The 115343-nt window shown below is 34.6% G+C and carries 119 protein-coding genes and 2 tRNA genes (2 of these 121 only partly in view); 56 read left to right on the plus strand and 65 right to left on the minus strand.

Annotated elements, in window-relative coordinates; all coding sequences use genetic code 11:
- The 13 genes from J3U18_RS06780 to J3U18_RS06840 all read right to left on the minus strand — a co-directional run.
- On the minus strand, positions 1-1582 hold the 5' portion of the coding sequence (locus J3U18_RS06780; RefSeq protein WP_267353316.1) for a type IV secretory system conjugative DNA transfer family protein. The gene continues 329 nt to the left of window position 1, outside the view; the window shows 1582 of its 1911 coding nt (coding positions 1-1582); its start codon is at positions 1580-1582; its stop codon lies beyond the left edge, outside the window.
- Positions 1583-1584: 2 nt separating this feature from the next.
- Entirely contained in the window at positions 1585-2601 is a 1017-nt protein-coding gene (gene virB11 / locus J3U18_RS06785) for a P-type DNA transfer ATPase VirB11 (protein WP_267353317.1), read from the minus strand.
- A gap of 134 nt (positions 2602-2735) precedes the next feature.
- Positions 2736-3941, minus strand: a complete 1206-nt coding sequence (virB10, locus tag J3U18_RS06790; RefSeq protein WP_267353318.1) for a type IV secretion system protein VirB10 — start codon at positions 3939-3941, stop codon at positions 2736-2738.
- Positions 3931-4701 carry a TrbG/VirB9 family P-type conjugative transfer protein gene (locus J3U18_RS06795; protein ID WP_267353319.1) on the minus strand — a complete coding sequence of 257 codons (771 nt, stop codon included), beginning with the start codon at positions 4699-4701 and terminating at the stop codon, positions 3931-3933. The genes virB10 and J3U18_RS06795 overlap by 11 nt, the downstream gene beginning before the upstream one ends.
- Positions 4685-5431 carry a virB8 family protein gene (locus J3U18_RS06800; RefSeq protein ID WP_267353320.1) on the minus strand — a complete coding sequence of 249 codons (747 nt, stop codon included), beginning with the start codon at positions 5429-5431 and terminating at the stop codon, positions 4685-4687. Before J3U18_RS06800 ends, J3U18_RS06795 begins: the two co-directional genes overlap by 17 nt.
- Entirely contained in the window at positions 5428-5580 is a 153-nt protein-coding gene (locus J3U18_RS06805; RefSeq protein ID WP_176713965.1) for a hypothetical protein, read from the minus strand. The genes J3U18_RS06800 and J3U18_RS06805 overlap by 4 nt, the downstream gene beginning before the upstream one ends.
- A 9-nt stretch (positions 5581-5589) precedes the next feature.
- Positions 5590-6525 (minus strand): type IV secretion system protein, encoded by a 936-nt coding sequence (locus J3U18_RS06810; protein ID WP_267353321.1) that lies wholly within the window; start codon positions 6523-6525, stop codon positions 5590-5592.
- 2 nt (positions 6526-6527) lie between these two features.
- The gene (locus J3U18_RS06815) at positions 6528-7187 is read right to left on the minus strand and encodes a type IV secretion system protein (protein ID WP_267353322.1); all 660 of its coding nucleotides are present in this window, start codon (positions 7185-7187) and stop codon (positions 6528-6530) included.
- 4 nt (positions 7188-7191) lie between these two features.
- Entirely contained in the window at positions 7192-9588 is a 2397-nt protein-coding gene (locus tag J3U18_RS06820; RefSeq protein ID WP_416380018.1) for a conjugal transfer protein, read from the minus strand.
- Positions 9557-9922: a VirB3 family type IV secretion system protein gene (locus J3U18_RS06825; protein WP_065734900.1), complete on the minus strand. Its 366-nt coding sequence runs from the start codon at positions 9920-9922 to the stop codon at positions 9557-9559. Before J3U18_RS06825 ends, J3U18_RS06820 begins: the two co-directional genes overlap by 32 nt.
- A gap of 37 nt (positions 9923-9959) precedes the next feature.
- Positions 9960-10205 (minus strand): conjugal transfer protein, encoded by a 246-nt coding sequence (locus tag J3U18_RS06830; RefSeq protein ID WP_065734910.1) that lies wholly within the window; start codon positions 10203-10205, stop codon positions 9960-9962.
- 70 nt (positions 10206-10275) lie between these two features.
- A complete protein-coding gene (locus J3U18_RS06835) occupies positions 10276-10896 on the minus strand; it encodes a hypothetical protein (RefSeq protein ID WP_267353324.1) in 621 nt (206 codons plus the stop codon).
- A 5-nt stretch (positions 10897-10901) separates the two neighbouring features.
- On the minus strand, positions 10902-11090 hold the full coding sequence (locus J3U18_RS06840) for a TraY domain-containing protein (RefSeq protein WP_218060055.1): 189 nt from the start codon (positions 11088-11090) through the stop codon (positions 10902-10904).
- Between the two features lie 221 nt (positions 11091-11311).
- Between J3U18_RS06840 and J3U18_RS06845 the strand changes: the two genes are divergently transcribed.
- Positions 11312-11458 carry a hypothetical protein gene (locus tag J3U18_RS06845; protein ID WP_267353325.1) on the plus strand — a complete coding sequence of 49 codons (147 nt, stop codon included), beginning with the start codon at positions 11312-11314 and terminating at the stop codon, positions 11456-11458.
- A 125-nt stretch (positions 11459-11583) separates the two neighbouring features.
- On the opposite strand, the gene J3U18_RS06850 is transcribed toward J3U18_RS06845, so the two are convergent.
- The 13 genes from J3U18_RS06850 to J3U18_RS06910 are packed head-to-tail and all read right to left on the minus strand — an operon-like array spanning position 11584 to position 18945.
- Positions 11584-11946, minus strand: a complete 363-nt coding sequence (locus J3U18_RS06850) for a Mor transcription activator family protein (protein WP_267344303.1) — start codon at positions 11944-11946, stop codon at positions 11584-11586.
- A gap of 3 nt (positions 11947-11949) precedes the next feature.
- Complete coding sequence (locus J3U18_RS06855; RefSeq protein WP_267353326.1) at positions 11950-12456, minus strand: hypothetical protein; 507 nt, start codon at positions 12454-12456, stop codon at positions 11950-11952.
- A 10-nt stretch (positions 12457-12466) separates the two neighbouring features.
- Positions 12467-12868: a gp16 family protein gene (locus tag J3U18_RS06860; protein WP_267353327.1), complete on the minus strand. Its 402-nt coding sequence runs from the start codon at positions 12866-12868 to the stop codon at positions 12467-12469.
- A 4-nt stretch (positions 12869-12872) separates the two neighbouring features.
- Positions 12873-13106: a hypothetical protein gene (locus J3U18_RS06865; RefSeq protein WP_267353328.1), complete on the minus strand. Its 234-nt coding sequence runs from the start codon at positions 13104-13106 to the stop codon at positions 12873-12875.
- Positions 13097-13429 (minus strand): DUF5406 family protein, encoded by a 333-nt coding sequence (locus J3U18_RS06870; protein WP_267353329.1) that lies wholly within the window; start codon positions 13427-13429, stop codon positions 13097-13099. Before J3U18_RS06870 ends, J3U18_RS06865 begins: the two co-directional genes overlap by 10 nt.
- Positions 13422-13565 carry a hypothetical protein gene (locus J3U18_RS06875; protein ID WP_267353330.1) on the minus strand — a complete coding sequence of 48 codons (144 nt, stop codon included), beginning with the start codon at positions 13563-13565 and terminating at the stop codon, positions 13422-13424. The genes J3U18_RS06870 and J3U18_RS06875 overlap by 8 nt, the downstream gene beginning before the upstream one ends.
- Before the next feature lie 2 nt (positions 13566-13567).
- A complete protein-coding gene (locus J3U18_RS06880) occupies positions 13568-14089 on the minus strand; it encodes a host-nuclease inhibitor Gam family protein (protein WP_267353331.1) in 522 nt (173 codons plus the stop codon).
- Between the two features lie 19 nt (positions 14090-14108).
- Positions 14109-14381: a hypothetical protein gene (locus J3U18_RS06885; protein WP_267353332.1), complete on the minus strand. Its 273-nt coding sequence runs from the start codon at positions 14379-14381 to the stop codon at positions 14109-14111.
- Positions 14381-15610, minus strand: a complete 1230-nt coding sequence (locus J3U18_RS06890) for an ExeA family protein (RefSeq protein ID WP_267353333.1) — start codon at positions 15608-15610, stop codon at positions 14381-14383. Before J3U18_RS06890 ends, J3U18_RS06885 begins: the two co-directional genes overlap by 1 nt.
- Positions 15610-17394 (minus strand): hypothetical protein, encoded by a 1785-nt coding sequence (locus J3U18_RS06895; protein ID WP_267353334.1) that lies wholly within the window; start codon positions 17392-17394, stop codon positions 15610-15612. Before J3U18_RS06895 ends, J3U18_RS06890 begins: the two co-directional genes overlap by 1 nt.
- Positions 17395-17409: 15 nt before the next feature.
- Positions 17410-18390 carry a hypothetical protein gene (locus tag J3U18_RS06900; RefSeq protein ID WP_267353335.1) on the minus strand — a complete coding sequence of 327 codons (981 nt, stop codon included), beginning with the start codon at positions 18388-18390 and terminating at the stop codon, positions 17410-17412.
- Positions 18391-18402: 12 nt separating this feature from the next.
- On the minus strand, positions 18403-18708 hold the full coding sequence (locus J3U18_RS06905) for a helix-turn-helix domain-containing protein (protein WP_267353336.1): 306 nt from the start codon (positions 18706-18708) through the stop codon (positions 18403-18405).
- Positions 18709-18753: 45 nt separating this feature from the next.
- Entirely contained in the window at positions 18754-18945 is a 192-nt protein-coding gene (locus tag J3U18_RS06910) for a DNA-binding protein (RefSeq protein ID WP_267353337.1), read from the minus strand.
- A 93-nt stretch (positions 18946-19038) separates the two neighbouring features.
- On the opposite strand from J3U18_RS06910, the gene J3U18_RS06915 reads away from it, so the two are divergent.
- The 38 genes from J3U18_RS06915 to J3U18_RS07100 all read left to right on the plus strand — a co-directional run bounded on the left by J3U18_RS06915 (position 19039) and on the right by J3U18_RS07100 (position 47646).
- Complete coding sequence (locus J3U18_RS06915) at positions 19039-19464, plus strand: helix-turn-helix domain-containing protein (protein WP_267353338.1); 426 nt, start codon at positions 19039-19041, stop codon at positions 19462-19464.
- Entirely contained in the window at positions 19465-19923 is a 459-nt protein-coding gene (locus tag J3U18_RS06920) for a hypothetical protein (protein ID WP_267353339.1), read from the plus strand.
- Positions 19924-19933: 10 nt separating this feature from the next.
- Positions 19934-20308, plus strand: coding sequence for a hypothetical protein (locus J3U18_RS06925; RefSeq protein WP_267353340.1), 375 nt, complete (start codon positions 19934-19936; stop codon positions 20306-20308).
- A gap of 81 nt (positions 20309-20389) precedes the next feature.
- Complete coding sequence (locus tag J3U18_RS06930) at positions 20390-21244, plus strand: hypothetical protein (protein WP_267353341.1); 855 nt, start codon at positions 20390-20392, stop codon at positions 21242-21244.
- 12 nt (positions 21245-21256) lie between these two features.
- Entirely contained in the window at positions 21257-21502 is a 246-nt protein-coding gene (locus J3U18_RS06935; protein ID WP_267353342.1) for a hypothetical protein, read from the plus strand.
- Entirely contained in the window at positions 21492-21875 is a 384-nt protein-coding gene (locus J3U18_RS06940; protein ID WP_267353343.1) for a hypothetical protein, read from the plus strand. The genes J3U18_RS06935 and J3U18_RS06940 overlap by 11 nt, the downstream gene beginning before the upstream one ends.
- 88 nt (positions 21876-21963) lie before the next feature.
- Positions 21964-22380, plus strand: coding sequence for a putative holin (locus tag J3U18_RS06945; protein ID WP_267353344.1), 417 nt, complete (start codon positions 21964-21966; stop codon positions 22378-22380).
- 2 nt (positions 22381-22382) lie between these two features.
- On the plus strand, positions 22383-23003 hold the full coding sequence (locus tag J3U18_RS06950) for a transglycosylase SLT domain-containing protein (protein ID WP_267353345.1): 621 nt from the start codon (positions 22383-22385) through the stop codon (positions 23001-23003).
- Positions 22996-23463 (plus strand): hypothetical protein, encoded by a 468-nt coding sequence (locus J3U18_RS06955; RefSeq protein WP_267353346.1) that lies wholly within the window; start codon positions 22996-22998, stop codon positions 23461-23463. Before J3U18_RS06950 ends, J3U18_RS06955 begins: the two co-directional genes overlap by 8 nt.
- Positions 23464-23567: 104 nt before the next feature.
- Positions 23568-23768 (plus strand): TraR/DksA C4-type zinc finger protein, encoded by a 201-nt coding sequence (locus tag J3U18_RS06960; RefSeq protein ID WP_267353347.1) that lies wholly within the window; start codon positions 23568-23570, stop codon positions 23766-23768.
- Positions 23765-24067, plus strand: a complete 303-nt coding sequence (locus tag J3U18_RS06965; protein ID WP_267344272.1) for a DUF2730 family protein — start codon at positions 23765-23767, stop codon at positions 24065-24067. The genes J3U18_RS06960 and J3U18_RS06965 overlap by 4 nt, the downstream gene beginning before the upstream one ends.
- A 6-nt stretch (positions 24068-24073) precedes the next feature.
- Entirely contained in the window at positions 24074-24370 is a 297-nt protein-coding gene (locus J3U18_RS06970) for a hypothetical protein (protein ID WP_065564392.1), read from the plus strand.
- A gap of 2 nt (positions 24371-24372) precedes the next feature.
- The gene (locus tag J3U18_RS06975) at positions 24373-24918 is read left to right on the plus strand and encodes a phage protein Gp27 family protein (RefSeq protein ID WP_267353348.1); all 546 of its coding nucleotides are present in this window, start codon (positions 24373-24375) and stop codon (positions 24916-24918) included.
- Positions 24915-26306 carry a terminase large subunit domain-containing protein gene (locus J3U18_RS06980; protein ID WP_267353349.1) on the plus strand — a complete coding sequence of 464 codons (1392 nt, stop codon included), beginning with the start codon at positions 24915-24917 and terminating at the stop codon, positions 26304-26306. The genes J3U18_RS06975 and J3U18_RS06980 overlap by 4 nt, the downstream gene beginning before the upstream one ends.
- Positions 26306-27799, plus strand: coding sequence for a DUF935 domain-containing protein (locus tag J3U18_RS06985; protein ID WP_267353350.1), 1494 nt, complete (start codon positions 26306-26308; stop codon positions 27797-27799). Before J3U18_RS06980 ends, J3U18_RS06985 begins: the two co-directional genes overlap by 1 nt.
- A complete protein-coding gene (locus tag J3U18_RS06990; RefSeq protein ID WP_267353351.1) occupies positions 27792-29021 on the plus strand; it encodes a PBECR2 nuclease fold domain-containing protein in 1230 nt (409 codons plus the stop codon). The genes J3U18_RS06985 and J3U18_RS06990 overlap by 8 nt, the downstream gene beginning before the upstream one ends.
- 101 nt (positions 29022-29122) lie before the next feature.
- Positions 29123-29605, plus strand: coding sequence for a phage virion morphogenesis protein (locus J3U18_RS06995; protein ID WP_267353352.1), 483 nt, complete (start codon positions 29123-29125; stop codon positions 29603-29605).
- A 230-nt stretch (positions 29606-29835) separates the two neighbouring features.
- Positions 29836-30912 (plus strand): hypothetical protein, encoded by a 1077-nt coding sequence (locus J3U18_RS07000; RefSeq protein ID WP_267353353.1) that lies wholly within the window; start codon positions 29836-29838, stop codon positions 30910-30912.
- 65 nt (positions 30913-30977) lie between these two features.
- Positions 30978-31337: a hypothetical protein gene (locus J3U18_RS07005; protein WP_220215152.1), complete on the plus strand. Its 360-nt coding sequence runs from the start codon at positions 30978-30980 to the stop codon at positions 31335-31337.
- Between the two features lie 63 nt (positions 31338-31400).
- Positions 31401-32327 carry a hypothetical protein gene (locus tag J3U18_RS07010; protein ID WP_220215153.1) on the plus strand — a complete coding sequence of 309 codons (927 nt, stop codon included), beginning with the start codon at positions 31401-31403 and terminating at the stop codon, positions 32325-32327.
- A gap of 54 nt (positions 32328-32381) precedes the next feature.
- Positions 32382-32903: a gp436 family protein gene (locus J3U18_RS07015; RefSeq protein ID WP_267353354.1), complete on the plus strand. Its 522-nt coding sequence runs from the start codon at positions 32382-32384 to the stop codon at positions 32901-32903.
- Positions 32900-33349: a hypothetical protein gene (locus J3U18_RS07020; protein WP_267353355.1), complete on the plus strand. Its 450-nt coding sequence runs from the start codon at positions 32900-32902 to the stop codon at positions 33347-33349. Before J3U18_RS07015 ends, J3U18_RS07020 begins: the two co-directional genes overlap by 4 nt.
- 17 nt (positions 33350-33366) lie before the next feature.
- Positions 33367-34128: a hypothetical protein gene (locus J3U18_RS07025; protein ID WP_267353356.1), complete on the plus strand. Its 762-nt coding sequence runs from the start codon at positions 33367-33369 to the stop codon at positions 34126-34128.
- A gap of 70 nt (positions 34129-34198) precedes the next feature.
- Positions 34199-34615: a DUF6631 family protein gene (locus J3U18_RS07030; RefSeq protein ID WP_267353357.1), complete on the plus strand. Its 417-nt coding sequence runs from the start codon at positions 34199-34201 to the stop codon at positions 34613-34615.
- Between the two features lie 77 nt (positions 34616-34692).
- On the plus strand, positions 34693-34827 hold the full coding sequence (locus J3U18_RS07035; RefSeq protein ID WP_267353358.1) for a hypothetical protein: 135 nt from the start codon (positions 34693-34695) through the stop codon (positions 34825-34827).
- Between the two features lie 2 nt (positions 34828-34829).
- Positions 34830-37937: a phage tail length tape measure family protein gene (locus tag J3U18_RS07040; protein ID WP_267353359.1), complete on the plus strand. Its 3108-nt coding sequence runs from the start codon at positions 34830-34832 to the stop codon at positions 37935-37937.
- Entirely contained in the window at positions 37934-39121 is a 1188-nt protein-coding gene (locus J3U18_RS07045) for a hypothetical protein (RefSeq protein ID WP_267353360.1), read from the plus strand. The genes J3U18_RS07040 and J3U18_RS07045 overlap by 4 nt, the downstream gene beginning before the upstream one ends.
- Entirely contained in the window at positions 39102-39908 is an 807-nt protein-coding gene (locus tag J3U18_RS07050) for a phage BR0599 family protein (protein ID WP_267353361.1), read from the plus strand. The genes J3U18_RS07045 and J3U18_RS07050 overlap by 20 nt, the downstream gene beginning before the upstream one ends.
- Positions 39909-39917: 9 nt before the next feature.
- Entirely contained in the window at positions 39918-40151 is a 234-nt protein-coding gene (locus J3U18_RS07055) for a hypothetical protein (protein ID WP_267353362.1), read from the plus strand.
- A 16-nt stretch (positions 40152-40167) separates the two neighbouring features.
- Complete coding sequence (locus J3U18_RS07060) at positions 40168-40365, plus strand: hypothetical protein (RefSeq protein ID WP_267353363.1); 198 nt, start codon at positions 40168-40170, stop codon at positions 40363-40365.
- Positions 40355-42772: a phage tail protein gene (locus J3U18_RS07065; RefSeq protein WP_267353364.1), complete on the plus strand. Its 2418-nt coding sequence runs from the start codon at positions 40355-40357 to the stop codon at positions 42770-42772. The genes J3U18_RS07060 and J3U18_RS07065 overlap by 11 nt, the downstream gene beginning before the upstream one ends.
- 1 nt (position 42773) lies before the next feature.
- The gene (locus tag J3U18_RS07070; RefSeq protein ID WP_267353365.1) at positions 42774-43556 is read left to right on the plus strand and encodes a hypothetical protein; all 783 of its coding nucleotides are present in this window, start codon (positions 42774-42776) and stop codon (positions 43554-43556) included.
- On the plus strand, positions 43528-44310 hold the full coding sequence (locus J3U18_RS07075; RefSeq protein ID WP_267353366.1) for a hypothetical protein: 783 nt from the start codon (positions 43528-43530) through the stop codon (positions 44308-44310). The genes J3U18_RS07070 and J3U18_RS07075 overlap by 29 nt, the downstream gene beginning before the upstream one ends.
- A gap of 17 nt (positions 44311-44327) precedes the next feature.
- Complete coding sequence (locus J3U18_RS07080; protein WP_267353367.1) at positions 44328-45017, plus strand: hypothetical protein; 690 nt, start codon at positions 44328-44330, stop codon at positions 45015-45017.
- A gap of 1 nt (position 45018) precedes the next feature.
- A complete protein-coding gene (locus J3U18_RS07085) occupies positions 45019-45546 on the plus strand; it encodes a tail fiber assembly protein (protein WP_267353368.1) in 528 nt (175 codons plus the stop codon).
- A gap of 236 nt (positions 45547-45782) precedes the next feature.
- Positions 45783-46403 (plus strand): hypothetical protein, encoded by a 621-nt coding sequence (locus J3U18_RS07090; protein WP_267353369.1) that lies wholly within the window; start codon positions 45783-45785, stop codon positions 46401-46403.
- 30 nt (positions 46404-46433) lie between these two features.
- Positions 46434-46688, plus strand: a complete 255-nt coding sequence (locus J3U18_RS07095; RefSeq protein ID WP_065734177.1) for a helix-turn-helix domain-containing protein — start codon at positions 46434-46436, stop codon at positions 46686-46688.
- Positions 46689-47079: 391 nt separating this feature from the next.
- On the plus strand, positions 47080-47646 hold the full coding sequence (locus J3U18_RS07100) for a phospholipase D-like domain-containing protein (protein ID WP_267353372.1): 567 nt from the start codon (positions 47080-47082) through the stop codon (positions 47644-47646).
- 634 nt (positions 47647-48280) lie between these two features.
- On the opposite strand, the gene J3U18_RS07105 is transcribed toward J3U18_RS07100, so the two are convergent.
- Both J3U18_RS07105 and J3U18_RS07110 read right to left on the minus strand, forming a co-directional pair.
- On the minus strand, positions 48281-52555 hold the full coding sequence (locus J3U18_RS07105) for an acyl-CoA dehydratase activase-related protein (RefSeq protein WP_267353374.1): 4275 nt from the start codon (positions 52553-52555) through the stop codon (positions 48281-48283).
- Between the two features lie 164 nt (positions 52556-52719).
- A complete protein-coding gene (locus tag J3U18_RS07110; protein WP_065734181.1) occupies positions 52720-53436 on the minus strand; it encodes an epoxyqueuosine reductase QueH in 717 nt (238 codons plus the stop codon).
- A gap of 701 nt (positions 53437-54137) precedes the next feature.
- Here J3U18_RS07110 and J3U18_RS07115 point away from each other — a divergent pair.
- Positions 54138-55544: an EmmdR/YeeO family multidrug/toxin efflux MATE transporter gene (locus J3U18_RS07115; RefSeq protein ID WP_065563498.1), complete on the plus strand. Its 1407-nt coding sequence runs from the start codon at positions 54138-54140 to the stop codon at positions 55542-55544.
- A gap of 224 nt (positions 55545-55768) precedes the next feature.
- Positions 55769-56440 (plus strand): OmpW/AlkL family protein, encoded by a 672-nt coding sequence (locus J3U18_RS07120; protein ID WP_267353375.1) that lies wholly within the window; start codon positions 55769-55771, stop codon positions 56438-56440.
- Between the two features lie 43 nt (positions 56441-56483).
- Here J3U18_RS07120 and J3U18_RS07125 read toward each other — a convergent pair whose 3' ends face one another.
- From J3U18_RS07125 to J3U18_RS07155, 7 genes are all read right to left on the minus strand, one after another.
- Positions 56484-59342 (minus strand): valine--tRNA ligase, encoded by a 2859-nt coding sequence (locus J3U18_RS07125; protein WP_267353376.1) that lies wholly within the window; start codon positions 59340-59342, stop codon positions 56484-56486.
- A gap of 182 nt (positions 59343-59524) precedes the next feature.
- Positions 59525-60370, minus strand: coding sequence for a pantoate--beta-alanine ligase (gene panC / locus J3U18_RS07130; RefSeq protein WP_267353378.1), 846 nt, complete (start codon positions 60368-60370; stop codon positions 59525-59527).
- An 18-nt stretch (positions 60371-60388) separates the two neighbouring features.
- On the minus strand, positions 60389-61231 hold the full coding sequence (panB, locus tag J3U18_RS07135) for a 3-methyl-2-oxobutanoate hydroxymethyltransferase (RefSeq protein ID WP_267353380.1): 843 nt from the start codon (positions 61229-61231) through the stop codon (positions 60389-60391).
- On the minus strand, positions 61228-62070 hold the full coding sequence (locus tag J3U18_RS07140) for a Rossmann-like and DUF2520 domain-containing protein (RefSeq protein WP_267353382.1): 843 nt from the start codon (positions 62068-62070) through the stop codon (positions 61228-61230). The genes panB and J3U18_RS07140 overlap by 4 nt, the downstream gene beginning before the upstream one ends.
- 218 nt (positions 62071-62288) lie before the next feature.
- Positions 62289-62588, minus strand: coding sequence for a hypothetical protein (locus J3U18_RS07145; RefSeq protein ID WP_267353384.1), 300 nt, complete (start codon positions 62586-62588; stop codon positions 62289-62291).
- Positions 62589-62934: 346 nt separating this feature from the next.
- On the minus strand, positions 62935-63393 hold the full coding sequence (locus J3U18_RS07150; protein WP_267353386.1) for a DNA polymerase III subunit chi: 459 nt from the start codon (positions 63391-63393) through the stop codon (positions 62935-62937).
- Between the two features lie 8 nt (positions 63394-63401).
- Positions 63402-64880: a leucyl aminopeptidase gene (locus tag J3U18_RS07155; RefSeq protein WP_267353388.1), complete on the minus strand. Its 1479-nt coding sequence runs from the start codon at positions 64878-64880 to the stop codon at positions 63402-63404.
- A gap of 138 nt (positions 64881-65018) precedes the next feature.
- Here J3U18_RS07155 and lptF point away from each other — a divergent pair, with 138 nt between their 5' ends.
- A complete protein-coding gene (gene lptF / locus J3U18_RS07160; protein WP_267353390.1) occupies positions 65019-66122 on the plus strand; it encodes an LPS export ABC transporter permease LptF in 1104 nt (367 codons plus the stop codon).
- 10 nt (positions 66123-66132) lie between these two features.
- On the plus strand, positions 66133-67197 hold the full coding sequence (gene lptG, locus J3U18_RS07165) for an LPS export ABC transporter permease LptG (RefSeq protein WP_220226138.1): 1065 nt from the start codon (positions 66133-66135) through the stop codon (positions 67195-67197).
- 193 nt (positions 67198-67390) lie between these two features.
- Here lptG and msrB read toward each other — a convergent pair whose 3' ends face one another.
- From msrB to msrA, 3 genes are read right to left on the minus strand one after another with little or no spacing between them, the layout of a single operon-like run.
- Positions 67391-67828: a peptide-methionine (R)-S-oxide reductase MsrB gene (msrB, locus tag J3U18_RS07170; protein ID WP_065734192.1), complete on the minus strand. Its 438-nt coding sequence runs from the start codon at positions 67826-67828 to the stop codon at positions 67391-67393.
- 53 nt (positions 67829-67881) lie between these two features.
- Positions 67882-68406, minus strand: a complete 525-nt coding sequence (locus J3U18_RS07175) for a cytochrome b (RefSeq protein WP_267332022.1) — start codon at positions 68404-68406, stop codon at positions 67882-67884.
- 2 nt (positions 68407-68408) lie between these two features.
- Positions 68409-68957, minus strand: a complete 549-nt coding sequence (gene msrA / locus J3U18_RS07180; RefSeq protein ID WP_267353392.1) for a peptide-methionine (S)-S-oxide reductase MsrA — start codon at positions 68955-68957, stop codon at positions 68409-68411.
- A 152-nt stretch (positions 68958-69109) separates the two neighbouring features.
- Between msrA and J3U18_RS07185 the strand changes: the two genes are divergently transcribed.
- On the plus strand, positions 69110-69382 hold the full coding sequence (locus J3U18_RS07185; RefSeq protein WP_065562498.1) for a DksA/TraR family C4-type zinc finger protein: 273 nt from the start codon (positions 69110-69112) through the stop codon (positions 69380-69382).
- A 61-nt stretch (positions 69383-69443) separates the two neighbouring features.
- On the opposite strand, the gene J3U18_RS07190 is transcribed toward J3U18_RS07185, so the two are convergent.
- Positions 69444-70100: a DUF421 domain-containing protein gene (locus J3U18_RS07190; RefSeq protein WP_065562497.1), complete on the minus strand. Its 657-nt coding sequence runs from the start codon at positions 70098-70100 to the stop codon at positions 69444-69446.
- Positions 70101-70294: 194 nt separating this feature from the next.
- On the opposite strand from J3U18_RS07190, the gene J3U18_RS07195 reads away from it, so the two are divergent.
- A complete protein-coding gene (locus tag J3U18_RS07195) occupies positions 70295-70810 on the plus strand; it encodes an endonuclease V (protein WP_267336912.1) in 516 nt (171 codons plus the stop codon).
- A 182-nt stretch (positions 70811-70992) separates the two neighbouring features.
- On the opposite strand, the gene aroD is transcribed toward J3U18_RS07195, so the two are convergent.
- The 6 genes from aroD to erpA form a co-directional block, all read right to left on the minus strand.
- Positions 70993-71757: a type I 3-dehydroquinate dehydratase gene (gene aroD, locus J3U18_RS07200; RefSeq protein WP_267330280.1), complete on the minus strand. Its 765-nt coding sequence runs from the start codon at positions 71755-71757 to the stop codon at positions 70993-70995.
- A gap of 89 nt (positions 71758-71846) precedes the next feature.
- On the minus strand, positions 71847-72719 hold the full coding sequence (locus J3U18_RS07205) for a shikimate dehydrogenase (RefSeq protein WP_267353393.1): 873 nt from the start codon (positions 72717-72719) through the stop codon (positions 71847-71849).
- A gap of 500 nt (positions 72720-73219) precedes the next feature.
- Positions 73220-74416 carry an MFS transporter gene (locus J3U18_RS07210; protein WP_267332024.1) on the minus strand — a complete coding sequence of 399 codons (1197 nt, stop codon included), beginning with the start codon at positions 74414-74416 and terminating at the stop codon, positions 73220-73222.
- A 305-nt stretch (positions 74417-74721) separates the two neighbouring features.
- Positions 74722-74797: transfer RNA gene (locus J3U18_RS07215), tRNA-Gly, on the minus strand.
- A 21-nt stretch (positions 74798-74818) separates the two neighbouring features.
- Positions 74819-74906, minus strand: a tRNA-Leu gene (locus J3U18_RS07220).
- Between the two features lie 194 nt (positions 74907-75100).
- The gene (erpA, locus tag J3U18_RS07225; protein ID WP_065734199.1) at positions 75101-75439 is read right to left on the minus strand and encodes an iron-sulfur cluster insertion protein ErpA; all 339 of its coding nucleotides are present in this window, start codon (positions 75437-75439) and stop codon (positions 75101-75103) included.
- 158 nt (positions 75440-75597) lie between these two features.
- Between erpA and hemL the strand changes: the two genes are divergently transcribed.
- Positions 75598-76890: a glutamate-1-semialdehyde 2,1-aminomutase gene (gene hemL, locus J3U18_RS07230; protein WP_267353395.1), complete on the plus strand. Its 1293-nt coding sequence runs from the start codon at positions 75598-75600 to the stop codon at positions 76888-76890.
- A 69-nt stretch (positions 76891-76959) separates the two neighbouring features.
- The gene (gene bcp / locus J3U18_RS07235) at positions 76960-77433 is read left to right on the plus strand and encodes a thioredoxin-dependent thiol peroxidase (protein WP_267353397.1); all 474 of its coding nucleotides are present in this window, start codon (positions 76960-76962) and stop codon (positions 77431-77433) included.
- A 30-nt stretch (positions 77434-77463) separates the two neighbouring features.
- On the opposite strand, the gene J3U18_RS07240 is transcribed toward bcp, so the two are convergent.
- Together J3U18_RS07240 and J3U18_RS07245 are read right to left on the minus strand one after the other, a co-directional pair.
- Positions 77464-78549, minus strand: coding sequence for an AI-2E family transporter (locus tag J3U18_RS07240; protein WP_065562490.1), 1086 nt, complete (start codon positions 78547-78549; stop codon positions 77464-77466).
- Between the two features lie 39 nt (positions 78550-78588).
- The gene (locus tag J3U18_RS07245; protein WP_267353398.1) at positions 78589-80106 is read right to left on the minus strand and encodes a helicase HerA-like C-terminal domain-containing protein; all 1518 of its coding nucleotides are present in this window, start codon (positions 80104-80106) and stop codon (positions 78589-78591) included.
- Positions 80107-80208: 102 nt separating this feature from the next.
- On the opposite strand from J3U18_RS07245, the gene J3U18_RS07250 reads away from it, so the two are divergent.
- Positions 80209-80424, plus strand: coding sequence for a YdcH family protein (locus J3U18_RS07250; RefSeq protein WP_267353400.1), 216 nt, complete (start codon positions 80209-80211; stop codon positions 80422-80424).
- Between the two features lie 372 nt (positions 80425-80796).
- On the opposite strand, the gene mgtA is transcribed toward J3U18_RS07250, so the two are convergent.
- The gene (mgtA, locus tag J3U18_RS07255; protein WP_267353402.1) at positions 80797-83505 is read right to left on the minus strand and encodes a magnesium-translocating P-type ATPase; all 2709 of its coding nucleotides are present in this window, start codon (positions 83503-83505) and stop codon (positions 80797-80799) included.
- 685 nt (positions 83506-84190) lie between these two features.
- Between mgtA and J3U18_RS07260 the strand changes: the two genes are divergently transcribed.
- Positions 84191-84880, plus strand: a complete 690-nt coding sequence (locus J3U18_RS07260) for a hypothetical protein (protein ID WP_065734203.1) — start codon at positions 84191-84193, stop codon at positions 84878-84880.
- A gap of 74 nt (positions 84881-84954) precedes the next feature.
- Here J3U18_RS07260 and J3U18_RS07265 read toward each other — a convergent pair whose 3' ends face one another.
- The 8 genes from J3U18_RS07265 to hutW form a co-directional block, all read right to left on the minus strand.
- Positions 84955-86847, minus strand: a complete 1893-nt coding sequence (locus J3U18_RS07265) for a DNA topoisomerase III (protein WP_267332028.1) — start codon at positions 86845-86847, stop codon at positions 84955-84957.
- Between the two features lie 15 nt (positions 86848-86862).
- The gene (locus J3U18_RS07270; RefSeq protein WP_267353404.1) at positions 86863-87630 is read right to left on the minus strand and encodes a GNAT family N-acetyltransferase; all 768 of its coding nucleotides are present in this window, start codon (positions 87628-87630) and stop codon (positions 86863-86865) included.
- A 36-nt stretch (positions 87631-87666) separates the two neighbouring features.
- On the minus strand, positions 87667-88668 hold the full coding sequence (zntB, locus tag J3U18_RS07275; protein ID WP_267353405.1) for a zinc transporter ZntB: 1002 nt from the start codon (positions 88666-88668) through the stop codon (positions 87667-87669).
- A gap of 80 nt (positions 88669-88748) precedes the next feature.
- A complete protein-coding gene (locus J3U18_RS07280) occupies positions 88749-89522 on the minus strand; it encodes a heme ABC transporter ATP-binding protein (RefSeq protein WP_218058400.1) in 774 nt (257 codons plus the stop codon).
- 16 nt (positions 89523-89538) lie between these two features.
- Positions 89539-90525 carry a FecCD family ABC transporter permease gene (locus tag J3U18_RS07285; RefSeq protein ID WP_141673919.1) on the minus strand — a complete coding sequence of 329 codons (987 nt, stop codon included), beginning with the start codon at positions 90523-90525 and terminating at the stop codon, positions 89539-89541.
- 23 nt (positions 90526-90548) lie between these two features.
- On the minus strand, positions 90549-91187 hold the full coding sequence (locus tag J3U18_RS07290; RefSeq protein ID WP_267332030.1) for an NAD(P)H-binding protein: 639 nt from the start codon (positions 91185-91187) through the stop codon (positions 90549-90551).
- A 17-nt stretch (positions 91188-91204) separates the two neighbouring features.
- Positions 91205-91705 (minus strand): heme utilization cystosolic carrier protein HutX, encoded by a 501-nt coding sequence (gene hutX / locus J3U18_RS07295; RefSeq protein ID WP_065562481.1) that lies wholly within the window; start codon positions 91703-91705, stop codon positions 91205-91207.
- Between the two features lie 11 nt (positions 91706-91716).
- Positions 91717-93144: a heme anaerobic degradation radical SAM methyltransferase ChuW/HutW gene (gene hutW, locus J3U18_RS07300; protein WP_416380390.1), complete on the minus strand. Its 1428-nt coding sequence runs from the start codon at positions 93142-93144 to the stop codon at positions 91717-91719.
- A 751-nt stretch (positions 93145-93895) separates the two neighbouring features.
- Between hutW and J3U18_RS07305 the strand changes: the two genes are divergently transcribed.
- From J3U18_RS07305 to J3U18_RS07335, 7 genes are all read left to right on the plus strand, one after another.
- Positions 93896-94747 carry a heme/hemin ABC transporter substrate-binding protein gene (locus J3U18_RS07305; RefSeq protein WP_267353407.1) on the plus strand — a complete coding sequence of 284 codons (852 nt, stop codon included), beginning with the start codon at positions 93896-93898 and terminating at the stop codon, positions 94745-94747.
- A gap of 77 nt (positions 94748-94824) precedes the next feature.
- Complete coding sequence (locus J3U18_RS07310; protein WP_267353408.1) at positions 94825-97125, plus strand: TonB-dependent receptor domain-containing protein; 2301 nt, start codon at positions 94825-94827, stop codon at positions 97123-97125.
- A 215-nt stretch (positions 97126-97340) separates the two neighbouring features.
- Positions 97341-97982, plus strand: a complete 642-nt coding sequence (locus tag J3U18_RS07315) for a YjfI family protein (RefSeq protein ID WP_267338537.1) — start codon at positions 97341-97343, stop codon at positions 97980-97982.
- 31 nt (positions 97983-98013) lie between these two features.
- On the plus strand, positions 98014-98706 hold the full coding sequence (locus tag J3U18_RS07320; protein WP_267338536.1) for a PspA/IM30 family protein: 693 nt from the start codon (positions 98014-98016) through the stop codon (positions 98704-98706).
- A 96-nt stretch (positions 98707-98802) separates the two neighbouring features.
- The gene (locus tag J3U18_RS07325; RefSeq protein ID WP_267353410.1) at positions 98803-99450 is read left to right on the plus strand and encodes a hypothetical protein; all 648 of its coding nucleotides are present in this window, start codon (positions 98803-98805) and stop codon (positions 99448-99450) included.
- Positions 99451-99502: 52 nt separating this feature from the next.
- A complete protein-coding gene (locus J3U18_RS07330) occupies positions 99503-101581 on the plus strand; it encodes a hypothetical protein (RefSeq protein WP_218058451.1) in 2079 nt (692 codons plus the stop codon).
- Positions 101582-101687: 106 nt separating this feature from the next.
- The gene (locus J3U18_RS07335; RefSeq protein WP_267353412.1) at positions 101688-106673 is read left to right on the plus strand and encodes a DNA repair ATPase; all 4986 of its coding nucleotides are present in this window, start codon (positions 101688-101690) and stop codon (positions 106671-106673) included.
- A gap of 1080 nt (positions 106674-107753) precedes the next feature.
- On the opposite strand, the gene J3U18_RS07340 is transcribed toward J3U18_RS07335, so the two are convergent.
- The 9 genes in view from J3U18_RS07340 to J3U18_RS07380 are tightly spaced (at most 54 nt apart) and all read right to left on the minus strand, a layout consistent with a single transcriptional unit that may run on beyond the window.
- The gene (locus J3U18_RS07340) at positions 107754-108362 is read right to left on the minus strand and encodes a tail fiber assembly protein (protein WP_267353414.1); all 609 of its coding nucleotides are present in this window, start codon (positions 108360-108362) and stop codon (positions 107754-107756) included.
- 12 nt (positions 108363-108374) lie between these two features.
- Positions 108375-109406, minus strand: coding sequence for a phage tail protein (locus J3U18_RS07345; RefSeq protein ID WP_267353416.1), 1032 nt, complete (start codon positions 109404-109406; stop codon positions 108375-108377).
- Positions 109399-109989: a YmfQ family protein gene (locus J3U18_RS07350; RefSeq protein ID WP_267353417.1), complete on the minus strand. Its 591-nt coding sequence runs from the start codon at positions 109987-109989 to the stop codon at positions 109399-109401. The genes J3U18_RS07345 and J3U18_RS07350 overlap by 8 nt, the downstream gene beginning before the upstream one ends.
- Complete coding sequence (locus J3U18_RS07355) at positions 109980-111047, minus strand: baseplate J/gp47 family protein (RefSeq protein WP_267353418.1); 1068 nt, start codon at positions 111045-111047, stop codon at positions 109980-109982. Before J3U18_RS07355 ends, J3U18_RS07350 begins: the two co-directional genes overlap by 10 nt.
- On the minus strand, positions 111040-111453 hold the full coding sequence (locus tag J3U18_RS07360) for a phage GP46 family protein (protein ID WP_267353419.1): 414 nt from the start codon (positions 111451-111453) through the stop codon (positions 111040-111042). The genes J3U18_RS07355 and J3U18_RS07360 overlap by 8 nt, the downstream gene beginning before the upstream one ends.
- Positions 111454-111507: 54 nt before the next feature.
- Positions 111508-112071, minus strand: coding sequence for a phage baseplate assembly protein V (locus tag J3U18_RS07365; RefSeq protein ID WP_267353420.1), 564 nt, complete (start codon positions 112069-112071; stop codon positions 111508-111510).
- Positions 112072-112095: 24 nt separating this feature from the next.
- Positions 112096-113130, minus strand: a complete 1035-nt coding sequence (locus J3U18_RS07370) for a phage baseplate assembly protein (RefSeq protein ID WP_267353422.1) — start codon at positions 113128-113130, stop codon at positions 112096-112098.
- Positions 113127-114497, minus strand: a complete 1371-nt coding sequence (locus J3U18_RS07375) for a DNA circularization protein (protein ID WP_267353424.1) — start codon at positions 114495-114497, stop codon at positions 113127-113129. Before J3U18_RS07375 ends, J3U18_RS07370 begins: the two co-directional genes overlap by 4 nt.
- Positions 114497-115343, minus strand: the 3' end of a protein-coding gene (locus J3U18_RS07380; RefSeq protein ID WP_267353426.1) for a phage tail tape measure protein. The gene runs 1442 nt beyond the window's last position; 847 of the gene's 2289 nt are visible here — the last part of the coding sequence; its start codon lies beyond the right edge, outside the window — the gene reads right to left on this strand; its stop codon occupies positions 114497-114499. Before J3U18_RS07380 ends, J3U18_RS07375 begins: the two co-directional genes overlap by 1 nt.

Below are 115343 nucleotides of genomic sequence, written 5' to 3' on the forward strand. Positions count from 1 at the left end.
TTTTACCAATGGTTTCACTGATAATTTTTGCATCATCAGAAACTAATTTTGGCGGATAATTTATTTGTACTGCACAGTTATCTATTAATACTTTAGCTCCTTCCTTTCCATAAAGTTTATCGTTTTCTATTTGTCCCCTAGCCTGTATAATTATCATGTATCTGAGATTATATCCAGCTGTATAACCAATTGATTTTTCGATTATTTCAACCTTACCCATAGATGTAAATTCATCTAATACTAACAGACACTGATATTTCAAAGATGGGTCTTGTTCCGGTAATGTTTTAGTATTAACAGAAATTAATTGACTAAAAAAAAGATTTGTCAATTTTGCATAAGTCATTAATGAAGTCGGAGCAAGTCCGAGATAAATAGACATTCTCTTAGTTCGAACGTCACGCAAATCAAAATCGTCACCGGAAGTTGCAGCTTTACAAGCTGCATTAGTAAATATGGATAGTGGAGCGGTAAGAGTAGATAAAATACTACCCTGTGTTCTTTCTGGCGTAGCAATGAAACGCCGGAATTCAGCAATACAGCCATCTGAAAGTGGCCGACCTTTTAGATCTGCAATTTCGATTTCTTCGTCCATCCATGTTGCCAAACCTTGCGCTGGTGAAGTTAGACTTAATAATTGGGCCATAGTAACTGGCATGCCAGTGTATTCGAGATCGAGCATATACAACACTAAACCCTTGAATAGGTTACTTGCTAGTTCATTCCATACATCATTATCTCCCCCACTATTTGGATATAAAATCTTACTAATAATCATAATATCGCCATCCCTAAAATTAGGATTTCGATTTATATAAGTTAAAGGATTATATCGATGAGATCGCAGAAGCTCGCCTTTTTCATATCTATTGATAATGTCATTTTGTTCTTCTTCAGACATCGATTTGAATTTATCTGAGCTTTTGAATTTATTAAACTCTGCATCAGTGAATGAATAACCATCAGGACAAAATAAAAATACTTCTTGTCCCCTAGATTTTCTATATCCTCCCGTATAAATAAAATTCTCCAGCTTAATATCGAGAACTACAGCACTATCTCGATAATTTAGAAGATTTGGTATAACAATACCGACCCCTTTTCCCGATCGAGTCGGAGCGGCAATATAAATAAATTGTTGGCCAATAAATTGCAAAAACTTACCTTTATAACGTCCTTTATGCATCTTACCGATTAATACAGCAGGATGTTTACTTTCTATCAGTTCTTTATCGGAAGGAAAAAGTCCACTTTTAGATAAGTCCATATCATTTGCAAGTCTTGCACTTCCAAACAATTCTTCCTTTTTTCGTAAATTTAATAAAATAAATATGGTAAAAAAGAACGGCAATAAAAAAGTAATGACCATACCAATGAAACCACAAATAAATGCAACTTGATTACTGTCAAATTGGCGGTAATTAAAGTAATATTTCCAAAAACTAAAAATCCCTAGAGAAGCTAAATCTAACCCTTTCATTTTCATAAAGATGAGGCCAGCCACATACTGACTACCAATAGTAAATGCTAAAATAACCAGTAAAGAGAAACAGAATAAGCCTATTTTTTTTTGTCTAATCATGTTTAACCCATTGCTAAAATTTCATTTTTTTCCATAGGATCAAAAAATATTTCTTTTAAAAACGAACCTTTAAAAAAACAAACAATATCTATTGACGACCTAACGATCTTAAAAATGTGATCATAATCTAATGTTCTGCCGTCTTCTGATTGCTTGACCAGTCCAGTAATACGACTAAATGCACTATAGCAATCATTTGCATGTGTAGTGGTTACACTCCCCGAGTGACCTGTATTTAATGCTTCAATATAGTTCCATGCTTCATCTCCACGTAATTCAGCTAAAAATATATGATCTGGCTTCATACGCATGCATGATTCAATAACGTATCTAGGAGGACGAATTTTATTTTTATAGAAAAGATGTAAATGGTTGGGATGATTGGGTAAATCAAGCTCATGAACATCTTCAATAGTAAATATTCTTCTTGTTGGAGGGTAAAGATCAACTAATGCCTTCATTATTGTTGTTTTACCTGAACCTGTTCCCCCAACAAGCAAAATATTTAGGCGATTTTCAACAGCCATAGTGAAAAAATCTTTTATTTTTTCCTCCTTATAAAGCTTATATAAGATCGCCTGTTGATCAGTTAAATCATTACTTGCTCGACTTGCATATTTGAAGCCTCTTAATCTTCCCGTATTTTCATAGTCAGACAAGGTAAACCTTGATTTTGAGGGCTTTCTAAATGTCATTGATATACTACCATCCTCGACCATTGGTGGAATTACAATTTGTCCCCGCTCGCCATCCGGCAAAATAACTGACGAAACTGGATTATTAAAATCTAAAGGAATACCATCGTTACTCATAACAGATAAAACCGTTGCTAATTGCTCTAATGACGCATAATCTACTCTAGGCTCATCTATAAATTCCCAGCCATTCCCCCGATCAAACCAAATTCTATTAGGCTGATTAACAGCTACTTCGGTTATTCCTTCTAGATCTAATATTTCCTGAATACCAATTTTCTTAAGAAATTGATATGCCATCAACTTATTATGTGGAATATTCATTAGATTTATCCAACCATCTCATAATTAGTTGTAACACTAAGTGTTACGCTCGGGACTCCCTCCGTTAAATAATGTAAAATTGGATTTTTACTCAGCTTTTCAACTATGGTTATTTTATTGATCATTGCTATCTCCTATTTTCTTACTGTCCTATATATATCTCTAAAATCGACATCACGAGGCACTAAAATATAAAGCATCGTCCCTTGATTTATATATGCTGTAGGCGGTATATTAATAGTATTTTCAAGAGCAATTGATGCCATGTTATTCATGGAGTCGGTTGTCGAATCATAACTGATTCGGTTATCACTTTTCGATAAATTATTAGATACAGTTTTAAAAGCATCATCTACAAAAGACAACATAATAGCTCCACCAAAACGCTCCCAAAAGTGAGTGTCAACCCAAGCAGGTGCACCACTTGCACCAAGCGTATCTGTTCCCAGACTATCAATTTTAATACGGATTTTTCCGTCCTGTGCTGTAGTCCAGTTAACAAATACTCTAGCTTTTCCTTGTTTTATAACTTTTTTCTGTTCACCCATAAACGTGGTTCCTGCTCGCAATAATAAAACATCACCATTACTTGAATAAATATCTTTAGTTAGAATACATATAGGCACGCTTGGATAATCAGTCACAATTTTTGTTTTTAACACACATGGCAATAAAGTACCTCTAGATAACAAAAACTTCAGATCTTCAAGCTGGGATATACTCCCATTTTCGAATTCTTCACCCCTCAATGTATCATTCAAACTGGAATCACTACTTGAACTCTCTTTAGATTCATTACCTGATGAGATAACGACCAGTGTCTCACCCAACAACTTTCTATCAGCTGGGGTCTGTTGTTTATCATTAGAATTACCTGATCCGGTACTGCCATTGGGTGAATCTGAATTGCTATTCTTCTCAGCTAACAGCTCTGCTTCTTTTAAAAGTTTTTGACGCTGTGCTTCTTCTTCAGCTTTTCTTTTGAGTTCAGCCTCTTCTAGCTTTCTTTTTCTATCAGCCTCTTCCTGTTTTCTCTGTTCTTCTTGTCTGAGTATCTCAGCCATCGTCGAATTAATACTAGATTTATTGTTATAGTCCCCCCCAACATTAAGCGCTTCATCTTTTTTAGTTTCATATGATGAGTCTTCACTAGTACGAAATAAAATAGAACTTAATATAAGTAGTACTATAAAAAAGATTGATAGTAATACGACTAACATCATCACTTTTTTATTTTTTGAACGCCCTGTTACATTTATTTTTCCTCTATCTTTTACCTCTTTGCCTGTTAATGGGGGAATATAATCCTCATTATCATTAATTTGATCATTAGAAGTCATTAATTACAGCCCTCTTCTCTCCAGTTGTCGTACCATCGTCATTGTATGACTGTGGAATACTACTATTAGTTTTTATGGCCATTACTCTGTCTCCAAGCCTAAGCATAAAGTTATTACTAATTTCATGTATGACCATCACATCACGTTCTAGATGTGTATTAGTAATAGCCTCTTTTCCATCTTCCATTACTCTGTAAACAATCGGTAAATCTTTTGAAGATGAAAAGCGCATACAAGTAAAACGTCCATCATCCCATATAGCTAAAGGTGATAATTCTTTATCCCCTTTTTTATAGTAATTCCAATTCATAAAACTAGTTGAACATGGTGTAGTTCGTTCTTCGTTTACTTCATTTTCTGGATATGAAAATCTAACAAGCCAGCTTGCGTTATCTGCGCTAGACGCTGTTTTTAGACTCAAAATATACGTTCGCTTATTAGTAACGAGTGTTACATTAGTATCAGGTTGTTTAGCAATCGGTCTAATAAAAATATTATTAGCTCTAACAGAAACATTCCATGCAAGCGGATCTCCCAACCCCATTCCGGCATTATTTGTTGTTAAAACTTCTGATTTATCTAATTGAATAAGGGTTGAAACACCTTCTTTAACACTGATTTTTGTTACATCATCTCTATTATATTTAACAACTTGTACTCTTTTATCATAACGAGTACGTTGCGGATTAATCTCAGCAAATACAGAGACTGAAATACAAAAAATAAGAGGACAAATAAGATATTTATTTAACTTCGACATTTTCTACATCCACCCGATAACTAATAACCTCAAAACCTAACGGATTTTCAAGTCGTTCCGCTTCAGTTTTAATTTCTTTTTTATAATCAAAATCTATTGTTGCTATCCAAGTTGTTGGCTTATAACCAGCTGCTGGCGTACCATCTTTATTTTTAACCAATTTTACAAACCGAACTTGTGCTAAATTATTAATGAATGTAATCCCACGAACGGTTACAACAATTTTTTTATCCTTTCTCAAGACTTTTAAAGGAGATAACGCACTTTGAATATTAAACTCATATTCAGAAAATACATTGTTATTACTTAGTAACTTTGTTATATCAAACATATTTTGAATGGTATCCCAATCATATGACTCTCGATTAATGACGAATTCTTTTAAAAAGTATTTAGACAAAACCTCATCATATGTGACTTTATCGTCAGCTAAAGGTTTGGCAATATCAATATAACCACTTGTTGAATCTACTCGCATAACATATGGAACAGCAGTTTTTAAAGGGGTTAAGACTGTAAGTGCAATACTTTGCAAAACACAACAAATACCAAGCACTATCGTCAGTTTCCACCCCATTTTTAAGAATTTGGAATTACGTTCATTTTCATTCACAATAAAATTCTGGATGGATTTATAATATAAATCAGCTTCTTTTTTCTGTTCTGACGTCAATGCTTTTGACGCCATTTGTGTTTTTTCTATATTTTCATCGTAATATTCTTTTGTCACTTATTTACTCCTTGCTCAGTGTTTAATTGTCCTTGCTTTTGAATAGCAGGATTAACCATTTCCCACTTACCCTTTGGTTGTTTTGGCACAGGAGCAGAACAACTAATTACACTGACAAAAACAAAACTCGATAATAGAACTTTCAACATATTAACCACTTATCCCCCTTTACCTTTACCTTTCATTAGACCACTTATACTATTAGCCAATTTTTTACCGGCCTTAGCACCTAAGCCTCCCATACGGCCTAACATACTATTCATATTGCCATTTAAACTATTTATACCCACACCACCAGTTAAACTTGAAATCAATGTTCCCACTTGTCCGAGAATATAAATGCCTATAAACATCACAATAACGATTTGATATACTCCCTCAAATTTTAATGTTTCTGTGTCAAATGTCTCATTGATAAATGAAATAAATAATTTCAAAACAATACAATATCCAAGTGTTAATAAAATATAGTTAGCACATTGACTACACCATGATGTAAACATCCCTCTAGTGGCTGGAAATATTGATAGACAAATAAATATCGGACCAACAGACATCAAAATAGCAACCATTAGTTTTGCAACAAGCAAATATGCCGTTGCATATAACGCAAAAACGGCAGATGTTAACCAAAGTAAAAGCCAATAAAAAACGGCTTGCATAGCTAACCCCCAATTATCAGACCATCCAAATTTCATTTTTTCTTGCAGCTTTTCAAGAGATTTATTGATCGATGCCATAAATTCATCTAACATGGTTGTACTTACACTATTACTACCGAAAAGTGCGGAGCTTAGATTGTCACCCGCCTCCAAAACAAAGGGTATAACATATTTTTGATAATATCCGGCCGAATAACAAACAGCGCCAACCAGAACAATCATCACCATATTTTTCAATATGTCCGTTATAAACATGTCATTCTGAGCAGTAACAATTTGCCATGCAACATAAACACAATACGCCATGATTGCCGCAAGAATTAGTGGCAAGATAGCAGTGCTTATTGATGTGACATTAGACGCTATTTGGGAATTGACGAGATTAGACACATTATTATAAAGACTGGTTAAAACGCTGTCGCCCAAAGCCATTCTTATTTACCTCGATAAAACTTTTCAAACTCGACAGCCATTTTATTTTTTTTAAGTCTGTCCTGTTGTTCTAAAAGTATAGCCATCGTATCAATTCGAGTTTTATCAATTTGATTTTGTGCTATCTCAAAAGCCAAACGATTATTTAAATCTTCCTTTTCCTGCGGTGTTTTTGCTTCATTTAACAATTTTGCTAATTCAACGATGTTTTCAGCTCGCTTTGTACTGGCTTCATATGACTGTTGCATGAGATCATAAGAAACCAGCAAAGAATCAATGTTTTTTTGAAATGATTCTGATTCAGAAGTTACCCCAAATTTTTCACGCAATGATGACAAATTTTGAGAATCATTCATCTCAGTTTTCCAATCATCAATGTTTAAATAACTCGAAATAGTAGGATCAACAAACACATTACCAAGCCCCCAATTTCCCTCAAATCGACGAAGTTGCTCTTCTGATTCTTTTTTCAATTTTTCATTAATATTTTTTGCTTCTTCAATTTGTTCTTTTAAAGCGTTTAATTGCTCCAACGCTTGTTGAGCCTGCTGTAATGCATTTTGTACCGTTTGAGCTATTGCAGCTGCATCAACGGTTGGGATACCAGTTGAATAGGAATTAAAACTAATGACTAACCACATAAATAAAAACAATTTTTTCATATTATTACTCCTTTCGTAATATTTCTTCTATAAAAATAGGCATCCAAATTTTTGGATCATCTCCAACCTCTTTTCTAATTCTTTCACAAATTTCAATTCCTTTATGTGTACCGGATATGATTGGTAAATATTCGTCAAAACCTTCTAGATCCATTTTTGCAAAACATGATGAATTAGATTGCTTAATAAGAAATGTACGACTAGCAAGATCTAAACGTCGTAATCGATCAAACTCTTTAACGGTTAGGCCGACTTTCTCATATGAATTTTTATATTCAGCATCAGGATTTGGTAAGAATATTTTTGTCGGTGTTTGCTCAACAATAGCTTCAAAAATGTTACATTTAATAGCATCCGCAGGAGATTGTGAAACAAGTCCTATAAACTCATTTTTAATACGACCAGCTTTTAACGTGCTTTTAATTAATTCTTGTGTGGTCGGATAGTTCGCAGGTTTCCAAAACTCTTCAATTAACGTTAGCATCAACCTACCCGCATTATGTTGTTGCATTACCTGCTTATAATATAGCAAAACTGCTAATAGAGGCTCACATGCCGGATGGTCATTACCCGATGAGTCTTTCTCAAGTACGACAGTAGTATCAAAACCTACTTTTGTATAATGAATAGGATTAAATGTATTAGTCGGACTATCTACCGCCCAAGCCAATTTTCCACCTTCGCTTTCACAATATTTACTTAAACGTAAACGAAGACTTGAACCTTTATTAATTGACGAAAGTAGTAAACCGAATCGACGCATAAATAAAGGCATTTCTAAAACAGCATTAACAGAACGTCTAATTATTTCAGCGTCTTCATCTGTCACTCTAGCATCTACATCCCTAGCACAAGACTCAACCCAACGGTATAAGAATGATTTCAAGCTATCACTAGCAACTTCTTCAAGCTGGAATGGATTAAAACCAGTAAATTCACCTTCTTTTATAGAAAAATAAGCCCCACCAAAACCTCTGAAGGTCATTTCAAGAGAACGGTTATAATCAATACCGAACATCATAGGATGAAATCGCTGTAAAAAAGTTGCTATTGCACCTTCTAATGTTGTTTTGCCCGCACCTGTAGCACCAAGTAATAGAAAATGACCAGCAATAGCTTTTCCTGTAACATTTTTATGAGGATGACTATAATGGGTATTAAAAAAATACAATCCATCAGCAATAGTTTTAAGAGGCATGATAGCCGTTCCATCACCAATCGGATTACCTTTTTCTTTACCGAATGAATAATTATGCATCGAAAACAAACATGCTAAATTAGTTGTAGTTCTTCTAGAATCAAGGGGACGCAAATTTGAATCGGGTAAACAACTAAGAAAAGCTTGATAACCCTCAATAGTTGCTTTCATCAAACTGAAGCCCCCCCCGCTAGTCAAAAATTCACTGGATACTTTTGTCCCTCCGTCCAATGCTTCTTTAGCTGTTTCACCCAAAACAGTCAAAGAACTTTGATAACTACCGAACATTGCCTTGCCTTCAGCTAGAGTAGCTTTACCAATTAGAAGTTCATCTATAGCTTCGCTCATTTCTCCGGATGATTCTAATTGATTTATTTGTTGATCTATTTGTTTCTGGACTTTAGTTGTTGATGCAAAAATAAAAGATTGTGTGAGTACAAACTCATAAGGCAACGTTAAAAGAAAATCCCATTGGCCCATTACTGTTCTAAAAGAGAAACCTTTCAGAATATAATTTGTTGCATACTTTACTTTTGTTGTTGATTTATTTCTAATTTCCAATAAATCATACCCAAAATACCATTCACTTTCGGGTATTTGTTGTCGAATAGGTGTATCAGAAAGCGGAATATCAAGTGACTGATTATTTAGTAAATATGCTAAAAACTCCGCAATCTCTGATTTGAAACCATTTCTTCCTAAAACAGTAACACTAAATGTTTTTAAAACGGCTTTGGATTGCTCTATTATTGTGTTCAAAAACTCCATGCCTTCAATAATATCCGACGTTTTTAATACGAAACTGACATAATATTCTGTTTTAAAAAAATTATTGTTATCGAATAGATTGCAATATTTATTAACAAATTTCTGAGCAAAAAGATTATTTTCAAAATTGTATTTTGTATCTAACTTTACCTTTTTCTTAATTAGATGTGTCCACACTCCCAATGAACCACCATATTCTTTACCTAATACAGTAAGATAATCTTTGAAGTTTAAAAATGCTAACTCAATTTGATTATCTGAAACCGATTCAAATGGCATACCATCAATAACTAATGTACACAATAATTTATTACTACCAATTGATATAATATTATCGCTCAAGTGATAACCGTAGTCTGGGATATATTTGTCTATCGATGACGATTGTTGATTTGATTCTTTACTAATTTTCGAATTTGAATTTTTGCTTTTCATACTTACGCCTTATAAACATATCTCCACAATGAAAACTAATAACGTTGTTACGTTGTAGTACTTTCAGTAAAAAACCATTCAATCTCAACTTTGTAATTCTCATTGCATTTGGTTCAGTTTCACACATAGCCCTAACAATAAAAAAAATCATTCCAGATATAAAAGGAAATATTATTGCTTTAAGAAAACCGAACAAAACAAAACAAAGAAAAAAACCGAACATTCCAAACATACCTATCCCTAATAATAAAAGGAGCGGAACCCCCATCACTAAAGCAGGTCGATTAAAACCGTTATAAGTAATATACTCATCTACTTTTTTATCTGTTTCCATTACAATACCTTTGTAAAGGGTCATTAAAACCCTTTTTCTATTGGAAAAGTGTTAACATCCAGTTCCCGCCAACTAATGCACCTCCAGCTACACTACAATAAAGAAAAGCCATTCCAACTTCATTCCATTGTTTACGTTCCATAAATGCCATCGTAATATTGTAAATTAGATAAACTAATGCACCGATCCCAGCTATACTGAATAACCAAGTTTTAAATTCTGTTAACGCAGAAGTACCAGCTTGTAATCCTCCCGCTGCTGAAGCAACGTTAATGAATGACATTAATAAAGTAAAAATAACCAATTGAAATTTATTAAATTTTAATCTGTTCATAAAAAACCTTTTATAATTTTTAAAAATCCCCAAAAACATCCCAAACCTCTTTGTTTTTGAGGGGGGTTTCTACATCACTCACAACTGAGCGTTTTTTAGATTGTTGTTGTATATCTTTTTCTTTTTTTGCCTCGATAATTTTTTCTTGATTACCTCCTTTTGAATAATTTTCTAAACTTTTTTTTAATCTTTTTTGCATAGCTTGATGATTATCATCATTTTCTAAGTTGCCTACATCATTTGCTGATATAAAGCAATTAAGCTCCCCTCGTAGTCGTTCATCATCAGTGAAATGATCCTTTTCCATTTCTTCGACCGTGCATTCATTAAGAATTTTTTCGGTGATTTTTAGAGCATTACATACATTGAAACCATCCATCGGATCGACATCATATTTTTCAAACAATAAAGAATTTACTTGTAATGCTCCTATTTGGACTGGTTTCTTTTCTTCTAAAAAATATTTCAATTTCTTTTTTGCTTCTTGTTCATTTTTATAGTCAATACTTTCACCAATCGTCGTCACTAAAAATTGTGTATGATTTGATGTTATTTCAGAAAGCAAAAGTATTTCATCAACAGGAATATTAGGTGAACATTGCATTGCTAACGTTATTAACAATTCTTTTGTAATGCTCATTTTGATTATCCTTCATTCTGAATTTGGCTAAAGTTATCATTTGAGAAGGGATATTTTTTTAAGTGATCTTTTAACCTAATTGTTGCTTCGGTTCTTTTAGATCTTCTTGAATTTTTAGTAGCTTGAATTAATGCCTTATTAGTTTCTTCATCCAGAATTAATGTAATTGTTATTGTTCTCTCATACATAAGCATCCACATCCCCTTCTATACCAATAAATAATGAGTTAAATTTTAAACGTTTTAAAATTATCTTATAGACTAAAATCTAATTTATATTTGTATATAAATCAGTTGTTGATCAACAGTTAATTAACAATTGATCAACGTTTTATATTTGTTGATTTTTACTTTTTTTGGGTTTATATTTAGGTCTAAATTTAAATCAAAAAAACACACAATATGAAGGAGTAAAAATGATAATTGAACAAAACATAATAGGTATTTCGGATTTTAAAAAAAATCCGATGTCTTTTATGAAAGAAAATCAAATTTTATTAATTTTAAATCATAATAAAAAAGCATTTTATTGCTTATCACCTGAAATCGAACATGATAAATAATAACAGAATGATGAGATAAATGGGATATAACAAAATAAACAGGGAAATAATGAAATTGTTTTTTGAAAAAATGTTACTAAATATGAAATAAAAAACTGCCTAAAAAATTTTGCTCTAAAAATTGATTAAGCATCGTTAAAATTAAATAAGGTTGGTTGTTTTTCTTTTATCATTCGTTTATGAACTCGGTCAATTACTTTCCTGATACCACGTTCAGTCATATTATATTTTTGGCTTAGTTCTGCATAGTTGTTACCTTTAAATGCATCATAGATTTGTAGATCACGTTGGTTAAGTTTGAATATATAATCACGCGGAAACGTGAAGTTTTGACCTCCAAAAAGTTCTGAAATTGTATTTGCAATATTATCACCTAACTGTGCTGCAATATCTTCAGGTAAACCGTAATCCATCGCATCGTTAGCTACAGATAATGATACATGTGTTAGTAATTCATGACGTTTAATTGACATTGCAGACTTAGTCATAATTTACGCTCCTGTTTTCTTCTTATACCAATCTAGTGCGCCTGGTATATTTTTTTCTAATTTACTAAAGTCAACGCCAGCTCTATACATTTGTTCAAAATACTCTTCATTACTGCTACGTACCTGTTTATCCTCTTCTTTATGTTCAACGTATGCAAACAAATGCTTAGTAGAATCATAAACTGACTTTAGATAATTATGATTTTTAAATGGTTTATATTCACCCAGTGCACGCTTAGCGTGAATATTATTAACTGTTTCCCACAGTGCGTGAGCTAGATGCCTGCTTGGTTGATATAATTTTAGAACCTCATTAATTAAGTTTACTGCTCTAGAATTACTCAAATTTGATTTTTGAGTACGAAACAAACCAATATATGCAATCATCGGTTTAGCACAACCATAGCTTAAATTGCTTACCAACATAAGGAGTTCTCTACCAGAATCATCCTCGATTAATGCTTCTAAATTAATTTCGTTATGACAAATTGGGCAACGTTTTAATTTCATGCTTCTTCCTTTATATACGTGCTTGCCAACTTTTTAAGCTTTCAATTACTACCACTGCTTGTTTTTGAGTAAGCAAATCCATCACTTCAACACCAGTAATACGTTTTACATATGAATTGATAGCTCTTTCGGAGCGGTTTTTTACTTCACCTGCATCAGCTAGTTCCAGCCATAATGAGCGTATTTTTTTATGAACTGGTTCTGTAGCAGTTATCTTCCCCGTTTTTTTTGATGATTTAACTTTAAAACCTTTTAATTTCATGTTGTTTAGGATTTTTTCCAGTTCCCAAACGGTCATATCCTTGGTACTAGTTTTTTTAGTTACATTCAGTAATAGATGACGATATGTATCGTCATCAAGATTAAGTTGAGATTTTGCAATATGAATCAGCTTGATGTATTTAGATTTCATCTATTTAACCCCTATTAATGATGAACTTACAAATATGCTTTTCTAACAATCGAATAATGTGCTTTTTCAATATTCCAATTAGCGTTAATTTTCTATATTTGTCATAGAGTTCATCATAAAGCTTTCCATCAATATAGCCTTGTCCATTGACTTCATGCATATATGCACGGATATGACTAATTGATACTTGGTAATCAGGCATATAACGTTTTGGATTAGAAAACTTATTTATTTCCATATAGACTTGTCTCCTTCAAATGAAAGTATTTCTGCACTAATCAACATAGATTTTAACCAGTCATATTCATCTTCATCCCACATTTCTAGCTCATTGCCTTCAATATCTTTCATAATTAAAATAGCAGGTTCTTGATCTCCAAATAGTTGTTCGTACAAAACTTCAATAGCCCAATCTATGGCAGGGATCCCATAACGATTGATCTTTACATCAACAATAGTCTCGTATCTGTATTGCCAAATACCAAATACGAGTTTAATTTTTTGCTCTGCCGCACGCAGATTTGCTATATAATTTGGGTCAAAATTGATATTATTAGTCATTTGTTAATTCCTCTAGCTCGTCAATGATGCGATCTGCTTCAAATTCAGATAAACCGCGTAATTTGCAGTACTGAATAAAATTAGCTACGTTATTGAGTAAAAACAGATACACAATTAAACAATCTTGTGTTTGCATATTTACACAACCTCCTGTTCAAATGGCACTATCGCAAAATCTTCAATATCTTTTTTGATAGTGATGCCGGGAACATGAGCAACAACGTTCGGTTCATTCAAAATGGCGTCTTTGTTGATCTCTTCTTTTGTCCGAATAAAACGATTTAATCCTAAACTTTTGAGCGATTCAATAACTGTTTCTATTCCACGAATAACACATGACGGAGGGCGATTACGCCATTGAACTTCGCCAGTTGTTAGATTGGCAGATTTGACTTTGCCATTATTGGTTAATTCATCCCTGTTTGCTTCGCACCAAATTTGAATACCTTTTTGTATTTCTGTTGACTTCTTTTTTAATACTTCAATATTAGATGAATAACTAACTGTGATATCCGCAATTTTGTTATTCATTTCTGTTTCTAAACGAACTAATTCACGTAAAATATCACCCAAATATTTAATGGCTTCTGACGCTTGTTCTTTTGATTGCACAACATAGATTGATGCGCTAGCTTTAATACGTTTTTTAGTTTTTATCATTTCTATAGCTCCTCTTAGATTAGTGCAAGCGACTAATATCGCGTTCTTTCCATACAATACGACAACCAGCTAATTCAAATTGACCAAACCGATAATAACCTTCATGTCGATAATATGTTGCTTGCCCTGTGGCTATATATTTATTGCATTTTGGGTGGTGTTCAATTTCAACCGTAGGTCTTGAAAGTGAGTCATGATAAAAGCCAATAACTGTCAACTCTTCATTTGATAATGCATTGATTGCTTTATTAACAGCATTTATTCCATTATTGATTACGTGGTTATTTTTCATTAGATATCTCCCCGATCTTTGATACATTCAACAATCACTTCACCTGTAACTCTCGGGGCACCTATACGTGCCGCTAGATTTAATCCGTTTGATACCAAATTGTTAACAGCTAGTGGATAACATAATGAACGCACTTGTTTTTCACCTCGACGTGTTGTTGCAACACGTAACCGATTGATGATTTCGTTAAATGCTGATGAATCAAATAATGTTGTATAATCCATATCAATTCGAGCGAATTTATGCTTGATATATTCTTCAACTTTAAAATCAAGTGGTTTTAAATTCACTACTTCACAACGTTGCACAACTTCTCGAACCTCAGGGTTATACTCTGAGAGTTTGGTTTGTAGCTCAGTTTGCCCAATTAAGATAATTGACAGTAATTTTTTAAATCCTTCTTGCAGTTCATAAAATCGTTTTAAGTGCTTTAACGTTGGGATTGGTAGTCCATGCGCTTCTTCGATAATTAATAGGTGTTTACGACCTGATAGCGCACTATTTTTCAGTAATTCGTGCATTTGCCTTGCACGGGCTTCTGCACTACGTTTTGGTTTAGCTTGGGGATTGATAGCACTAATGATTGCGCTACTTATATCCATACTTTTTAGTGATTTACCTTTGACTTCATTATCTTCTAAACCTAGTACATACGGCTCGATAACAGTTATTGGTTCATGATTAATATTGATCCAATCAATTAAATCATGTCGCAATGTCGATTTACCGCTTCCCGATTCACCTATCACTGACAGCATTCCACCATGCTTGGCTGTTTGACGCATTGCTGCACGAACGTAACGGATATCATCAGATAGATAAACATCAGCGTCTTCGGTCATTTCGTCAGTGAACGGATCACGAGGAATGCGAAAATGTGCACGCGCATCTCGATTTATAGTTTGTTTTCGTAGTAACATATAGGCTGACTCCTTTGTTAAATGTTCATTTGAGTCAACTGACACAGCGTTGTCCGCCAAGATTTCGGCTGTGTCAGTTTCTTCTTCAAAAATATTTAGTAAATAATCATTGCTTAAACCCAGTTTTATTAAGGCTTTTTCAATCTTTTGCTCTAACTCCTCTCGTTTAATTGAACGCGGCCAAACATCACGATTAATAATTAAATTAATGACTGCCTGACTGATGCAATTACCCTTATATTCAATACATTTAGCTAGCTGGGCCTGCTTAATATTGAATTGCTTCATAACGCTTTTTAATTTCAACATTATTTAACACTCCTAAAACCTGTTGTACCGTCTGCGATGGCAGTAACGGGCGTTGTAAACGTACGAATTAGTGAATCCAACGACTCTTCAGACACACCATTTCGATAACGTGCAGATAGCCACTTATTCTCATCTATTGTTAATCTACGACCAATTGAACTCGTAATACGCATTAAAGCCGCTGTTAGTGTTAATGTTGTTGCTGCTGCTGGCTTTAAATGTTCCGGTGTCTCAATTTCACTCCCTTTTTGTATAAAATAAGCTGGATGATTTATATCATCTAGATAACTAAGTGTATTGAGCTTGCCATCGAACGGTGCAACTTGTTTTTGCTTCGCTTTTTTGATTTCATCTTCGGTCATGTCAGGGTATGCCACTTGATCCATCACTTTTGCTGCTTGTTCAATTTCGGTATCACCTTTAGATTTATATTCCTCGCCAATTACAGGCGCATCTAAACGTTGTCCAAACTTATCAAAATTGCGATCTGGCTCAACACGGTAAATCAGTGCTTCACCGTCATAACGGGGGACTTCAATTTGAATAGCACAATCACCGTAAACTAATGAACGCACACTGACTTTATCTTTAACAGTAATACCATCTAAGCTTTTTAAACTATAAATCAGTGAACTGTCAGCTTGAGGATGCTTGAAACTAATTGTTAAATCCGCTTTAACTTGGCGCTCTTGTTCTCGACTTGCCATTAATGCTTGGCAAATTTCTACTGACGGCAATATTCGTAATTGTTCTGCTGTAATATGCAGCCAAAGCGATTGACGTGATACAGGTTCACCCAGTCCAATACGACGTAAACGTGTATCTTGTCCAGGCAGTCTGTTGGCGTTATAGGCTTCAGCCCAGTTCATTGCTGCATGATTTAATTCATCAATACTGCTAACAGGTTGAAATTTTAAACGACTTTCGAACTGTGTTTCGATGATATTATTGGCATTTTCCACACCACCTTTGGCTCGCGCATTACCTGCCTCGTGCTCAAGGTATTTCACTTCCAAATGGTCCAATAAGTTTTTGATAGCTGATGAAGTATTTGATGAACCTTTATCCCAGTAAAGCAGCTGTGGTACACCATGAAATAAACGTCCATCTTGCTTACCCCACGCAAACATCAAAAATTGGAATAATGAATGTTGGTTTTCGCCAGCAGCTTCAACATACCACGGTATAATCATTCCTGATGCCTTGTCGTATAAAGTGTAACGCCAAACCTTATATTTAACTTTTGCATAATTTTCTAACTTGTTTTTATAAAAATCCCGGTCCCGCATAATATGTTGTTTATTTTTCATGTAATAAATCAAACATAGTGACGGATCGATTTCGTGGACGTGGTTTGGGTGTAATGCACGCAATGATTGCACAGGGTTAGCAACTTGTTGTGCTTTCGCATTTAACTTTCTTTGTCGCATTAAACGATTTAGCGTTGCATTACTCACATTAATCTCATGCCCGTTTTGCTCTAATATTCCCCGCGCTGTAGTTGTAAACATGGTTTGTTTGCCATTATCCCGCACTGATTCACGACTCATTGTTGCCAATGCTAACAATGAATCAGTTGAAACAGACATTTTGCCCTTGTCTTTTCTGGCTTTACGCTCACTTGACCACCCGCAAACTGTTTTTAATTGTCTGTAGATTGTTTGTCTTGAAACCCCCAAAAATACTTGTGCTTCATCCAATATTGGTCCACGTTGACCGTGACCAACATTATCCAATTTTATAGCAACATTATTTAGATATTCACGAATATTCGGCGTTATCATCTTTTTGACCTTATATTAATAATTCGTCTCAATTTCATTGGGATTTATTTCAATATCATCACTAAAATTATTCCAAAAATCGTTATATATACGTTTACTCTGTGATGATGTTAATTTTAATGACTGATACAATACTGTTAGCGTTATAACTAATGCCTCAGGTAGTTGATAATGGTGTTCTGGATCATAAGAATCATCATTTTCAATAATCTCTTTTTGTAGATTATCTACAATTTTTAAATATTGTCGTTGCTGTTCCAGTAATTCATCTATACGTGATTGTGTTTCTGCTATCTGTTTTTTAAACGGCTCTAAACGCTCATCAAGTGGCACGGTTTTCATTTCAAATTGAGCCAATTTGATTGCTAATTCTTCCTTTTCTTTAGCTACATCAGCATTACGTTTACTTAATGCTTTGTAGTCAGCTTGCAAATTACTATTTTCTTTTTTGAGTTGCTCTTTTTCTTTAGTATTTTTAGCAATAAACTCTTCTGCTAACTCAACTAAGGCTTCTTTATCACCTGCTTTAGCAACTTCAATTAATGCCGTTTTTTGGTCTTCGGGCAGTTTGCGATATTGTCGTAATTCACGGTAGCCAATGCCCATTTGAGACATACTTTCAAGAGCCTCTTCTCCGAATTCTTTTAAATTTTGAATATCTAAATCAGCCTTCTGTACAGATATACCTAATAAATTACAAAATTCTTCCCAAGTTCCTGTTAAAAAGTCATAACCGTTAGGACTTTTTTTACCTTTCAAATTACGATAGAGTTTGTTTTCTTTAACAAAATTTAATTTAGAAGTCCTAACTGTTAGGGAAAATTTAGCAAAAGCATCAGCCATTTGAGCCTGACCTAAAAGCTGGTTAACTAGGTCACGATCCTCGCTATATTCACTTTGAATCGTAGTCATAGTATTCATTGCGTCATTAATCCCTTGCTCATTGATTACAGGTAGTTGAACTGGTTCTTGTGCTTTGTTTGCTGTTCTTGCCATTTGGATTTGTCCTTATCTAGCACCTGCGGTGATGCGTTGATTGATTTCTGTTATTTGGTCTTGCATTTGAGTGATATGAACTGCGTGAGCTTGTGCTATCTGTAACATTTGAACACTATGAGCAAATAAACCATTATCTAACTTGATGACTAAACCTTCCTCAATCAGTGTTTGCAATGACCGAGTAACATTAACTGGTGATTCACCAATCATCTTGGCAATATCGCCATTTGATAATCCAGTTAACGTGTAACCTTTAAGTGCTTTCAGTACTTTAAGTGTTCGAGCGCCAGATGATGAAATTTGTGATCTGTTCATGTTTTTAGACCTTTTTCTGCATATGAAAAACTGTTACAATCAATATTAACTAGCTTGTTTTAAGCCAAGTTTTACTGCTATATCGTGAGTTTTACCTCGATGAGCACGGCTTAAACCATTAAGAACGTTATAAACAACAACAGGGTGATAACCATTTTCAATCGCCCATGATTTGATTGTTTTACCCCGTTGTTGAAATTGTTGTTTAACTTGTTGGGAAGTGAGAACTTTAGACATTTTTATCTCCTTTTGTATAAGTTATTAATAACTAATTTATAAAATATAGTCACATTCTGTTACCAATTGGATACATTGTCAAGGTGTTTTTGGATGCAATTAGATAAATTAAACATTTCATTAGTTGGTGAAAGATTAAGAAAAACAAGAGGCAATCTATCTCAAACAGCGTTTGCAAAAGAGCTTGGTATAGATAGACAAAGCGTTGCTCGATATGAATCTGGGGATAGAACTATTGACGCTCATGTTATTTTTAATCTGATGGTTAAATTCAATGTTGATCCTAACTGGCTGTTAACTGGTTACGGGAATGCACCCGATTTAACATCTGATGAACAAGAACTTTTGGTATTGTTTAGAACAGCCCCACTTGCGGTCAAAGCTGCTACTTTGGGTGCATTGACAGCGGGAACTTCACAACAAACAAGTAAAACAAAACAAATAATCAATGGTTCAGTGAGCGGACAAATTTCAGCTGGTAATATTTATAACAATATGGGAGCAAAAAGGAAGACGTAAATGGAGCAAAAATTTAATGGCAGAGTTGAACAAGTCGCTGGTGAAAATATTATTAATGTTTACGTTAATCTTAAAAATAACAATGTAGATATTAGTGATATTTCTCAAACACAAATTTTACAGACAGTTAATTTTGTAAAAAATCAAAATAAAATAATTAACAAAAAGCGTTATTTTAACCTTCCGTGTTTTGCAATTTTGTTAATATATTTGGCAATCATATCTATATCTCTATTTAGTCTTCATGAGCTAGCTTTAAAAAACACTTCAAATTATGAACCTCTTTTTTCCAAAAATTCTTTTTTTATAATTGTTTTACTATCAGCTTTTTTATTCTTTTTCTTTACTAAATCATTATATGATAGAACAAAATATTTACATCCGATATTAGTAGAAAATAATAAAATAATTTATGAATTGGAATTAGAAATTCAAAGAAGAGAGTTATGGGGTGAATAGTGAAAAAACAATGAAAAAATCATACTCATTATTAATATTAATTATGTTGCTTATTCTGGTTGGATGCGATAGCCATAGTGATTATGAAAAGCAGATTCTTAATTATTTAGAAGTAAATTTGAAAGATTTTGATAGTGCTAAATATAAATTTGAAAAACCATTAAAAGTAAAAATAAATGGGGATGAAGCGGATGTGATTCTGTATTCTGTCAATTCAAAAAATAGTTTTGGTGCTTATACAGGATATAAGGATAGAGTTTTCGCTTTTTTTTATGATAAAGATAAACAATATAAAAATGGCGATATTACTGAAGGTTTGAATGTTGGTTTTTATAAGATTGAATATTTAAATAAATATAGTGATATGCATCAAGCCCAAAAATAATTGTAGGCAATAACTAAAAGAAGTTGAAAAACAGAAAAATTGTGATGAATAAGAAATATTTTTTATGTAAGGAATAAAATAATGACAAAACAAACAGAATTTTCAATTGTTTATGGTGGTGACGCATACTCGGATAATCAAATTGATGCTAGAACACTGGGTAATACACTTACATCTCTCGTCAATTTATTAGAACATTCTAATGATATATTGAATGAAAAAAAACAAATCGCAGAAATTTCTGTAAAAGCTCATAAAGAAGGTTCTTTTGAAATTCTTTTAGAAGCAACGGGCTTATCTATCAATACTCTAAAAGCATTAGGCATCGTAGTTGGTTCATCTGTAACAGTTTGGACTGTGCTTGAGGCATTGAAGGGAAAAATGATAGCTCATGCTGAATTTGATAAGCAATCAGGGAATACTAAGCTTTTTGTCGAAAATGATGTTGTAGAATGTCCTGAAGATGTAGCAAAGCTGATAACAGATCATATTGTTAGAAAAGAGATTGATCGATTAGTTTATCAGCCATTAATGCAAAAAAATAGAGAGGCTACTTTCAAGATCAATAGTGGTTCCTCTAATATTTTGGAAATTAATCAGCAGAAAGCTATAAGTTATAAAAAAACATTACCAATTATGAAAGTGGAAGATGTTGATGATGAAGAGGTAAATATATATTTTTCGAAAGTTAATTTTTATTCTAAAAATGGATGGAGTATTATTTTACCTGATAACAAACAAGTATCGGCTTTAATGAATGATGAATCTTTTGTTGAATTAATAAATAAAAATGAGGCTAGTTTTTCAAAAGATGATTTATTTGTAGTAGTATTAAGAACCAAGACAACAAAAGAAAATAATGTTATTACTAATGTAAGCTACTCTATACAACGAGTTCTTCGACATAGAGCAGCTAAAGAGAAAAAAATACTCTAGGTCAATTGAATTATGACTTTTATTAATATTTTAGTTTGTTTATTTATCACTATTATTTTAAGCCTTGTTATACGGGGTATTATTCTATATGTATGGTCTTTTTTTAGACCATTAAATTATATTGCGGTGACAGTAATAGATGAAAATGGTAATAAACAAAGAAAAAAAGTTTACATTAAAGATAAAGAATTACTTGAACGGATGCTTATCATAAGAAAAAAACAAAAATTAGCACAAGGAAATAACTGTGTTAAATAAAAAAATATATCTGGCAATTCAAGCTTTTTTTGTATCAATATTCACTCCGCTTTTAAATCAACTATGTTCGTTGGGTAAATGGATTGAAGAATATAAGGCAATTTTCCCAGCAATTTCTGTATTTATTTCATACTATATTGTGGTTTTCATTTGCCGTTTTATTTTTGTGAAAAGCTTGGATGAGGTGCGATTAGAACGATCACAAAAATTGGTGCTTACAGAAATTAAAAAACAATTGAAGATGGATATTTCTGAATCAAGAAAGCAAGAGTTGATTTCATTCAGAGATGAAATATTAACAGAACAGATTAATATAAAAAAAATGTTTTTAGAAGCTTGCAAAGAAGACTTTAAAAAAAGCTTAAAGGAGTAAAACTAATCTGCCCCCGTTCAAATTACATTTCTAGTAAGTAAGATCATAATAACCTCATACATTAATCTAATTAGATATGAGGTTTTTTATGGAACACCCTATCAAAAAATTATCCCAGATTCGTTTGTTTAAATGGTATTTAGTCGCCATTACTTTATTTGCAATTATTACGCTACTATCACCTCAACAGTTGCCAGTTGTAGCTTACAAACTGTCTCTTGTTTTACTTTCTGCTGTTGTCGGTTACCACCTAGACCGTGCGCTTTTCCCTTATGCATCTCCAGGAGGTTATTTATATAACGACTGGAAAGAATTTGGTCCTGATTTTTATACCCAGCAATATATTGAATCTTTAGAAAACAATGAACAACCCGATGCAATAGATTCCAAAATGTGCGCGGAATACCCTGTTCTGGATGAGTATCGAACCCTGTTTGCGGTTGTTCTGATTCGTCGGGCGTTGATTGTTTCCGCTGTGATTCTTGGCGTAACACTTGGATTATAGCCATGCGTTATTTAACTTTAATCGTTGTGTTTATGCTGTTTAGTTGTCATTTAGCACCTGCTATAGCAGGTGTACCAAATGATGCAAAGCCATATCAACGGGAACTGACACGTAATGCACGTGCAATCTTTGGTCTTGATGCACCTGTTTCATTGTTTGCTGCTCAAATTCATCAGGAATCTCGATGGAAAGTAAACGCAAAATCACATGTGGGTGCTCAAGGTTTGGCACAGTTTATGCCAACTACGGCTGATTGGATTGCAGGGGCTTATAAATCATTGGGTAGTAATGAACCATACAACCCATCTTGGGCACTGCGTGCCTTAGTTCAATATGATTATTGGTTATATCAGCGTATTAATGCAACGGCGAGTGAATGTGATAGATGGGGATTTACTTTGTCTGCCTATAACGGTGGACTTGGCTGGGTAAATCGTGATCGTCAGCGAGCAAAACGAGAATACCAAGATGCAACACATTACTGGGGTGTAGTTGAAAATATTAATGGTGGACGTAAAAGCATTAATTTTAAAGAAAACCGTGATTATCCAATTCGGATTATCTATCGTTGGCAACCTGTTTACATAGCTGAAAATTGGGGTTTAGGAGTTTGTGATGATTAAAGATATATACAAATTAATCAAAAGCTTTTTTGTGAGCAATAAAAGTTATTTGTTGTTGGGAATAATTTTGATTGTTGGTTTTGGTTCACTTTACCGATTAGGTATCAGTCATGGCAAATCAATGGCTAAACAAGAATATATTGCTTTAGAAGCACAACAAGCAATGGATACTTTAAGTCAATTGATTGAGAGCACAAAGCAACTAACTAAAACCGCTAATGATGCAAGTTATTCATTGTCACAACAGATAGCAGAAAGGAAATTATATGATGAACAATCAACTCAAGCATTACAGGATGCACTTAATAAAACAGCTAATGATCGCAATCATTGCGTGTTTGATGATAGTGTCTTGCAGTTCATCGACTCAGCCCGTGCAAATGCCGCTCAAGCAACAACTCATGGTTTTACCAGCACAACTGACGGTACCATGCGAATTACCCGTAAAACGACGAAATAATACGGCGGATGGTTTAGCTGAAGCCTTAAAACAGCTTTATGACCAATATGGGCAGTGCTCAGGTCGATTTATTGAACTAATAAAATATATCAACGAGGCAAACAATGGATAACGCTGATTTAGCATCAATTGTTGAAATGGAAGCACGAGAACGAATACTAGCAAAACATCAAGCAAAGACAGGAGTATCGAGCCTGTATTGTCGAATCTGTGAAGAACCTATAGCTGAAGAACGTCGACAGTCAATTGTTACTGATTTATGTATTGAATGTGCAGCATTGGAAGAAAAAAGGAAACATGTATGAATTTTACTGATCTTAATTTCAATTTTGGTTTAGTTCAATGGCTAGTTACTGCTGCAATAGCAATTTATTCATGGTTAATGAGTAGGCAAGCGGCCAGCTCAAAAGAGTTATTGGAGCTACGTACACGTATTGTCTCGCTTGAAAATCAAATTAAGCACGTGCCTACTCAGCATCAAGTTACACAGCTTATTGAAAAACTGAGTCGTAATGAAGCTACGTTAGCTGGTGTATCTGATCGGTTAACAGGTTTATCTCAACAATTAAATAACATTAACCAATTTTTATTAAAGAACAAGTGAGGGAGTATGAGTTACGCCGAATTTTTAAAAGAAGATCAACGATTGGTCATTTTGCGTATCTTGTATGAAATGCCAAGTTACAGCAGTAATTCTAGCATTATCTATAGCGCGTTAGATCACTATGGTCACGCTATTAGTCGCGACCAAGTTAAAACACATATGAGTTGGTTATCTCAGCAAGATTTAATTAAAACAGAAACTATTGGGAACGTCATTGTAGGACGTTTAACTGATTTTGGTGCAGATGTGGCAACAGGTAAAGTTGTTGTTTCTGGTGTAAAGCGTCCAAGTGCGGGGGCGTAATTATGGGACGTAAATCAACGATCCACAAACTAGATCCTGAGGTACGTAGTTATATTGAGAAACTACTACGAGCAGATCAACTTACTCTTGATGAAATGATTGCCAAACTGCAACAAAAGTTTCCAAGTACTGATACGCCAAGCCGTTCTAGTCTTCACCGCTATCAAAAAGGTTTTAATGAAATGACCAATAGTCTTCGTGAGATCGAAACAGCATCACGTATTCTGGTTGATGAGCTTGGTGACAGTGTTGATGATAAATCTGGTGCTTTGCTTGCACAAGCTGTCACAACGTTAGCAACACGTGCCGCATTTAAAGCACATGAATCAGAAGATATTACAATCAAAGAAATTAGTTTTTTAGCAAAAGCCGCCAAAGAAGCCATGCAAGCAAGGCAGCTTAGTTTTAAAGAGCGCCAAGAAATTGAAAAAGCGGCACGTGACAAGTTATTGCGTGAGCAAAAAGAAAAATTGGACGAACTGGGTAAAACGGGCGAAGTACCAACTGAAATGTTAGCGAAAGTAATCAAAGCGGCGTATGACTTATGACAAAAAATACTGAACCAGCTCTTAAATTATATGATTACCAAAAACAGTGGGTAAACGACACTAGCCGTTTTGCTATTGCTATGTTCTCACGTCAATGCGGTAAAACATTTACCAGTACGTTGCAAATCGTACTCGATTGTTTACGTGCTGAAGCGCAGGGTAAACGTGCTCGCTGGGTTATTTTGTCACGCGGTGAACGCCAAGCCCGTGAAGCCATGAACGAAGGCATAAAAGTCCATTTAAGAGCCATGTCAGCAGGTTTTAAAGAGCTTGATTATGATTGGGACGCTAACGTTCGGGCGCTTGAAGTCGAATTACCCGGTGGTAGCAAAATTACCGCGTTACCTGCTAATCCAGATACGGCGCGTGGCTTTAGTGCCAACGTTCTGCTTGATGAGTTTGCCTTTCACCAAGATAGCCGAGCTATTTGGAAGGCACTGTTTCCTGTTATTTCAAAACCCGGATTAAAGCTGCGTGTCATTAGTACGCCTAATGGCAAAGGCAATAAGTTCTATGAACTTATGACAGGCAAAGATGATGGCTGGTCACGCCATATAGCAGATATTTATCAATGCGTTAATGATGGGTTACCTCGAAATATTGAGGAATTGCGCAAAGGTGCCGGTGATGATGATTTATGGGCGCAAGAATTTGAACTTAAATGGTTGGATGAAGCCAGTAGCTGGCTTGATTTTGATTTAATCACGAGCGTTGAAGACGAAAAAGCAGGCATACCAGAACACTACACTGGCAACCCGTGTTTTGTTGGCGTGGATATTGCTGCCCGTAATGACCTGTTTGTGATCTGGGTGATTGAACAAGTTGGCGATGTTTTTTGGACGCGTGAGATTATTGAACGTAAGCGTATCTCGTTTGCCGAACAAGATCACTTACTTGATGATGTTTTTCGTCGTTACCGAATCATTAGAGGTTGCATGGATCAAACTGGCATGGGCGAAAAGCCGGTTGAAGATGCCAAGCGTCGTTATGGTGAAATGCTGATTGAAGGTGTTCTCTTTACTGCCCCTAATAAACTCACCCTTGCAACGCAAGGTAAACAAGCATTTCAAGATAGAAAAATTCGCATTCCTGCTGGTAATAATGCCCTACGAGCTGATCTGCATAAACTTAAAAAAGTGACGGGGGCAACGGGGCAACCTCGTTTTGTCGCTGACTCTGACAGTAATGGTCATGCCGATAGAACATGGGCGGGCTTCTTAGCATTAAATGCAGCAAGTCAAGGTGTGTACGAAATTGAATATCAATCACTTGGCGCACGTGATTCTTACCGTTCACTCAATGAGTATTCTGGTAGCACTGAACTTGAAACAACAGACTCAGGCTTTGGCACGGTGCGTGGCAGTAACGACTTTGGAGGATTTATTTAATGTTGAACTGGTTTAAAGGTAAAAAGCCAAGCGTTGAAACTGGCCGTGAAGTAGCCGGTACTGGTGAAAATAATGATATTACTAAATTGTATGTAGGAGCACTAGCTCAACCTGACGATAGTGTTCTTCGGAATCGTGGTGGCGGGCGTTTAGATATTTACAAAGAAGTTTTAAATGATGATGAAGTTATATCTGCATTTGGTCAACGCCAAGGCGCTGTAATATCAAAAGAATGGAAAGTTGAGTCAGGAGGCGATAAACCAATTGATACCGAAGCTGCTGAAGCTATGAGTGAGTTACTAAAATCGGTGGGATTTGACCGAGTGACTAAGTTAATGCACTACGGTGTTTTTTATGGATATGCTGTTGCGGAGTTAATTTATGGTATCAAAGATAATATGTATTGGATCGACGATATTAAAGTTCGCGATCGTCGCAGGTTCCGTTTTACTCCAACAGGTGAACTACGTTTATTAACTCCATCCAATATGCACGAAGGTGTTGCATGCGAATCTCCTTATTTTTGGCATTATGCAACTGGTGCTGATCATGATGATGAACCCTATGGACTTGGACTTGCTCACTGGCTTTACTGGCCAAGCTTTTTTAAACGCAATGATATTAAGTTCTGGCTTATATTTCTTGAAAAGTTTGGTATGCCAACTGCGGTAGGTAAATATGGAACAGGCGCAACAACCGAACAAAAACGGGATTTACTGTCACTCACACGTGCTATTCAGACCGATTCAGGCATCATCATGCCAGAAGGCATGACGTTGGAATTAATGCAAATCGCTAGGTCTGGAGCTGGCGATTATAAGGCATTCTATGATTCAATGAACGAAGCTATTCGGCGTGTAACAGTCGGTCAAATCACTTCTTCAGGCGGTGCATCTAGTTCAATCGGTGGTGACGAATCATTGCAAGCGGCTGTGTTGACGTCAATTGCTAAATCAGATTCAGATGTGATGTGTGAAAGTTGGAATCGTGGCCCCGGCACATGGTTTACGCAGATGAATTTTCCGGGTGCTGCTGTTCCTCAAGTTTCACGTGTTTTTGAGGAACCAGCAGATTTAAAATCAATGTCAGAGCGTGACAAAAATATAATTGATTCGACAGGATATCGCCCAACATTAGCTTATGTACAGGATACATATGGCGGTGAATGGGAAGAAAAACCGCAACTAGCCGAACCGATTGATGTACAATCTTTAAAAAACGTTGATTTTGCCGAACAGCAACCGAATAACTTTGCACCTGTGTTGCAATCCAATCGTCTAAATACGGAAATGCAACCCGTTACTGATGTTTGGATTAATCAAATCAAAACATTGGTTGATAAAGCTGAATCATTAGAAGAATTGCGTGACAAACTTTTTGAATTAATCCCTGATATGCAACTTGATGATTATGCGATTGTAATGGCCCAAGCGATGATCGCTGCAAATTTAGCTGGTCGCATAGAACTGCTTGAGGATAGTAAAAATGGTTAATATGGCATATGGTTCGTTGCCATTTAAAGAGCAAATCGAGTTTTTCCGACGTAAAGCAAATGTACCAACCAATAGTTACGCTGATATCTATAACAATGAACACGATTATGCATTTGTAGTTGCTGGTGCCAATCGTAATGCATTACTAAATGATTTTAGAACAGCAATAGATAAAGCGATTAACCAAGGCTCAACACTTGAAGAGTTTCGCAAAGATTTTTCAGAAATTGTCGAAAAACATGGCTGGAGTTATAACGGCGGTTTTAACTGGCGTACTCGTATCATCTACGAAACGAATTTAAATTCATCTTATCAAGCTGGACGTTATCAACAATTACGTGATGCTAAATTTCCATATATGGAATATTTGCATAGTGATTATGTTGAACACCCTCGTGAACTTCATCAAAGTTGGGATCATCTGGTATTAGATTTTAATGATCCGTGGTGGAATACTCACTTTCCACCCAATGGCTATGGTTGCCAATGTCGTGTTCGTGGGCGAACTAAAGTTGATTTAAAAAGAATGGGTAAAGATGGGCCAGACACTGCCCCATCAATTAATTTGGTTGATAAAGTTATTGGTGAAAATAGTGATAATCCTAGAATAGTTCGAGTACCTGAAGGAATTGACCCTAGTTTTGAACATATTCCCGGACAATCAAGACTTGATAATTTTGTACCAAATCCATTAGATACAGATCCAACTTTAAAACGAGGTTTACCATCAAGCAAAGCTACTGATGAATGGCCAGCTATCCGTGAAGTAAGCAAAAATAGACTGTTAGAAAAAGGCTTAACTGAAGAAGATTATGCCAATATTTTCTTAAATGAATTTGGCGCAACGTTAACTAAGCCAGCTATTTTTAAAGATGTAGCCGGTGATGCATTAGTAATCGGTAAACAGCTTTTCACTGTTAGCAAAACTGGTGAACTGAAAGTTACAAAACGTGGTCGTGAGCAATTTTTGTTATTACTAGCTGATTCATTAAAACTACCGGATGAGATTTGGACGAGAATGGAATTTTTTGATCATCTACAAAAATCGGTGGTTCGCCGTCGCTATATCTCACGTTTTATGATTGATGGCGAAGTTAAGCCTATGCTAGCGGTGTTTGAAGTTGGTGATGATGGTTGGCTTGGTGTAACAACATTTGCGCCAGATACCCCTGAGTATCTAGAACAACTGCGCGTTGGTGTTCGAGTCTTTAAACGTAAATAAAACAAAACCCAATCACCGCCACGATTGGGTCGCTGTACGTGGGATTCGAGGCTTTGGCGGAAGCTGCCCGTACATACGATAAAACTAGTATAGGCGAAAAAATGGCTAGCGTAAATATTGAGTTTAATATACAAGATGCATTGGATGCCTTGATTACAATTGAATCAAGCCTTGATGATACAAAAGAATTATTTAATCATATAGGTGAAACATTACTTGATATTCATGAAGCACGTTTTAATGCCCAAGAATCACCGGATGGTGTACCATGGCAAGCATTATCTCCATGGTATCAACAATCTAAGCCCAAGCAACAAGATAAAATTTTGACGTTAGATGGCAATCTAAGAAGTACGTTGCATTGGCAGATTGAAGGTAATACATTATTGTTTGGTACCAATCTAATGTACGGTGCTATCCATCAATTTGGCGGAATTATTAAACCCGTCAGCGCTAATGCATTAAATGTTGGTGGGCGTCCAGTAAAACAAGTGGTAATTCCAGCAAGACCATGGCTAGGTATTAGTGCCCAAGATAAATTGCTTTTAGTCGATATTGTTCGTGAACATCTAGGTTTTGCTTAAAACACAATATAACGCGTTTTAAGCGATTTTATAATGAAATGCTAATAAGTTTATGTATAAATGCTTTAATCAGGTCATAAATGCTTTATAATAAATTTTAGCACACCTATTATCTGATATTTTATTTAAATTTCTATTAAATCTCTCTAATAATTATCTGTCCTAGTTCAGATTACCATTCCCTCAAAATAGATCATGATGCTCTATATCAATTTATTGGAGCATTTTTTATGGCACTTATCCCCGTTTTTAAACCTGGTACTCATACTGCAGTAGATGGTCGAAAAATCACTTTTACTTTAGAAAACTGTATTGATTTAGCTGAAAGCTATGATCCAACGCTTTCTGAAGCACCTGCTGTAATTGGTCACCCCAAATTAACTGCTCCTGCATATGCGTGGGCAAAATCATTTGAAGTAAAAGATGGTTTGGTTTATGCCAAGTTAGATCAGATTAATCCAGAATTTGCTGAAGCCTATAATGCAGGCAGTTATAAAAAACGTTCACTTTCAATTTATTTACCGGATTCACCAGGCAATCCTAAACCGGGTCATTACTATGCTCGGCATATCGGCTTTTTAGGTGCTGCAGCGCCGGCCATTAAAGGCTTGCCTGACGCCAGTTTTGCGGAGTCTGAAGGTGAGCAAGGTGCCGCAGAGTTCTCTATGGCTGATGAAGAATTTGATGAGAATTTGATTTCAATTTTAGCTAATTTGCGTGACCTCTTGATTGAGAAAGAAGGCATTGCTAGTGCTGACTTGTTTTTACCGCAATGGCGCCTTGAATCATTACGTTCAATATCCGTTCAAAAACAAAAGGAGAAAGAAAAAATGCCACAACCTTTAGACGCTAGCTTTGCCGAACAACAAGCTGCAATTGACGCTAAAAATGCTGAACTAGCCAAACGTGAACAAGCATTACTAGAAAAAGAACAAACTAACAAACGGGCAGAATTTGCATCATTTGCTGATGAATTAGTTAAAGATGGGAAATTATTACCTGCTCATAAAACTACAGTCGTTGAAGTGTTTATTTCACTAGGCAATGAACCGATTTCATTTGCTGAAGGTGATGCAACTGTTAACAGTTCCCCTGTTGATTTAATCAAAAAAGTACTTTCAGAGCGTCCCGCTTTTATGAACTTTGCTGAAAAATCGGCTGCTAGTGATAGTGAAGATAACGTTGACAAACAAGATCCAAAAGTCATTGCTGATGCTGCCAAAGCCTATCAAAAAGAACAGGCAGACAAAGGCAATACAATTTCAATTAGCCAAGCCGTTACGCATGTAACCAAAGCTAAAAAGTAAGAGCATTAATTACAGGCTGATTATTAATGTCAGCATCATTTTAATTTTAACCAAAAGGTTTTTATATGAATATTCCAGGATTAACAGTAGCAAAAACCGCTGAAGGCGAAGTCAAACCACGCGTGATTGTCTGTCATGGTAGTGAAGATGGCCTAGCAAAAACAGCGATTGACGGTAACGCATTATTAATCGGTGTATCAACAATTGTTGGTGGTGGTAACGGTGAAGTGTTTGATGTTGTGCGCAGTGGGTTGGCACAAGTTTTTTATAGCGAAGCAATTGCAATTGGTGATCCAATCACAGCAAATGCCGATGGTCGAGCTAAAAAAGCGATGTCAGGTGATTTTATTATTGGCTATGCCGAAGTTGTGGGTGATGCCGATGAGTTAGGCACTATTTGGATTGCACCAAGCAAACAAGCTTAGCCTTTTATTTAACTAATGGTCTATGACCTTTAATAAACACGTTTTAATAAATAGGAGTTTTATATGCAACGCCCTTTTCCAGTCGAACCGCAGTTGACTGCAATTGCTATCGCTTACCGTAATAATAAGTTAATTGCCGATGAGGTTTTGCCCCGTGTGCCTGTTTCTAGCACATCATTTAAATGGCTTGAATTTGATTTTTCAGAGCGATTTACTTTGCCTAATACAAAAGTTGGTCGGACGTCACAACCGAATCAAGTTGAGTTTAGTGCCAAAGAAAAAGAAAGTTCAGTTGAAGATTGGGGACTCGATAGCCCTGTCCCTCAAGATGATATTGATACAGCCATTACAGGCTATAACCCACTGGGTCATGCCGTTGAGGCCACGACTGATTTAATTTTGTTAGATCGTGAGGTTAGAGCTGCAAATTTGCTTTTTAATGGTGCAAATTACAACAATAAACAAATATTAACTTCTGCTGAGCAATGGAATAATCCTGATAGTAACCCAGTAGCATTAATAACGGATGCATTTGATTCAATGGTTCAGCGTCCAAATATCGGCACACTAGGACGTCGAGTTGCCACAATATTACGTCGTCATCCAAAGATTGTTTCAGCATATCATGGAAATGCTGGTGAAAGTGGTTTAGTTCCTCTCGGATTTTTAGCTGACTTATTAGAGCTAGAGGACATTTATGTCGGTGATGCATTTTTAAATAGTGCAAAACCAGGTAAATCGCCGGCATTACTTCGTGCGTGGGGCAATAAAGCATCATTCACGGTACGCAATAAATTAGCAAATACTAAAGGTGGTGTGACGTTCGGTTACACAGCTCAATTTAAAGATCGTGTTTCGGGTTCGATTGTTGATCCTGATATCGGTTTACGTGGCGGTCAACGTGTTCGAGTTGGTGAGTCAGTCAAAGAGTTAGTGGTAGCAAAAGATGCTGGCTACTTATTTGAGAATGTGATCCCAGCCAATAGCTAATAATTTGAACGAAATAACCAACGGATTATTTGCCGTTGGTTTGAGGGAGATAAGATGAATGTTCCATATATTACATTGCTTAACCTCGCTGAGCGACCAGGTCTTATCGAACTATCGCAAGCAGTTGCTCAAGATGGTGAGCTCCCTGTTTCAAGTGATTTACTTAGTGCGATTATCTACGACCAAGATACGTCTTTCTGGTCGACAGATGATGTGGTTGCGGCTCATACAACGATTTCGCGCATTACGGAGTCAATCAACGATTCGGAAGCTGAAATCAATGGTTTTTTGCGTCAGCGTGGGCATAAGCTGCCATTAACTGCTGTGCCTCGATTATTGACAGATTGGGCACGCATTATTGTACGTTACAAGTTGCATCGCAATCGTGTTTCTGATGAAAAAAGTGATCCGATAGTTCGCGACTATAAACAAGTTTTAACATTTTTAAAACTTGTTGCTGAAGGTAAGTATTCGCTGGGTATCGATGATAGATTACCTGTTGCTGGTGGCATTCCGCAGCAAACAGGACCTCTTCGAGTATTTGATATGAACACGCTTAGGGATTTTGGACGATGAGCAGCGCACCGTTTGATATATCAGTCATTGCAGACAAACTCAAGTTATTACTGCAAGACAAAACCTTAGTGTTTGTCGGAACCAGTGCTGAATACAGCAAATTAACCGATTTAACATCGGCGCCAACACCAGCTGCTTATGTACTGCTAGGTAAAGAAACACCGAATGACAAACTTGTAGGAACACGACAGTCAGTAAGTGTTAATTTTGGTGTTGTGATTGTTGCACGTGATGCTTCAAGTTTGGCAACCAATATTCAAAATGTTAAACAGCTTGCTAACCCTGTTATTGGCGCGATTCGTGATTTGTTAATTGGTAAAACAGTTCAGTTTATTGATGGAGTTCGTCCAGTCACTTGGGTTGGTGGGCAAACGTTAGGTTTTCAAAATGGCGTACTAGTGTGGATTGATTCATTTCAAACTCAACACTTCATTGGTAGCCGATAAAAGTTTAGGAGAAAAATATGTCAGATTTATTAATGAGTCTTCAGGGTACGATTAATCTCGCTACTCGTGATACTGCAAGTTCACCAGCCCGCCCTGGTGCATTTCGGCATGTAGGTACGGCTGATTCCTGTGAAATGGAACTAAGTGTTGAAACGGTAACACAAAATGAATCATATACAGGACAACGCTTACAAGTTGGTGAATTGACATTAGGTAAAAGTGGTACGTTAAATCTTACGTTAAAAGATTGGTCAATTGAAAATATTGCGTTGGCGCTTTATGGTGAAAAAATTACTGTTGATGCGGGTATTGTTACTGATGAAAAATTACCAAACGGCTTAGTCATTGGTGACCGCATAAAGTTAGCGAACCCCTTTGTTGCTGATGTTGAGTTAAAAATTGCGGATGGAACCACATTAGTATTAGGCTCGGATTATGAAATCGAATCAGCTCATGCTGGATTAATCAAGTTACTAACTACACAGGCATTAACAGCAACGGTAGATTATTCATACGCTAAGACTGAAAGCTTGGGCATTTTTACCCGTCAACCACCAGAACGTTGGTTTATGCTCGATGGTATCAATACTGACCGTGAAAATGAACATGTAATTGTTCAACTATTCCGCGTTAAATTCAACCCAATTTCTAACTTCTCGTTACTACACAATGAGGGATACGGTGAATTACCGTTAACTGCTACTGTTCTAGCTGATATGAGTCAAAACAAGGATAGTTCGCTTGGTTATTTTGGCTCATACGTTCAAAAGGCGAAATAAATTTATTATGCGGTGAATATTCACCGCTAATTATTCAACTCTCTGAATTTAATAGTAGCAGGTAAATAACATGGCAGAAAAAGCAACAGAAAAAAAAGACGAACCAAATGATTTAGCAACATTAATGCCAACTCGTGAAATTACACTAGCTGGTGAAACAATTACAGTACGTGAATATTCATTTAAAGATGCCTTGACAATTGGTAATGACATTAACCAGTTTGTTGCATTAATTGTGAATGAGATGAATGGTACAAACAAAATCACGATTGAACAAGTGGATACAATCTTTATTAATAATCTAGAACTAATTTATTCATTAATCAGTACCTCTATTCAAAAACCGATTTCGTTTATTGAATCATTGTCATATAGCGATGGGATGCAATTATTAGATTGGTGGTGGGTTGTTAATTCCGGTTTTTTTATGAACGCGGTAACTCGCAAAATAATTCGTCAAAACGCCGCCAAACAAGTCGACCAGTAAGTTGGAGTGAAGTTTTTACGCTATTAATCAAAAACGGACATGATGCACAGCAGTTACCTCATTATACACAGCGACAGTTGCTGCTGTATTACGATGAATTAATTAAGTTACAAAACCGAGAGCGAGCTAACCGAATTGAAGATATTTGTGTCGGTTTTAATGGTGGTAAACAAGTTACTAAGTTTGTAAAACAGTTACGCGGAGAGCAATAATAATGGCTAATAACGATATGAATATTGCAATGAAGTTCACGGCTGACGTGAATCGTGCAAAAAAAAATATTCATGACGTCGGTGAAGAGTTAAAAAGCGTCTATGAAAAACAGACTGACGCAATGAACCGCGGCCAACGTACGATTATTGAATTATTGCAACAAGAAAAAGCTGAAGAAAAAGCACAGGAAGCGGCGGCTAAAGCTGCGAAAGAGCATCAAAAAGAAGTTGAAAAACTGCGACACGGTTTAGATAAATTACTTGCTAGTATCGATCCAGCAACTAAAGGTTTAAGCCGCCTAGATGAACTAGAAAGTAAATTAAGAAAATCAAAAAAAGCAGGCGTGATTGATGGTGATACGTTTGATGATTATCTCGGAAAAATCAATAATCAACGAGCAGCATTATCAAATGTTGAATCACTAAATGAAGGCACTAAACGATTAAATTTAAATACGAAAGGTGCACGCCGCAGTATTGCAAGTATGATCCGGCAATTGGCTAACGGTAATTTTGCGTCAGCAGGAAATTCATTATTTAATGTCGGTAATATGACCGGACGTTTACCACCATTGTTTAGTGCTGCTACGTTATCCGTAGTTGGTTTTGTTGGCGCCACTTATGGTGTTGCTAGAGTATTATCTATAATCTCTTCAGAACAAGAACGCTTCAATAAATCCCTAATTTCTACAGGCAATTATGCTGGAACTACCGCTGGTGGGCTAGATTCAATGTCTCAACGCATCGGAAAAATCAATCATAATTACCATGAAACACGTGCAGTTATTGCAGAACTGACCGCGACAGGTCAGTTATCAGCAGAATCAATTGAAAATATTGCTAAAGCGTCAGCTTATATGTCTGCCGTTACAGGAAAATCTGCCGAAGAAACTATTCAAAAATTTAATGGTATACAAGATTCTGTTACCAGTTGGTCTACTGAAGCGAATAAACAATATCACTTTTTAGATTTGGCAACATATCAACACATTGCTGCATTAGAAGAACAAGGAAAAACAGAAGCAGCAATTGCACTGGCTACAGGAAAATATGCAAACGAAATGGAAGTTAGTGCAAATAAAATGAAAGACCAATTAAATTGGTTGGAATCTGCGTGGCGCAGCTTCAGAAACGGAATTACTGATCTGGGTGAAGGACTGAAAACAGAATTGAAGTTTAGTTTTGGGCTGGCAAATTTAGATGACGAAATTGGAAAATTAGAAAAAGCAAAAAATCGTGGTTTCTTCACTATTTATGGCGGTTCTGTGCCATGGAATGATTCGTCAGAAAAAGAATTACAAAATCTGTATGCTGAGCGAAATAAGTTAAATGCTGAAGCACAAAAAAAACGAGATGAAAATATAATTAATGAAAAAGCTATCGCTGCTCAAAAAAAACTGGATGAATTGCATAAACAAAATGCAACAGATGCTGAAAAACAAGCAAAAGCGGTTGATGAATTACGTAAAAAATATGCAGCGTTGTGGTCTGATGAAAAAGGTCGTAAAGATTTACAAGCACAGGGGGTAACTTCAAAAGACGGTAAATCATTTTCTGGTGGTCAATATGATAAAGATGTTAAAAATATTACTGACAAAGATATTCTTGAATACAATAAAGGGGTTGAAAGATCACTAAAACTGACAACAGAATTGCAACGAGTGATGTATGAAATCAACAACGGAAAATATAAAAATGCATCACAAGCAGAAAAAGACAGAGCCATTGAACTGGCAAAACAAGTTGACGCGAAAAACGCAGCAAAACATAACAAAAAAACTGATTTTTCATTATCAAATGATAAAAACAATCTAGCACTACAGCAACAGTTAAATGAATTATTGTTAGGTACCAAAGCAAGTGATGATACTGTTGAACAATGGTATAACAATCTATTAGCCCAGTTTAAAAAGACTGGTAATAAAGAAGGTATCGATTTAATAGACCAAATTTTACCATTGAAAAAAGCTGAAGCGAATTTAAATGAAATCACAACAAAAATTCAGCAAGCACAATCACGTCAATCAACGAAAGAACAAAGTATTCAAGCACAAGTAACTAGTGGTTTAATTACACAAGTTGAAGCACAAAGCCAATTAGTCGATTTACACAAACAGACAGCGCAAGAACTTACAGAATATTTACCTACTCTGCACGCTATGACTGAATTACCCGGACAAGCAGGCGAAAATGCACAGAAAGCACTGGCGACACTTCAGTTACAAATTGCAGAACTAAATAAAACTACTGATGCACTCACAAATGCATTTAAAAACGGATTGCAAAGTGGTATCCAAGGTAGTTTAGACAGTTTAGCTAAAGGCACATTTGAATTAAAAGATGCCCTACAAAATCTAGCGCAAAGTATTTTATCGTCAATGGCGCAAGTAGCGACAAAAGGTTTAGCAGATATGGCAATGAATGGACTATCCAATTTAGGTAGTTCGTTATTTGGTGCTGCTACTAATGCCGCAGTTGATAATGCAAGTGCTGCTGCTTCTGCCGGATTGATGGAAACAGCTATTGCAACAAGTAGCGCAACTGGTGCAGGATTAATGGGTGAATCAATATCGATGTCAGCAGGTATTGGTGCTGAAACGATTTCAGCATCAATGATTACAGCAGGTACAGCAGCAGGTGAAATTATTAGCGCAGCAATGATTACTGCGGCAAGTGCAAATGCAGGTAGTTCTGCCATGGGAGCAGCGGCAGTAGCCGCGGCAACTGGTGGTTATATTACTGGTGCTGGAACATCAACGTCTGACTCGATTCCGGCAAAACTATCTAACGGAGAATATGTTGTTAAAGCGGAATCCGTTAAAAAATATGGGGTTGATTATCTTCATGCAATCAACACGGGAAGATTGCATCGCTACGCCACCGGCGGTTTAGTTTCAAATGCCAGCAGTCCGAAGGCACCAAATATGTCTGATGAATATTCATCATCTCGCATAACAAGTCAAGTTCAACCTGCTCCCGTAATTCAGCAAACTCTTGTTCTCGATAGCGGTGAAATGATGAAGTCTGGTATTAGTTCTGTCGATGGTTCAAGGGCATTAATGACATGGATTCATGCTAATGCACCAACATTAAAGCAGGTGTTATCATGAATATATTTTTATGGCAGGCTGAACCAGATTGGACTAATGGCATAACTGAAATACTGGAATGGAAAACCGATATTTTACAATCGTACAGTGGCGCAGAACAACGCATTGCTCGGCGATTATCACCGCGCCGGATGTTTGAATTTTCAATTCTAATTAATGGTAATGAACGTTCACGGTTTGAAAACCGATTAGCATTTGTTGGCGGAAATTCTTGGTATTTTCCTGTTTATACAGACGTCACCTATCTCGATGATGATGTTAATACAGGTGCAACAGTTCTGCCGTGTAACACAATTGGTCGTGATTTTGTAGTTGGCAATAAAGTGCTCATTCAAAGCGAGATTAACAATGTTAATCAAACAGCATTACTAGAAGTCGCAGCTGTAAATGAAAATTCAATCACATTAGTTAATCCAGTTAAAACTCAGTTTTTTGCGGGAGCATATATTTATCCTGTTCGATTGGCTGTATTAACAGATATGCCAGAACTTACACGGCATAATGATGACCTATTAAGTGCGCAAATTCGTTTCCGAATTAGTGAGCATAACGCATTTAGTAACGATATTTCATTTTTGCCAACTTACCGACACTTTCCAGTACTCAATATTCAGCCTGATTGGTCTGAATCTCTCAAATGCCGATATGAGCGTGTTTTATTTGAATTAGACAACGGTGCAGGCATTCCAAAACGATTAGATACAGCAAAATTACCATTTTTTGTAACAGAATTTCGTTGGTTTCTGACTGAACGAAATGAGCAAATACAGTTACGCAAACTATTTTATTATCTGAATGGTTGTCAAAAAAACATTTGGATATCAAGCCAAACCAGTGATTTTAATGTCATAACTGTTGACGGTCGCGTTCTTGGAGTTGAAAACACTGGATTTAATGAAGTCGGTCTAATGTCTGGTCGAAAAGATATTGTTATCAATTTATGTAATGGTAATGCGCTATACCGTCGAATTGAACTCGTTGCTGTAGTTTCTGATGAAATTGAACGTTTATTACTAAATGAATCAATTAATGTGAATGCTGAAGATATTTTGTCAGTCTCATTTTTAACATTATGCCGTTTAAATAATGATGCAGTCAGCTGGGAACATGTAACAGACGCGGATGGTTTGGCAAATATAACATGCAGTTTTCGAGGAGTTCGTGATGAACTGGAATCAATTTGAGTATTCAACAAACAATGGCAAACCATTAACGTTATATGAGTTTATTCGTAATGAACAAAAATACTATCGCTATACCAATGCTGATAGAAATATTGATTTTAATGGTGTGACGTGGATAAGTGAAGTAATCAGTAATACAGGACTAAGTATAGGCACTGGTAATAGTCTAGAAATTACATTGCCATCAACGTCGAACGTAGTTCGTTTATTTCGTGGAGTACCACCCACCAAACCCGTTGTAATCAAAATGTATCAGTTACACGAAAATGACAATGAATTTAAAGTAATCTGGGTCGGAAAAATCCAAGAGGTTAAACGTGAATCAATTGAAAAAGCAAAACTCATTACGGCAAGTGTTGCAAGTTCGTTTGAGCGAAACGGCCTTCGATTGACCTATGGGCGTTCATGTCCCTATGCACTTTATGACCACAATTGCCGGATTCGACAAGAAAACTATAAATCCGCGAATATCGAAATTATTGCGCTCGATGGAGCAAATATCACATTGAATCTATCGAACATTGCATCAGGTTATTTTTCTGGTGGATACATGGAATTTTATATCGATGGTATTCAAGAACTGCGTGGATTGAAAGTACATTTTAATAATGTGATTGGTGTTCTTGGTGGTACTCAAGGGTTAAGTAAAGGAATGCTCGTTAATTTATATCCGGGATGTGATAAAACCATAAAAACTTGTAATGAGAAATTTAAAAATCATCTGAATTATGGAGGACAACCGCATATCCCAGGTATTTCACCGTTCACAATCGTTAAACTATTTTAGGAGGAACTTATGTGGTGGGCTGTCGCTAAATTTGTTGCTGTTATTGTTGCCAGTTATGTGATTACACGTGTTACTGCGAAACAACCTAAAAGTAATCGTCCAACAGCGGCAACCGAAGATGATTGGAATATGCCGATACCTGATGAGGGTACTCCTCAGTGTGTTTTTTTCGGTGACTGTTGGTCAGCTGATTGGTTCGTGCTCGGGTATGGTAATTATCGTTATAGTGCAATTCGTAAGTAATTTTGGAGCATTTATTATGAAAATAACAATGGAACATATTCGTGCGGGCGGTGGCTGTGCTGGAGGATTACGCGAGTTTTTTAAACGTTATAATTTGGATTTAAATGCGTTTATTCGTGATGGATATATTGATTCAGAAAAAGTGTTAAAAACCAGCGATGCGCTAGCTGTTCGTATAGTCAATATTGCGAAGGAGCAAGAAAATGGGCGGTAGTTCATCAAAAAAAGTGACTGTTGGCTATCGGTATTACTGGGATGTGTTCTGCGGATTAGGTCGTGGTCCAATTAATTCTATTGTTGCGATTACAGCTGATAAAAAAGTCGTGCTACTTTGCACTGAAAATGAAACAACGTCGTCGTGTTCTATAAGTATCAATAAACCAAACTTATTTGGCGGAGAAGACACTGGAGGCGAAGGCGGTATACAGGGAAACTTGAAAATAATGATGGGTGAACCAAACCAAATTCCATCAAATAGTTTAAAAAGTATTTTAAAAGGATTGATTCCGGGATTCCGGGGTTTGGTCACAACATTTTACTCCGGATTAATAAGTTGTTATAGCGCATCACCAAAACCGTGGTCTTACCGAGTTCGTCGAACAACGAAAGGCTGGGATAAAAATAATGTTTGGTATCCAGAAAAATGCTTAATCTTATTGCGTGATGATTTATCTGAAATTGCAGGGATTGAAAGTGAAATAGAAAGCCGCTATGGAAAAATAAATCAATTCATCAAACATAAACCTAAGTTTATGAATAAAAATAAAGATAAAACTCCAGAGCAACTTGAGCAAGAAAGAAAAGAACGCGAAGAAGCAAAACGAAGAGAAGAAGAGCGCCAGCGTAATATCGTAGCTTTACGCAAAGCGCTAACCGATAATATTCCAAATATACATGCAATGAATCCTGCACACATATTATTCGAGTGCGCAACAAATCGAGATTGGGGGCGTGGCTTAAACTGGGATTCAATCAATATTGAAAGTTTTAAAAAATCAGCAGACACACTATTTAATGAAAAGTTTGGTTTATGTTTTCGATACAACCGACAAGACCAACTGCAAACATTTATACAGCAAATTTTAGACCATATTGGTGCGGCGCAATATGCTGATTTATCAACGGGTAAATTAAAATTAAAACTAATTCGCAATGATTATGATCCAGATATGTTACCGCTTTTTACATATGATAATGGTATTTTGTTAGTGCAAGATGATGATAGTGCAAATAGTGATTCATCATATAACGAAATAGTTGTTACATATCATAACCCAGTAACAAACGAAGATGCAACTGTAAGAGCACAAAACCTGGCTTCTATTCAGCAAGTTGGTTTAATTAGCAATTCAGTTGAATATAAGGCCATACCCACCCAAGAATTGGCTGCAAGACTGGGTGAGCGGGATTTAGAAATGAGTGCTGCGGGTATCAAACGTTTAATTATTAAATTTGACAGACGTGCAAGCATATTGGAGCCAGCATCATGTTTTCGCGTATCACTCCCCGATCGCGATATTGAAAATATGATTTTGCGCGTGGGAAAAATAGAAGAACAAAGTGATGGTTCGCTGCTAATTACTGGAGTTCAAGACGTTTTCAGTTTGTCTGAAACGTCATACAACAGTAGTCAACAGACAAATGAAATTATTATTGAAGATAAGACAATTAGCGCTGTAAATAACGTTAAATTAATTGAACTACCGTACTCTTTACTCGTATCAAGATTAAGCTCCGCTGATTTAGATTATTTAACGCCATCTTCATGTTATTTAGGCGTAATGGCAACAGCACCAACATCAATGTCAATTAACTATATATTACAATCGCAAGCTGCTGGAGCTGAATCAATTAACGAAAATCAATGCGATTGGACTGCTAGTGCAACACTAATAAACGATATCGAAAAACTAACAACAAAGTTTGAAATTAAAATTAATTCTGATTATCAAATGTCAATTGGTGAAGGCATTATAATTGACGACGAATTTATGCGAATTGATGAATTTGACGTTGAGACAAATATCTTGACAGTGGGTCGCGGTTGCTTTGATTCGCTACCAGCATTCCATCCTGCTGGTTCAACAATACGTTTCTATATGAGTGTTTTAGAAACAGATCACATTGAATACATTAGCGGCGAAACAGTCGGAGTTAAACTGCTCACACAAACTAATTCAGGCAGGTTGCATGAGGATATTGCACCAGTTGAAAAAATAATAATGTCACATAGACAAATTCGGCCATATTTGCCTGGAAATATTAAAATTAACCATATTTTATATCCTGACGTGATAGAACAATCTGACTCATATGTCGTAACGTTTGCTCATCGGAATCGTACACTGCAAGCTGATCGTCTGATTGATTATTTATCAGAAGATATTGGACCTGAGATAGGAACTGAATATATAGTTGAAATTTCTGATTATTATTCAAATGAAGTGATCTGGAGTTTTAACGCTACTGACACGTTAGTAGTACTACCCTACGTGACGAATCAAGATAACATCTATGATGAGCGTCACATACTAAGATTATATAGTAAGCGTGATGGTTACGAATCGTTATACAAATATACAGCAGAACTGCCGGAAGGTCATGTGACGGTTGGAGTTTAATATGTCTGAAAATGAATATTACTATGGTCAAGGAAAAGTATTTTTATCACCGTGTAATTTAGGACAATGGCGATGGATTGGAGATGTATCATCGTTAAAAATTAATTTTGAATTTGAGGAACGATATAGTAAGCGCAGCATTGGTGGACGATTAGTTAATTGTAAAAGATTTATTACTTTCACTGGAGGGAGTATTACTGCAACTTGGTTTGAACGTTCACTAGAAAATCTTGAATTATTGTTACGAGGAAAGTCTGTATCACATCAACAGGGTTGGACTGAAGAAGAGTTCAGAAATATAAAATCAGGCATGACAATCTATTTACAACATCAAAATATAAGAGACGTTTTTATTGAAAATCTAAATGAAAATATTGATTACATTGTAGATTGTAAAGCTGGTTCAATTATCTTTATAACAAAACCAAAATCGCAACGGCTTCTAGTTGAATATGATTATTCAGGATTAAGCGGTATTAGCATTTTAAATAATGAGCCTAACGATTTTTCACTTCGATATGAAGGAAAAAACATCATCGATGATAAACCAATCAATATTGAGTTTTATCGATTGTCATTAGATCCAATTGAATTTATCAGTTTGATTGATGATAAATCAGAATTTTCAAATGTTGAAACTACATTACAGTTATTACCTGATTTATCAAAAAATCCCAAATCAGATTTTGGACAATTTGGCAGAATAATACAGTTTAACGATTTCAGCGACATCTTATACGATGATGAAATTGCTTATGATGAACGATACCAATTTGCATATTAGAGGAAACATAATGGAACATTTAATTGAAGAAGCAACATGGGAAAATAATGTATATCTCATTCAGCGAAAAGACCGCGTCGGAGGCGGTGTGCGTGGTATAGCAAACAAACCACATCACGAGCTAGCTAACAGAACACAATATTTAAAAAAAGAAGTCGACACAATTCATACTGCATTAGAGTCAACATTATCTTCATCTAAAGATAATTCCAATTTTGATGCTAAATGTAATCGTATTGAAAATTTAAAAAAACCAGAAAATAAAAATGATGCCGTTAATAAAGAATATGTCGACTGCAATGATGAAAAACTACAAAAACAAGTAAACCAGCTAATCGAGACTAAGATTGGCTATGAGTCAATTGGTAACTTCAATGATGGGTGTTCTATAAATACAAGAAATGAAATTGTCTACAACGAACAAACTAAAAAATATTATGCTTGGGCAGGAAGTTTACCACATATTGTTTTACCACAAACAAATGTAATAGATGAAATAAACAAAGGAAAACCATGGTTGGTCATTGAAAATTCAAACGAATTTATAGCAAAAATTGAGAGCATAAAACAAATAGCACAAAGTGTTGCTACACAATTCTATGGTTTTAAAAGAGATGGTGCAAAATTGATTTTAGAAACAGCAGGAAATATAGATAACAAAACATTCCATATTTCTGAATTTCTTGAATGGATAATTGCACCTGGTGGATGTGAATTTATTGTTAATGACAAAGAACTATTGATGGTTATATAGGAAAAGAGGGGTTAAAAATGGCGACAATTAACTTAGGAAACATCAGATTTAACTGGTGTGGTGAATATGTTAGTTCAACACAATATACAAAAGATGATGTAGTGGGATTTGGAGGCTCAAGCTGGATAGCTCGTAAAAATGTAAAAGGTGTTAATCCAGCAAAAAATGAATTTTGGGATTTGATGATTTCCGGAGCTGAAAAACCATATGTTATAGGCGAACAAAAACTAATGGCATTTAGATCATCAGAGCTTCCTTTTGGATGGTATTTGAGAAATGGAGACAACTACTTACTCGAATCCCCGCAAGGTCGAGCGCTAAATAGTTTATCGGCGAATTACAAAGAAGATTTTAAAATCATTATTAAAGTTATTAACAGTCAACAATATATCAATGTACCAACGGCTTTCCATACTGATGGGCGTGGTTTTTTCGAAAGAGCCGTAGATGGTTTAGCTAGACAAGTTGGTAGTGTTGAAGGTGATGCTATACGTAACATTTATGCACATTATAGTAATTTTTTGGTATCAGATATGCAAACAAGTGGTGCGTTCAAAATTAATGCACAAGCAAAACCTGCATATGCTGGTAATTCATCAGGTTGGCACGTAAGTTTGAGTTTTGATGCCGGACTAATTGTACCTGTCGCACCTGAAAATAGACCAATCAATATTGGTATGACACCCACAATTTACCTAGGAGTATAATATGATAAATTATTATTTTGATAATACAAATGAACTAAAACCATACACACACCAATTAGACGCCAATAATGATACATTACCACCTGATAACGCATTACGTATAGCACCTAAATTTGAATGTGGGTATTGGCCGTGCGAACAAAACGGCAGATGGATTTTAGTTGAAGATAACAGAGAAAAGACGGCTTATAACTTAGAAACTAAGGAAGCTGTCACCATTGATTATATCGGCAAAATTAAAGATGGTTTCACATTGCTAGAGCCGTTTGCATACAGCAAATGGGATGATGAAAAATGGGTATTAAACGAAGATGAAAAAAATACTCATATAATTAAGCAAAACAAAGCAAAGCAACACTCATTAATAAACGAAGCTAACGATAAAATAGCAGTGCTGCAAGACACCATTGATTTAGGTATGCAAGAAAATGATGAAGAAGCCAGGCTAAAACAATGGAAAAAATATCGAATTATGTTAACTAGAATTAATACATCAAATATTGATATAGTATTCCCTGAAAAACCATAAATTGTAATTTATTTTCAAATATAGAAACAAACGGCGTGGTTAATTATCAATTAATTTAAACGATAATTATCGCGCGCCGCATCAATCACCTGAAGTATTTGAACAATTAAAAGGTGATGGAGATAAAAGAAAAAAGGAAAAAAAATAAAATTTATTTACAAAAAAGGATCGCCCTTACCTGTGTGGAAAAACAAGGACGAAGGACGAAAACCAACTAAACTTCAAGGATTGTTGGCGTGGTAGATAATATTAATTATAAGAGTAATTATCAACAACTTTATACAAAGTTAAATATAGTATTTGATATAGTCGGAATAAGAGAAAAAAATAAAAAGTTTACGCCTCTAAATGATAAAACTGCTGAAATATTCACTAATGATGAAAATATTAATGTTTTCAATTTTTACAATAAATTACTAAGTCAAAAAAAGAAAATTACAACGTTAGATTATTATAGTATCGATAATATGTGTAAATTTTATCTTATAAATAAAATTTCTCTTGATGATAATAATGTATTTTTTTGGGGAAATGAATTTAAAACAATTCCTCTCAATTTTATCATCATAAAAAATAATAATGTTGATTTATCAATTGAATTATTAGACAAATTAAGTACAAAAGAAAAAAATATTTTATGGTTTCTTATATTTAAATTTGAATCAAAATTAATTGCACGTTTAGCTAACACAACGGTAACTCATGTTTTTAATACAAAACAAAAAGTTAAAAATTTATTCAATTTACCGATAGATACACTTATTTATAACGATAGTTTTAAAAACTGGATATTTAATTTTCACGTTAATTGTAATATCGAAAACACATCAATTTTATTAGATGAAATAGATATTTAATTAATTTGAATAAGGATAAGGATGAGGACAATGAATATTAGAAATATTAAAAATGATGACATTATTATTAATGATTTAACAAAATTGAAAAACGTTAGATTAAAAGCTAATTTACGTGTGTTAGATATCAGTCTGAGTACTGATATTTCAATAGGTAATGTATCTAATTTAGAGAACGGCAATAGAGGTAATCCAAAAATTGAAACATTAAAAAGATATCTCAAACCATGTGGTTATGAATTAGTACTTATTGCCAGAAGAACTTACAACCCTAAAAAAAAATAAAATTCGATTTAACTAGTGATAACTCAAAAATTCCACAGGAGTAGAACACAAGCTTCAGCTTGTATCCTATTGAGTTATCCACAGTAAATTTCTACGTTCTTTTTATTTAATATAATTAAAAAATCTTATTAAGATTTAATTAAGCTTATTAAGAGGAAAAAAATACTCAACTTCCAATTCATTATATAGAAGGGGTGACAAAGACACAAAAATATGCAAAATAGAGTTGAAGTACTTTATGATGTAACTGAAATGTTTGTACAAGCCCACCTAAGTGAGAAATATAGCCTACAAATATTTTAAATGACAAAAAACGACTCGTTGAAATCTTACATGCAATGCACGTAATTCATCAACATGGTGAAAAGCAAAATAATGGAATGAAATTGTAATGAATTTTTTAACTAAACTTTTCAATAATGACTTTATAAAAGTCTGGGGTACTGTTATTTTCATTATTATATTGTTGCAATTTTGGGGCGGTAAATCGCAACTTGAACCTGTTGTTAATATTATAGAGAGTGAAAAGAATAGATTAAGAAATGTTGTGGAAAGAGTTAATTATCATTCTGAGTTTTTGATAGATAACTCACAGATTAATTCATCTATTAGCGAGTTGATAGATAATTCTCAATTTGAAATTGATTTAATACTCCCCTCTTTTGACTTAGCTTTATTAGATAGAATTAAAATGGCAAACAACAGGGGGGTGAGAGTAAGAATTATAACCAAAAGCATTTATAAAAATGTTATCGATGATTTAAAGAAACAAGGTATTACTGTCAACTACAATAATCATCTTGATAATGGAATAATTTATATCGATAAAAGAACTGGAGCTAATCTGATTTCATTTAACAATTCTTTTTTATTAACTATATTTCAAGATAACAATAGTTTACAACGATACCAGATACTGATAGACCAACAGTTTTTAAAAAATAGGGAAATTTTTTAAAATTAACAATAATCTAAAACTGTAAAATATATTTTAAGTTTGTTGGCGCTTAGAGGCTAAAATCAGATTCATTTTGATTTGATTGAGTTAAGTGTTGAGCAATTAATTGTCCATCTTTGTTTATTGTCATATCTTTTAGTAAGCCTTTATTAAAATCATTAGTTAATAAGCAACTTTATAGCTCTTCAGAATAATTTGATAATGATTTACTTTTTAATAAAATAGACAACGTTTCAGGATAATCATTTAGATATTCTCGTCCATCAACACGATTAATTCTCATTAACAATTTGTCAGGCTGTTTTTTTCTTCATAACTAAACGTTAGTATAAATGTATTAGGTTCCCGATTAATTATAATGATGTTAGCTTAACGCCTTTATATTTTCCATGCGCTTTAGCAATTTCTACACCCTCATTTATCTTTCTCTTCTAATTTCATAATTGCCCAAAGCAACTTGTAATAATATTTTTAACAACAAGTTTTGCATTGAATCTATAACTATTCTCGTTACACCACATGTTTCAGATTATATTTCTGATGAATCTAAGATATTAGGTGTACGCAGTTTTGCCCTTTTTCTTTACTTGAGTCAAATAACCCTAGTACTTCATCGATGGGTAAACGAATGATCCTATCCACTCCAGTTATCATAAGAATACTTTAATGAACTCACCATAAAATGCAAACGGTTAAGCACATTAACTTCACCTGCGCCATCATCAAAATCCAAATAAAGCAAATTAAGTTTTGGATTAAGGTCACGCATACGTTTCTCTACCCCTTTTGAAACAACATGATTAGCAATACAGCCAAACGGTTGTAGACTAATCACATTATTAATACCATGCTTAGCAAAAGTCATAATACCAGCTGGAATTAACCAACCTTCACCATATTGATTAGCTAAACTAAGAATTTCTTCCGCTTTTGTCGCCATATCACGAATATTGTGGAATGGTTGATAATATTTAAAGCCCGATAAAATCTGATTAGTTTGATCAATGTACTTCTGCGCTACTTTTTCAAAAAAGTGAACAAAATAAGCAACAAAACTCTTGTTGATAATATAATTATCAACATTACTATCATAGTTAACAAAAGACTGAGCAAAAAACTCGATCATTGGCGGAATAACCGGTTCTATTCCCTGTTCAACTAGCCAATCTATGCTATTTTGATTTCCGAAACCGTTATATTTAACGTAAATCTCCCCAACAATGCCAATTTGAGGGCAATCTTTATTTAAGGTTTCGATTTGATTGAAATGATCGACAGCTTCTTTTAACAGCAAAAAGATCGCCTTTTTGCCTTTATGTTGATTGATAATTTGTTGTAACTTTCTAATATAAAGTTCTTTCAACTGATTAGCTTGCTGTTTATATTTTGCTCTAGGCGCAATCGAATAAAACATCTTTGAAATAGAATCGGCAAACAGCATAGCAAAAAAAGTTGTTGGTAATGTTTTCAGCCAGTTAAGTTTAAAGCCTGGTTGTTCGATTTCATTAATATTACCTGTACTTAGCGACACAATCGGAATATCTTCATAACCATTACTAATCATTGCTTTCTTAATTAAAGAAAGATAACTACTCGCCCTGCACTGGCCTCCTGTTTGGGTAATACCGATAGCCACTTCATCACGCTGATATTTACCTGAATTTAGCGCTTTAATAATATCTCCAACAATAATCGTTGCTGGATAACAAATCTCATTATTACAATATTTAAGTCCCCACTCGACCGAACTTTTGTCTGGTTTTGGAAGGATTTCAAGCTTATAGCCAGACAAAGCAAAAATTGGAGGTAACAATGGAGAATAAAAATCTGAAATAAATGGCGCCAATATAGTACGGCGCTGTTTGTCTTGCTTAGCAAAAATAGTCGTATTTTTACGCTTAACTATTTTTAATGGTTGTTGATGATTCATGCGGATTGATTCAATAATCGAACGCAAACGCAAACGTACTGAGCCAGTTGCGGTGATCTCATCGACACGAATAATCGTACATGTTTTACCTTTGGATTCTAAAATCGCCTTACACTCATCGGTAACAATTGCATCAGGACCACACCCAAAAGAATTAAGTTGCACAAACTGAATATTTTTTGGTTGCTCAGCAACAAAACTTACTGCTGCATACAATCGATTTGGGTAACTCCATTGTGAACAGATTTGTAACTCTGGCGATAATCGACTGATCTCACCCAACACGGAATCCTCGGTTATGACATCACAACCTAACGCATTTAAAATCTCAGGTGTTTTATGATTAATTAAACTATCGCTATGGTAAGGTCTACCCGCTAAAATAAACACATAACGACCAGTCTCTTTAGCATTATTCAACACCTCAACAGCTTTTTTATTCAATGATTGTTTATATTCAGCTTGAGCAACTAATGCATGTGCAAAAGCCTGACTCGCCACGTTTTTAGGAATACCGAGCGACATTAAATAATTGATACATCCTTTTTTCAGTAACTTCTGATCACTAAAATTAATTACTGGATAATCCAACGGCACATTATATTTCGTCTTTGGATTGATCGCGCTATTTACCACCTCAGCATAACTACTCACGATCGGACAGTTATAACTATTAATTGCATTATCAAAATGGTCAGACTCAAATACCACCATCGGCATAAAAATGCGATCAACCTTCTGCTCGATCAACTCCAAAATATGGCCATGAACAAGTTTGGCAGGAAAACAGATGCTATCTGACATCACGGTACCTGCCCCTTTCTCATAAAGATCATATGTCGAATAGGGTGAAAGCGTCACATTTATTCCACTTCTAGTTAACAACGTATGCCAGAATGGAAAATTTTCATATTGCCCTAAAACACGAGGGATTCCGATATGGAGTTTAGCGTCAACATTATGCGTATTAGCTCTATCGAATAACAACGCATTCTTATAATCAAACATATTAAATGCATTTTTATTTTGATGCTGATTATTGCTTAAAAAACGCTCGCACTTATTACCGGAATAATAACGTTGACCATTAGCAAAGCGATAAATCATAATATCGCAATTATTCTCACACCCCTTACAGCGTGAAGGTTTAGCTTTATTATCTTCAGCTTTCTGTAGATTATCTAAGCCAATAAACTGCGAAGGGGTTTGATTATTTATATAATGATTTTTCGCAACTAGCGCTGCACCATAAGCCCCCATCAATTCAGGAATATTGGACGTAGCGATTTGAGCACCAGTTAACTGCTCTAAAGCACGAAACACAGCAGGATTCTTAAAAGTACCGCCTTGAACCACAATATGATCGCCAAGCTTACGCATATCATGAAGCTTAAGCACTTTATGAATCGCATTTTTAATCACCGAAAAAGCAAGTCCAGCTGAAATATCGCCAACAGTCGCATTTTCACGTAGTGCTTGTTTCACTTTAGAGTTCATAAATACCGTACAACGCGTTCCTAAATCACAAGGATTCTTGGATTTACACGCTGCATCAGCAAAATCAATAGTATTGGAATTAAGGGATTTAGCAAAAGTCTCAATAAATGAACCACAACCTGACGAACAAGCTTCGTTAAGCTCAATATGATTCACCACGCCATTGGCTATAAAAATGGCCTTCATATCCTGACCGCCAATATCCATGATGAAACTCACCTTAGGATCGATATGTTTAGCCGCGGCAAAATGAGCCATTGTCTCAACCAAACCATCATCGATGGCAAAAGCTGCTTTCAACAACTCCTCGCCATAACCAGTCACAGCAGTGCGAGCAATTATAATCTCTTTACCCGATGCAGCAATTTCATCCTTAAGTACCGTTAATCCTTTGATTAATGCCTTGATTGAATGACCATTATTTGGGGCATAATAGGTAAAAAGTAGCTCATCATTTTCACTAACTAGCGTAATCTTAGTCGTTGTTGAACCACTATCGATACCTAAATAAGCGTTTTGTTTTTGATAAGCGGTTAAAGCTACGCGAGGAATTTCGATATATTTGCGTTTTTGTTGCCAATCATTAAATGATAGCGACTGGTTAAATAACGGTTTTAAGCGAAAAGATTGATTGACTTGAATCTTATTTGACGCACTTAGTCTATCAATGAAATCATTGATACTAAGTTCACTACGTTCAATAGCATGGATTGCCGCTCCCCAAGCCGACAATAACGTAGGATGTTCTGTAGTAACAATTTGTTCCTCATTTAACTTTAACGTTTCTAATGCGGCTTTGCCTAAAGTTGGAATAAATGAAAACGGCCCGCCAATCAGCATCACTTTTGGCACAATATCATAACCACGCGCTAGCGTATTCACTAACTGAATACAAACTGCATGTAGAACAGAGTAAGCAATATTTTCTTTGGAAACATTACGGCTAATTAAATTTTGCACATCGGTTTTCGCAAACACACCGCAACGAGAAGCGATTGGGTAGACTTTATCGTGTTTGGTTGCAAGCAGGTCAAATTCCTGCACAGGGGTATTAAGTAAAGTTGCCATCTGATCGATAAAGGCACCGGTTCCTCCAGCACAACTCCCATTCATACGAATATCGGGCGGACGATCAGGAAAAAAGAAGATCATCTTACTATCTTCCCCACCGATATCAATTAGAGTTCGCACCTCAGGATATTTTCGTTGTACCACTTCCGAAGCTGCTACAACTTCCTGAATAAAAGCGATACCGGCCTTCTCAGAAATCCCCATCCCAGCAGAGCCTGTCACCTTAACCGACACAATAGCATCATCACCAATCTGCTGTTTAATTTCATCTAAAAGGGATAAAGCGGTATTAACAATATGGGTGTTATGACGAACATAATTGGTATAAATAAAATTATCCTGTTCATCGAGTACAACACACTTAGCTGTTGTAGAACCAACATCCAATCCAAGTCTATATATTTTTGGCATAAACAAACTCACATTTTGCAAAATTAGACTTAACCAATAATAGGATTACAAATAATAATTATTATTCTTCTTTTATAAAATTATTATAGCGAAATCTTTCAGATTTTTAATCAATTTGTTAGGGAAATGACATTTTGGATGTTTTGAAGAGGATCAATATCGAGTTATACTTTCTCTAGCCCTTGCTTAGCGATAGCAATTACATTCTTCAGATCGACACCTTGTGCTTTTGCAGCAAAAATACAACCGCAATAACATTGACGATAAACATCGTACTCCTTACAAAGTTCGATAGAACGCTTATAACCATTATTCTTTTTGAAATCGGAAGGTAAATAATTAACTGAAAAAATTTCCTGAATTTCGAAACCAAGTTGGTTGATTTTTTGACTATTCTTTTTAGGACTCAGCGTTAACGCACTAGCAAAATAATCAAAGCCCAACTCTTGCGCCTTAATCGCCGCCAAATCTAACCGCATCTTATAACAAAGATGACACCGCTCACCACCTTCTGGCGCATCACGCAAATGCTCTACCTGTTTAATAAACTCAGCCGGTTGATAAGGTGCTTCTAAAAACTGCACCTGGTTGCCAGTCTTTTGATTAAAGTCCGCAATAAACTTCTGTTGAACGACACTGCGATACTCATATTCCACGCGGGGATGAATATTTGAATTGGCAAAATAGATCGTGATATCAGCATACTGTGCTAAATATTCCAGTACATAAGTACTACATGGTGCACAGCAACTATGGATTAACAACTTAGGTCGAGCCGATGCCAACTGCCAATCAGCAATCACTTCTTTTAAAATTGAATCATAATTCACTTTATTATGAGGATTTAATTTTTCGAGAATATCTTTGGCGTTGATTAACATTCGTACTCTTTAACGTTTGCTTAAGTAAATAATGGAAAATAAGGCAGCTATAATATAGCGAACTGAAAAAGCGTTCAAGTTTAAGGCGAAAAGATCGCTTTTTGAAGAAAATTAAAGCTTCAAAAACCCCGTTCCTCAACTTTTTTTTTATTAATTTTAAAAAGCGATACACACGATTGAGTAAGAATTACTTGTTAATTAAACCTCGAAAAACCCATTCCTCAACTTTTTTTATCAATTTTAAAAAGCAATACAAACGATTGAGTAAGAATTACTTGCTAATTAAACCTCAAAAACCCCGCTCCTCAACTTTTTTTATCAATTTTAAAAAGCAATACACGCGATTGAGTAAAAATTACTTGCTAATTAAACCTCAAAAACCCCGTTCCTCAACTTTTTTTGATAATTATCTCTTCTTATCTCAACATTACTTTTTAAGCACTTAAAAAAGGTTTATGTCCTTTACTTAACTATGTGTTGAAATGTTGCTATAGCTAAATCCTATTTTAATTAGCACTAAAATTACCTCATCATTTAATTTTTAATCTTAAATATCAGAGATTAAGGAGACAATGCACGGATAATGTTAAGTATTATATCGATTAAAATTGATAGCCATTTTTTTAAAACATAATTTCATTTTTATCACATAAAGGCGTTATAATAGCCGCAACTTATCGAATAAAATTTTAGGCCTTAAATTGGATGTTCTAAGTCGATTGAAGAATCTTCAACTTTATAAAAAACGACGTTCAAACAATGTGCTATTCTGGCGCGAAATATATCCTTTAGCAATGCCAATTCTGATTGAGAATTTGTCTGTCATTTTAATGGGTATATTCAGTACATTTTTAGTAAGTTGGATTGGTAAGGCCGAGATGGCTGCCGTCGGTTTGGCCGAAAGCTTTAATATGATTGTGATGTCCTTTTTTATGGCGGTTGCGCTCGGAACATCCGTCGTAGTCGCGTTTAGTTTAGGACGACATAATCGTAAAAAAGCAGTAGTAGCAGCAAGACAATCTATTACGCTATTAGTAATAATCTCAATTTTACTATTTTTGTTCGTTGAGTTTTCAGGCTATTGGATTGTTGAGATTATTGCCGGTAAGGCTGATCCTGAAGTTAAGGAATTAACACTAACCTTTCTAAGATTAACCGTTTTAGGTTACCCCGCCCTTGCCTTTATTTTAGTTGGTTGTGGCGCTTTGCGTGGCGCTGGCAATACTAAAATTCCCATGTATTTAAATATCCTTATGAACATTCTGAATCTATCTATTAGTTATGTACTAATTTATGGTGCTTTCGGTTGGCAAGGACTTGGGTTTATCGGTGCAGGTATTGGTTTAACTACATCTCGTTATTGTGGGATGTTTTTTATTTTGTTGGTGTTGACCATCAAACCAAGCCGGGCATTATTTATCCCACTTCGCAGTTATTTTCATTCATTTAATGGCAAGATACTGATTGATATTTTAGGGATTGGTATTCCGGCTAGTGTTGAGTCGGTGATGTTTAATATTGGAAAATTACTAACGCAAACCTTTGTTGCAGGTATGGGCACATCGACTATTGCGGCAAACTTTATCGCGTTTTCAATTGCTGGATTGCTTAATTTGCCAGGTGGAACACTTGGCGCAACCTCAACCATAATTGTTGGTAAGCGCATTGGTATGGGGCAAATCTATCAACCAACACGGCAACTTAAGTATATCTTTCATTTAACCAGTTTATTACTCTGCTTTTTAGCATTTTTATCCATTCCGTTTGCTGGATTATTAAGTTCGCTCTATACCGATGATCAGGAAGTTATCGAAATTTCCAAACATTTACTTTGGTTTAATGCCTTATTTACCCCATTCTGGGCATCATCCTTTGTTTTGCCATATGGTTTTAAGGGAGCGAAAGATGCAAGTTATACCATGTGGGTCGCTATTGGTAGTATGTGGATGTGCCGTATTGTAGTGGGCTATATTTTTGGTGTTTATTTCGGCTTTGGTGTGATTGGTGTTTGGTTTGGTATGTTCTTAGATTGGATCATTCGAAGCATCTTCTTTTATCATCGACTTATTAGCGGTAAGTGGCTTTGGCGTCATCAAAAGCGAATTTAAATCAAATTGACCTATTGAATCTGAATCAATTGAACAAAAAGCACTATTAATTAATTCATCTAAAAAATCTACCATATCATTACTCATATTATGGTGCTAAGATATTCATCAATACCTTTAGGTAATTGTCAATCCTTTAAAGCTTTATATTAAAAAACGGTCTGTTAATGAAGCATATATCACGCTCAGTTAGCAGTTTATATAAACATAATAAGGAGATAAAAATGAGAGTATCGTCAATTGCTATGCTAGTTACTTTTGGATTAGCAAGCTCAACCGCTCTGGCGCATAGTGCCGACCAAATTATCATCCGTGGTGGTCCTGTCTATGTTCATCCTCAAGATAAAAGTGATCATGTTAAAGTGGGTGGTGCAAAGAGTGATCTTAAGGCTAAAGCCGATAATGACACGCAACTAGGCCTGAATTTTCAATATATGATTACTGATAATTTTGCTGTTGAATTATTAGGTGCCACACCTTTTAGTCATCAAGTGAAACTTGGCGGTGGTAATTCTACTGGTTTATCCGGTGCTCATTTAGGAAAAATAAAACATTTACCACCAACATTGAGCGCACTGTGGTATCCGCTTGATAGTAGCTATGAGCTCCAACCTTATGTTGGCCTTGGTGTTAACTATACTTTCTTTTTTGATGAAAAACTTAGTGGTGAAGCTAAGAAAGCAGGCTTTCATGGCTTAGACTTGGATAATTCCTGGGGCTGGGCTGCACAAGTGGGTGCTGATTATTCTTTAGATGAGAATTGGCTGATTAACGCGCAAGTCCGTTATATCGATATTGAAACTAAAGCTAAAACTCATTTAGGTAATACTAAAGTCACGGCAAAATATGATCTTGATCCTTGGGTTGTAATGCTCGGTGTCGGTTACAAGTTTTAATCATAAAAAAACCTCTCATATGAGAGGTTTTTTATTGATGTCCTTAAAGACTTTTTATTGCTTCATACTGCTCTTGTAATTTAGCTTTGTCAGCAACATAGCCTTGTTGTTTTTCTTTCTCTTTAGCCACTACAGCTGCTGGTGCTTTATCAACAAAGCTGGCATTGGAAAGCTTGTTATCAATACGTGCAATTTCGCCTTCAATGCGAGCTATTTCTTTTTGAAGTCGAGCTAGCTCATCATCTTTATTGATCAAACCAGCCATTGGAATAAGTAGCTCTGCACCATCAACTAATTTGGTTACCGATAATGGCCCTGCTTCACCTTCATCTAACAAGACAATTTCTGATAATCTTGCTAAAGACTCTATAAAGGTGACATTGTCACTAATAATGCGATGCACCGTCGGTGATGCTTTTCTGATCAATAATTGTAACGGTTTGCTTGGCGCAATATTCATTTCAGCACGAATATTACGAACAGCGATAACGGCATCTTTAATCCAATTGATATCAGCAACTGCTTCATTATCAACTAATTTGCTATCAAAGGCTGGCATTGGTTGTAACATAATAGTATCTGCTTTGATGGCCATTAATGGTTTTACACTTTGCCAAATAGCTTCAGTTATAAATGGAATGATTGGATGAGCCAAACGCAAGAGTGCTTCAAGGACTGTTACTAAAGTATGACGAGCTGCTCGTTGTTGATTTTGCTCGCCATTAGCTAATACTGATTTGGTTAACTCCAAATACCAGTCACAGAACTGATTCCAAGTAAATTCATATAAGATATTAGCCGCTAAATCGAAACGATAAGTATCAAATGCTTCGCGGTATGTTCTCACCGTTTGATTAAACTCCGCTAAGATCCATTTATCCGCTAATGAATACTCTAAATCACCACCTTTAAATCCACAATCGTGCTCTTGAGTGTTCATTAATACATAACGGCTAGCATTCCATAGTTTATTACAGAAATTACGATAACCTTCTAAACGTTTTAGATCCCAATTAATATCACGACCAGTGGACGCCAGTGCGGCTAAAGTAAAACGTAATGCATCGGTACCATGGGCTTCAATGCCATTAGGGAACTGTTTTTCAGTACGTTTGGCAATTTTTTCAGCAAGCTGTGGTTGCATCATGTTACCAGTACGTTTTTCTAATAAATCGGCAAGTGATATCCCATCAATCATATCTAAAGGATCGATAACATTCCCTTTAGATTTTGACATTTTTTGCCCTTCTTCATCACGAATTAAGCCAGTTACATAAACTGTTTTGAAAGGTACTTGAGGTTTGCCATGTTCATCTTTGATGAAATGCATCGTCATCATAATCATTCTTGCGACCCAGAAGAAGATGATATCAAAACCAGTTACAAGAACATTAGTTGGATGAAAAGTCGCTAAATCATCAGTCTTTTCTGGCCAACCTAAGGTTGAGAATGTCCACAGCGCTGATGAGAACCAAGTATCAAGTACATCATCATCTTGTGATAACTCGATATCAGCAGATAGACCGTTTTCACGGCGAACTTCAGCTTCGTCACGACCAACATAGACATTACCTTGATTATCATACCAAGCCGGAATTCGGTGTCCCCACCATAATTGGCGCGAAATACACCAATCTTGGATGTCATTCATCCATGAAAAATACATGTTTTCGTACTGTTTAGGTACAAATTGAATATCGCCATTTTTTACGGCAGCTATTGCTGGTTCAGCTAAGACTTTAGCGCGAACATACCACTGATCGGTTAACATTGGTTCAATGACCACGCCACCACGATCACCATAAGGAATGGTGAGATCATGTGGTTCAATTTTTTCTAAAATACCTTGAGCTTCACACTCTGCAACAACTAATTTACGTGCAGCAAAACGTTCTAAATTTTGGAATTGTGTCGGAATCTCAGTTGAGTAAGCGGTGCTTGACTCACCATTAGTATCAAATACTTCTGCTTGCGTACGAATCTCACCATCAAAGGTAAAGATATTAATCAGCGGTAGTTGATGACGACGCCCTACTTCATAGTCATTAAAGTCATGAGCAGGCGTAATTTTTACACAACCCGTACCTTTTGTCATATCCGCATGTTCATCCCCAACAATAGGAATACGACGATTGACAAAAGGTAATATAACAAATTTACCAATAAGATCTTTATAACGAGGATCTTCAGGATTAACCGCCACCCCAGTATCACCAAATAGTGTTTCAGGACGAGTCGTTGCGACAACAAGATAATCTTTACCATCTGCCGTTTTTGCACCATCCGCTAATGGGTAACGCAAATGCCACATTGATCCTTTAACTTCACGATTTTCAACTTCAAGATCTGAAATTGCTGTGCGTAATTTTGGGTCCCAATTCACTAAGCGTTTACCGCGATAAATCAAATCTTCTTGATAAAGTCTTACAAAAACCTCTTTAACAGCATTAGAAAGGCCTTCATCCATCGTAAAACGTTCACGCTCCCAATCAACAGAATCACCTAAACGTCTCATCTGCTTAGTAATACTTCCACCTGATTCAGCTTTCCATTGCCAAATTTTTTCGATAAAAGCATCTCGACCATAATCATGGCGAGTTTTATTTTCTTCAGCGGCAATTTTACGTTCTACCACCATTTGGGTAGCAATACCTGCATGGTCAGTACCTGATTGCCAAAGCGTGTTATTACCTTGCATACGGTGATAACGAATTAATGCATCCATAATAGTTTGTTGAAATGCATGTCCCATATGCAAACTACCCGTTACGTTTGGTGGTGGAATAGCAATGCAATAACTAGGCTGAGATTTGTCACCATTAGGCTTAAAGTAACCACTTTCTTCCCAATGTTGATAGATAGGTTGTTCGATTTCTTGTGGATTATAAGTCGTATTTTTCATAATAAAGGCATCAATCCTAATTCAAGGCATAAAAATGGCTATTATTCTACAGTAAAAAGAAATAACAATAAATTGCTAGACGAATAAAGTCGTTGATTAAATCGATTTCCCGAGACGGTAGGAATATGGTAAACAAAAGATCGCCGGTCGATAAGCAATCTTTTATCTCAATAAATGGATTGTTAATGATGAAAAATAAAATTATCGATCAATCTAGTTTTACCAATATAAACCGCTAAAGCGCATAGACTATCTTGCTTTAATACATCAACATTGGTTAACGTTGCAAAATCAACAAATTCAATATAGTCAATTTTAGCTAATGGTTCATTATTTATAACGTTTTGCATGGCCTTTAAGATGGTTGCAACTGATTTTTCACCCGCTTTGATCATTTGCTTAGCCTGTTCAATTGAACGATATAAACAAATAGCGGCTAGGCGTTCTTGTTCAGACAAATAGCTATTGCGCGAACTCTTAGCCAATCCATCACTTTCACGCACAATCGGGCAACCAATAATTTCGATGGGAATATTGAGATCTTGTACCATTCGTTGAATGACGGCTAATTGTTGCGCATCTTTTTGTCCAAAATAGGCACGATCAGGTTGAGTAATATTAAATAGTTTGGTGACAACTGTACAAACACCTTTAAAATGTCCTGGTCGCTTTTTTCCACAAAGCGCATCAGTTAAACCATTAACATTGACATAGCTATTGAAATTCGCATCATACATTTCATCGGCGGACGGACAAAAAATCAAATCAACGTCCATTTGCTGACAGGCTTTTTTATCTCTTTCTAAATCACGTGGATAGCTAGCTAGGTCCTCTTTAGGACCAAACTGCATTGGATTAACAAATATTGTAACAATCACTCTTTGATTATCTTTTTTAGCACTAGCCATTAAGCTTTGATGACCTTCATGCAGATAACCCATGGTCGGCACTAAACCAATACTTTCACCATTGTTACGCCATGATTTAACCTGATCGCGAACTTCATCGATAGTGGTTATAACTTTCATGTTTATTATCCTTCCAAGCTAGTTTGAAAATTCAGATTTGAGTTTGGCCATGATCTCATCATCAATAGCAAACTCATGAATAGGTGCAGGGAATTGTTGCTGTTTAACTTCTTGGCAATAATCCGCAAATGCCTGTTTCATTTGATCCCCCATTGGGGCAAAAGATTTAACAAATTTGGACGATACACCATCATACATAGATAACATATCTTGATAGACTAAAACTTGCCCATCACAACCATGACCAGCGCCAATCCCAATAGTAGGCACGCTCACAAGTTCAGTTATAAATTTGGCTAAATCAGCCGGTACACATTCGAGTAAAATTACCGCAGCGCCTGCCTGTTCAACAGCTAAAGCATCTAAAATAATCGCTTTTGCTGCTTGATAATTTTTACCTTGTACTTTGTAACCACCCAATGCTAATACTGATTGTGGCATTAAGCCAATATGGGCAATGACAGGAATTGAGGCTTGAGCGATCATCTTAATATGCTCACAAAATGCTTGTCCACCTTCAAGCTTCACCGCCTGAGCATTCCCTTCTTGTATCAATCGTCCAGCATTATGTACAGCATCATAAACAGATGCATGGTAAGACATAAACGGTAAATCGGTTACAACCAATGCTTTTTTAGCGCCTCTGGCCACGGCTTTAGAGTGATGGATCATATCGTCCATAGTGACTGATACTGTGCTTTCATAACCCAGCATAACCATACCTAATGAATCACCCACTAATAAACAGTCGACACCGCTATCATCCATCAATTTTGCTGTCGTATAGTCATACGCGGTGAGCATGGTGATCTTTTCTTGATTTTGTTTGCGTTGTTGTAAAGTCAAAATTGTATTTTTCAAGGTAACAGTTCCATTTCTAATTGATGATAATCCCTATCCGGATGTTTTTGACGACTGATATTAAGCAAAATAGTCGATAATTGTTGATAAATTGGTTTGAGCTCATCTGGCATTGCCATCATATGTTGCTTAATGGTTTCAATATCGTTACGCTCCACAGGTCCAGTTAATGCATCTATGACTCCCGCTTTACAAATGTTGTTGGCATTACCAAGAAATAGCGGATGCCAAGCTTGTTCAGAAAACTCTTTATCTAATCCACATTGATTAAGTAAATCTACACCTATTTGTACGAGAGCTAGCACTTGATTACTTAGCATGACACAAGCAGCATGATATAGTGGCTTTTTATTTGCTGAAAGAATTGCTAAGCGATTAGGTAATAGCGCTAAAAAACGTTGTAATTGGTCGATAATAGCTTTATTTGCTTCGAGCGTAAAAGAGACGTCCGACATAGTATTATAGCAATCGAACTTATCATAAATAGCGTATAAAGGGTGTAATGAAAAAGCGAATGGATGCACAACTTTATTTTGCTGAAATATGTGTGATGTCAATAAGCCACTACAATGACCAATCCACTTATTGGTAATAGGTAATTGACATAATTCATGCCAGACAGAAGCAATTTGACCATCAGCTACTGTCACCAATAAACAATCGCAATTATTCACTAAATCAGCTAAAGATGAATAAGCATAAGATTGAGTAAAATCACTAGCTTGTTTAGCGTGTTCATAAGTTCGGCTATAAAAACCTGCAACTTGTAAACCCGATAAACTAAAATATTTCGCTAGTGTGCATCCAACTTTACCAGCTCCAATAAAACCAATATTCATTATTAATAACAAAATTTAAACAAAGCGGCATTATAGCCTAATTTGATTGAGATTCAATTTTTAACCCAAAAACAAGCAAATATTCAAGAATTACTTGCTAATCAAACCTAAAAAACCCCGCTCCTCAACTTTTTCGATAATTTTAAAAAGCAATATAAGCAATTGAGAATGATGAAAATAATTATTTTTCAGGATTGTCAGTTAATTCTTCTTTTTTCTTAATCTTTTTTATCTTTCCTGCTTTCTGAATTAAGTTGACGTTTATCTTCTTCCAATTTTTTATTTTGCTTTGATTCTTCATAGTTTTTGTAAATATGATATAAAATAATACCAACTGCAATGGCGAATAGTAAAATGATAATTATAGAGGCATCATCTCCGTCGCTCCCCCTTGAATGATGACTAGGAGAATAATGCATGTGAACTCGTGGGATATAAGTTCTGTTATATCCAATCCCATACGCATTTTGTATCAGAGTAATTAAAAAAACTAAAGCTACTATTATTTTTGTTTTCATTATTTATACATCCCTGTAATAACGAAGTGATCTTATTTTAAGTAATCTTAATTATCTTATTATTATACAATAATATAATTATACTAACAGTTAACTATCTTAAAAGTCATTTTAATGAAAAACACACTGATTCTTTTACAAAGAAATCGCTGAAATAGAGGGTTTTAAGGTATGCGCTTATAAGTCGCTTCAATATTAAATTCCATAAAGGTTCTTTTTGGATCACAATGCTCGTACTTAGTCAATGAACTCTTTTTTAATTCATCTTTTGAAATAAACTTATACTCTATTTCAGTTATAATATTATTGATTTGATCTATCGATTCGCATTCAATTTTTTATCATATTATTCACATAAAATCGGGATGGTTTTTAGGTTAAATCCAGCTTCTTTGTAGGTTTTATATCTTTCACGGGCTAGCGATTTTTGTTGTTCTTCTACGGGAACAAAGTCAATAATATCGCGGTATACGCCAGCAAATTCTGGGTATTGTTCTTGCAAATTAATAAGTAAGTGACGTGAACCATTGCTACTGCGCTTTTGTGGCCAACAGATTTCGACGGGTGATCCGCTTTTTAGACCTTCTCCAGCTAGATTATGGGGAACAAAATTTTCAGTATCAAGTTGCCATAAATATTCATCAATACGTTCAGCTTGCGCTTGATCTTGACAGGCGACTAACACGCGTTGCCGATTTTGCCATGCTTCAACAATTTTTTCACACGCAAGCTGTTCTTTGAATAAAACCCCGGCATCATTGGCTGGGGTTGGGTTTTCAAGTAGATAAAATATCACTTTTTTCATGTATTTACTCATTTTTGGTTAAGTAAGTATTGAATTAACATCGCGACTGGTCTGCCTGTAGCACCTTTGTTTGCACCCGATTTCCAAGCTGTTCCTGCAATATCAAGATGTGCCCATTGGTATTTTTCAGTAAAGCGAGATAGGAAACAAGCGGCTGTAATCGTTCCTCCATCTCGACCAGCAGCATTGACAATGTCAGCACAGGTTGATTTGATTTGTTCTTGGAAATCACTATCAATCGGTAATGACCACGCTTTGTCTCCTGCTTGATTTGAGGAATTTACCAATTGTTCAGTAAGCTCTGCGTTATTACCCATCACGCCAGTATAATGATGACCGAGTGCAATGATACAAGCACCAGTAAGTGTAGCAATGTCAATCACAGTCTTGGGTTGGAAACGTTCAACATAAGTTAAAGCATCGCATAATACTAAACGACCTTCTGCATCGGTATTAATGATTTCAACGGTGGTGCCCGACATGGTGGTTAAGATATCGCCAGGACGGTATGAATTACCATCTGGCATGTTTTCACAACCAGCCATCACGCCAACTACGTTGATAGGTAGTTTTAATTCAGCCACAGCTTGCATTACACCAAACACAGTGGCGGCACCGCACATATCATATTTCATTTCATCCATACCGGCTGAGGGTTTGATGGATATGCCTCCTGAATCGAAGGTTAATCCTTTACCAACTAATACATATGGTTTGGCTTTTTTGTCTTTCGCACCATGGTATTCTATGACCGTCATAATTGATTCGTTGGCTGAGCCTCGTCCAACCGCTAAATAAGCGTTCATGTTAAGTTTAGCAAGCTCTTTTTCACCTAAGCATGTCACTTTCAAGCTTGAATGCTGTTTACCTAAACTTTTGCCCTGCTCTGCTAAGTATTTAGCATTGCCGATGTTAGATGGCATGTTGGCAATGTTTTTGGTACTGACAATAGCATTTGCAATAATTTGTCCTTGCGATAATTGACTTTCTACATGCTTGATTGTTTTTTTATCGCTATAAAGTAGCGTTACTTTTTGTAAGCTTGGTTTTTCTGATTTTGTTGATTTGAATTGATCAAAACTATAGGTTAATTCGCTAGTAATTTGTGGTAGTTGTTTAGCAATTTCACCACTTATTGCAGGATTTAGAGTTAGAATGTCCCAACTTATATTTTTAACTTGTTTAGTTATTAGCTCTTTTGTAGCTGCTTGTATCATTTTTTTTGCAGCGTTAATATCAAAATGTTTTGCTTGGCCACACCCTACAACTAATATTTTCGGAGAATTCGGGCTAGCGTATAAAAAGGTGGTTTTACCTAATTCGCAGTTAATGTCACCTGACTTGAGCAGCTGACTAATCATACCCTTGGTTAATTCATCTATATCCTTGATTAAACTAGTTTGTTTCTTGCCTAATTGGACAGTTACCACTAAACATTCTTCTTTTTGTAATGTGATTAATGAGCTGTTTTTGATTGAGTATTTCATAGCGTTCTCTTGTAAGATTTTTATGGTGAATAGTAACATTTTATCGGTTCATTAAACGATAGCAACAAAAAGATAACGAAACAACGCAAATCAGATTATAATAGTGCGATTTGATAAAACGGATAGATAGGTAAAAAAGTGATAATTCGCCGATATTTAATTAAAGAGACGATGAAAACACAAGGTGCAATACTGTTTATTTTATTGCTAATTTTCTTTTCTCAAAAATTAATCAGAATTTTATCCAGCGCTATTGATGGCAGTATTCCACGTGATTTGATTATGCCACTTTTAGTGTTAGGTGTGTCGAATATGGCTGATCTTATTTTGCCACTAAGTCTGTTTTTAGGTGTGCTTGTTACCTTTGGTCGGCTTTATTCGGACAGCGAGATGGTCGCAATGCATGCATGTGGGATTAAGAGAAGACTTAACTATCAGGTTGTGCTATTTCTGTGTGTGATCACCTGTATATTCACAGCACTCAATAGCCTTTGGTTTGGGCCTTGGTCTAGCGTGAGACAAGATCAGCTAGTCGAAAATGCCAAGATTAATCCAAGTTTAGCAGGTTTATTAGCTGGCCAATTTCAACAAACACCTGATGGCAACTCGGTAATTTATATTGGTAATGTTGATCATAATAAGCTAGATAACGTATTTATAGCCCAAATTAATCCGAAAAATGCTCAACGCCCTTCTATTATTATTGCTAATAAAGGGAAAACTGAAGAAGATAAAGATGGTAATCAAATCATCACACTTGAAAATGCAAATCGTTATGAAGGCACGGCACAATTAAAAGATTTTAGAATTTCGAATTTTCATAACTATTTAGGTATTATTAAACCTAAGGAGCTAGAAAGCAATGTTGATGATGATAAAGTGGATGTTCAGCAATTAGGATTGCTTGAGCTTCATGAAAATCCAACACCGAAGGCTAATGCTGAATTTTATTGGCGATTGACGTTGATAATTTCGGTTCCTTTGATGGCTTTTTTAGTGATTCCATTGAGTGTGTCAAATCCAAGACAAGGAAGGCTTGCACAAATTTTACCAGCGTTACTGCTTTATTTAGTCTATTTTTTACTTTCTAGTTCGGTTAAAGCTAATGCTGGTAAAGGTCGCTTAGATCCCGCTTTGTGGTTTTATCTGATTAATCTAGGGTATTTTGTTCTGGCTTTGATTTTAAATTGTTGTGATAACTTATTTATGCGTAAACTTCGTTTAAAATTTATTGCGTCTTAAGGGGAGAACGATGTTTTCGATTTTAGATCGCTATATTGGTAAAACTATTTTAAATACCATTGGCATTTGCTTATTTTTATTAATTAGTTTGTCAGGAATTATTCGTTTTATTGACCAACTTAGAAAAATCAAAGTTGATTATGATGCCTTGTCAGTTGGTTTTTATTCTTTGCTAATGGTACCTAAAGATATAGAAATATTTTTCCCTATGGCAGCACTTTTAGGCGGGTTAATCGGTTTAGGGATTTTAGCTTCAAGAAGCGAGCTTATTGTGATGGAAACTTCAGGCTTTAGCCGTTTTAAAATTGCATTAGCTGTGATGAAAACTGCTCTCCCTTTAGTGCTTATAACAATGGCAATTGGTGAATGGGTTGCTCCTATCAGTGAACAAACCGCTCGTAATATGCGCTCAGAAAAGCTTTATGGTAATTCTTTATTAGCTCAACAAGGTAGTTTATGGGCGAAAGATGGTAATGATTATATCTATATCGACCATGTTAATAATGATAGTTCTATCTCAAATATTGATATTTATAAAGTTGATAAAAATAAATTACTATCGATTACTCATGCTGATAGCGGAGTGTTTGAAAATGGAAGTTGGACGTTATCACAAATCGAGATGAATGATTTAACCAATCCACAACAAATAACGGGTACAAACTCACTTACTATGCAGTGGAAAACTAATATCACACCTGATAAGTTGAGTATTGTAGCTTTTGACCCTGATTCATTGTCAGCATCAGGACTCTATCAATATTCGCAATATTTGAAAAATTCGGGCCAAGATACAAAATATTATGATTTGTTATTTTGGAAAAAGCTGATTAAACCCGTTTCAGTTGCAGTGATGTTGTTGTTGGCCTTATCTTTCATTTTTGGACCATTACGAAGTGTATCTATGGGTATTAGGGTGATTATAGGTATTACTTTTGGCTTTATCTTTTATATCGCCGATAATCTTTTTGCTCAAGCCAGTATTGTGATGGGTATTTACCCTATCGTTGGCTCCATGATAACTAGCTTTGTGTTTTTGTTAATCAGTTATATTTTATTTAAAAGAAAAAATTAAATTATAACTTTGATCTACTACGATATTGGCATATAAAAAAATGATAAGTTATATGCCAATTTCATCCGCAGTATTCATCAAAATTTTCTTTATGTATATCAATTAAGCTAAACAATGATTTTCTAGGCTTCAGGCTAAGGTAGATTGGTTTAGTTTGCACCCTTTAATTAAATAAAGGATACGTAAGATTAATTTATTTAAACAATTTTAAGTAGTCACCATAACCTTGAGCTTCTAATTCTTCTTTTGGTATGAACTTTAGCGCTGCAGAGTTGATACAGTAGCGCAATCCCCCTAAAGCTGCAGGCCCATCATTAAATACATGACCAAGATGTGAATCAGCTTCTAATGAGCGGACTTCTATCCTACGCATTCCATGGCTGTTATCTTCCTTTTCAACAATTTGTTGCTGTTTAATCGGTTTAGAGAAACTTGGCCAACCACAGCCTGAATCAAACTTATCTAGTGAGGTAAACAGTGGTTCACCAGAGACGATATCAACGTAGATCCCATCGCGGTGGTTAGCGTTATATTGATTATCAAATGGAGGTTCTGTACCATTTTGCTGTGTGACGTGATATTGCATTGGTGTTAGTGCTGATATAGCTTTATCTTTCATTGATTTGTTCATGTTGTATCTGCCTCACGTTATAAATGTGATATAAATAAACGTTTAAATTTGTGTTAATCATTGCTACTTAACATTGATTGCAATACTTTATCTTTAACCCAAAAATAGTGGTACAACGCACCTAATACATGAAATATAACTAAAATAGCTAGTACATAAGAACTAATCAAATGTAATGAATGAAACATTTGGTGATATGGCATATCAATAGCAGGGATCGATATTAAACCAAATATATTAAGGTCCCTTCCACTCATTAAATACCCCGATAATGGCGTAATTAGCAGTAAAAGGTAGATCACTCCTTGAGTGGATTTTGACAAAATTCGTTGCAGTTTTTTGTCTTTCGGTAAGACGTCAGGCACACCTTGACTGCGGATCACCATAATTCGCCATATTGTTAATAGCAAAACAAGCACTCCAAAGGATTTATGTAATAAATAGACTATTGCCATTCCACCTAATATATGTGACATTGTCACTTTAATTAAAAGGAGCATGGTTACCATTATGACAAGTAAAGCCGATGTCCAATGAATCCATTTTTGTTTACTGCTATATTGCGGGTACTTTTGCATATTTACTCACTTTTGGTTGCTGACTTATCTTGCCAGTTATCTGCAATAAAATTAGCTCGTCCAGATAATTGATAATAACGGTTATAATTTTCTGGCTGTTTTTTATAGTAATCTTGATGATACGCTTCGGCGGGATAAAATATTGCTGCCGGTTCTATAGCAACATCAATCGGATGATTAAATCGTTTGCTTTCTTCAAGCGCTTGTTTAGATGCGATCGCTTGCTGTTGTTGTAATTTGTTATGATAAAATATTACTGGACGATAAGAATCGCCACGATCGGCAAATTGTCCTTGCGAATCTGTCGGGTCAATTTGTTGCCAAAAAATATCCAGTAATTTTTTATAGCTGATCATCGTTGGATCAAAGGTAATTTGCACCGCTTCTGTATGGCCTGTGTTGCCTTGGCAAACTTGTTGATAAGTTGGATTTTCCGTATGACCACCAGTGTAACCTGAGATCACATTAATAACGCCTTCATATTTGTCGAAAGGTTTTACCATACACCAGAAACATCCACCTGCAAATGTTGCTTGTTCATATTGTTGCATAAAAACCTCCAATTAACTTACATTAACAGAAACGATCTTTATAAAAAATACAACACTTACTTTGCTTTTTAAATGATGTGTTCATATTACTTGAAACTGGTCAAATAAGCACCATATTATTCATCTAATATAAATTTTTAGGAGGTGTAATTATGGCTAGTGGCTGGGCATCTGACGATGCCGTTAACCAACAGATCGAAAGTACAATCACAGATGCTATCGAAATCGCCAGACGCCAACTAAAACACGATAAACCTAGTGCCGAGTTTTGTGTTGAATGTGGCGATACTATTGCAAAAGCCAGACAAATTGCCTTACCAGGTGTGCAATACTGTTTAGCTTGCCAACAAGAAATAGATAAGCAATTGGCAAAATCTGCAATATTATATAATCGACGTGGTAGTAAAGATAGTCAACTAAGATAACAAGCTCTTAATAAGGGGATTGAGTAAAACACCTTCCCCTTTTATATTTTGCTTTCCTTAATTATTCTTTATTTTTTGAATTACGGACTTCATCATAAGGGTAAACTAATAATTTACCATCAAACCATTCTGCACAAAAAACTTCATCAATATCTTTATAACCTTGTTTTTTGATTTCATTCTTAAGCCATGTTTCACTCTTGTGGAGTTGTTCAAGGTTGTCTTGACTAATAGCCCCATTTTCAATCACCAGTACTGCGATATCTTTATCTCCTTTCTTGATAATGGTTAAAGATCCATTTAATTCGTACCACACTTGTTTTAATTCACTAAATGCGCAAATTCCTTGAATATTGATTAGCGTTTCAAAATCTCTAACAGGTAAATTCGCTTTTTTGAAATTTTCAGAGATTAGATTGCCATTTTTGATTAATTGTATAGGTTCACCATCAATAGCATCTCGCAGTTTTGAATTTTTAGATTTGATAAATCGTACTAAGATAAGAAGACCTGCCCAAATCGCCACAGCTCCAGCGGCTTCCCACGCAGAAACATTAGCATTAAGTAATGTTCCACCTACCAATGCACCAATAACCATGCTACCAACCTGATCCAACTGTGACATCGGTGCGATTTGGCTTTTTCCTGATAATTTGACATAAATAAGTAAAATGATAAGTGCAATTAAAAATTTTGGTGCCATTTCAAGTAAATACATTCCTGCCTCCAAGTGTAGATCCAATCTAAACGACCATTGCTTAGCTATCTGGTCTAATCGGATAAATAAAAGATGTATTACGAATTAACTAAATTTTTATTTATTTGAAATCAATGACTACTTGTTTTTTAATAGAGATTAGAAAGTTTAATACGAGAGCATTGTTATTCTACTCCAAAAAGGATTTTAAAAAAATGATACTTGCAATAGATGTTTACTATTTAAATGATAAGGCAAAAACTGTTGGCATTTTATTTGAGCAATTTACTGATGGTATCAATGAGATAAAATCTGTTATCAATGATTATCAATCGAATGTTCTGCCTTATCAATCAGGCCAATTTTATAAACGTGAATTACCTTGTATATTAGCATTATTGTCTCAGGTTGATCTCAATTCGATTGATGTGATTATAGTCGATGGTTATGTTCATTTGAATGGTGGTAATCTTGGTTTAGGTGGTCATCTTTATGAAGCACTGGATAAAAAGATACCTATTATCGGCGTTGCAAAAAAATCTTTTACCGATAATAAACAATATGCCATTGAAGTAATGCGTGGTAAAAGTAATAATCCAATCTATATAACATCATTAGGAATGTTACTTAAAGAGGCGGCAGATCATATTCAATCAATGGCTGGCAAATATCGCATACCAGATTTACTGACCTATTTGGATCAACAAACTAAGTTGTTTAAATTCGAATAATACAATAAAAATGGTTAAACAGGTTTATGTTATTAATTCACCAAAATACTATTGATATAGATTTTAATATAGTCTTCATATTAGTCATTTAATATTAATAATTTGAACCAAAGAGTTTATATATTGACTATCTTTCGTTTATCTTTTTTTAACTTAAGTTGTTTATTAAAACGCTAGAATTTTTAAGCCAAACTTTTATGTAATATATTTAAGATGTTTCTTAGATCTTTTACATCTAGCTGCCCTGGTGCAGATGCATTTTTTGCTGCACCAAAAGTGAGGTCTGACCCAAAAGTTTCACCTGCAATTCGGCTAATCGCACCTGTTCCAGCCATTGCCATAGTAATTAGTGGTTTACGTGCATATTTGTCTTTCATTTCAGCTGTTGCAGCAAGTAAGTTAATTACATCTTCACGCGAACGTGGCATTACGGCAATTTTAGGAATATCTACACCAAGATCCTGCATTTTGCGTAATCTTGCTACAATTTCATCTTTTGGCGGAGTCTTATCAAAGTCATGATTGGAGGCTATCACTAAAACGTTATGCTGATGAGCTAACTGGACAATTTCTTCAACATATTTGTCACCAGTGAAAACTTCGATATCGACAAGATCAATTAAACCACTTTTTATCATCTGTTTATTAAGGTTGATATAAAATTCAATCGTAGCAGGATAAACTCCGCCTTCATTAGCGGTGCGGAATGTAAATAAAATGGGTTTGTAGCCAATGATTGTTTGTAATTTATTTGCTGTTTGTTTTACTTTTTCAACATCATCAACTTTTTGAAAATGGTCTACTCTCCATTCAACCATATCAAAGTCAATTTTTGTCAAAAATTCAGCTTCATTAACTAATTCTTCTTCTGTTTTTCCTACAATTGGAACAATAATTTTAGGCGCTCCAACACCAATATCTAAACCTTTAACTGTAATTTTTGACATCTATCCACCAATTTATCTTTTCTACTCTCTTAATTTACTGAGAGAATAGTCTGTAGTTATAAATAATTTTAATAAGTTAACTAAAATTTTTAATCATTAAAGCCCATTTTTTCTTTAACATAATCAATTGGAGCTTCTTTTCCTGTCCAAATTTTAATTTGTGCATGACCTTGCCATAACATCATACCGATACCGTTTAACGTTTTACAACCTTGCGATTCGGCTATTTCTAATAATTTTGTTTTACGTGGACTGTAAATACAATCGGTTACGACGAGATCTTTTCTTAGCATAGTTGGATCGGTAATTAAGCTTTTTCCTTCTGACGGCTTCATACCAATACCAGTAGCATTGCATAATACTGCACTTTCAGCAATTTCCTGACGTAATTTTGAGTGATCAGCTAAATCATAAACTACTGTTTCACAGTCAGTTTTAGCATTTATTCGGTTGACTATTTCTACAATTTTGTCAAAGCATTCATCTTTTTGATTAAAAATTGAAATCTTTTTAACGCCATCTAATGCGGCTTGTACGGCAATAGCACTTGCAGCACCGCCTCCACCAAGTAATGTCAACTTTTTACCTATAACATCAACACCCGCCTCTTTTAATGAGCGCATATATCCTATTCCATCAGTATTATATCCGGTTAATACTCCATCATCATTTGAAATGGTATTACAGGCTCCAATAAGCTCTACTGCTGGTGTTAATTTATCTAAATATTGGCACACGAGTTGTTTATTCGGCATTGAAACAGCACTACCGCGTAAACCTAATGCACGTAAGCCTTTTATAGCATCAGGCAATTTTTCTTGCGTCACTTCAAAAGCTAAATAGACATAGGGAATATCTAATTTAGAGTAAATTATATTTTGCATTTTTGGTGATAAGCTGTGCCGAATTGGATATGCCATTAATCCAATTAATAAAAAGTGTCCATCAATATTAGCTCTCATGCTTCTCTCCAATTATTAATGATTAAAATTCAGCGAGTTTTTTTAAGTAATCTTTTCGTATTTTATAGATACATTTTTGCTCGTTCAATTGGAGAATGACTCAATGTAAATTCATCATCACTACGCTAAATTGAAATTGGCATTTCATGTAAAGATTTTAGTAATGTTATTACCTCAATACCACCTCGCTCGGTGATAATTGATAATTCTTGCTTAATAAAATAACTCCTAACTGTTATTAAGCTTTTCTCAAATTATATAATCGCATTTGATAATTCTTAGATGTTTTTTAAACCTAGGATTAATACTAAAAACACCAACATTAAGCCATAAAAAACACGAAAATCAGCGATAAATACTTTCCAGTATTATTTTGATGTTTAAGATAACTTTCTAAAAATTCTAGGCTTACTAATTTACCATTTTTTTTACTTTAAATTACTCATCATCGTAAAGCACCTTATCGTGATAAGGTGCTTTTTTAGTATTGCTGAAAGTCATTAAATTTTATTCATATCAATAACTTTTTTGAAACGTGAATAAACAATTAATCCTAATATTACACTTGATAATGCAACAACTAGATCGACTAAGATAGCATAGCTAACATTGATTAATGCTAACTTAGGGACTATTAGGGGAATGACAATAAATGATAAACCACTGAAAGTATACATTGTTCCAACTGCAAACCCTTTACGATCAGGAAATAGCTGCTGCATAACAACTAAGGTGAGTTGTAATATACCTCCTGCTGCTGTTAATCCCATTCCTATTGCCACAATTAAACTCATTGTAGGATTAAGATTAAATAAAAACATTAATAAAGTTAATGCAGAAAGTAACGGCAATATAATAATGCAATAAATTGGTTTTATGAATTTTTTAACAATATAGGCTGTTGTAAACACAGAAACTATTGATGCAGTACTATAATAACTGATCAATTGTTTGGAAGCGATTGGTTCCATTCCTATACCTTTCTCTGCAATCGCAGGTAGCCATTGTAAAATGATGACAAAGGTTGCAGTGGTGGTGAAGCCCATAATTATTAATAAAATACCTTCAAAGAAAATATTCGGTTTACCAATGAAATAGTCACTATGGCCTTCATTGCCACAAATAACTGTATTTTTGGAAGGAAATGTTCTTGGCGCTAAAAGTAAAAAATTAATAATGATAAAAGTAACAAAACCGATGAAAGCATAGCCATACCATAAATCATAAGCATGAAAGAATGTAACAATGAATGGTAAGACTAACGTTCCTATTGAAATAAATGCTTTAATTAAAACACTTGCAGTACCTGCCGAACGAGGAAAGCATTCGGTTAAAGCAGGCATGGAGCCGGTATCTAAAAATGAGTTTCCAGCACCAATAAACATAGCCAAACAAAATGCAACATGTATATTGTGACAAAAGAGAGTCCCAACGAAAAAGATAATATAACAAGACATGCCCATAAGGATAAATGGTTTGCGTCCAAATTTATCAGATAGTATTCCTCCAATAAACATTAATAATATTTTTCCATATCCTATTCCTGATGCAACGTAACCAATACCTATAACATCATCAGTTTTTAATTGTGCAGAAATTTCGACAGAAAATTGCATAATTACTATTAAAGCAATACTTTGAATAATGTAATTAGCATAGATAGAGCCAGCTATCGAATATGAGCTGTGATTACTCATTAGTTAATACTCCAATACAAATTTAAAAATCTTATAAAATTAACTGGCTCAATATTAGCGGTAAAAGTATCTGAATAAAAGGAAAAATAATCTTTGAAATAGTTTTATTAATTAATTATTGTTAATTTAGATAAATTTTTTAAATAATCATCTCAGAATTGGAAAGTGGAGAAGCATTTTTTAAAAGATTATAAAAAATTGAATATTTCTAGCTATGAAAAAAATCTAGATAGTTTATTTGTAATACGAATTGAGTAATGAATTTCAATGATAAATTTGATTGAGGATAATGATTGAAAAAAAATTGGAGCGGGAAACGAGGTTCGAACTCGCGACCTCAACCTTGGCAAGGTTGCGCTCTACCAACTGAGCTATTCCCGCTTACAAAAAAAGTGTTTTTAATGGTGCCCGGGGCGAGACTTGAACTCGCACGGCCAAAAAGGCCGAGGGATTTTAAATCCCTTGTGTCTACCGATTTCACCACCCGGGCTCAAAACTTATTACCGAAAGGTAACTGCGTTTTGGATGCTGTGCATTTTACCTATCTTAAAATTTACGTCAATAAAAAAATTAAAATAATTGTCTAACTGCTCAATGTTTGTCACATTTAAGGAAATTTTAATCAATTCCCTTAAAATTTGGATTTAATATAAATAAAAATTTTGGCTAATGTTTTGTTACTAATTAGACGCTGAAAGATGATCCACAACCACAGGTTGTAGTTGCGTTTGGGTTATCAACAACAAAACGAGAACCCTGCAATCCTTCAATATAGTCTATAGTGCCTCCAACAAGATATTGTAAACTCATAGGGTCAATAATAAGTGAGACACCATTTTTTTCGATCGCCAGATCATCTTCATTTACTTTTTCATCAAATGTGAAACCATACTGGAATCCACTACAACCACCACCAGTGATATAGACTCTTAATTTAAGATTTGGATTTTCTTCTTCCGTTACTAAAGTTTTTACCTTGTTTGCAGCAGCATCAGTAAAATTAATGGGTAACGCATCGCTCATTTTATTCTCCTACTTTAAGTACTGATATATTATATACTCTTGAAAAAATAAAATACAAAATGAAAACATCAATTAGTTAAATTTGTAATAGCTTGCTTGAATTTAAGTTAATTTTATGAATAAATACGACAACAATTACTATAAAGAAGACCATAATTATGCTTAAAACATTTAAATCTGAAATACTTTACCGCGAAGCAATGGCTTTTATGCCAGGTGGTGTTAATTCACCTGTACGTGCTTTTAATGGAGTTGGTGGTATGCCATTATTTATAGAGAAAGCTAATGATGCTTATATTTATGATGTTGATGAAAAAGCTTATATTGATTATGTCGGATCTTGGGGACCTATGATTTTAGGTCATAATGACCCTGATGTTGCCAATGCAGTTATTAACGCTGTTCGTAATGGTTTGAGTTATGGTGCGCCAACCGAAATCGAAACAAAAATGGCTAACCTAGTTACACAATTGATTCCATCAATAGAAATGTTACGTATGGTGAATTCAGGCACTGAGGCAACTATGAGTGCAATTCGCCTTGCACGAGGCTATACAGGACGTGACAAAATAATCAAATTTGAAGGTTGTTACCATGGACATGCTGACTATTTGCTTGTTAAAGCCGGTTCTGGTGCGCTCACTTTTGGACACCCTACTTCACCGGGTGTGCCTGAGGATTTTGTTAAACATACATTAGTTTGTGATTATAACGATTTAGAATCAGTAAAAAAACAATTTGAGCAATATCCTAATGAAATTGCTGCAATTATTATTGAACCTGTGGCAGGCAATATGAATTGCGTCCCAGCTAAAAAATCGTTTTTACAAGGATTAAGAAGCTTGTGTGATACTTACGGGGCTTTATTAATTATTGATGAGGTGATGACTGGGTTTAGGGTTGCACTTGGCGGAGCTCAAGAATATTATGATTTAGTTCCTGATTTGACTTGCTTAGGTAAGATTATAGGTGGCGGTATGCCTGTAGGTGCTTTTGGCGGGCGTGCTGAAATTATGCAACAATTAGCACCAACTGGACCAATTTATCAAGCAGGAACACTTTCAGGGAATCCTGTTGCTATGGCAGCGGGTTATGCCACGTTGACAAAGTTAATGGATGTTGGTATTTATTCAGAGTTAGAAGAAAAAACTGCCTCACTAGTTAATGGACTATATGCAGAAGCAAAACGATATAATATTCCGTTTGTGGTTAATCATGCAGGAGGAATGTTTGGATTTTTCTTTACAAATGCTCTAGAAGTAAGCAGTTATAAGGATGTAATGAATTGTGATGTTGAATTATTCAAAAAATTCTATCATCATATGCTCGCCGAAGGGGTTTACTTTGCGCCTTCAGCTTTCGAAGCAGGTTTCATGTCACTTATGCACACAGATAAAGAAATCGATCATACGATTGATGCAGCAAGTCGTTTTTTTAAAAACATAAGTTAATTTGATAAAATATAGTAAATTATACCCATAGCGATTAAAATTTTAACTATTAACATAGGTAATAAATTTATGGTTAATCCTTTAAAAGAAGGTGAAAAAGCACCTCAATTTTCTCTGCCTGATCAGGATGGTGAGCTAATTAGTTCAAAAGATTTCAAAGGTCAGCGTATTTTGCTCTATTTCTATCCGAAAGCGATGACTCCTGGTTGTACAGTACAAGCTTGCAATTTACGAGACAGTGCTGACGATTTTAAGAAATATAATGTAGTTGTTATTGGTATTAGTACGGATAAACCTGAAAAGCTATCGCGTTTTGTTGATAAAGAATTGTTGAATTTTACTCTACTTTCAGATGAGGATCATAAAACCTCTGAAGCGTTTGGTGTTTGGGGCGAAAAAGAGTTTATGGGAAAAACTTATGACGGTATCCATCGTATAAGCTTTTTTATTGGTAAAGATGGTAAGATCGAGAAAGTCTTTGATGACTTCAAAACGACCAACCATCACACTGTGGTTTTAGATTATCTTAAGAACCATAGTTAACACTTCTAATTAAAGCAGATTATATTTTCATTAATCTGCTTTTTTTTCACTTTTAATATTATTAATCTCTTCAAGATTTGGCCAAGCATTTATAATCGCTTTAACTAAAGTTGCTAACGGTATAGCAAAAAATACGCCCCAAAATCCCCATAACCCGCCAAAAATGATAACAGCTACAATAATCACTAAAGGATGCAAGTTAAGTTTTTCAGAGAAAAGATAAGGAACCAATAAATTGCCATCAAGAGCCTGAATAAGGATATAAAAGAACATTAAATATCCAAATTGTGCAGTTACCCCCCATTGGAAAAGTGCAATTAGGACAATAGGGATACTTGAAATAATAATACCAATGTAAGGAATAAGTACTGAAACACCAACTAACACTGCTAACAATAATCCATAATCTAAACCAAAATACCAAAATGGAATATAGACACAGGCAGTTAAAATAATGATGTGTAAAACATTACCGACTATGTAATTAGATATTTGTTGATCCATCTCTGTAGCTACTTTGTTTAATATTGTTCGATTTTTTGGTAATATTTTCGAACAATATCCCCATATCTTAGATTTATCTTTCAATAAGAAAAACATAATAATCGGAACTAATACCGCATTTATAGCAACAGAGACTAAGCTAAACAGTGAGCTAATTGAAAACTGGAGCAATGAGTTACCTGTTTGCATAACTTTATTAGTTATACCTTGGAGTATTGAGTCAAATAGACCAACATCGATAAGCTCCGGATAATGTTCGGGCAATGATGTGATGAATTTATTTACAAAATTCAACATATTTGGGATATTTGTTATTAAACTAACACCTTGTTGCCAAATCAATGGTAACAAAATCATAATTCCGGTTAAGCCGACAAACATAAATACAAATAGTACAATAACAACAGCTAATGTGTGAGGAACTCTCTTTTGTTGTAAATACTTAACCGGTCTATCTAGTAGATAAGATAAAACAATAGCAATCAAAATAGGCAGTAAAATTTTATTGAAAAAATAGATGATAAAAAATAAAACAATGATAACAATCATTAACGAAACCACATGAGGATCGCTAAAGCGTTTTTTGTACCATTCAATAAACAATTTTAACATCTATAACTCCTTTTTGTAGTTTATTGGTTTTAATCTAACCTATTTTTTGAAACCACCCAAGATTCCTCGAGTAATTTGTCTTCCAATTTGATTTACCATCTGTCTAGTCGCACTTTTAGCAACACTTTGAACGATACCGTCATGCTGTCCACCTTTTGGGCCGGTTCTACCAAAAATAAGTGAACTTAAAAAGTCCATTATACCACCATGTTCCTCTTTATCAGATGAATTCTGATTGGAATCAGTTTCTATTGAATTTTGACTATTTTCAGTATCTATACTAAAACCCTGTTTAAGTTTTTCGTAGGCTGATTCTCGATCGATGGTTTTTGAATATTTATCATAAAAGCGAGATTTTTGAATAATCGTCAACTGTTTTTCTATATCCATAGGTCCCATTTTTGATTCTGGCGCTATTATCATTCCTCGTTGAACAATATTAGGGCGCCCCTTTTCATCTAGAAATGAAATTAAAGCCTCTCCTACACCAAGCTCCATAATAGCTTTTTCAGTGTTAAAATTTGGGTTAGCTCGCATGGTTTGGGCTGCAACTTTAACTGCTTTTTGATCTTTAGGTGTAAATGCTCGTAATGCGTGCTGCACTCGATTACCCAATTGACCAAGGATAGTTTCTGGAATATCGGCTGGGCTTTGCGTAGCAAAATAAATCCCCACTCCTTTAGAGCGAATAAGGCGAACAACTTGTTCAATTTTTTCTAATAATGCGGGAGAAATATCATTAAAAAGTAAATGTGCTTCGTCAAAGAAAAATACAAGTTTTGGTTTATCAAGGTCACCTACTTCTGGTAAATGCTCGAATAGTTCTGATAATAACCAAAGTAAAAATACTGAATATAATTTTGGTGAATTATATAATTTACTGGCAGATAAAATATTAATAACACCACGACCATCAACATTAGTTTGCATTAAATCATGTATATCAAACATCGGCTCACCTAGAAAGAATTCAGCACCTTGCTGTTCTAAAGTAAGCAATCCACGTTGAATAGCACCAATAGTTGATAAACTTATATTGCCATATTGGGTAGTAAATTTTTTAGCGTTATCACCAATAAATTGGATGAATGTTCTTAAATCCTTAAAGTCTAGTAATAATAATCCATTATCATCGGCAATTTTAAAAACTAATTGTAGAACGCCAGATTGAATGTCATTGAGATTTAATAATCGACCTAATAATATAGGACCTATATCGGAAACTGTACTGCGAACGGGAATACCATTTTCACCAAATACATCCCATATTTCTAAAGGAGAAGAATTAGGAAGCCAATCTTTTACACCAATACTTTCTAGCCGTGCTTTTAATTTTTCAGATAATAGGCCATTCTCCCCTAAACCGGTCAAATCACCTTTTACATCAGCAAGAAACACGGATACACCAATCTGCGAGAATTTTTCCGCCATCTTTTGTAGGGTTACGGTCTTACCTGTACCTGTTGCACCGGTAATTAAACCATGGCGATTAGCCAACGATGCAAGGATGTATAAATCATTACCTTCACTTTTTGCAATAACGATCTTTTCATTCATAGACATCTCCCATTCAAAAATTGCTATTAAAACAATTGAGAATATTGTAAGCTGAATTATTGTTAACTGCTATTATTTTAATTAATCTTATAAGGAGGCTGTATGTTTCCAGAATACCGTGATTTAATCTCTAAACTAAAAAGCTCAGATTTACATTTCCAAAAATTATTTGATGAGCACAATGAGCTCGATCAAAAAATTAAAAATATCGAGTCTGGTATTGCAATTGATACTTCGGAAACGATTGAAAGTCTAAAAAAACTGAAGCTAAAATTAAAAGATGAACTTTACGAAATTTTGAAAAAAGCTTCTAAATAACTCATCAAATATAAGCTTATAAAGCTTTATTGTGTTATAAAACCCCAAGCTGTGGGGTTTAATTTTATAGCAATTTTTTGCAAATCATTTATAGAAAGTTATTTATTAACTTTTTCTTTTTCTTTTTTCAGTTTGCGATGTTTGATTAGTGTAATTAAATTTTTGTGTGGGGTTTTCATTTTTTACTCCTCTTATTGTTATTTATAGGCTCCTTAAAAACATTTCTAAAAAGCTCGATTATTTATACAAATATTATTATCAATTATATTTATCAAATGTGTACTCATCACTACTATAACACACTAGTTCAATACTTATACTTCTTTAGTTAATGATGTAAGCAACATCGTCACTTACATCAATTTTGTTATTTTAGAACCATTGTCCAAAGCGTTTTATGTAAATCCTTTTCATTATTTGAGCAACCACACAGTAACTTAATAATGTTGCAACTAACCATGGAAAATAGGACCATGGTAATGGTTGAAGACCAATTAGGCTACCTATTGGTGAAAAAGGAATATAAATACCCACCGCCATAATTAGCATAGTCATTACTATTACTGGGAATGCCGCGGTACTTTGTATAAATGGTATTTTCTGAGTCCTTAGCATATGTACAACTAAAGTTTGTGATAACAATCCTTCGATAAACCAACCTGAGTGAAACAATGATTCAGCTGCAACACTATTAGCACCAAAAACAAACCACATCAATGCATATGTTGTTATGTCAAAAATAGAGGATGTTGGTCCAATCCAGATCATAAAACGTCCAATATTTTGTGCATCCCATTTACGAGGTTTTTGTAAAAACTCTTCATCCATCTTATCCCAAGGTAATGATAATTGTGAGATATCATATAATAAGTTTTGGATAAGCAAATGAATCGCAAGCATTGGTAAAAATGGTAGAAATGCACTAGCCACTAATACAGAGAAGATGTTACCAAAGTTAGAACTTGCGGTCATATTTAGGTATTTCATAATATTACCGAAAGTTTCGCGTCCGCAAATTACACCTTCTTCTAATACAAGTAAGCTTTTTTCAAGCAAAATGATATCAGCTGATTCTTTAGCGATATCAGTAGCGGTGTCCACTGAAATACCAACATCTGCATCTCTCAACGCTGGCGCATCATTAATACCATCACCTAAAAATCCAACAGTATGACCATTACTTTGTAACAATCTAATGATTCGAGATTTTTGTAATGGAGTCAACTTAGCAAAAATAGTGCGTTGCTCAATTTGCTCTTTTAACTCAGCGTCACTCATTTTTTCAATGTCGTTACCAAGTAAAGGTATACCCGGTTCTAAGCCAACTTCTCGGCATACTTTAATCGTGATGATTTCATTGTCACCAGTTAGAACTTTAACGCCAACACCATGTTCATTCAATGCAGAAATAGCTTCATAAGCACTCTCTTTAGGTGGATCTAAGAAAGTCAAAAAACCACGAATAGCTAATGATTTTTCATCTTGGACACTATATTGAGCTTTAGTTTGTGATGCTGAAATATCTTTTACACCTACTGCTAACACTCTAAATCCATCTTTATTATAATTGTGTGCAAGTTCAATCAATGCTTGTTTACGATTTTCGTCTAACGGTAAATACTCGCCGTTTTCATAAACAAAATCTGAAATAGATAGCATTTCTTCAACTGCGCCTTTACATATCATTAAATGATTTTCATCATTGCCTTGTACAACAACCGATAAACGACGGCGAACAAAATCAAATGGTAATTCATCAATTTTTTTATAAAGACCTACACCCACTTTTTTAACACTGGTTTTTTCTTCAGCAAAACGGATGATCGCTTTATCCATCAAGTTTTTCATTCCACTTTGATAGTAACTATTGAGCCAGGCCAGTTGTAAAACAGATGGATCAATCTGCCCATTAATGTCTAAGTGATGTTCTAAAATGATTTTATCTTGTGTTAAAGTACCTGTTTTATCAGTACATAAAATGTCCATCGCGCCAAAGTTTTGAATAGCATTCAAACGTTTTACCACAACTTTTCGTTTTGCCATGCCAACAGCACCTTTAGCTAGATTTGCACTAACAATCATCGGTAACATTTCAGGCGTCAAACCAACAGCAACAGCTAATGCAAATAATGTTGCTTCCCCCCAATCGCCTTTGGTAAATCCATTTATTAGTAATACAATCGGAACCATCACTAACATAAAGCGAATTAATAACCAACTTACGCTATTTACACCGCGATCAAATGAGGTTTCGGCTCTTGAACCCACTATTGATTTTGCTAATGAACCAAAATGTGTATCAGCACCTGTTGCAACAACAATAGCTTTAGCTGTTCCACTCACTACATTGGTGCCCATAAAACAAATATTGTTTACATCAAGTACATTGTCCTTATCAATTTTTGAAGAATCTATCTCTTCTGTCGTTTTTTGCGATACCGCGCCTAAGGTGTCATATTTTTCAACTGGAATTGATTCACCGGTTAACACCGCTTGACTCACAAATAAATCTCGCGATTCGATTAAACGAATATCGGCAGGAATCATGTCCCCAGCTGATAAAAACACAATATCTCCAGGAACGATATCGCTTAAAGGAACTTCAATATGCTCAGTTGGCATATTTTTATTACGACGACGTAGAACTGTGACTGTAGTTCGGATCATTGACTTTAATGCTTCAGCAGCTTTATTTGAACGAAACTCCTGCCAAAAACGCAATAATCCACTAAGTGTTACCATGGTTAAAATGATAATAATTCCAGTTAGATCTGTCTCTTCACCGTTTTGTAATGGCAACCAGTAATCAGTAAAAAAACTTACCAGTGCTAATATTAATAGTACAAATATAAATGGGTTCTTAAAAGCTAAAAGTAACTGGACAAAAGCTGATGGCACTTTTTCTCGAGCCACTTCATTTTTACCATACTGTTCCAATCGAGATTTTACATTTTCTTGAGTTAACCCCGAAAGACTTGATTGAAATTTAGACAAAATGCTATCTAAGCTATTTTGAGCTTCTTCAAGTGCTTTTATATTTAAAGTATTATCTGTCTTTACTTGAGATGTTTTTTTAATCATAGTTTGTACCTATCTATTTTTCAGGCAAAAGGAACCCACTCTTAGTTAACGTTAAACTAGGAGTTATTAAGTTCTTATCGACTAAAATTTAAACGTAAAGCAATAACTAACCATTGCAGTTAAGGCTTAACATGAAATAAAAATATTAAAAATAATATTAGTTAAAAGTTAGATACAACTAGGTGGCTCTAAATGCTTATCTGTCAGATATAACACTCGCAAAAGTGCTTTATGAGCACAAAGGTATTTTGAATTTGTGTGATAGCGTGTAGAAAACTGCATATCGTTCACCGTTACCGTTTTTATCAATTTCGGCTTGTGAACTGAAAAAATAACTATTTAGACAGGTTCATTAACCGATAATGATGTGTTTGAATTTATCTCCCCATAGTTTGGGGTGACCCGATTGACTGTCCATATTTCTCCTGTAAATTGAACTCATCACTTTGTATTTCAACTTTTCTTAAACCTCATTTTTAACCATCTCTTATCGTTAAAAAAGTAAGAAAAGCTCAAAGGCGAGCACTTTATACGCTTTTGCATTCAAGAAGTCAACCGATTACTTGTAATAAAGTTGCAATTGATTAAAAACACCACTACTAGGATGATGAAATGTAGAATTAATACCCGTTTTACATAATATCAGTTACAATTAACCAATTGTTAACAACACTGGTTAAATTGGATGGATATTACTCAATTGTTGCAAGATAATTGGTTTAATTTATTTATTATCTTCGCTCTATCAATTATTGGCTTTATTTATAAAAGAAACACACCTAATAATTACTTTGACAATATTATTAGATATACAGATATATTAGAAAAAGTACCTCAACCTAGTTATCAAAAAGATTATTTAAACAATATCAAGAAAAAACTGATTTGGGAAAAAGTTTGTTTTTATAAACCAGGCAATATTAACAAAGAAAGAATTGCTATTTCTGTTGTTAATGCAGATATTCATAATGTTATTGAATTGAGTCAATTAAATCAATTAACTCAATATTTCGGTATTGAAAAAAACCGTATTACATTTCTTAGACCTTTTTTAATTAAAGACGTGATTTTAACTGCTGCTGTTAGTCTATTTACCTTTTTTATGGTTATATATAATCTCCATACTATTTTCAAATCAGAATGGATTATTAATGTCATTATTTCTGTATTGACGATTTTTGTTCTAATAATCATTATTGCGCAATTTGCTAAAGGACCATTAAAAAGATTAAATAGTTACCGCATCCTTTTAAAGGATAGACAATTTTTAATTAGAGCAAATAAAGTATTTGCTAAAATCCTTGATGAAAATAGACCAATTGATACACTCTCTAAAGAAATTGACAAAAAAGAGTCTACGGATTTAGAAGAATAATCATTATTTAAATTTTATTATTAGACAGGACAATAAATAATAAAACTATTTAATGTCCTTTTGCTAATAGAAATTTATGATTGAATTTTCAATCTTGAATTTTTTAACTGTTCAACTAATGTAAGCAAAGACGAATTTAATTGATACATAAATTGTTGATAACTGAATTCTTTTTTACTAATTTCCTCAAGCTGTAACTCCCAATGTGCAGTCATATCTGGCATTGAAACACTTTCCGGTAATGATAAAATCAAATTTTGGCCTACCTTCGTTGAACGAATTGATTTACCTTGACGCGTTAAAAATTGACGTTTAAATAAAAGCTCAATAATACCAGCTCTTGTTGCCTCAGTACCTAATCCATCAGTTTCGCGTAATATTTTTTTTATCTCAGGATCTTTAACAAATCTAGCTATACCTGTCATTGCAGAAAGTAAAGTCGCATCCGTAAATGGTCTTGGAGGTTGAGTTTCTTTACTAAGTAATTCGGTATCAATACATAGGACTGATTCGCCTTTTTTAACTAACTTAGTTAATAAACCATTATTCTCACTATTATCGGTATCGTTCTCTGCTTGATAATTTTTACTTCTAAACAGTACTTTCCAGCCTTCGTCCAACATTTGATTGGCTTTAGAGATAAATTTACCACCATTGATATCAACATCAATCTGTAACTCAGCATATTTATAAGCTGGATAAAATTGTGCTAAGTATTGTGTAGCAATCACTTGATAGACGGCTAACTCATTACTAGATAAACTTTCGGCTCTCACTTTACGCAAAGTTGGAATAATAGCGTGGTGAGCCTCAACTTTTTTATCATTCCAAGCTTTGGAACGTAAAGTGAAATCAGCATTATTAATTGCAAATTGTAACGCAGAACAATTGTTTTCAATCGCAGATTTTACACCATTAATTTGTGTTAAGTGCTCTTCCGGCAAAAAACGGCAATCTGAACGAGGATAGGTAATTAATTTATGTTTTTCATATAATGATTGGCAAATATCAAGTACATCTTGTGCACTTAGACCATTTCGTTTTGCCATTTCAATTTGTAAAGCAGATAAATTAAATGGCATAGGTGGTGCAAGTTCTTTCTTTTTATTACTTACTTTATCAATAGTACCTGTCTGATCTTTAATTCGTTGACAAACGTTTTCTGCTAAACCTTTAACTAAAACCCTGCCCTCTTCATCTTGATAAGGTTCACATGCCTCGCTTGGTTGCCATTTGGCCTTGAAGGTTTCGTTATCCTTGGTTTGTAATATGGCATAAACTTCATAAAATGGTTTAGGAACAAACTGCGCTATCTCTAAATCTCGTCTAACTACTAATCCTAAAATCGGCGTTTGTACACGCCCAATAGATAGTACACCACGATAACCGCTTCGTTGCCCCACAAGAGTACAAACACGACTCATATTCATCCCATATAACCAATCAGCTCTTGCTCTTGCTAAAGCAGAAGTAGATAATGGGATAAAATCTTGATTACTACGTAATTGCTCAAGTGATTTTTCAACAGCACTAGCATTCAAATCGCTGATTAAACAACGTTGAATAGTTTTCCGCTTTTCTGGTGGTAACTGGCAATAGTTAAGTACTTCATCAACTAATAATTGCCCTTCTCTATCTGGATCACCCGCATGTACAATTTGTTCAGCTGATTTAATCAATTCAACTAAGGTGTTAAATTGTTTTTCGGTACTATTTTTGGGTATCAATATCCATTTTGCAGGAACAATGGGTAGATCGTCTAAAACCCATTTTTTATAGCGTTCATCATATATTTCAGGTGTTGCTTGTTCTAATAAGTGCCCAATACACCAGCTAACAATATCACCATTACTGGCTTTGATAAATCCATTTCCCTTTTGGTGGGGTTTAGGCAAAACATCAGCAATAGCTCTAGCTAAGCTCGGTTTTTCGGCAATAAATAGACGATAAGGTTCTTTAGATTGCATAATAATTAGTGTTAATCATAAATTCCAAACGACATAAGCATTATAGGGTTGATTTAAAATATAACCCAACTCAGTAGCAAGCTTTAAAGAGGGCTTGTTGTGAGCATCCCAGTTAGGTGTTATTTGACGATCTAGGCAAGCTAAAATTAACTTTGCCGAACTAATCAATGCAAGTCCTTTTCGTCTTTCCTCAACTATTGTATCGACTTCAATGTCGATACTATTATTATATGCTAAATAAGATGATGCACCAGAAACAATAACATTATCTTTTAAAATAATAAATCCCAATCCTGATTTTTCAAAATCCAAGTATGAGTTAAAGTTTTTACACAAGTCTTTAGCCCATTCAAGATTGAGAATTTGCTGATAATAATTTTCATCAATAGCTTTTAATTGATAGTTTTTAGGTAATTTTGAGATAATTAATTGTAGTCTCTGAATATCAAATTCTGTAGGAGTATAAAAACTATAACGTGTAATTTTTTCATAATTGTTGCGATATATATTTTCAATTAAATTTTGCCAGGTTTTATCAATAGGGATAAGAATTGCATAATCATCACTATATACTTTTGGAATATAGTGAAGCATTTCCTGATTCGGTTGACCTGCTAAAAAAAAGAAGCAACCAAGATTAATTGCTACTGATGTAGGCCGCAATAAATCATCAGCATATGCAAAACCGATATTTCCTTCCCAATAAGCTTGAATAATTGTTTGAGTTGTACTTTGAAATAATGATTCAATATCTTTTTTATTAATAATTTTATCAAAATACATCAATATATTTCCTTTTTCATATTTAAGCTTAATTTTTTACCACCATTTTTTTAGCTTAAGCCATACCACTGAAAGTATACTGATCAGAATTAATAGGAATATTAACCCTATAAAAGACCACTCTTTTTCATTGAACGGAATGCCGGCCAAATTAACACCAAGCAAACTAGTGATAAAAGTAATTGGTGTAAAAATGATGGTAAACAAGGACATTAAATAAATACGTTTATTGGTCGATTCGGCCAAAATGCTATTAATTTGTTCCATAACGGAACCAATTCTAATCAAACAACTATCAATTTCAGAGACATAGTGATTTTGTTGGCTAGAAATGTCATGCAATCGCTGGCGATCATTGTCATCAATCCAAGATATTCTTTCAGTCGAAATTTTGACAAATATATCGCGCTGTGGGGAAAGTAAACGACGTAATATAAAAAGTTGTTTACGAACTCTTCCAATTTCCTTGTGAGAAAAAATCCGTTGATTTAATAATAGATCTTCCAATTTGATGATTTTATTGTGAACTCCATCAAAAGATAAATTAACTTGATCACAAATTAATTCAGAAAGTTGAATTAGCCAATCAGCAACATCTACAGGGCCAATACCTTTTTCTAAATTTTCTTTTAATTTGATGATGGCATCAATTTTTTGGTGCCTAGTTGATATTATAAAATTATCAGTTATATAAAATCGGAAAGTGACAATAGGATCAGGTAGCTCATTAGGTGTAAAATTAACACCTTTAAGTACGACTAAAATGCCTGTATCAAAGCGAATTTCTTTAGGAAACTGATTGGGTTTAATCAATTCATTTTTGACAAGATCTGGAATTAAATTTGTTTGGTTAATCCAATTGATTGTTTCGCTTTTAGCAAAATCAAGATGTATCCAATAAGGTTGTGAAGTTGAAGCTTCACTTTTATCATTTAAAGGATTGGCTTTTCCCTTCCCATCCAATTGACAACTAAAGACAGGGTGTGCTGCAAGTAGATCTGAAACCAGAATAGAATTATTACTATTTTCGTTAATCATCATCAGCCCCAATTGTTAAGTTTGCTTAATTATATACTCATTTTGAACGAAAATGGAGCGGATGATATTAGATTTATCCTTTAGGGATTTAAATAAATTTGAGGTATTGATGAATGTTTAGGGTGATTATAAACACCTAATTCAACACCATACCATCGATTGATATTTTCAACAGTTAATACTTCGGATGGTACGCCTTGTTCTACAATTTTTCCTTGGTTAACAAGAATAATTTTATCAGCATACAAAGCAGCTAAATTGAGATCATGTAAGATGCAACATACAGCCAATTTCTGTTTAATAGCTAACTGCTTTAATAATCTTAAAGTATGTTGTTGATGATAAAGATCAAGTGCAGAGGTAGGTTCATCTAAAAATAATAATTTTTCATTAGATTGCGGTTGCCACAATTGAGCTAAGACTCTAGCTAATTGGACTCTTTGCTGTTCTCCTCCGGATAAACCTCTATAATCTCGGTCAGCAAATTGTAAACAATCAGTTTGTACCATCACTTCGTGAATTGATTCATCAAAATGTATTTTGCCATAAGGAGCTCGTCCCATTGCTATTACTTCTTTTACTTTAAAAGGAAAAGTAAGTTGGCTTTGTTGAAGCATAACTGTTCTTATTTTTGCTAATTGTTTTTGTGGCCACTGTGATAATGGTTTATCTAATAGATAACATTCACCTGATAATGGTTTTTGATAACCTGTTAGTAAACGCAATAAAGTGGACTTACCTGCGCCATTAGGACCAATGATAATTACAATTTCGCCTGAATTTATTGATAAAGATACATCATTAATTATCATTCGACGACCATAACCAAATGTTAAATTTTTAGCGGTTAACACAATAAATCTCCATCAGTTATTTATGTCTCAGAATAAGCCAAAGAAAATACGGACCACCAATTAGGCTGGTTAAAAGACCGACAGGAATTTCAGTTGGAGCAACTAATGTTCTAGCTAAAGTATCAGCTAATAAAAGTAAACAAGCACCACCTAATGCAGAGCCAGGTATTAGCCATTTATGGTTTGCACCGACTTGTAAACGAATCATGTGAGGTACAACTAATCCAACAAAAGCAATAATGCCACTCACTGCAACAGAAGTACCAATCAGTACAGCACTAAGTAATAATAGATAGCGTTTAGTGCGTTCAACATTGATACCTAAATAATGAGCATCTTCATCCCCCAGCTGTAATATGTTGAGATGATGAGCAAGTTTAATAACACATAATAACGTAGGTAAAATTAAAGAAATGGATACAATGACCAAGTCCCAAGAGCCTTTTCCTAAATGTCCCATTGACCATAACGAAAGTTGACGTAATTGTGATTCATCACTAATGTAACTGAGTCCTCCCAATATTGAGCCAATGATGGCATTAATTGCGACCCCTAACAAAATCATTTTAGCTAAATTACATTGTTCATTAAGACTATAGAGGTATATAAGAATACAGATAGATAAACTACCAGCAAATGCAGCAATCATTTTTCCGTAAAGCATCATAATCGGAGGAAAAACGGCAGGAAATAATATCGTTATACCTACCATTAGGCTTGCACCACTACTAATACCTAATAAACCAGGATCAGCTAAAGGGTTTCTGAATAATCCTTGCATAACAGCGCCAGCACTAGCTAATGCCATACCAACTACTACTGCGAGTATAATTCTAGGTAATCGAATATTGAACCAAATATTCCATAAAGGATCATTGAATGACATACTCATTAATTGATTAAAAGAAAGTTTTAATGCTCCTGAGTTTGCCGAATAGACAATTAAAATTAAAAGTAAAGCAAATAATCCCACTAACAATATTTGTTGACTAGATTTTCGCACCGACTACCCTCATATATTTAATACTAATAACTAACCGTTAAGCTTGGGTCAACCACACTATATGCACGATTATCAAATTGTTGATTAGCTATTTTATCGATGATGATTTTGGCTAATTCTTTGCGATATACAAAACCATGAACTTCTTTAGCGAAATAACATTCACCATTATTTGTTATTTCTCCATCTCGTAAACCACCTGGCCTTAAGATCACATAATTTAATGAACTGGTTTGTAACCAAACTTCAGCTAGTGATTTTTCTCGAACTGCATTACCAAATGCTTGCTTAGCTCGTAAGGATAATGTTGACCATGAATCACCACAACCAAGCGAGGTCACTAATATCATTTGTTTAATTCCAACCTGTTCTGCGCAATCAATGATAATGCGCTGAGCAATGTAATTACCCGTTTCTCCACCTAAAGTTGAAATTACTGTCGCGTCACTACCGTTTTGTTGACATATCTGTTTTACTAATTCAACGTCAGTTGCATCGCCAACATGAGTTTCAATACCTTGTTCAGATAATTGTTTTGCAAAATCGGCATCACGAACTAATACAATACAACGCCACTCAGGGTGGCATTGTTTGATTAATTGAGATACTTGATAACCAGTTCCTAGCTTTGAACTTACACCAAAAATAATTACTGTTTTCATTTTATTGTTTCTTAAAATTAATTGATTTTTTTTGCTAAAGCTCTAAATTTTTCAAGTTGTTCTGCTTTTAATTGATGTTTTTCATCACGCCCAACAAAAATTTTAAACATTGATTGACCTAAATGATTAAGGAATATAATAGAAGCAGTCGACATTTTCATAAATTTTCTTTCAATAAATGCAATATATTGGCAATGTTCTGCTTTTATGTGACCACTTAACCCTTTTTGATGGCGTAAGTTAAAGTATTTTTGGCTATGAGTTCCAGGAGGCAATTCACCTGAAATTTCAGCAATAATGTCACCAGTATGAACTAAAAACAATACGTCACCCCAAGTTGTTACTTCTTCCCAAATTGTATCAAAGTTACTTCCATCTACGATTTTTGCATCAGGTATTGCTTGGATCACTTGCGTCATAGTGACTTTATGATCTTGGGCAATTTTCTCTAGTAATTCTTCAGGGTTAGATTGCATATAAGTTGCAAGACTATTTAAAAGGGTTTGTTTATCTGCCATAGTAATTTCCTTTAATTTTCTGTTTTTACTTGGATGTTTTGCATATGTGGGTGAGATTTAGGCATACCATTACCTTGTTGCATGGCTTGTCTAGCTTGTGCCATCTTGTTTTGTAATTCGATATGCTCAGGATTATTAAGCTGTAGTAAAAGCTGTTGCAAAGCTTGTACAATATTACTTGACCAAAAACGTCCCGATAAAGTCAATCGTAAACAACGATCTTCATTTTGTAGTAATCCTACTTCATGCCATTGCTTGATTAATGGATCAAATAATTCAGCTTGATTGGTAAGTTGCGTTAGATCAACACGCCCTTTTTCTATACCTGCTTGTAATTTATGCAGCCAGTCACCGAGTAATGGTTTACCGGTTAACATCATTAGGGGCTTTTTACCTTGATCTAATAAGGCATAATATTGATTTAAATCACGATGGATCATATATGATTGCCCGTCTAGCTTTCCACCAGCACAAGAACCAAATCCAAAAAAGTGTGAGCCTTGTTTGATTAAAAAATTGTATAAATTCCGTTCGCGACTCGTTTTTGCCCAATGAGCATTGGTTAAATGAGTCCAACCCTGTCTATCTAAATATTTAGCTCCTTGATGATAAAAATCGCACTTATCAGTTACTGTTGGAATCTCTATTCTTTTATTTTCAACACCTTTAGCTAATGGAGTTGTTGGTAAAAGATTTAAGGAGTAAAGATCAACCCCGTCGAGAGGCAATTGATCAGCAATTTCTAAATCTCTTTGCCAAGTAACTGGAGTTTGATTAGGTAATCCAAACATAAGGTCACAAACTAAAGCAACACTATCTCGTGCAGCAATACGTTCAAAACTTTTAATAATTTCTTTTTCAGAAGACTGGCGTCCTAATCGCTGTCTAATTTCAGTATTAAAGGTCTGAATACCTATCGAAAAACGGTTTGCCCCAGCCTCAATGTAACTATCAATTTTATCCTCATCGAAATCAGAAATTCGCCCTTCTACAGTAATTTCGCAGTCAGGTGCTAGAGGAGCATGTTTTTTTAGATAATTTATTACACGAGCTAATTGTCCTGCAGCTAAAGCTGAAGGTGTTCCACCTCCAAAATAAATAGCATGTATTGGCGCAGACTGCATCGCTTTATTGCTAATTTCTAGGGATATCTCTTGTAATAAGTAATCAATATAAGTGTTGGTATCAAATTTACGCAAAGGATTTTGATAAAACCCACAAAATTGACAATGAATATCACAAAAAGGAATATGTATATAAATTAGACGTTTTCGTCCAGATAGATCTGAATTTTGAACAATACTCCATTGTTGTTCCAATTCTTGAGGTGATACTGGTAAACTTGCTTGTAAAGGCATTACTGCCCAACGATCTTTAAAAGGTAAAACTGAGTTTGAAGCGTAAAACGCACTTACATCAAATGATTTCATAACATCCATTCATAAAAATAATCTCGGTGAATTAAATAATAATTATTATCATTTATCAATATTTTTTTAATTATTTTCTTATTTATCTATTCAAATCTGATTATTTTTTAAAATTTATGCTCAGTTTTCAAACTAAACGCTAGTATTTTCATAAAAAATTAGCAAATAAAAACCTTTTTTTTAATAATGCTGATCGATTTATTGTATTGATTAGTAACTCGTGGAACCTTTATACAAATTGTATTTACATATTTTGCTAAAGATGAAATTACTATGGATAACATTATTGTTTCCCCAAATAAACGCTTATCTTTTATTGATATTTCGGTAATTTTAAATCAATTTTATTTCTTAATTCCTTATAATATTTAGCATAATCGATAATTTTCTTAAGTTATTTAATCAATCAAAACTTGATGATTAAGTGCAAAATGTGAAGCTGGTAAAATAGAATTACTCTATGAAAATATGAGTAAAATTATATTTAAGTTAAATAAACTGAAACAGAAATAAAAAGTACCAAAATTTCCCTACAAGATATCATTCTAATTTTCATATCCCCCAAAATATCAATATATTATTTTTGTAATAATTTGTTATAACATTATTATTTATTTAAATAAATTTTAATTTATCATTTATGCTTGATCAGTTTCTAATGCTTTGCTATTAAATCCCCCAATATTTTATGTTGATAATGGTTATCATTTTCACTATATTATTCTTCCAAAATTGAAAACCATGGTAGGTAAATTAAATCATGAAGAAAAATTTTATAAAAAGGATTAGCCTATTTTTACTAATATTTAGTATCAACAGTCTTCTCAATTATAGTTCAGCAAATGAAAGAATTGTTATTGCTGGAGGATCTCTTACTGAAATTGTATTCGCACTAGGTGCTGGAGATGATGTCGTAGGTGTTGATAAAACAAGCAGTTATCCTGAGAAAGTTAAACAATTGCCACAAATCGGTTATTGGAAATTATTAAATATTGAAGGTGTTTTATCGCTTAGACCAACCTTGTTTATAACATTAAATGATGTAGAACCTGATAATGTTATCGAAAAAGTGTCTGAGTCAAAAGTAGATGTATTAGCATTAAGGCGTGTACCTGGTACAATTGAACTGTTATACGAAAATATCAATAAAATTGCATCTAAATTAAATAAACAAGAAGAAGGCGAAAAATTAATCAATAGAATTAAAACCAATCTTGCCGACATTCAAGCCAAAATCGCAACTCACCCACAAAAAACAAAAGTTTTATCCCTAATGAGTATGAGTGGTTCCAATTCTGTAGCAGGTAAAAATACTACAATTGATGCATTAATTACTATCGCTGGTGGTGAAAATTTGGCATCGCATAATAGCTTCAAAAGTTACACTGCAGAATCAATTATAGCTATCAATCCTGAAGTTATCATTTTAAATAAATATTCGATTGATCAATTAGGTGGTTTAGACAAAGTCAATACTATTCCAGGTATTACTGAAACAAGTGCATTTAAAAATAATCGTATTACGGTTATAGATGATAGTTACTTATTTGGAATCGGGCCAAGAGTTGATGAAGCAGCAAAATTGCTATTCCAAAGCTTTTACCCTGAATAAACTATTTTAATAATATTTTTATTAATTGAAGCAAAAAATGCGCGCATTAAACATATTAAGTTTGAAAGGATAAAAATGTGAATTTTAAATATTTAAAAAAGACAAGTTCATTAGCAATAGGTTTAACATTAGCACTACCTACTTTCGCTACTGATAAACATAATGATGAAAAAGACATTGATACTATTACTGTAACAGCTCATGAAGCAACAAAAAATCCGGGAATGAATACTGAAATTTCTGAGCAAGATATTCGCCGTGATGGAGGTACTAATTTTGGTACTATAATGCGTTATCAACCTCTAATTTCTGCCCCAGGAAGTATTTCAGGTTCAGGTAGTGGTAAAAGTAGTTGGGACCGTGGTGGGTTTACTGGATACAATATTCGTGGTTTAGATGCTAACCGCGTGTCAATCGATATTGATGGTATGCCTTTACCAATAGCTCAGGGTCGGGTTAACTCTGTTGGACGAGCTGGGTTTGGATCTTACGGTATTGGCCGAGATTATATTGATACCTATATGTACAATAAAGTTGATATTCAATCAGGAGCGACATCGGTTAGTAATGCAAATAATGCTCTAGGTGGCTCAGTTTCATTCCAAACTAAATCGGCAAGTTATTACCTCTATCCGGGTAAAACGACCTACTTTGGTTATCAAAATAACTATGATAGTTCAGATAGAAGTTTCCACCAGGGCTTAACTATGGCTGGTGGTGATGATTATCTAAATGGTATTTTGGTTTTAAGTCGACGCGATGGCCAGCAAACACGTAATAATGGAGACTCAATAAGTAGTTATCCAGAAAACTGGCACTCTAACTCGATTTTAGCTGGTTTTGGCTGGCAAATGACAGAAGAACATTTAATTAATGCAACAGTTGATTACAATAATAAAACCAAAAATTCTCATTATGATACTTGGGATAAATACGGTAAAAAAGTTGAGTCACTTGATCATCAAAGAAGCAAAAACAATCGCTTTAATCTTGCTATTAAAGATCAATGGAAACCAACTGCTATAAGCTGGATTGATAGTTTAACTACTCAATTAAATTATCAACGAACCAATGTCTATGATAGTACCGATATTAGACATACAACTAAAGGTAATTTTAATACTCAAACAAATTACAATACAAAAACTTATAATTTTATTACTACTTTAGTTAAAAACTATGAAAATCAGAAAATTAGCGCTGGTTTAAATGGTAAATGGAGTGAAGATGAATCACCATTCTTTACTTCAGCCCAATCTCAAAATGGTAGAATATTTCCAGACGGAGATTACACTAAACCCCAAGCAGATAGTCGAAGTTATCAATTAGGGGGATTCCTCGAAGACAGAATTAGTTTTAATATTAAAGATAGTAATAATTTCTATCTAGTACCTGGTGTTAGAGTTATTTACCAAAATACTAAACCTCGTAATTTAGAAAATATGGCTGTAACAAACATCAATGGTAGTCAGTTAGGTAAACAATACAGTAGTAATAGTGATTTCCAAGTTTTACCTTCTATGTCATTTATGTATGATATTAATCCTGACTTCACTGCTTATTTACAATACAAACGTTCCGCACAAATGCCAAATCAGAACCAATTATATGGATCTTATTTAGCGCATAGCAATATGTATGTACTTGTTGGTGATTCAAATCTTAATACTGAAACCAGTGACAATTTTGAATTAGGTTTGAAAGGACATCCTGTTTCAGGTGTAACTTTAACATCTTCAGCTTTTTATAATAAATATAAAAATTTCATCGCTTATACACGTTATAGAAAGAACTTTGTCGGAACAGGTAACCGAATTGTTTATCAAGCAGAAAATCGTGATAAGGCATACATCTATGGTGCTGAATTGAGCAGTGAATTCAATATCGGCAAATGGGTAGAATCTGCTAATGGCTTAAGCGCTAAATTTGCAATTGGTTATAACCAAGGCAAATCAAAATCAAGCTATTTAGGTGATAAATATATTGAAATGGATTCAATAGCACCAATGAAAAGTGTTGTCGGTTTAGCGTGGGATGATCCGAATAAATTTTATGGTGTGGCTGTTACAGCAACATTCCAAAAAGGTAAAAAAGCCGAAGCGACATCTAGAGAATCTTATGGTAATGATGGTAGACCACTTCCTAATTCTAAAGATGACTATTTTAGAATCGCCGGTCATGGCATTATTGATTTAACTGGTTATATTAATATTACTAAGAATGTTAAATTGAATGGTGGAGTTTATAATCTTACCGATCAAAAATATTGGGATTATCTAAGTAATAATAAATTATACAGCACATCAGATCATAAATATCTAAACATGTTTACTGCTCCAGGCAGAACATTCCAATTAGGTTTAGATGTTGATTTCTAGAATGATATATCATTTTTTCAAATAAATAACCCGCATCATGCGGGTTATTTATTCTATAGCCTTCTATAAAAGCTCCCTAAAGGTGTTTAGTTTTTTATTAAAATTAAAGTAAATTAGCATCAATAAATTGATAAAAAATATCACATGTAATATTTACATGTGATAAAATTATGCTAATATAAGTTGTATAAAAAATTAAAGAATAACCAAAATTTATGAAAAAAACCAAAGAAGCTAAAAGCTCAGCATTTTATCAACAACAATACCGACAACGTTTAAGAGAACAGGGGTTGATAAAAAAAGAAGTTTGGATTTTGCCTGAAAATACTGCTGAGTTACTTGAAATCGAAAAAAAATTTCGTCAACCAGCTGTTGAAAATAAATCTTTTTTGTACCATGTGAAGGAAAACAATGAAATGAAAAATAAAGAAATCTGGAAAATTAATGACCTTTTCCAAGAATTAAATCAAACTGATTTAATCAAACAAGGTTCTGCAAATATTGAAATAATTGATGGTGTCGATGCTTGTTTACATATCATTATGCATGACTATGGTGATTTACCACTTTTTTTAAGCGTTTCAAATCAGCAAATTATTGTAGAAGCACTACTTTGGCCTGTTTCACTAATCAAAAATCCTTCATCATTTAATGAAGAAATTCTGTCTGCTAGAAAACTATTTGCTTTATCAACTATAGCAATTGAAAAAACAGGAGATGGAGAAATCAATTACATTATGTATGGTGCACTTAGTTCATCCTCAACCTTAAACGATATTATTTATGAACTCGAAATGTTATCAGACAATGTGATCAAAGCGACTGAAGCTTATGAGCATTTCTTTAATATTGAATAGTTAAAGCGAAAAGTTGTAGAAGGAGTTAAATATGGTTATCTTCAAAAAATTAGTAACAGCATTACGTGGTGGAATAAATGAAGTTGGCGAATCAATAATTGATTCTCAAGCGTTACGTATATTAGACCAAGAAATTAGAGATGCTGATGAAGAATTAAGACAAGCTAAAGAATCATTAGCTAATATTCTAGCAGAACAAAAATTAGCAGAGAAACAAGTTGAATCAACAAAAGCTCAAATTACTGAATATGAAGCATATGCTATTAAAGCACTTGAAAATAACAATGAAAAGTTAGCTTTGGAAGTAGCGGAAAAACTTTCGGTACTCGAAAATCAATATGAAAATAACAAAAAGCAAGCTAACTATTTTGCTGAAAGTGTTAAAAATTTACGACAAACTATTTCACAATCTGAAATCAATATTCGTAATTTAAAACAACAAGTTGATATAGTTAAAGCTACTGAAAGTGTCCAAAAAGCACAATCTGCAGTAGCACAGCGTTACGGTGGTTCAACAGCTAAATTGCATACTGCACTCGATTCATTAGATAGAATCAAAAAACGTCAAGAAAAAGCTGCTGCCACTTTTGAAGCAAAAAAAGAATTAGCAGCAACTGAAAATCCTGATTCGCTTGATAGTAAATTAGAAGCGGCCGGTATTAAAGCTGGCAATAATAATGCAGCTTCAATTTTAGCTAGATTAAAAGAAAAACAATCGAATTAAAGTTTTCGCGTTTTGATATTTTTAAGTTAGAATAGCAAAAACAATTATAAAATAATTAATTAGTTAAAACTAGTTTGGATAGATGAAGGGAATATAATGGAACTGTTTTGGGGAATATTTTTTTCTTTTCCCGTAATTATCTTTAGTGCATTGTTAACAATCTGTATCTTATATTGGTTTGTTGCAGCATTAGGACTATTAAGCGTTGACTGTTTAGATTTTGATATCAGTGTCAATGATGTTTATAGTGATGTTCCATCTACTGGATTAGGTGGTTTATTAATGAAATTTGGCTTCAATGAAGTACCAATGACTCTCATCATCACATTGATCTCTTTAATTGGATGGTCAATTTGTTATTTTGCCTTTCGTCTATTAATCCTACCTTTGTATAATTTTGTATTTCTTTATTATTTAGCAGGGATAGCTCTTTTAATTATCTCATTTATTTTATCAGTCTATTTAACTGCTTTTTTTATTAAACCGCTTCGTCCTTTATTCAGAAAGTTGTTAATTAACCACAATCATAAATCATTATTAGGGCAAGTTATCGAAATACGCTCAAGTACCGTAACCAGAACAAAAGGACAAGCTACCTGTGAAGATGGAGGAGCGGGCCTTATTTTAGAGGTAAGATGTGATGAATCTTATCAATTCAAGCGCGGTGATAAAGCCGTAATCCTTCAGTATGATGAAACAACAAATTGTTATGAAATAATTAGCCTAAAAGATTTTAATGGCTAATAGAAGTTAATTTGGAGAATAGAAAAATATGTCTTTAAGCAGTGATACTATAATGTTTTTTTTGGTAATAGTTGGAAGTATATTCCTTGTAATTGTCGGATTCTTCCTATTATTTAAGGCATTTTACATAAAGGTTCCTCAAGGTACGGCGCTTATTGTTAATGACATGACGTCAAAACCTAAAGTTCATTTTACTGGTGCATTGGTATATCCAATCATCTACAAAAAAGAGTTCATGAAAATTTCCTTGATCACTTTTGACGTAGAACGAAGAGGTAAAGATGGTTTAATTTGCCAAGACAACCTTAGGGCTGACATCTGCGTAGCCTTTTATTTACGCGTTAATGAAACAACAGAAGATGTTCTTAAAGTTGCCAAATCAATCGGTGTAGATCGTGCATCAGACCAACAAGCGGTAAGCACATTATTTAGTGCTAAATTTTCAGAAGCATTGAAAACCGTAGGTAAACAATTTGAACTTGCAAAGCTATTTGAAGATCGAATGAATTTCCGTGAACGTATCATTGATGTAATAGGTAAAGACCTTAACGGTTATGCCCTTGAAGATGTTGCTATCGATTATTTAGAACAAACTCCAATTAAATCACTCGACCCAGATAATATTTTTGATGCTGAAGGTATTAATAAAATTACAGCTATAACTGCTGTACATAAAGATGAAACCAATAAGCGAGAACGCGATCTAGAGTTAGCTCTTAAGAAAAAAGATACTGAAACTATCGAAGCTAAACTTGAATTAGAACGTCAACAAGCTGACGCTGAAGCTAGACAAAAACGTGAAATTGAAACTATTCGAGCTAGAGAAGCCGCTGAAACATTAAAAGTTCAAGAAGAAGAACGTTTGAAAGCTGAACAAGCTAGAATTCAAACCCAACAAGAAATTGAAGTAAGAGAAGAGAATCGTTTACGTGAAGTAGAAGTTGCACAGAATAACCGCCTAAGAGCTATTGCAATTGAAGAAGAACGTGTAATCCGAGCTCGTTCACTTGAAATTGTTGCTCGTGAACGTGAAGTTGAACTACAACGAATAGAGAAAGACAAAGTTGTAGAAGAGGAAAAGAAACAGATTGCTAATGTTATTCGTGAACGTGTAGCAGTTGAAAAAACAGTTGCAGTTGAAGAGGAAAACATTAAAGAAGTTCGTGAAGTTTCAAGAGCAGATCGTGAAAAACAAACAACAATTATTGAAGCTGAAGCTAGAGCTGAACAAGAGCTAGTTAAACAAGTAAAACAAGCTGAGGCAGATGAACAATCATCTAAACATCGCGCAATTGAAATCAGCACGATGGCTCAAGCTGAATTAGAAGCTGCAGCTAAACAAGCTGAAGCTAAAAAACAATTAGCTCAGGGTATAGAAGCCGAAGAAGCGGCAATAGGCCTTGCCGAAGCTAAAGTACGTAAAGCAAGAGCAGAAGCAGAAGAAAAAGAAGGTTTAGTCAAAGCAAATATTACAGCTGAAACATTATTAGCTGAAGCGAAAGGTAATCAAGAAAAAGGCTTAGCAGAAGCTAAAGTTATTGAAGCCAAAGCAATTGCAGTAGAAAAACAAGGTTTAACTGAAGCTAAAGTACTTGAGGAAAAACTTTCTGCTCAAGCTCGTGGTGATGAACGTATTGGATTCGCAAAAGCATCAGCAACAAAAGAACAAGGTCTTGCAGAAGCGTTAGTAATTCGCGAAAAATTAACTGCTGAGGCAAATGGTTTAGTAGATAAGTTCCAAGCAATGGGTACGATGAATGAACAATCGAAAAATCATGAGGAATTCCGTTTAGCGCTTGAAAAAGGTTTCGAACAAGCCATGGCTGCTATTGCTGCTAACAAAGAAATTGCTAGAGAACAAGCTGACGTGCTTGCTGCAGCATTCAGTAAAGCCAATATTGAAATTGTAGGCGGTAATGATAACTTCTTTAATAGCTTCTCTAAAGCAATTAGTGTAGGTAAAGCAATAGAAGGAACTGTTAATCAGAGCCCTGTACTACAATCTGCATTACAATCAGTACTATCTCGCTTATCGGGAGACAAAAACATAAACATAAAAGAGACTTTGCAAAACACTGATTTAAAAGCGTTAGCAAAACAATTTTTGTCATCCAATAATGAAAATGAATAGGTTACTATTAGAATAGCCATTTATCTATAATGTAATCAGTTTTAGGTAGGATTCATTTCCTACCTAAAACATTAGGTATTTCAGTATTATCTTCAACGAGTAAAACATGTCAGAAACCCAAGATCAGCAACAAACATCAACTGATAAAGCAGTCGCGGAAGGCGGAGCTTATGAAATTCTTCGTAAACGTTTAACCTCTTTAGGACAAGAACTTAATCAAAAGACAGAAGCTCTAAATCAGGAAAGGCTATCTGAGTTTGGTAAAAGTGACATGACCATCATTAGCCGTATTCGTATTAGAACGGAAAATAACTGTGTAGCACGGGATATTGTTCGCTTTGGTGATTGGTTGTTGTTTGGTTATAACGTCTATTTAGGATTAAAAAAAGAAACCAAGATAGAAGATGTATTTTCACTTTATCAATTAGTAGAACGTGATAACAATTATGAAGCTGATCCGGTTGATCTCTCAAATACATTCTTAAATATAGATCGATTTATACAAGACTTTAATGAGCTTTATACTTATTATAAAAATGCCCAGTTACTTCAGCTTGTTGAACGTGATGGAAAACTTCTTGCTAGTTTTCAAATTGGAGAACGAATTAGTGATATTCGTGTATTTCGATGGTCTATATCTAGCGATAAAAAAACAATCGAGTATATAGATAATCGAGGTGAGCGAGATATCGCACTACCACCTGCCTACGATTTTGAATGGATCGAAACAACACGTGAAGATATTGTTAACGGACGATTTCCTCATATCAATGTTCTTGATACAGTATTTGTTGAAACCATTGGTGGTGACTTAACAATAAAGTGTGAAAATAATACTAATGATGGTTTAGGAATTTATCGAGAAGAGGTTGTTGATAAAAATCAATCAATTAATGATGCTAAAATAGAATATGCAAAAGTTGGTTCATTAATCCTATTGAAAATTCTCCCTTACCGCGAAGACAATTGGCGCTATTTAGTTTATAACTCGCTAACCCAGCAAGTCCATCGTATAGATTTTATTGGTCAATCATGTATTCAACTTCCAGAAGATCATGGAATTATATTTCCTGGGGGATACTACTTACAAAATGGAGATTATAAAACTTTTGACCAATCAATGTCAGGTATGCGTTTCAGACGAATTCGCCGTTCACCAAATGGTGAAGATGTTTTATACATTTTCTATGACCCAAGCAATGGGCGACTAGCACTGTTCAATTATAATATGATTGAACGCAAACTAGATAACCCAATTTTAGGTCATGGCTACGCCGTTTTTGAAGATGGTCGAATGGTCGTTTTTGAAGGAGAAAGTGATGAGCCAACTAGAGTTCATCCAATGCAAATTTGGCAAACTCCTTTTTATAGTGATGAATATGCAGCACAACAACCGACAAATAATAGCTTCCTCGGAAAAATAGGTAATGCTGAACTTGTTCGCGGAATTTCAGATCTGTATTTTATCTCGCGCGAAATCGATAACCAGGCAGTCTCTTCACAACTCTATAGCAAACTAAGTGAAGATACAAAACGGCTCTTTGATAATTACTTTTGGCTCAATGACGAGAAACACCTATCATTCTCCCCTATTCTTCGTAATATTTCACAAACGAGTGAATTAGTTATAGATGAGTATGAAAAAGTCGAAAGCATTCGACGTCAATCCGAAAGCGCTATGCGTGAGGCAATTTCTAATCAACAAGATTTATTAACCAAGCTTTACCCTGATAGCTGGCAAGAAACACAAGAATTTGTTGATGCATTAAATGCAATAAAATTACAACTAGGCAGTTTAGTCACATTAAGAACTTACCGATACATTGATTTAGACCAAATCGATGAAATGGAAAATAAACTAAAAGCTAGACAAGCTGAGGTTTCATTAGCTACTGCTGAGTTTTTAGGAAGTGATAAAGCATTAGAGCCATTCAATATAAAAATTGACGATATTGAACAGCAAATTACCAAAGCAGATACTGCTGCAAAATTACTTGAATCTGTTGAAATAACAGAAACTATGTCAACTGATTTAGATATGCTTTCACAATTGATAGCAACCCTAAAATTTGATGACGTCACATTACAAACTAAAATCATAGAATCAATAGCTGAAGTCTATGCAAAACTTAACCAAACAAAAGCTAAAATCCAACAAAAACGAAAAAATTTAGCTAATGTTGAAATGGTCGCTCAATTTGGTGCTCAATTTAAATTATTTGGCCAAAGTATCGCCAATGCCTTGAGTATGGCAACAACACCTGAAAAATGTGATGATGAGCTATCTCGTCTTCTAGTTCAACTTGAAGAGCTTGAGAATCAATTTAGTGAAAGTGAAGAGTTCCTTAATGATATTCTGGCTAAACGGGAAGAGATATTAGAATCATTTGAAACTCACAAACAATCACTACTTGAAGATAGAACAAGACGAACAGAAGCGTTACTTACGGCTGCCAATCGAATTTTAGACAGTATACCAAGAAGAACGGCTAAATTTTCTGATCAAAATGAGTTAAATGCTTTTTTTGTTGCCGACGCTTTAGCTTTAAAAATTCGTGAAATTGTCGAAAAATTAAGAGCACTTTTTGATAATGTCAAAGCAGATGATATTGAATCTCGTTTCCAAAGTGCCAGAGATCAATCAATACGTGCCTTACGAGATAAATCAGAAATATTTGAATCTGGCGGTAATGTAATCAAACTGGGGCCAAGACATAAGTTTAGTGTCAACACCCAAGAACTTGATTTAACCATTGTACCAAAAGAAGATCACCTTTATTTACAATTAACGGGTACTGATTATCAGGAAAGAATTAATCACCCTAAATTAGAAAGTTATAAACCTTTCTGGTCAATTTCATTAGAATCCGAATCGCCTAGTGTTTACCGTGGTGAATATTTAGCATATTCAATAATTAATTCAGCGCTTAAAAAAGAGCATGATTTAAGTTATGACGATTTAAAAAATCAATTAAACCAACCTGAGGTATTAGCTAAAACAGTAAGAGATTATGCGTCAATGCGATATCGTGAGGGCTATGAAAAAGGGATTCACGATCACGATGCATTAAAAATATTAGCCAAACTGATCCCGCTAGGTGAAGCAGCCGGTCTATTACGCTATAACCCTTTAGCCCGAAGCTTAGCTATCCTTTTTTGGCATCATAATCAAAAGAGTGATATCGCCAAATTATGGCCAGAGCGAGCCAAAACTTGTAAAGATATACAAGCGTTATTTGGTCATGATGAAGGTATAAGAAATCTTCAAACAGAGATGTCTTTTGAATTAACCCAATTTTTAGAAAAGTACCCTATTCAACATGAACAGTATCATGTAAAACAAGCAACTGAATATTTAAGCTATATATTAGCCGAAACACCACAAGAATTTACGTTAAGTAAATATGGCCACTATCTATTTGAAGGTTTAAAAGCCCGCCTCGAGGAATCTCATATGTGGGGTGATTTTAACCAATCACAAAGCAATCTTCAAAAACGACTTGCCGATCGCTGGATTCTAATCGAAAGTTGGTTTAAAGGTCTTTGTACCCTACCCCAATATCAAAAACTATCAGACTATATTGCTGAAGCTTTAGTATTGTGTATCTTAGATAAAGAAAGTAGCATTACGCTGGGAATTAGCGAGCTTGAGCTTGATATTTCCGTCAACGATTTACTTGGCGATCATCCAAGTATAATTCAGGGAGTGTTGAATATTAATCTTGATGATTTCTTTAGTCGCATGCGTAAACAGTCCAGAATTATTATTCCGGAGTTTCAGCATTATCAAAGTCTTCGTCAGGAAGTACTCGATGAACAACGTGATCTTCTACATCTGGAGGAATTTAAGGCTAAACCATTAAGTTCGTTTGTGCGAAACAAACTCATTAATCAAGTTTACTTACCTATCATTGGTGATAACTTAGCTAAACAAATGGGAACGGTTGGTGAAACTAGACGTACCGATTTAATGGGGTTATTACTGCTTATATCTCCACCGGGTTATGGTAAAACGACATTAATGGAATATGTTGCTAATCGTCTTGGATTAATCTTTATGAAGATTAACGGACCGGCTTTAGGCCATAGTGTGTTATCTTTCGATCCAAATCAAGCACCGAATGCAACTGCCAAACAAGAGCTAGTAAAACTTAATCTAGCGCTTGAAATGGGAAATAACGTCATGCTTTATATTGATGATATACAGCACACCAATCCGGAATTCTTACAAAAATTCATCTCCCTTTGTGATGGTTCACGCCGAATCGAAGGTGTTTGGAAAGAAAAAACTAAGACCTATGATCTCCGAGGTAAAAAATTCTGCGTTATTATGTCAGGTAACCCGTATACTGAATCAGGAGAAGTATTCAAAATACCAGATATGTTGGCTAACCGTGCAGATATTTATAATTTAGGTGAAGTTCTTGGTGGTATGGATGAAGTTTTTGCTTCAAGTTATATTGAAAACTGCTTAACTTCAAATCCAATTCTAGCACCACTTGCGTTACGTGACTTAAATGATCTTTATCAACTCATTGACCATGCACAAGGCAAGCCACTTAATAGCAATGAATTAAGTTACGCTTACAGCCAAGCAGAAATTAGTGAAATTGTTGCAGTACTTAGTCACCTATTGAAAATTAGAGAAGTGGTATTCAAAGTTAACCAACAATACATCGTTAGTGCTGCTCAATCAGATAAATACCGTACAGAACCACCTTTCAAACTTCAAGGTAGTTATCGAAACATGAATAAACTTGCTGAGAAGGTTTCTTCTGTTATGAATGATGATGAACTTAATCAAATCATCAACGATCACTATTTGGGTGAAGCTCAACTATTAACTAATGGTGCAGAAGAAAATCTTCTTAAACTCGCTGAAATTCGTGGCGTATTAACTGATACACAAACTAAACGTTGGCAACAAATCAAAGCTGATTTTATACGCAATAAAACACTAGGTGGTGATGAAAGTGATACCGGAAACCAAATTGTTACGCAATTGGCTGACTTAGTGCAAAGTGTACAGGCTTTGCAGTTATCATCAAATAAAAAACCGAAAAAAGAGAAAAGAAATACAAAAGGTAAATAGCGAATTTTAATTATATTTTATTGTTAATAAAAAAGGCGGAAATAGACTTCCGCTTTTTTATTATTTAGGAAAAAAGGTAATTAAAATAGGTCAAATCCACATTAATGATAAAAAAACGTATAATAAATAGGCAAAAATATAACAACCTATTGGTGTGATTATCAACAAAATACCTAATCTTCGCATAATTTTGGTTTTAGCTAAGCATAAAATTATTAGACCAATTACGAAAACTAATAAATAAACCCACCAAAAGATAAATAGTGACAATATAAAAAAACTTAATCCATTTAAATAAATCATTTAATTAACTCCATTAATTAATGTTTTTTCTATTTTTAACCTTTTCGAGTTATTTACCATAAATGACTAATCCGACTTTTATTTCAGAAGCTTAAGAAGACAAAACGATACTGGGTATTAATTCATCAAGCCCAGACAAATTAAATCAGAATATCCTTTTTCATTTTAACACCCCAACATTGCATAACTGGTTTATTGGGGAAGTTATTTGCCCAATCTGGGATAAAATATGGGGTAGTTTCTAATTGGGAAAGATTATGAATAATAAGTTCATCGGCATTATCACTCACAGTGATTTGTAATTGATATAGTTGAGTTACTATTTCAAAATAACCTGTAGTATTAAAGCCAAATTTTTTACAGTAAAATTCAAAATAATGTACCTTTTAAATACCGTAGGGATATCTTAACATGATATTTAAAGATAAGTTTTATATGTTTCGATTATTCTAACACTTTTTGCGATCCACTTCCCAACTTCTCATTTCAATTCACACTTCCCAAAATATTGGTTTATGATGAATAAAACTAACTAAACATTAATAACATGATCACAATAAACTACTCAAAACAATTTACATACTAACCTACCCTGATAACGATTCAATTTACGATTGTAAAAATGATTCGTATTTGATTTTTCCATCTCTCGACATTTACAATGACTGGTGGTGTTTTTATAAGAACGATAGATTAAACAAAGTCGGAATTTTTGAATCGTATCAAGATGCGGTAGAGTATGTGAAGTTGAAGATTGATAGTGTTTAGTTATTCAGGTTATTCAGGTTTTTCAGGCCAGTCGATATCAGGTGCGGTATTAACATCTATCTGATTTAATTCAAAACGATATTTTTTCCATTTTTTTAACATTTCTCTTTGTTGTTCTGTAGCTATATCAGCATCAACAGCATCCTGCAAATTACTTATGGCGCTATTTGCTCCGTTTAGTAATTGCAATTGTTGTGATTGAGCAATCGCTATCTCGTATTGATGTTGTTTGTCTTTATCTAACACCCACTTTTTACCATTCCATGAATCAAAATCTGAATTTGGTTTTAACAATGTAAAATCGTCTGGTATATCACCTATAAAAGTTACTGTTGATTCAGCACCAGTTTCTATTGAATAGATTCTTTTACCACGATAATCAGTTGGGTATATCCATTTATCATCTTGTCGTACAATAGCATGATCATCGTCTACTTCTTTTGGCGCATCTAAATATGACTGAGCAGGCAATCCAACACCGGCAGGCAAAAATTGATAGGTTGATCCTTGATATTCATTCGTTTGAGAATTAACATTAAAAACCATCCTCCAACCTGGATGTGTTGTTATTCCACTATTATTTAAAATAGCTGTTTCTGGTTGTAATTGATATTTCATTATTTTCTCCTGTTATTCGGCTCTAACAATATAATTAAATGCAACATTACTCGGATGATTGTCGTGAGAAACTGGTACCACACGAGACGCATCAAAATTAATTCCACCTGCGTCCCCTACATCAACCTTTGTAGGTGTCCCTGAGGCATGTCTACTATAAGCTCTAAATGCTCCAGTACCTGTCCCTCCATTTTGCCCGAATGTTTCTGATATAGGACCTACATCTCCCCAAATATTTCTAATTGCGTCACTCTGGAAACTAAGTATGTTACGATTTGGATCTAATCCACGCCCGTTATCTTTCCCCCTAATAAATACACCTCGTAAATCTGGTAATGTTCCCCTTGGATAAACACCAGCCAATTTGGGAAATTGATTAACATCAAACTGTGCACCATTACATAAAAACCATCCATTTGGTATATGATCACTAGGCCAAGGTTGCGGAATTCCTGCCGGTAGCATTTTATCTCGAACGAACAAATCCAGATTTGTTACTCGTTCAGCAGGTACGTAACCCTCACATAGCGATCCCTCAGAATTAAATCCCCACGCTGCCTTATTGCTCACCCTATTATACATTGCAACAACACCATCATCACGTACAAACAAATAAAATCGTTTATCGTGAGAATGTACCCGGGATTCATTTGAGCACAACTCAAATTTATCAGAAATATCGCCGATTCTATAATGTGCATTGTTAGCATTGGTATTTGCCTTCGCCGCATTATCATTAGCTTTTTTAACAGCCAGAGGTGTAGCCGCTTCGGTTTCTGATTCGCTGTTAGTTGATGAGTTAAGCTTTACACTACCTTTACTGACAAACTCTTTAATAGCTGTGGCAAGTTGATCATGTTTTGTTTTATCAAGCACGAAACCTGCTGATTCAATGGCATTAGCAATTTCCTCTTGAATCGAATCACAATACAAATAATCAAGTTGTGTTGCTGGTGTACCAGTTTGTGGATTTCCCCTAGTAAACCCATTTTTTCCTTGCCCAAATTTATCTTTTTGGGCTGTTGGTGTGTCAATTCTATGCATTGATTACTCCGTATTTAAAAATTACATAGGTATGTGATGGGCATAATTTGTCAATTATGCATTCGATCTGTTTGTCACTCCATTCCCTTAAATATGAATCACAATGATCCTCACATGTCATTTCTGTTATTTTATAATTGTGGGGAATGTTAATAATCCAGTAAAAACGCCATTCTTCATCATACAAATAATCTTCGCATGATGATTCACATGTAAAAACATCATTGTTATAGTTAGTGATAGTTGCATCTGGATAACCGTTGATAGCTAATATATTTAGATAAAAATCTTTATTGATTGCTCCAGTCAGATTTAATTTAGAATCTAAACGATTTCGACGAGTTGTTAACGTTTGAAATAACTCTGAATAACAACTATCAGGTAAACCACAAACTTTCTCATATCTGTCAATAAGTTCTGTTGTAGTTCGCGGATCAATTTCTCGCATTAGGTCATCAACTCGATGATGTGTTTTTGATAATGTTAATGCTAATGATAAAAGTATTGGCTCTTCTTTATCCCATGCTGGGCCGTATGGTAATAAATGACTAACCATACTTTGATATTGTTTTTCTATATCCATTCAATATTCCCCAATACTGCAACTTCATTTTTTTCTATAAAAATATTTTTATTTGGGTACATTAATTCATGCGAATATTCACCAAATGAAGCACTGATTACTTCACTTATACGAGATCTAAATAGTGTTGATTGTGGTCTTCCTTCGCGTAGAAGAAATTCTTTTAACTCTGCTTCTATTTGATAACGAATTTCTGGGTTGTCTGGGGTTACTATAATTTTAAAATCAATGGGCTTAGGGAGAGGTGAAAAAACGATTAACCTAGAGCCAGCAACTGGTGCTAGAGGTTCAATGTGCTTTTTGATATTTTGAATTGTGGTATTGTCTAAAATAGGATTAACAGGATCGCTATTTGCAACCATCAAACCTACGCTACCAGTGCCGGCCCAATGACGATAACACCAAGCCCTTGTAACTCCTGATACTTCTTTAGCCCATTGTACATAATCCTGATCTGCTCCACATTGAGGGGTGTAATACCACCTATCTATAACTCGTTTTCTGAATGTTTCTATATCTTCAACATCTGAACCGCTTTTAATAGAATCAGCGTAACATGTTGATGATAGCTCTGTAACCGGTGAAATCAGTGACATGCTTGTGCCATCATCACAGTTCCCTTTTTTTCCAAGTTCATCACAAATTACAGGCACTCTTAAGATATTATTTGCAGATGTTGTTGTCTGTGTAACTGTATACATGCACTGATCAACTTGGCGTCTAACCTTTTGATCTTTTCTGATAATAATGCCGTCTGATACTTCATCAAACCTAATATAGCCAACCGCAGATGTAGGTTGTTTTCTATAGCAACGCTTCATATTTCCATGCCGAATTAGCCAATTTTCATCAGCTTGATCCGGTAAAATATTTTTGGCCATGTTTTCTATATAACCCAATAATATGTGAGTCGCCCCAGCGATAACACGCCCATAAACCTCAGGATCATTCCGTCGTAACGATATTAATTCATCATCAACAGCTAAACGTGCATACAAATCATTGCGAATAGTTGTGATTAAATCTGGTAAAGTCGGTCTTGAAAATTCACTAGCCATTGATTTTACTCCAAAGGTTATCAAACCTATATTCTTCATTACTTCCATCTTTTTTAAAGATATTAATTGTAGCAACTAAAACAGTTAAATCGATTCGCTTAACAGAAACATCGATACGTGATGCCAGCCCATCATCAATCATCCATTGCACAGCTTCTTTTATATAAATTTTTGCAAAGTTAGCTGTTTGGTTATTTAATTTTGAACGGGCTAATAAATAAAGGCGTGATCCGATTTTGTCGTTAGCGATACTAGGATATGAGTCACCCCACCAGCCATATGGATGATCTGAATCATCACTGGTATTTTTTCTGCGCCAAGTGAATAGGGAAATTATTAGCGCACGATATAGCTTATTTTGAATATCAGTTGGATTGGTATTTTTGCCATTTACTGTCAATATCATTTTTTTTACTCATAAAAAAACCGTCATTAGACGGTTTATATAGTGAAGTGTTAATTACTCTAATCGTTGATTAGGAACCTGCGTAATGGAGTTTGTTTCATTATGAGTGTGCGCATTATAAATGGTTCTAATATCTGAAATAGTGCTGGTTTGGTCTTCAATTTCACCTGTAGATTTTAATAACGGTGTAGCAAAATTTGTCCCAAATGATGCTTTAACAACTAAGTTTTTGGTATTTAGTTCTATTGCATCATCAGCATTCACAATAAATTTTTTAGTTTTTACATTAATTTCATTATTACGATTAAAAATAATGTAATCACCTTCATCTGTATAAATGGCTACTTCACCCTGCTTAAGCGACTTAATTCGATAACGACGATCCCCTGCTACTAATATTACACCATGAGACTTATCACCGTCTAAAAAAAATGCAACGGCTTCAGCTCCATCTAATGGCCTTGAAGTAAAACCATAAGACTCTATTTGTTCTATATCGCTTTTCTGCTCACCACCAGACATTTTTATTTGCAATGTTTGGCATTTACTTGCACTGTTACTAGATGTTATATAACCACGTGAAACCAAATTCATTATTTTATTTAAAACTTTTCGCATTAAAACACCTCACAAGCATTTGTTTTAACTATTTTTTATCTTTTTCTCAGGTAAATATGCCTCGACTGGACCAACCTTCAATTCACATAGTGTTCCACGGCTACTTAAACTATATTTAACTTCGGCAATAACCAGTTTTTCGCTATCAAAACCCAATAGAGGATCATCAACAACTACCATTTGATTAGGTTTCCACAATGACCCATCACCTTGTCGCCAGCCTTGAATGGTATAAGTCGCTTCTCGGGTTTTACTCGCTCTTAACGTTTTTTCCATTTCACAGCGTTCTTGGCACGTACCATTATTTGAATCCCCTGACTGTTTAATAATTAGAGGGCGATAGCGAAGAATTTCTTCATCCTTAGATGAAGAGCTGACTGAAGAAAGCGTTGCTTTTCCAAAGTTTTTATCATCACCAATGCTCTGTCCAGAAACAAAATAATCTGAATAGCGATCTTTAATGCTTTTTTCAGCATCTCCTGAGAGAATATTAACACCAAGGATTAATGCAGTTTTTGCCTCATCTGAACCAATATCACCAATAACTAGTTGTCCTTGTTCATCATCAAATACGATAATCTGTTTCAATCCCATTATTTTGCTAATAACATCGAAAACAGTATCGCCCTGATCTGCCTGAATGCTTAGAGAACCTGCATCAGTACTTTGGTTAGATACATTTAGTTTGAATGGCTCAACTAAATCTTGTATCACTTGTAATGTTGAACTATTACTATATTGTTTAGGTACTGCACTACAATCAACGCAATCAGCAGTTTTACTCCTACCAACGATGCCCATAGATAACGATCCTGCATCATATCGAATCGGCAACGATTCAATATAGCCAGTTAAAACAACATCATCATCAATAAACACCTCAACAAGATCACCGTTTTTAACAGCTATTTTAGTTTCTAAATTTTCTCCTGATGAAGGCCATTGACGGGTAATAGTGACATTAAAATCTCTTGCCAGTCGTTCAATACCTGCCGAGATACTAATTTCAGTCCATCCTCCGAAATATTTGCCATTAACCTTTAATAAAACGTTATTCATGGTTTGGGTACTCTTAGTTCTTTAACTGGAACGAATCCAGGATGAAAAATACTGTTGCGAATCGAGATATCCTCACAACGTGAAGCATTGTTATAGAGATAGTGAGCTAAAACTAAATCAGGCAACACCTCATTAGGGATATAGACAATTGTTTTTTCTATTTTGATTAGGCGAGCATTGATATCTTGATTTACTGCGGCCTTTAATTTTGCTAACGCAATGTATAATCCATCATACTCCGTTCGCGATAATTCTTTATCAAATGACTTATTGATGGACTCCTTGATATCCAACAAATCATCAAATGAAATGGTATTATGTTTTTCAACTGTTGATGGTGTTGATACATGTGTGCTTGTTATATTAGTAATTAAATGACTAGTTGGTAACGTATGTTCTTGATCAAAATAATTCTCTTTTTTACCTTTTGTTGACTCTAACGCCACAGGAGCAAAAGCTTGTTTTCTTTTATCTTCAACTTGTTTAGGTAACGATGCAATTATTCGTGATACTTCTGTAAGTGCGGTAACTCGAATAGCAGTATTAATCAAGTTTTGATTTTTCTTTCTTTTTTGGGTAGATTTGCTATCAGTTGACCAAATTGCCCCAGGGAAAATGCTCTTTATAAATGATATACCATTAAACACCTTTACTCTTGCTATTAACCCGTTTATAGAATTGGAAAATTTTGTCGCACTATGCCACACCTTTTTAATTGAATTAACGATTGATGGTCCCCCCGTTCCAAGGATAGGCGATAAATTACCATTTAGGATTTTAACTGCATCATTAATATACGGGGTTATTGCATTAAAAGCATCGGCTATGTCATTTAAAATTGACATGGTATTATCAAGAATACTGTACTGTACAAAATCAGGCACATCGATTAAGTCAAAATCTTCAAATGCATCTAATAGTGCTTGATCTACATTATCTGCATTTTCTTCTACAATATCATCAGTAGCTACTGAAGAATCGGGGAATATTAACTCACCAGCTTCGACAAATGAAAATGAAATTACACTCATTCGACCGTTTTCAACTGAATTATTTACTGTTATTTGCCCTTCTATATTAACATTAAGTTCACCAAGAAATGGATGAATTAACATTCCTGAGCCTTCTTGCTCAATGGCATTAACTAATTTTTCAGTTTGTTCTTGATAGTCATCCCCAATTAAAAAAGCTTCTATTTTATTTTTACGTGCTGAACGCCCCATATCTTCAGTATACGGTACATCTCTAAATGGATATTCATGGGTTTGATTACGCCGTCCAAATTCAGATGATGTGCTACTAACTTGAAACCGTACACCACGAAAACTTGCTGGAAGCAAATCATTCAACCAACTTAGATTTATCATCAACCTCTCCCTAAATTCGCATACGGATTCCAGCCAACATCTGTTTTCATATTAAAACCTGATGCCTGTTTAGTTTCTTTTACTATTGTACCTTCAGGTGCATTTTCAAACTTAACAACAAGTTCGCCATTACCAACTGTATTTGAAAATTTATTAATTGGCATTTGAGGTGTTTGATAATAAGGATAATTATCCATCAGCTTTGTTACTTCTTGAGGTAAGCTCGATGTATCAATATTAACCTTTATATTTTTTTTATCATCACCGAAAAGAAATTTCCACACATTCAGTAACGGTTCAATGCCAGACTTAACGTTATTCCATAACTCTTTGAAGAAGTTTTTGACACTATCCCACATTTTAGGAATCAAATCACCTGCTGCTTCAAATGGGGTTATGAATACATCAAAAATAGGCATCAAACATGGCTTTATAGTTTCCCATAAACCACTGAAAAATTTACTGACAGCTTCCCATGCCTTTACAATTATTTCACCACCTGCTTTGAATCCCGCTATAAAGGCGTCAATAATAGGCATCACAAAAGGTTTGATAAATTCCCATAGCCCACTAAAGAACTTACTGACAGTACTCCAAGCATTAACAATGAAAGAAGCCCCAGCTTTTAAACCTTCAACAAAGAAATTAATAATCTTCATAACATAAGGTTCAATTGTTGACCATAAATTGCTAAAGAATTGACTAACAATTCTCCATCCATTTACAATCAATGCGGCTCCATCTTTGAATCTTTCAATAAAATTATTAATAAATGGCATAACGTGAGGTTCAATAATTCCCCAGAGCCATTTAAAGAATTGAACTATTTCATCCCAATATTCAATA

It is taken from the genome of Gilliamella sp. B3482, assembly GCF_026536805.1.
Taxonomy (GTDB): domain Bacteria; phylum Pseudomonadota; class Gammaproteobacteria; order Enterobacterales; family Orbaceae; genus Gilliamella; species Gilliamella apicola_E.

Bases quoted from the DNA above. Each gene is read 5' to 3' on its own strand.
- virB11 (WP_267353317.1), bottom strand. From the start codon at position 2,601: ATGAATATTCCACATAATAAGTTGATGGCATATCAATTTCTTAAGAAA.
- virB10 (WP_267353318.1), bottom strand. From the start codon at position 3,941: ATGACTTCTAATGATCAAATTAATGATAATGAGGATTATATTCCCCCA.
- J3U18_RS06795 (WP_267353319.1), bottom strand. From the start codon at position 4,701: ATGTCGAAGTTAAATAAATATCTTATTTGTCCTCTTATTTTTTGTATT.
- J3U18_RS06805 (WP_176713965.1), bottom strand. From the start codon at position 5,580: ATGTTGAAAGTTCTATTATCGAGTTTTGTTTTTGTCAGTGTAATTAGT.
- J3U18_RS06810 (WP_267353321.1), bottom strand. From the start codon at position 6,525: ATGGCTTTGGGCGACAGCGTTTTAACCAGTCTTTATAATAATGTGTCT.
- J3U18_RS06815 (WP_267353322.1), bottom strand. From the start codon at position 7,187: ATGAAAAAATTGTTTTTATTTATGTGGTTAGTCATTAGTTTTAATTCC.
- J3U18_RS06820 (WP_416380018.1), bottom strand. From the start codon at position 9,588: ATGAAAAGCAAAAATTCAAATTCGAAAATTAGTAAAGAATCAAATCAA.
- J3U18_RS06825 (WP_065734900.1), bottom strand. From the start codon at position 9,922: ATGGAAACAGATAAAAAAGTAGATGAGTATATTACTTATAACGGTTTT.
- J3U18_RS06830 (WP_065734910.1), bottom strand. From the start codon at position 10,205: ATGTCATTCATTAACGTTGCTTCAGCAGCGGGAGGATTACAAGCTGGT.
- J3U18_RS06835 (WP_267353324.1), bottom strand. From the start codon at position 10,896: ATGAGCATTACAAAAGAATTGTTAATAACGTTAGCAATGCAATGTTCA.
- J3U18_RS06840 (WP_218060055.1), bottom strand. From the start codon at position 11,090: ATGCTTATGTATGAGAGAACAATAACAATTACATTAATTCTGGATGAA.
- J3U18_RS06845 (WP_267353325.1), top strand. From the start codon at position 11,312: ATGATAATTGAACAAAACATAATAGGTATTTCGGATTTTAAAAAAAAT.
- J3U18_RS06850 (WP_267344303.1), bottom strand. From the start codon at position 11,946: ATGACTAAGTCTGCAATGTCAATTAAACGTCATGAATTACTAACACAT.
- J3U18_RS06855 (WP_267353326.1), bottom strand. From the start codon at position 12,456: ATGAAATTAAAACGTTGCCCAATTTGTCATAACGAAATTAATTTAGAA.
- J3U18_RS06860 (WP_267353327.1), bottom strand. From the start codon at position 12,868: ATGAAATCTAAATACATCAAGCTGATTCATATTGCAAAATCTCAACTT.
- J3U18_RS06865 (WP_267353328.1), bottom strand. From the start codon at position 13,106: ATGGAAATAAATAAGTTTTCTAATCCAAAACGTTATATGCCTGATTAC.
- J3U18_RS06870 (WP_267353329.1), bottom strand. From the start codon at position 13,429: ATGACTAATAATATCAATTTTGACCCAAATTATATAGCAAATCTGCGT.
- J3U18_RS06875 (WP_267353330.1), bottom strand. From the start codon at position 13,565: ATGCAAACACAAGATTGTTTAATTGTGTATCTGTTTTTACTCAATAAC.
- J3U18_RS06880 (WP_267353331.1), bottom strand. From the start codon at position 14,089: ATGATAAAAACTAAAAAACGTATTAAAGCTAGCGCATCAATCTATGTT.
- J3U18_RS06885 (WP_267353332.1), bottom strand. From the start codon at position 14,381: ATGAAAAATAACCACGTAATCAATAATGGAATAAATGCTGTTAATAAA.
- J3U18_RS06890 (WP_267353333.1), bottom strand. From the start codon at position 15,610: ATGTTGAAATTAAAAAGCGTTATGAAGCAATTCAATATTAAGCAGGCC.
- J3U18_RS06895 (WP_267353334.1), bottom strand. From the start codon at position 17,394: ATGATAACGCCGAATATTCGTGAATATCTAAATAATGTTGCTATAAAA.
- J3U18_RS06900 (WP_267353335.1), bottom strand. From the start codon at position 18,390: ATGGCAAGAACAGCAAACAAAGCACAAGAACCAGTTCAACTACCTGTA.
- J3U18_RS06905 (WP_267353336.1), bottom strand. From the start codon at position 18,708: ATGAACAGATCACAAATTTCATCATCTGGCGCTCGAACACTTAAAGTA.
- J3U18_RS06910 (WP_267353337.1), bottom strand. From the start codon at position 18,945: ATGTCTAAAGTTCTCACTTCCCAACAAGTTAAACAACAATTTCAACAA.
- J3U18_RS06915 (WP_267353338.1), top strand. From the start codon at position 19,039: ATGCAATTAGATAAATTAAACATTTCATTAGTTGGTGAAAGATTAAGA.
- J3U18_RS06920 (WP_267353339.1), top strand. From the start codon at position 19,465: ATGGAGCAAAAATTTAATGGCAGAGTTGAACAAGTCGCTGGTGAAAAT.
- J3U18_RS06925 (WP_267353340.1), top strand. From the start codon at position 19,934: ATGAAAAAATCATACTCATTATTAATATTAATTATGTTGCTTATTCTG.
- J3U18_RS06930 (WP_267353341.1), top strand. From the start codon at position 20,390: ATGACAAAACAAACAGAATTTTCAATTGTTTATGGTGGTGACGCATAC.
- J3U18_RS06935 (WP_267353342.1), top strand. From the start codon at position 21,257: ATGACTTTTATTAATATTTTAGTTTGTTTATTTATCACTATTATTTTA.
- J3U18_RS06945 (WP_267353344.1), top strand. From the start codon at position 21,964: ATGGAACACCCTATCAAAAAATTATCCCAGATTCGTTTGTTTAAATGG.
- J3U18_RS06950 (WP_267353345.1), top strand. From the start codon at position 22,383: ATGCGTTATTTAACTTTAATCGTTGTGTTTATGCTGTTTAGTTGTCAT.
- J3U18_RS06955 (WP_267353346.1), top strand. From the start codon at position 22,996: ATGATTAAAGATATATACAAATTAATCAAAAGCTTTTTTGTGAGCAAT.
- J3U18_RS06960 (WP_267353347.1), top strand. From the start codon at position 23,568: ATGGATAACGCTGATTTAGCATCAATTGTTGAAATGGAAGCACGAGAA.
- J3U18_RS06965 (WP_267344272.1), top strand. From the start codon at position 23,765: ATGAATTTTACTGATCTTAATTTCAATTTTGGTTTAGTTCAATGGCTA.
- J3U18_RS06970 (WP_065564392.1), top strand. From the start codon at position 24,074: ATGAGTTACGCCGAATTTTTAAAAGAAGATCAACGATTGGTCATTTTG.
- J3U18_RS06975 (WP_267353348.1), top strand. From the start codon at position 24,373: ATGGGACGTAAATCAACGATCCACAAACTAGATCCTGAGGTACGTAGT.
- J3U18_RS06980 (WP_267353349.1), top strand. From the start codon at position 24,915: ATGACAAAAAATACTGAACCAGCTCTTAAATTATATGATTACCAAAAA.
- J3U18_RS06985 (WP_267353350.1), top strand. From the start codon at position 26,306: ATGTTGAACTGGTTTAAAGGTAAAAAGCCAAGCGTTGAAACTGGCCGT.
- J3U18_RS06990 (WP_267353351.1), top strand. From the start codon at position 27,792: ATGGTTAATATGGCATATGGTTCGTTGCCATTTAAAGAGCAAATCGAG.
- J3U18_RS06995 (WP_267353352.1), top strand. From the start codon at position 29,123: ATGGCTAGCGTAAATATTGAGTTTAATATACAAGATGCATTGGATGCC.
- J3U18_RS07000 (WP_267353353.1), top strand. From the start codon at position 29,836: ATGGCACTTATCCCCGTTTTTAAACCTGGTACTCATACTGCAGTAGAT.
- J3U18_RS07005 (WP_220215152.1), top strand. From the start codon at position 30,978: ATGAATATTCCAGGATTAACAGTAGCAAAAACCGCTGAAGGCGAAGTC.
- J3U18_RS07010 (WP_220215153.1), top strand. From the start codon at position 31,401: ATGCAACGCCCTTTTCCAGTCGAACCGCAGTTGACTGCAATTGCTATC.
- J3U18_RS07015 (WP_267353354.1), top strand. From the start codon at position 32,382: ATGAATGTTCCATATATTACATTGCTTAACCTCGCTGAGCGACCAGGT.
- J3U18_RS07020 (WP_267353355.1), top strand. From the start codon at position 32,900: ATGAGCAGCGCACCGTTTGATATATCAGTCATTGCAGACAAACTCAAG.
- J3U18_RS07025 (WP_267353356.1), top strand. From the start codon at position 33,367: ATGTCAGATTTATTAATGAGTCTTCAGGGTACGATTAATCTCGCTACT.
- J3U18_RS07030 (WP_267353357.1), top strand. From the start codon at position 34,199: ATGGCAGAAAAAGCAACAGAAAAAAAAGACGAACCAAATGATTTAGCA.
- J3U18_RS07040 (WP_267353359.1), top strand. From the start codon at position 34,830: ATGGCTAATAACGATATGAATATTGCAATGAAGTTCACGGCTGACGTG.
- J3U18_RS07045 (WP_267353360.1), top strand. From the start codon at position 37,934: ATGAATATATTTTTATGGCAGGCTGAACCAGATTGGACTAATGGCATA.
- J3U18_RS07050 (WP_267353361.1), top strand. From the start codon at position 39,102: ATGAACTGGAATCAATTTGAGTATTCAACAAACAATGGCAAACCATTA.
- J3U18_RS07055 (WP_267353362.1), top strand. From the start codon at position 39,918: ATGTGGTGGGCTGTCGCTAAATTTGTTGCTGTTATTGTTGCCAGTTAT.
- J3U18_RS07060 (WP_267353363.1), top strand. From the start codon at position 40,168: ATGAAAATAACAATGGAACATATTCGTGCGGGCGGTGGCTGTGCTGGA.
- J3U18_RS07065 (WP_267353364.1), top strand. From the start codon at position 40,355: ATGGGCGGTAGTTCATCAAAAAAAGTGACTGTTGGCTATCGGTATTAC.
- J3U18_RS07070 (WP_267353365.1), top strand. From the start codon at position 42,774: ATGTCTGAAAATGAATATTACTATGGTCAAGGAAAAGTATTTTTATCA.
- J3U18_RS07075 (WP_267353366.1), top strand. From the start codon at position 43,528: ATGATGAACGATACCAATTTGCATATTAGAGGAAACATAATGGAACAT.
- J3U18_RS07080 (WP_267353367.1), top strand. From the start codon at position 44,328: ATGGCGACAATTAACTTAGGAAACATCAGATTTAACTGGTGTGGTGAA.
- J3U18_RS07085 (WP_267353368.1), top strand. From the start codon at position 45,019: ATGATAAATTATTATTTTGATAATACAAATGAACTAAAACCATACACA.
- J3U18_RS07095 (WP_065734177.1), top strand. From the start codon at position 46,434: ATGAATATTAGAAATATTAAAAATGATGACATTATTATTAATGATTTA.
- J3U18_RS07100 (WP_267353372.1), top strand. From the start codon at position 47,080: ATGAATTTTTTAACTAAACTTTTCAATAATGACTTTATAAAAGTCTGG.
- J3U18_RS07105 (WP_267353374.1), bottom strand. From the start codon at position 52,555: ATGCCAAAAATATATAGACTTGGATTGGATGTTGGTTCTACAACAGCT.
- J3U18_RS07110 (WP_065734181.1), bottom strand. From the start codon at position 53,436: ATGTTAATCAACGCCAAAGATATTCTCGAAAAATTAAATCCTCATAAT.
- J3U18_RS07120 (WP_267353375.1), top strand. From the start codon at position 55,769: ATGAGAGTATCGTCAATTGCTATGCTAGTTACTTTTGGATTAGCAAGC.
- J3U18_RS07125 (WP_267353376.1), bottom strand. From the start codon at position 59,342: ATGAAAAATACGACTTATAATCCACAAGAAATCGAACAACCTATCTAT.
- panC (WP_267353378.1), bottom strand. From the start codon at position 60,370: ATGAAAGTTATAACCACTATCGATGAAGTTCGCGATCAGGTTAAATCA.
- J3U18_RS07140 (WP_267353382.1), bottom strand. From the start codon at position 62,070: ATGAATATTGGTTTTATTGGAGCTGGTAAAGTTGGATGCACACTAGCG.
- J3U18_RS07145 (WP_267353384.1), bottom strand. From the start codon at position 62,588: ATGAAAACAAAAATAATAGTAGCTTTAGTTTTTTTAATTACTCTGATA.
- J3U18_RS07150 (WP_267353386.1), bottom strand. From the start codon at position 63,393: ATGAAAAAAGTGATATTTTATCTACTTGAAAACCCAACCCCAGCCAAT.
- J3U18_RS07155 (WP_267353388.1), bottom strand. From the start codon at position 64,880: ATGAAATACTCAATCAAAAACAGCTCATTAATCACATTACAAAAAGAA.
- lptG (WP_220226138.1), top strand. From the start codon at position 66,133: ATGTTTTCGATTTTAGATCGCTATATTGGTAAAACTATTTTAAATACC.
- msrB (WP_065734192.1), bottom strand. From the start codon at position 67,828: ATGAACAAATCAATGAAAGATAAAGCTATATCAGCACTAACACCAATG.
- J3U18_RS07175 (WP_267332022.1), bottom strand. From the start codon at position 68,406: ATGCAAAAGTACCCGCAATATAGCAGTAAACAAAAATGGATTCATTGG.
- msrA (WP_267353392.1), bottom strand. From the start codon at position 68,957: ATGCAACAATATGAACAAGCAACATTTGCAGGTGGATGTTTCTGGTGT.
- J3U18_RS07185 (WP_065562498.1), top strand. From the start codon at position 69,110: ATGGCTAGTGGCTGGGCATCTGACGATGCCGTTAACCAACAGATCGAA.
- J3U18_RS07190 (WP_065562497.1), bottom strand. From the start codon at position 70,100: ATGTATTTACTTGAAATGGCACCAAAATTTTTAATTGCACTTATCATT.
- J3U18_RS07195 (WP_267336912.1), top strand. From the start codon at position 70,295: ATGATACTTGCAATAGATGTTTACTATTTAAATGATAAGGCAAAAACT.
- aroD (WP_267330280.1), bottom strand. From the start codon at position 71,757: ATGTCAAAAATTACAGTTAAAGGTTTAGATATTGGTGTTGGAGCGCCT.
- J3U18_RS07205 (WP_267353393.1), bottom strand. From the start codon at position 72,719: ATGAGAGCTAATATTGATGGACACTTTTTATTAATTGGATTAATGGCA.
- J3U18_RS07210 (WP_267332024.1), bottom strand. From the start codon at position 74,416: ATGAGTAATCACAGCTCATATTCGATAGCTGGCTCTATCTATGCTAAT.
- erpA (WP_065734199.1), bottom strand. From the start codon at position 75,439: ATGAGCGATGCGTTACCCATTAATTTTACTGATGCTGCTGCAAACAAG.
- hemL (WP_267353395.1), top strand. From the start codon at position 75,598: ATGCTTAAAACATTTAAATCTGAAATACTTTACCGCGAAGCAATGGCT.
- bcp (WP_267353397.1), top strand. From the start codon at position 76,960: ATGGTTAATCCTTTAAAAGAAGGTGAAAAAGCACCTCAATTTTCTCTG.
- J3U18_RS07240 (WP_065562490.1), bottom strand. From the start codon at position 78,549: ATGTTAAAATTGTTTATTGAATGGTACAAAAAACGCTTTAGCGATCCT.
- J3U18_RS07245 (WP_267353398.1), bottom strand. From the start codon at position 80,106: ATGAATGAAAAGATCGTTATTGCAAAAAGTGAAGGTAATGATTTATAC.
- J3U18_RS07250 (WP_267353400.1), top strand. From the start codon at position 80,209: ATGTTTCCAGAATACCGTGATTTAATCTCTAAACTAAAAAGCTCAGAT.
- mgtA (WP_267353402.1), bottom strand. From the start codon at position 83,505: ATGATTAAAAAAACATCTCAAGTAAAGACAGATAATACTTTAAATATA.
- J3U18_RS07260 (WP_065734203.1), top strand. From the start codon at position 84,191: ATGGATATTACTCAATTGTTGCAAGATAATTGGTTTAATTTATTTATT.
- J3U18_RS07265 (WP_267332028.1), bottom strand. From the start codon at position 86,847: ATGCAATCTAAAGAACCTTATCGTCTATTTATTGCCGAAAAACCGAGC.
- J3U18_RS07270 (WP_267353404.1), bottom strand. From the start codon at position 87,630: ATGTATTTTGATAAAATTATTAATAAAAAAGATATTGAATCATTATTT.
- zntB (WP_267353405.1), bottom strand. From the start codon at position 88,668: ATGATTAACGAAAATAGTAATAATTCTATTCTGGTTTCAGATCTACTT.
- J3U18_RS07290 (WP_267332030.1), bottom strand. From the start codon at position 91,187: ATGAAAACAGTAATTATTTTTGGTGTAAGTTCAAAGCTAGGAACTGGT.
- hutX (WP_065562481.1), bottom strand. From the start codon at position 91,705: ATGGCAGATAAACAAACCCTTTTAAATAGTCTTGCAACTTATATGCAA.
- hutW (WP_416380390.1), bottom strand. From the start codon at position 93,144: ATGGATGTTATGAAATCATTTGATGTAAGTGCGTTTTACGCTTCAAAC.
- J3U18_RS07305 (WP_267353407.1), top strand. From the start codon at position 93,896: ATGAAGAAAAATTTTATAAAAAGGATTAGCCTATTTTTACTAATATTT.
- J3U18_RS07315 (WP_267338537.1), top strand. From the start codon at position 97,341: ATGAAAAAAACCAAAGAAGCTAAAAGCTCAGCATTTTATCAACAACAA.
- J3U18_RS07320 (WP_267338536.1), top strand. From the start codon at position 98,014: ATGGTTATCTTCAAAAAATTAGTAACAGCATTACGTGGTGGAATAAAT.
- J3U18_RS07325 (WP_267353410.1), top strand. From the start codon at position 98,803: ATGGAACTGTTTTGGGGAATATTTTTTTCTTTTCCCGTAATTATCTTT.
- J3U18_RS07330 (WP_218058451.1), top strand. From the start codon at position 99,503: ATGTTTTTTTTGGTAATAGTTGGAAGTATATTCCTTGTAATTGTCGGA.
- J3U18_RS07335 (WP_267353412.1), top strand. From the start codon at position 101,688: ATGTCAGAAACCCAAGATCAGCAACAAACATCAACTGATAAAGCAGTC.
- J3U18_RS07340 (WP_267353414.1), bottom strand. From the start codon at position 108,362: ATGAAATATCAATTACAACCAGAAACAGCTATTTTAAATAATAGTGGA.
- J3U18_RS07345 (WP_267353416.1), bottom strand. From the start codon at position 109,406: ATGCATAGAATTGACACACCAACAGCCCAAAAAGATAAATTTGGGCAA.
- J3U18_RS07350 (WP_267353417.1), bottom strand. From the start codon at position 109,989: ATGGATATAGAAAAACAATATCAAAGTATGGTTAGTCATTTATTACCA.
- J3U18_RS07355 (WP_267353418.1), bottom strand. From the start codon at position 111,047: ATGGCTAGTGAATTTTCAAGACCGACTTTACCAGATTTAATCACAACT.
- J3U18_RS07360 (WP_267353419.1), bottom strand. From the start codon at position 111,453: ATGATATTGACAGTAAATGGCAAAAATACCAATCCAACTGATATTCAA.
- J3U18_RS07365 (WP_267353420.1), bottom strand. From the start codon at position 112,071: ATGCGAAAAGTTTTAAATAAAATAATGAATTTGGTTTCACGTGGTTAT.
- J3U18_RS07370 (WP_267353422.1), bottom strand. From the start codon at position 113,130: ATGAATAACGTTTTATTAAAGGTTAATGGCAAATATTTCGGAGGATGG.
- J3U18_RS07375 (WP_267353424.1), bottom strand. From the start codon at position 114,497: ATGATAAATCTAAGTTGGTTGAATGATTTGCTTCCAGCAAGTTTTCGT.